89 protein-coding genes, 3 tRNA genes and 1 pseudogene (2 of these 93 running past the window's edge) are annotated in these 115,343 nt (G+C 56.4%); 42 read left to right on the top strand and 51 right to left on the bottom strand.

Annotated features, from left to right (window positions below; all coding sequences use genetic code 11):
- A protein-coding gene (yieE, locus tag JK621_RS24265; RefSeq protein ID WP_212557982.1) for a DNA-binding transcriptional regulator YeiE crosses the window boundary here: on the bottom strand, positions 1-558 show its 5' portion. It extends 315 nt beyond the left edge of the window; the window shows 558 of its 873 coding nt (coding positions 1-558); its start codon is at positions 556-558; the stop codon falls past the left edge of the window.
- Positions 559-875: 317 nt separating this feature from the next.
- On the opposite strand from yieE, the gene JK621_RS24260 reads away from it, so the two are divergent.
- Both JK621_RS24260 and nfo read left to right on the top strand, forming a co-directional pair.
- The gene (locus tag JK621_RS24260) at positions 876-1,955 is read left to right on the top strand and encodes a YeiH family protein (protein ID WP_212557981.1); all 1,080 of its coding nucleotides are present in this window, start codon (positions 876-878) and stop codon (positions 1,953-1,955) included.
- 108 nt (positions 1,956-2,063) lie between these two features.
- Positions 2,064-2,903, top strand: coding sequence for a deoxyribonuclease IV (gene nfo / locus JK621_RS24255; RefSeq protein WP_212557980.1), 840 nt, complete (start codon positions 2,064-2,066; stop codon positions 2,901-2,903).
- Positions 2,904-2,964: 61 nt separating this feature from the next.
- Here the strand turns inward: nfo and fruA are convergent, their stop codons facing one another.
- From fruA to fruB, 3 genes are read right to left on the bottom strand one after another with little or no spacing between them, the layout of a single operon-like run.
- A complete protein-coding gene (gene fruA / locus JK621_RS24250) occupies positions 2,965-4,653 on the bottom strand; it encodes a PTS fructose transporter subunit IIBC (protein ID WP_212557979.1) in 1,689 nt (562 codons plus the stop codon).
- Positions 4,654-4,664: 11 nt separating this feature from the next.
- The gene (gene fruK / locus JK621_RS24245; protein ID WP_212557978.1) at positions 4,665-5,606 is read right to left on the bottom strand and encodes a 1-phosphofructokinase; all 942 of its coding nucleotides are present in this window, start codon (positions 5,604-5,606) and stop codon (positions 4,665-4,667) included.
- Positions 5,603-6,736, bottom strand: a complete 1,134-nt coding sequence (fruB, locus tag JK621_RS24240) for a fused PTS fructose transporter subunit IIA/HPr protein (RefSeq protein ID WP_212557977.1) — start codon at positions 6,734-6,736, stop codon at positions 5,603-5,605. Before fruB ends, fruK begins: the two co-directional genes overlap by 4 nt.
- Before the next feature lie 247 nt (positions 6,737-6,983).
- Here fruB and JK621_RS24235 point away from each other — a divergent pair, with 247 nt between their 5' ends.
- The 4 genes from JK621_RS24235 (at position 6,984) to JK621_RS24220 (ending at position 12,693) form a co-directional block, all read left to right on the top strand.
- Complete coding sequence (locus JK621_RS24235; RefSeq protein WP_212557976.1) at positions 6,984-7,424, top strand: nucleotide triphosphate diphosphatase NUDT15; 441 nt, start codon at positions 6,984-6,986, stop codon at positions 7,422-7,424.
- A gap of 258 nt (positions 7,425-7,682) precedes the next feature.
- Complete coding sequence (locus tag JK621_RS24230; RefSeq protein WP_212557975.1) at positions 7,683-8,843, top strand: NapC/NirT family cytochrome c; 1,161 nt, start codon at positions 7,683-7,685, stop codon at positions 8,841-8,843.
- A gap of 12 nt (positions 8,844-8,855) precedes the next feature.
- The gene (torA, locus tag JK621_RS24225) at positions 8,856-11,336 is read left to right on the top strand and encodes a trimethylamine-N-oxide reductase TorA (protein ID WP_212557974.1); all 2,481 of its coding nucleotides are present in this window, start codon (positions 8,856-8,858) and stop codon (positions 11,334-11,336) included.
- Positions 11,337-11,499: 163 nt separating this feature from the next.
- Complete coding sequence (locus JK621_RS24220) at positions 11,500-12,693, top strand: sugar efflux transporter (protein ID WP_212557973.1); 1,194 nt, start codon at positions 11,500-11,502, stop codon at positions 12,691-12,693.
- Here JK621_RS24220 and JK621_RS24215 read toward each other — a convergent pair.
- Positions 12,665-12,919, bottom strand: a complete 255-nt coding sequence (locus JK621_RS24215; RefSeq protein WP_004947052.1) for a YkgJ family cysteine cluster protein — start codon at positions 12,917-12,919, stop codon at positions 12,665-12,667. The genes JK621_RS24220 and JK621_RS24215 overlap by 29 nt on opposite strands.
- Before the next feature lie 283 nt (positions 12,920-13,202).
- On the opposite strand from JK621_RS24215, the gene mtr reads away from it, so the two are divergent.
- The gene (mtr, locus tag JK621_RS24210; protein WP_212557972.1) at positions 13,203-14,447 is read left to right on the top strand and encodes a tryptophan permease; all 1,245 of its coding nucleotides are present in this window, start codon (positions 13,203-13,205) and stop codon (positions 14,445-14,447) included.
- Positions 14,448-14,576: 129 nt separating this feature from the next.
- The gene (gene yeiP / locus JK621_RS24205; RefSeq protein ID WP_212557971.1) at positions 14,577-15,149 is read left to right on the top strand and encodes an elongation factor P-like protein YeiP; all 573 of its coding nucleotides are present in this window, start codon (positions 14,577-14,579) and stop codon (positions 15,147-15,149) included.
- Positions 15,150-15,281: 132 nt separating this feature from the next.
- On the opposite strand, the gene uxuA is transcribed toward yeiP, so the two are convergent.
- A complete protein-coding gene (gene uxuA / locus JK621_RS24200; protein ID WP_212557970.1) occupies positions 15,282-16,475 on the bottom strand; it encodes a mannonate dehydratase in 1,194 nt (397 codons plus the stop codon).
- Positions 16,476-16,809: 334 nt separating this feature from the next.
- Here uxuA and JK621_RS24195 point away from each other — a divergent pair, with 334 nt between their 5' ends.
- The gene (locus JK621_RS24195; RefSeq protein ID WP_212557969.1) at positions 16,810-18,291 is read left to right on the top strand and encodes a mannitol dehydrogenase family protein; all 1,482 of its coding nucleotides are present in this window, start codon (positions 16,810-16,812) and stop codon (positions 18,289-18,291) included.
- A 48-nt stretch (positions 18,292-18,339) separates the two neighbouring features.
- On the opposite strand, the gene JK621_RS24190 is transcribed toward JK621_RS24195, so the two are convergent.
- Positions 18,340-18,648, bottom strand: coding sequence for a type 1 fimbrial protein (locus tag JK621_RS24190; protein WP_212557968.1), 309 nt, complete (start codon positions 18,646-18,648; stop codon positions 18,340-18,342).
- A 315-nt stretch (positions 18,649-18,963) separates the two neighbouring features.
- Between JK621_RS24190 and JK621_RS24185 the strand changes: the two genes are divergently transcribed.
- The 8 genes from JK621_RS24185 to yejF all read left to right on the top strand — a co-directional run bounded on the left by JK621_RS24185 (position 18,964) and on the right by yejF (position 29,143).
- Positions 18,964-19,938: a CobW family GTP-binding protein gene (locus JK621_RS24185; RefSeq protein ID WP_212557967.1), complete on the top strand. Its 975-nt coding sequence runs from the start codon at positions 18,964-18,966 to the stop codon at positions 19,936-19,938.
- A gap of 51 nt (positions 19,939-19,989) precedes the next feature.
- Entirely contained in the window at positions 19,990-20,700 is a 711-nt protein-coding gene (locus JK621_RS24180; RefSeq protein ID WP_212557966.1) for a phosphatase PAP2 family protein, read from the top strand.
- Between the two features lie 408 nt (positions 20,701-21,108).
- Complete coding sequence (mepS, locus tag JK621_RS24175; RefSeq protein ID WP_212557965.1) at positions 21,109-21,684, top strand: bifunctional murein DD-endopeptidase/murein LD-carboxypeptidase; 576 nt, start codon at positions 21,109-21,111, stop codon at positions 21,682-21,684.
- 253 nt (positions 21,685-21,937) lie between these two features.
- Positions 21,938-23,524: a cyclic di-GMP phosphodiesterase gene (locus JK621_RS24170; protein ID WP_212557964.1), complete on the top strand. Its 1,587-nt coding sequence runs from the start codon at positions 21,938-21,940 to the stop codon at positions 23,522-23,524.
- Positions 23,525-23,613: 89 nt separating this feature from the next.
- Entirely contained in the window at positions 23,614-25,422 is a 1,809-nt protein-coding gene (locus tag JK621_RS24165) for an extracellular solute-binding protein (RefSeq protein WP_212557963.1), read from the top strand.
- A gap of 10 nt (positions 25,423-25,432) precedes the next feature.
- Positions 25,433-26,527, top strand: a complete 1,095-nt coding sequence (locus JK621_RS24160) for a microcin C ABC transporter permease YejB (protein ID WP_212557962.1) — start codon at positions 25,433-25,435, stop codon at positions 26,525-26,527.
- Positions 26,524-27,549 carry an ABC transporter permease gene (locus tag JK621_RS24155; protein WP_212557961.1) on the top strand — a complete coding sequence of 342 codons (1,026 nt, stop codon included), beginning with the start codon at positions 26,524-26,526 and terminating at the stop codon, positions 27,547-27,549. The genes JK621_RS24160 and JK621_RS24155 overlap by 4 nt, the downstream gene beginning before the upstream one ends.
- A 1-nt stretch (position 27,550) precedes the next feature.
- Positions 27,551-29,143 carry a microcin C ABC transporter ATP-binding protein YejF gene (gene yejF, locus JK621_RS24150; RefSeq protein ID WP_212557960.1) on the top strand — a complete coding sequence of 531 codons (1,593 nt, stop codon included), beginning with the start codon at positions 27,551-27,553 and terminating at the stop codon, positions 29,141-29,143.
- 8 nt (positions 29,144-29,151) lie between these two features.
- Here the strand turns inward: yejF and JK621_RS24145 are convergent, their stop codons facing one another.
- The 3 genes from JK621_RS24145 to rsuA all read right to left on the bottom strand — a co-directional run bounded on the left by JK621_RS24145 (position 29,152) and on the right by rsuA (position 32,044).
- Complete coding sequence (locus JK621_RS24145; protein ID WP_212557959.1) at positions 29,152-29,496, bottom strand: YejG family protein; 345 nt, start codon at positions 29,494-29,496, stop codon at positions 29,152-29,154.
- Positions 29,497-30,103: 607 nt separating this feature from the next.
- The gene (locus JK621_RS24140; RefSeq protein ID WP_212557958.1) at positions 30,104-31,300 is read right to left on the bottom strand and encodes a Bcr/CflA family multidrug efflux MFS transporter; all 1,197 of its coding nucleotides are present in this window, start codon (positions 31,298-31,300) and stop codon (positions 30,104-30,106) included.
- A gap of 30 nt (positions 31,301-31,330) precedes the next feature.
- Positions 31,331-32,044, bottom strand: coding sequence for a 16S rRNA pseudouridine(516) synthase RsuA (rsuA, locus tag JK621_RS24135; RefSeq protein ID WP_212557957.1), 714 nt, complete (start codon positions 32,042-32,044; stop codon positions 31,331-31,333).
- Between the two features lie 309 nt (positions 32,045-32,353).
- On the opposite strand from rsuA, the gene JK621_RS24130 reads away from it, so the two are divergent.
- Together JK621_RS24130 and rplY are read left to right on the top strand one after the other, a co-directional pair.
- Positions 32,354-34,111 (top strand): DEAD/DEAH box helicase, encoded by a 1,758-nt coding sequence (locus JK621_RS24130; RefSeq protein ID WP_212557956.1) that lies wholly within the window; start codon positions 32,354-32,356, stop codon positions 34,109-34,111.
- A gap of 161 nt (positions 34,112-34,272) precedes the next feature.
- A complete protein-coding gene (rplY, locus tag JK621_RS24125; RefSeq protein ID WP_004947109.1) occupies positions 34,273-34,557 on the top strand; it encodes a 50S ribosomal protein L25 in 285 nt (94 codons plus the stop codon).
- An 85-nt stretch (positions 34,558-34,642) separates the two neighbouring features.
- Here rplY and yejK read toward each other — a convergent pair whose 3' ends face one another.
- Positions 34,643-35,653, bottom strand: a complete 1,011-nt coding sequence (gene yejK, locus JK621_RS24120) for a nucleoid-associated protein YejK (protein WP_004947114.1) — start codon at positions 35,651-35,653, stop codon at positions 34,643-34,645.
- Positions 35,654-35,830: 177 nt separating this feature from the next.
- On the opposite strand from yejK, the gene JK621_RS24115 reads away from it, so the two are divergent.
- From JK621_RS24115 to JK621_RS24095, 6 genes and pseudogenes are all read left to right on the top strand, one after another.
- Positions 35,831-36,058 carry a YejL family protein gene (locus tag JK621_RS24115; RefSeq protein ID WP_006317912.1) on the top strand — a complete coding sequence of 76 codons (228 nt, stop codon included), beginning with the start codon at positions 35,831-35,833 and terminating at the stop codon, positions 36,056-36,058.
- A gap of 9 nt (positions 36,059-36,067) precedes the next feature.
- A complete protein-coding gene (gene yejM, locus JK621_RS24110; RefSeq protein ID WP_212557955.1) occupies positions 36,068-37,849 on the top strand; it encodes an LPS biosynthesis-modulating metalloenzyme YejM in 1,782 nt (593 codons plus the stop codon).
- Between the two features lie 78 nt (positions 37,850-37,927).
- Positions 37,928-38,004, top strand: a tRNA-Pro gene (locus tag JK621_RS24105).
- A 170-nt stretch (positions 38,005-38,174) separates the two neighbouring features.
- Complete coding sequence (locus JK621_RS24100; RefSeq protein WP_212557954.1) at positions 38,175-38,417, top strand: DinI family protein; 243 nt, start codon at positions 38,175-38,177, stop codon at positions 38,415-38,417.
- An 838-nt stretch (positions 38,418-39,255) separates the two neighbouring features.
- Positions 39,256-39,432: pseudogene (locus JK621_RS25435) on the top strand (recombinase); the annotation flags it as partial.
- Positions 39,433-39,812: 380 nt separating this feature from the next.
- Positions 39,813-40,961 (top strand): acyltransferase family protein, encoded by a 1,149-nt coding sequence (locus JK621_RS24095; RefSeq protein ID WP_212557953.1) that lies wholly within the window; start codon positions 39,813-39,815, stop codon positions 40,959-40,961.
- Positions 40,962-41,150: 189 nt separating this feature from the next.
- Here the strand turns inward: JK621_RS24095 and JK621_RS24090 are convergent.
- The 4 genes from JK621_RS24090 to JK621_RS24075 form a co-directional block, all read right to left on the bottom strand.
- Positions 41,151-41,226, bottom strand: a tRNA-Thr gene (locus JK621_RS24090).
- Between the two features lie 6 nt (positions 41,227-41,232).
- A tRNA-Ser gene (locus JK621_RS24085) sits at positions 41,233-41,320 on the bottom strand.
- Between the two features lie 156 nt (positions 41,321-41,476).
- The gene (gene osmE, locus JK621_RS24080; protein WP_006317915.1) at positions 41,477-41,806 is read right to left on the bottom strand and encodes an osmotically-inducible lipoprotein OsmE; all 330 of its coding nucleotides are present in this window, start codon (positions 41,804-41,806) and stop codon (positions 41,477-41,479) included.
- Between the two features lie 67 nt (positions 41,807-41,873).
- Complete coding sequence (locus JK621_RS24075; protein WP_212557952.1) at positions 41,874-43,292, bottom strand: PepSY-associated TM helix domain-containing protein; 1,419 nt, start codon at positions 43,290-43,292, stop codon at positions 41,874-41,876.
- 167 nt (positions 43,293-43,459) lie between these two features.
- On the opposite strand from JK621_RS24075, the gene JK621_RS24070 reads away from it, so the two are divergent.
- Positions 43,460-43,900 (top strand): DUF2946 domain-containing protein, encoded by a 441-nt coding sequence (locus tag JK621_RS24070; RefSeq protein WP_249337117.1) that lies wholly within the window; start codon positions 43,460-43,462, stop codon positions 43,898-43,900.
- A gap of 143 nt (positions 43,901-44,043) precedes the next feature.
- Here the strand turns inward: JK621_RS24070 and JK621_RS24065 are convergent, their stop codons facing one another.
- Positions 44,044-44,511: a DUF1348 family protein gene (locus JK621_RS24065; protein WP_212557950.1), complete on the bottom strand. Its 468-nt coding sequence runs from the start codon at positions 44,509-44,511 to the stop codon at positions 44,044-44,046.
- 113 nt (positions 44,512-44,624) lie between these two features.
- Here JK621_RS24065 and JK621_RS24060 point away from each other — a divergent pair, with 113 nt between their 5' ends.
- On the top strand, positions 44,625-45,203 hold the full coding sequence (locus JK621_RS24060) for a TetR/AcrR family transcriptional regulator (RefSeq protein ID WP_212557949.1): 579 nt from the start codon (positions 44,625-44,627) through the stop codon (positions 45,201-45,203).
- Here the strand turns inward: JK621_RS24060 and JK621_RS24055 are convergent.
- Together JK621_RS24055 and ompC are read right to left on the bottom strand one after the other, a co-directional pair.
- Positions 45,197-45,613, bottom strand: coding sequence for a VOC family protein (locus JK621_RS24055; protein WP_212557948.1), 417 nt, complete (start codon positions 45,611-45,613; stop codon positions 45,197-45,199). The two genes, JK621_RS24060 and JK621_RS24055, sit on opposite strands and share 7 nt — an antisense overlap.
- 151 nt (positions 45,614-45,764) lie before the next feature.
- A complete protein-coding gene (gene ompC / locus JK621_RS24050; protein ID WP_212557947.1) occupies positions 45,765-46,883 on the bottom strand; it encodes a porin OmpC in 1,119 nt (372 codons plus the stop codon).
- A 787-nt stretch (positions 46,884-47,670) separates the two neighbouring features.
- On the opposite strand from ompC, the gene JK621_RS24045 reads away from it, so the two are divergent.
- Genes JK621_RS24045 through rcsB form a run of 3 tightly spaced genes read left to right on the top strand, consistent with a single transcriptional unit; the run spans position 47,671 to position 52,192 of the window.
- Entirely contained in the window at positions 47,671-48,825 is a 1,155-nt protein-coding gene (locus tag JK621_RS24045; protein ID WP_212557946.1) for an MFS transporter, read from the top strand.
- 21 nt (positions 48,826-48,846) lie between these two features.
- Positions 48,847-51,549: a phosphotransferase RcsD gene (gene rcsD / locus JK621_RS24040; RefSeq protein WP_212557945.1), complete on the top strand. Its 2,703-nt coding sequence runs from the start codon at positions 48,847-48,849 to the stop codon at positions 51,547-51,549.
- Positions 51,542-52,192, top strand: coding sequence for a response regulator transcription factor RcsB (gene rcsB, locus JK621_RS24035; protein WP_004947156.1), 651 nt, complete (start codon positions 51,542-51,544; stop codon positions 52,190-52,192). The genes rcsD and rcsB overlap by 8 nt, the downstream gene beginning before the upstream one ends.
- A 53-nt stretch (positions 52,193-52,245) precedes the next feature.
- Here rcsB and rcsC read toward each other — a convergent pair whose 3' ends face one another.
- Both rcsC and gyrA read right to left on the bottom strand, forming a co-directional pair.
- A complete protein-coding gene (gene rcsC / locus JK621_RS24030; RefSeq protein WP_212557944.1) occupies positions 52,246-55,116 on the bottom strand; it encodes a two-component system sensor histidine kinase RcsC in 2,871 nt (956 codons plus the stop codon).
- A 169-nt stretch (positions 55,117-55,285) separates the two neighbouring features.
- Positions 55,286-57,937 (bottom strand): DNA topoisomerase (ATP-hydrolyzing) subunit A, encoded by a 2,652-nt coding sequence (gene gyrA / locus JK621_RS24025; RefSeq protein WP_212557943.1) that lies wholly within the window; start codon positions 57,935-57,937, stop codon positions 55,286-55,288.
- A 212-nt stretch (positions 57,938-58,149) separates the two neighbouring features.
- Here gyrA and ubiG point away from each other — a divergent pair, with 212 nt between their 5' ends.
- From ubiG to yfaE, 4 genes are all read left to right on the top strand, one after another.
- On the top strand, positions 58,150-58,875 hold the full coding sequence (gene ubiG, locus JK621_RS24020; protein WP_212557942.1) for a bifunctional 2-polyprenyl-6-hydroxyphenol methylase/3-demethylubiquinol 3-O-methyltransferase UbiG: 726 nt from the start codon (positions 58,150-58,152) through the stop codon (positions 58,873-58,875).
- Positions 58,876-59,303: 428 nt separating this feature from the next.
- A complete protein-coding gene (nrdA, locus tag JK621_RS24015) occupies positions 59,304-61,592 on the top strand; it encodes a class 1a ribonucleoside-diphosphate reductase subunit alpha (protein ID WP_212557941.1) in 2,289 nt (762 codons plus the stop codon).
- A gap of 212 nt (positions 61,593-61,804) precedes the next feature.
- Positions 61,805-62,935 (top strand): class Ia ribonucleoside-diphosphate reductase subunit beta, encoded by a 1,131-nt coding sequence (nrdB, locus tag JK621_RS24010; RefSeq protein WP_006317935.1) that lies wholly within the window; start codon positions 61,805-61,807, stop codon positions 62,933-62,935.
- A gap of 3 nt (positions 62,936-62,938) precedes the next feature.
- Entirely contained in the window at positions 62,939-63,199 is a 261-nt protein-coding gene (yfaE, locus tag JK621_RS24005) for a class I ribonucleotide reductase maintenance protein YfaE (RefSeq protein ID WP_212557940.1), read from the top strand.
- A gap of 442 nt (positions 63,200-63,641) precedes the next feature.
- On the opposite strand, the gene JK621_RS24000 is transcribed toward yfaE, so the two are convergent.
- Positions 63,642-64,838: a nicotinamide mononucleotide deamidase-related protein YfaY gene (locus tag JK621_RS24000; RefSeq protein ID WP_212557939.1), complete on the bottom strand. Its 1,197-nt coding sequence runs from the start codon at positions 64,836-64,838 to the stop codon at positions 63,642-63,644.
- Positions 64,839-65,080: 242 nt separating this feature from the next.
- Between JK621_RS24000 and tyrP the strand changes: the two genes are divergently transcribed.
- Entirely contained in the window at positions 65,081-66,289 is a 1,209-nt protein-coding gene (tyrP, locus tag JK621_RS23995; RefSeq protein WP_212557938.1) for a tyrosine transporter TyrP, read from the top strand.
- 563 nt (positions 66,290-66,852) lie between these two features.
- Here the strand turns inward: tyrP and JK621_RS23990 are convergent.
- Complete coding sequence (locus JK621_RS23990; RefSeq protein WP_212560282.1) at positions 66,853-67,395, bottom strand: YfaZ family outer membrane protein; 543 nt, start codon at positions 67,393-67,395, stop codon at positions 66,853-66,855.
- Between the two features lie 334 nt (positions 67,396-67,729).
- Between JK621_RS23990 and katA the strand changes: the two genes are divergently transcribed.
- A complete protein-coding gene (gene katA, locus JK621_RS23985) occupies positions 67,730-69,166 on the top strand; it encodes a catalase KatA (protein WP_212557937.1) in 1,437 nt (478 codons plus the stop codon).
- Between the two features lie 41 nt (positions 69,167-69,207).
- Here katA and menE read toward each other — a convergent pair whose 3' ends face one another.
- From menE to menF, 6 genes are all read right to left on the bottom strand, one after another.
- On the bottom strand, positions 69,208-70,593 hold the full coding sequence (gene menE, locus JK621_RS23980; protein WP_212557936.1) for an o-succinylbenzoate--CoA ligase: 1,386 nt from the start codon (positions 70,591-70,593) through the stop codon (positions 69,208-69,210).
- Positions 70,581-71,564, bottom strand: coding sequence for an o-succinylbenzoate synthase (menC, locus tag JK621_RS23975; RefSeq protein WP_212557935.1), 984 nt, complete (start codon positions 71,562-71,564; stop codon positions 70,581-70,583). Before menC ends, menE begins: the two co-directional genes overlap by 13 nt.
- Positions 71,564-72,421, bottom strand: coding sequence for a 1,4-dihydroxy-2-naphthoyl-CoA synthase (menB, locus tag JK621_RS23970; protein ID WP_013813872.1), 858 nt, complete (start codon positions 72,419-72,421; stop codon positions 71,564-71,566). Before menB ends, menC begins: the two co-directional genes overlap by 1 nt.
- Before the next feature lie 10 nt (positions 72,422-72,431).
- Positions 72,432-73,202, bottom strand: a complete 771-nt coding sequence (gene menH / locus JK621_RS23965) for a 2-succinyl-6-hydroxy-2,4-cyclohexadiene-1-carboxylate synthase (RefSeq protein WP_212557934.1) — start codon at positions 73,200-73,202, stop codon at positions 72,432-72,434.
- Positions 73,199-74,872 (bottom strand): 2-succinyl-5-enolpyruvyl-6-hydroxy-3-cyclohexene-1-carboxylic-acid synthase, encoded by a 1,674-nt coding sequence (gene menD / locus JK621_RS23960; protein ID WP_212557933.1) that lies wholly within the window; start codon positions 74,870-74,872, stop codon positions 73,199-73,201. Before menD ends, menH begins: the two co-directional genes overlap by 4 nt.
- Before the next feature lie 252 nt (positions 74,873-75,124).
- Positions 75,125-76,417, bottom strand: a complete 1,293-nt coding sequence (menF, locus tag JK621_RS23955) for an isochorismate synthase MenF (protein ID WP_212557932.1) — start codon at positions 76,415-76,417, stop codon at positions 75,125-75,127.
- A gap of 287 nt (positions 76,418-76,704) precedes the next feature.
- Between menF and JK621_RS23950 the strand changes: the two genes are divergently transcribed.
- Entirely contained in the window at positions 76,705-85,353 is an 8,649-nt protein-coding gene (locus JK621_RS23950; protein WP_212557931.1) for a GH36-type glycosyl hydrolase domain-containing protein, read from the top strand.
- A gap of 43 nt (positions 85,354-85,396) precedes the next feature.
- On the opposite strand, the gene elaB is transcribed toward JK621_RS23950, so the two are convergent.
- From elaB to idnO, 3 genes are all read right to left on the bottom strand, one after another.
- The gene (gene elaB / locus JK621_RS23945; protein WP_004947209.1) at positions 85,397-85,708 is read right to left on the bottom strand and encodes a stress response protein ElaB; all 312 of its coding nucleotides are present in this window, start codon (positions 85,706-85,708) and stop codon (positions 85,397-85,399) included.
- A gap of 86 nt (positions 85,709-85,794) precedes the next feature.
- The gene (gene idnD, locus JK621_RS23940; protein WP_212560281.1) at positions 85,795-86,826 is read right to left on the bottom strand and encodes an L-idonate 5-dehydrogenase; all 1,032 of its coding nucleotides are present in this window, start codon (positions 86,824-86,826) and stop codon (positions 85,795-85,797) included.
- Positions 86,827-86,850: 24 nt separating this feature from the next.
- The gene (gene idnO, locus JK621_RS23935; RefSeq protein WP_212557930.1) at positions 86,851-87,615 is read right to left on the bottom strand and encodes a gluconate 5-dehydrogenase; all 765 of its coding nucleotides are present in this window, start codon (positions 87,613-87,615) and stop codon (positions 86,851-86,853) included.
- Positions 87,616-87,888: 273 nt separating this feature from the next.
- Here idnO and JK621_RS23930 point away from each other — a divergent pair, with 273 nt between their 5' ends.
- On the top strand, positions 87,889-88,872 hold the full coding sequence (locus JK621_RS23930) for a LacI family DNA-binding transcriptional regulator (RefSeq protein ID WP_212557929.1): 984 nt from the start codon (positions 87,889-87,891) through the stop codon (positions 88,870-88,872).
- On the opposite strand, the gene JK621_RS23925 is transcribed toward JK621_RS23930, so the two are convergent.
- From JK621_RS23925 to JK621_RS23900, 6 genes are all read right to left on the bottom strand, one after another.
- Positions 88,852-89,355 (bottom strand): DUF1097 domain-containing protein, encoded by a 504-nt coding sequence (locus JK621_RS23925; RefSeq protein WP_212557928.1) that lies wholly within the window; start codon positions 89,353-89,355, stop codon positions 88,852-88,854. The genes JK621_RS23930 and JK621_RS23925 overlap by 21 nt on opposite strands.
- 273 nt (positions 89,356-89,628) lie before the next feature.
- Complete coding sequence (locus JK621_RS23920) at positions 89,629-90,870, bottom strand: MFS transporter (RefSeq protein ID WP_212557927.1); 1,242 nt, start codon at positions 90,868-90,870, stop codon at positions 89,629-89,631.
- Positions 90,871-91,026: 156 nt separating this feature from the next.
- Positions 91,027-91,542 carry a DUF6789 family protein gene (locus tag JK621_RS23915; protein ID WP_212557926.1) on the bottom strand — a complete coding sequence of 172 codons (516 nt, stop codon included), beginning with the start codon at positions 91,540-91,542 and terminating at the stop codon, positions 91,027-91,029.
- Between the two features lie 22 nt (positions 91,543-91,564).
- The gene (locus tag JK621_RS23910; RefSeq protein WP_126484151.1) at positions 91,565-92,428 is read right to left on the bottom strand and encodes a DMT family transporter; all 864 of its coding nucleotides are present in this window, start codon (positions 92,426-92,428) and stop codon (positions 91,565-91,567) included.
- 186 nt (positions 92,429-92,614) lie between these two features.
- Entirely contained in the window at positions 92,615-93,040 is a 426-nt protein-coding gene (locus JK621_RS23905) for a cupin domain-containing protein (protein WP_212557925.1), read from the bottom strand.
- An 86-nt stretch (positions 93,041-93,126) separates the two neighbouring features.
- Positions 93,127-94,956 carry a thiamine pyrophosphate-binding protein gene (locus tag JK621_RS23900; RefSeq protein WP_212557924.1) on the bottom strand — a complete coding sequence of 610 codons (1,830 nt, stop codon included), beginning with the start codon at positions 94,954-94,956 and terminating at the stop codon, positions 93,127-93,129.
- Positions 94,957-95,293: 337 nt separating this feature from the next.
- Between JK621_RS23900 and JK621_RS23895 the strand changes: the two genes are divergently transcribed.
- The 3 genes from JK621_RS23895 (at position 95,294) to JK621_RS23885 (ending at position 96,969) form a co-directional block, all read left to right on the top strand.
- Positions 95,294-96,169, top strand: a complete 876-nt coding sequence (locus JK621_RS23895; RefSeq protein ID WP_212557923.1) for a LysR family transcriptional regulator — start codon at positions 95,294-95,296, stop codon at positions 96,167-96,169.
- A gap of 134 nt (positions 96,170-96,303) precedes the next feature.
- Positions 96,304-96,564 (top strand): type II toxin-antitoxin system RelE family toxin, encoded by a 261-nt coding sequence (locus JK621_RS23890; RefSeq protein WP_212560280.1) that lies wholly within the window; start codon positions 96,304-96,306, stop codon positions 96,562-96,564.
- Positions 96,565-96,603: 39 nt separating this feature from the next.
- Positions 96,604-96,969 carry a helix-turn-helix domain-containing protein gene (locus JK621_RS23885; protein ID WP_212557922.1) on the top strand — a complete coding sequence of 122 codons (366 nt, stop codon included), beginning with the start codon at positions 96,604-96,606 and terminating at the stop codon, positions 96,967-96,969.
- A 61-nt stretch (positions 96,970-97,030) separates the two neighbouring features.
- On the opposite strand, the gene nuoN is transcribed toward JK621_RS23885, so the two are convergent.
- The 14 genes from nuoN to lrhA form a co-directional block, all read right to left on the bottom strand.
- Positions 97,031-98,488 (bottom strand): NADH-quinone oxidoreductase subunit NuoN, encoded by a 1,458-nt coding sequence (gene nuoN, locus JK621_RS23880; RefSeq protein WP_212557921.1) that lies wholly within the window; start codon positions 98,486-98,488, stop codon positions 97,031-97,033.
- A 6-nt stretch (positions 98,489-98,494) separates the two neighbouring features.
- The gene (gene nuoM, locus JK621_RS23875; protein ID WP_212557920.1) at positions 98,495-100,024 is read right to left on the bottom strand and encodes an NADH-quinone oxidoreductase subunit M; all 1,530 of its coding nucleotides are present in this window, start codon (positions 100,022-100,024) and stop codon (positions 98,495-98,497) included.
- A gap of 185 nt (positions 100,025-100,209) precedes the next feature.
- A complete protein-coding gene (gene nuoL / locus JK621_RS23870; protein ID WP_212557919.1) occupies positions 100,210-102,057 on the bottom strand; it encodes an NADH-quinone oxidoreductase subunit L in 1,848 nt (615 codons plus the stop codon).
- Positions 102,054-102,356, bottom strand: a complete 303-nt coding sequence (gene nuoK, locus JK621_RS23865) for an NADH-quinone oxidoreductase subunit NuoK (protein ID WP_004936014.1) — start codon at positions 102,354-102,356, stop codon at positions 102,054-102,056. The genes nuoL and nuoK overlap by 4 nt, the downstream gene beginning before the upstream one ends.
- The gene (gene nuoJ, locus JK621_RS23860) at positions 102,353-102,913 is read right to left on the bottom strand and encodes an NADH-quinone oxidoreductase subunit J (protein WP_212557918.1); all 561 of its coding nucleotides are present in this window, start codon (positions 102,911-102,913) and stop codon (positions 102,353-102,355) included. The genes nuoK and nuoJ overlap by 4 nt, the downstream gene beginning before the upstream one ends.
- Before the next feature lie 13 nt (positions 102,914-102,926).
- On the bottom strand, positions 102,927-103,469 hold the full coding sequence (gene nuoI / locus JK621_RS23855) for an NADH-quinone oxidoreductase subunit NuoI (RefSeq protein ID WP_006317994.1): 543 nt from the start codon (positions 103,467-103,469) through the stop codon (positions 102,927-102,929).
- Between the two features lie 14 nt (positions 103,470-103,483).
- Positions 103,484-104,461: an NADH-quinone oxidoreductase subunit NuoH gene (gene nuoH / locus JK621_RS23850; RefSeq protein WP_212557917.1), complete on the bottom strand. Its 978-nt coding sequence runs from the start codon at positions 104,459-104,461 to the stop codon at positions 103,484-103,486.
- Complete coding sequence (gene nuoG, locus JK621_RS23845) at positions 104,458-107,196, bottom strand: NADH-quinone oxidoreductase subunit NuoG (RefSeq protein ID WP_212557916.1); 2,739 nt, start codon at positions 107,194-107,196, stop codon at positions 104,458-104,460. The genes nuoH and nuoG overlap by 4 nt, the downstream gene beginning before the upstream one ends.
- A gap of 77 nt (positions 107,197-107,273) precedes the next feature.
- Entirely contained in the window at positions 107,274-108,626 is a 1,353-nt protein-coding gene (gene nuoF, locus JK621_RS23840; RefSeq protein ID WP_004947269.1) for an NADH-quinone oxidoreductase subunit NuoF, read from the bottom strand.
- Positions 108,623-109,174: an NADH-quinone oxidoreductase subunit NuoE gene (nuoE, locus tag JK621_RS23835; RefSeq protein WP_126484169.1), complete on the bottom strand. Its 552-nt coding sequence runs from the start codon at positions 109,172-109,174 to the stop codon at positions 108,623-108,625. Before nuoE ends, nuoF begins: the two co-directional genes overlap by 4 nt.
- 2 nt (positions 109,175-109,176) lie before the next feature.
- Complete coding sequence (gene nuoC, locus JK621_RS23830) at positions 109,177-110,973, bottom strand: NADH-quinone oxidoreductase subunit C/D (protein ID WP_004947275.1); 1,797 nt, start codon at positions 110,971-110,973, stop codon at positions 109,177-109,179.
- 96 nt (positions 110,974-111,069) lie between these two features.
- A complete protein-coding gene (locus JK621_RS23825) occupies positions 111,070-111,744 on the bottom strand; it encodes a NuoB/complex I 20 kDa subunit family protein (protein ID WP_004947278.1) in 675 nt (224 codons plus the stop codon).
- A gap of 29 nt (positions 111,745-111,773) precedes the next feature.
- A complete protein-coding gene (locus JK621_RS23820) occupies positions 111,774-112,211 on the bottom strand; it encodes an NADH-quinone oxidoreductase subunit A (RefSeq protein WP_006318006.1) in 438 nt (145 codons plus the stop codon).
- Positions 112,212-112,923: 712 nt separating this feature from the next.
- Positions 112,924-113,859, bottom strand: a complete 936-nt coding sequence (gene lrhA, locus JK621_RS23815) for a transcriptional regulator LrhA (RefSeq protein WP_212557915.1) — start codon at positions 113,857-113,859, stop codon at positions 112,924-112,926.
- An 864-nt stretch (positions 113,860-114,723) separates the two neighbouring features.
- On the opposite strand from lrhA, the gene JK621_RS23810 reads away from it, so the two are divergent.
- A protein-coding gene (locus JK621_RS23810) for a pyridoxal phosphate-dependent aminotransferase (protein WP_212557914.1) crosses the window boundary here: on the top strand, positions 114,724-115,343 show its 5' portion. Its footprint extends 595 nt past the window's final position; 620 of the gene's 1,215 nt are visible here — the first part of the coding sequence; its start codon is at positions 114,724-114,726; its stop codon lies beyond the right edge, outside the window.

Raw genomic sequence — 115,343 nt, 5'->3', positions numbered from 1 at the left:
CGCATTGGCCAGCAGTTCCAGCGTCAGCGGCTGCCGGGCCAGCAGGTTTTCCGGCGCGGCAAACACCACCAACTCATCGTCCAGCCACGGCTGGGTGACCAGCGTCGGCATATGGCAGGGCCCCTCAATCAGCCCCAAATCGACGCGAAAATCCGCCACCGCCCCAATCACGTCCTGGCTGTTGCCGACGTTCAGCTCCAGCGGCGTGGCCGGGAAATCATGGCGGTAACGGGCGATCATTTCCGGCAGCATATAGTTGCCGATGGTGCTGCTGGCGGCGATACGCAACGCACCGCCGTCATGGCGGAACAGCTGTTCAATTTCCCCCGCCTGCTCCAGCAGCGCCAGCGCCTTCGGGTACAGCAATCGGCCATGTTCATTGATAACCAGGCGCTTGCCGACGCGATCGAACAGTTGCACGCTCAACTGCCCTTCCAGGTCAGCCAGCGCGGCACTGACCGCCGATTGTGATAACGCCAGGACTACCGAGGCCTGCGTGGTCGAACCGCTTTTCAGCACTTCGGTAAAGACTTCCAGTTGACGTAAGGTGATATGCATAACCATCTCGGTATTGAAAAGCGGCCTGACCGTAAAGCCACTGAAATTAATGCTAAATCTGCGCCGCTGTCCGGCAGCGACGCACAGGGTGTCTATCCATTAAGATTACCACGTTTGCAGAAATCGGCATGACGGCGCACCGCGCTCCCGACGTTCTCGACCCAATAACGTTCAGGTTGCGGCCAACCAGGCCACAGCCTGAACGATGATGGACATTACCACTTATTCAGATAGGTTATAAATATATAATCAATTTCTCTTTTATGCCGCCAAAACGTAGTCTTGTGCCCAAGGAATTCGATTAAAAGGGCTGACTTATGGCGACCGATACCACACCTGCTTTTCCGGCACGACACTTTCCCCTGCACGCTTTACCTCGGCTGGCGCCGGGGTTGTTGCTGGTCGGCGCGCTCACCGCGCTGGCCATCTGGGCAGGCGATATCCCGTGGGTTGCCGGCCTGGGGCTGGGCGCGCTGACGCTGGCGATCCTGTTCGGCATTCTGGTGGGCAATACGCTGTATCCGTGGCTGCAACCGAGCTGCCACAGCGGCGTTCAGCTCGCCAAACAGCGTCTGCTGCGCTTGGGCATCATTCTTTACGGCTTCCGCCTGACGTTTCAGCAAATTGCCGACGTCGGCGCTACCGGCATCGTCATCGATGCGCTGACGCTGAGCACCACCTTCCTGTTGGCCTGCTGGCTGGGTAAAAAAGTGTTCGGCATCGACAGCCAGACGGCGATGTTGATCGGCGCCGGCAGCAGCATCTGCGGCGCAGCGGCGGTGATGGCGACCGAACCGGTGCTGAAGGCCGATTCCAGCAAAGTGGCGGTAGCGGTGAGCACCGTGGTGGTGTTCGGTACGCTGGCGATCTTCGCCTACCCGTGGCTGTTTCAGTTGAATGAACATTACCGGTGGCTGCCGCTGAGCCAGGAAACTTTCGGTATCTATGCCGGCTCGACCATTCATGAAGTGGCGCAGGTCGTGGCCGCCGGGCATGCCGTCGGCCCGGATGCCGAGAACGCCGCAGTGATCGCCAAAATGATCCGCGTGATGATGCTGGCGCCGTTCTTGCTGCTGCTTTCCGGTTATATCAGCCGCAGCCGTGATGCCGAGTGCAAGGCGGACAAATCTGCCATCACCATTCCGTGGTTCGCGGTGTTGTTTATCGCCGTCGCCGGGTTGAACTCGTTCAACCTGATCCCGGCTACCTGGGTGAAACACCTGATTACCGCCGATACCTGGATGCTGGCGATGGCGATGGCGGCGCTGGGGTTGACCACCCACATCAGCGCAGTGCGCGAGGCGGGCGTCAAACCCATTCTGCTGGCTACCCTGCTGTTTATCTGGCTGATTGTCGGCGGCGGCGCGATGAACCTGCTGGTGCAACATGTCTTCTGATGAGCCTTGAGCTTTCCCTGGCCCGCGATTTATCGCGGGCTTTTTTGTCGCCATTCAATCCTGCCGCCATCAATGCCATAATGACGCCGATTACACAGGAGAATGAAAATGAAGTTTGTCGGTGCACATGTCAGCGCGTCAGGCGGCGTGGATCAGGCGGTTATCCGCGCGCACGAATTAGAGGCGACCGCATTCGCCCTGTTCACCAAAAATCAACGTCAATGGAAGGCCGCGCCGCTGCCGGCAGAGGTGATTGATAAATTCAAAAGCGCCTGTGCGCAGTACGGTTACGGTCCGGGGCAAATCCTGCCGCACGACAGCTATCTGATTAATCTCGGCCACCCGGTAGCCGAGGCGCTGGAAAAATCTCGCGAAGCGTTTCTGGACGAAATGCAGCGCTGCGAACAGCTCGGGTTGACGCTGCTGAACTTCCACCCCGGCAGCCACCTGATGCAGATTGATGAGGACAAATGTTTGGCGCTCATCGCCGAATCCATCAACATAGTGCTGGATAAAACCGTCGGCGTGACGGCAGTGATTGAAAACACCGCCGGTCAGGGCAGCAATCTGGGCTTCAGGTTCGAACATCTGGCGGCGATCATTGACGGCGTGGAAGACAAAAGCCGGGTCGGCGTATGTATCGATACCTGCCATGCCTTTGCCGCCGGTTACGATCTGCGCACCGAGGAAACCTGCGAGCAGACCTTTAAAGCGCTGGGTGACATAGTGGGCTTCAACTACCTGCGCGGCATGCACCTGAACGACGCCAAGAGCGCGTTCGGCAGCCGCGTCGATCGCCATCACAGCCTGGGCGAAGGCAATATCGGCAAAACGGTCTTCAGTTACATCATGAGCGACGCGCGCTTCGACAATATCCCGCTGATTCTGGAAACCGTGAACCCGGATATCTGGGCGGAAGAAATCGCCTGGCTAAAAGCGCAACAATAAGCCTTAAAAACGCAAAAACCGGAGCATGATGCTCCGGTTTTTTTATTGCTCGGCGATAACGTTAAGCTGCGGTAGCCGCAGGGACGTCAGCGCGTTTCAGCAGCGCATAAGACACGCCCGCCAACAGCGTACCGGCGATGATCGCCACCAGATACAGCAGCACCGGCGTGATAGCGCCCGGGATCAGCAGCACGAACAGCCCACCGTGCGGTGCCATCAGCTTGGCGCCGAAGGCCATCGACAGCGCACCGGTCAGCGCACCGCCGGCGATGCAGCATGGCAGCACACGCATCGGGTCACGGGCGGCGAACGGAATCGCGCCTTCAGAGATAAAGCACAGGCCCAACACCAGCGCCGCTTTACCGCCTTCCTGCTCGGACTTCTCGAACTTGCGGCGCGCCAGCAGCGTCGCCAGCCCCATCGCTAACGGTGGCACCATACCGGCGGCCATAATGGCGGCCATTGGGGCATATACCGAAGAACTCAGCAGCGCCACGCCAAAGGCGTAAGCCGCTTTGTTAACCGGGCCACCCATATCGGTACACATCATGGCGCCGAGGATCGCACCCAGCAGCACCGCGTTGGCGGTACCCAGCGATTGCAGCCAGTGGGTCAGGCCTTCCATGATTTTCGCCACCGGCGTACCGACGATGTAAATCATGATCAGACCGACGATCAGGCTGGCGACCAGCGGAATGATCAGAATCGGCTTCAGCGCTTCCATACTCTGCGGCAGACGCAGTTTGGTACTGATAAATTTGGCAACGTAACCCGCCAGGAAACCGGCAATGATACCGCCGAGGAAACCGGCACCGGTGCTTACCGCCAACATGCCGCCGATCAGACCCGGCGTCAGGCCCGGACGGTCAGCGATGGAGAAGGCGATGAAACCGGCCAGCACCGGCACCATCAGCGCGAAGGCTGAACCGCCGCCAATCTGCATCAGCGCCGCGGCCAACGTGCCCTTGACTTCAAACGCCTTGATACCGAACACGAACGACAGCGCGATACACAAACCGCCCGCCACCACCATCGGCAGCATGTACGACACGCCGGTCAACAGGTGACGATACGGCCCTGCGCTCTCTTTCTTCTTGCCGGACGTAGCCGGACCGCCGCTTTTCTGCGGTTGGAAAATTTCGGCTTCAGCCTGCGCCTTGTCCAGTTCCTGCGCGGTTTTCTTCAGCGCCAGACCGGTAGAGGTGCGGTACATCGGTTTGCCGGCGAACTTGTCCAGGTCCACTTCAATGTCGGCCGCCACGATCACCAGATCCGCCGCCGCCACTTCTTCAGGCGTAATGGCATTGCCGGCACCCACGGAGCCGCGGGTTTCCACTTTCACCCACCAACCGCGTTTTTTAGCTTCGCTTTCAATGGCTTCGGCTGCCATAAAGGTATGCGCCACGCCGGTTGGGCAAGCGGTGATCGCCACAATGCGTTTTTGACCCGCCGCTTTTGCCGGCACGGCAACCGCAACCGGCGCCTGCCAGGCTTTCGCCTCGGCTTTGGCCAGTGCGAGGAAGGCTTCCGGTTCGCGTACCGCCAACTCCACATCGCCCACATAAACCCGTTTGCCGTTCAGCGCGGCGTCAGCAGGCACTGTCTGCCCCGCCACCACCACCAGTTCGGCCTCGGCAGGCAACTCAACCAGCGTCAGGCCGGTTTTCGCCGCAGCGGCGCCGAGCATGCGTTTCGCCAGGTGGCCACGGGCCTGCCCCAACGAACTGTCTATCATCAGCAGCGTTTTCATTACGCCTCCTGCTATTGGTTAAAAGGTTTCAGATCGACACGCGCCATCATCGCGGCCAACTGTGGACGATCGGTCACGCCAACGTTGCTCTGGCTTACCGCCAGCGCAGCCACGGCGGTGGCCAAACGCAGAGTGTGTTCACTGGATTCGCGCATCAGCAGGCCATAAATCAGGCCGCCAACCATCGAATCGCCGGCGCCCACGGTGCTGACGACTTCGCAGGCCGGCGGCTTGGCAATCCAGGCGCCGGAGGCATTAACCCACAGCGCGCCTTCGGCGCCGAGAGAAATCACTACGTGGGCAATGCCCTGATCGCGCAACATATGCGCGGCCTCAACCACGTCCTCCAACTGCGGCAACGGGCGGCCGGCCCAGATTTCCAGTTCGCGGCGGTTCGGCTTCACCAGCCATGGCGCGGCTTTCAAGCCGGCGACCAGCGCTTCGCGGCTGCTGTCGAAAATGATGCACGGGCATTGTGCGCGCAGGCGGATCATCCAGTCGGTAAAGGCATCGGGATCAACGCCAGCCGGCAGGCTGCCGCTCACCGCAACCATGTCGAACTGGCCCAGCCAGCTCAGAGAATCGGTCACGAAGCGGTCCCAATCCTGCGATGTCACCTCAAAGCCGGAGAAGTTGAAATCGGTCACTTCACCGTCTTTTTCCGTCAGCTTGACGTTGATACGGGTGCGGCCCGGCACCACCTGGAAGCGGTTGGCGATGCCCAGATCGCTGAACAGCAGCTGGAAGCCGTCCTGGTTGTCTTTGCCCAGGAAGCCGCCCACAGTGACATCAATCCCCAGGTCTTTCAGCACCTTGGCGACGTTAATGCCTTTACCGGCGGCGTGCAGGCCAGCGGTTTTCACCAGGTTCACTTCGCCGCGCTCGATCTCCGGGCAAAAGCCCACCAAATCGTAAGCCGGGTTCAGGGTTATGGTGGCTACTCTTCTGGTCATGCTGCGCCCTCGCCCAGTCCTTCGTTAATCGCATCACCGATCGCCTTCAGCGCCGCTTCAGCATCTTCACCCTTGGCGGTAAAGCGCAGGTGATGTCCTTTTTTAACGCCCAACGCCACGACCTTCATCAGGCTGCGTCCGTTGGCCGGTTTGCCACTGCCATCCAGGTTAGTGACGGTAATTTCGCTGTTGAACTGCTTGATCACGTTAACCAGTGCGGTACCAGGACGGGCATGCAGGCCGTGTTCATTGCGGATCACGTATTCGGCGCTCAGCATGGTGCTTTCTTCTTCCACCGCGCTGGTCAACAATGCCAACACGGTGGCGGCATCGGCGTTCAGCAGGCGTTCAGCTTTGTTCGCCAGCAGCAGGTCGCCCAGGTAGTTCAGCACCGCCAGCGGTTGCTGGTCGGCGACGGACAGCGTCAGCAACAGAGCCACTTGCTCGCCGTCTTCGTCAAACGCCTGCGCCGGGCGGCTCAGGGTCGCCGCGCTGGTCAGATTGCCTTCGGTGCTGTCGCTCAGCCAGATACCCTGCCCGAGATTCAGCGGCCGACGGGTAATGACGTCGCTGACGAACTGTGCGTTGACCGCGCCGATTTTCTGCAGGCGGCCCGCGTTCAGCGCTTGCAACGTCATCAGATTATCTGCGGCTACGTCGAGTGCGATCAGGGAAGCGTCGAACTGGAATTCAGCCGTCTGCTTTTCGCCCATCAGCAGGCTGCGCAGCTCTTCGGATGACGTGGTTTTCGCCATCTGTTCGGCCACGCTGTCGTCGCTCAGGACGTGCGTCAGCTGACGCAGCAGCGCCAGGTGTTCATCGGAACGGGCAGCGATGCCGATCACCACATACGCGGTTTGGCCTTCGCCCCACTCGATGCCCTGAGGGAACTGGAAGACCTGTACGCCGGTATTCAGCACCAGATCTCGGGTATCGGTAGTGCCGTGCGGAATGGCAATGCCGTTGCCCAGGTAGGTTGAGGTTTGCAGCTCACGCTGCAGCATGCCGTCTACGTAGGCGGCGCTGACGCAGCCGGCCTCGGTTAGCGCTGCGGCTACCTGACGGATCGCGTCCTGCTTGCTGCCGGCGGCGGCGCCCAGGTGAATGTCTTGCTGTGATAACTGGAACATGATTCTCCTCTCCTGCTTAATTGAATCGTTTCAGCTTCATTGAGAAAAAGGAGCGTAACCGACACGCAGTCAATGCGCCGATAACGCTGAAACGTTTCAATCAGTGTGTGAGCAGCCCCGACTGAAAGCAAGTTTTCTCAATTTTGATGTGATAGATTTTTGACCTTACGCACACTTTGGCCTATGGGTTATCCGCAGAGGCGCAAAAATGACATACTGTGCTGAAACTTTGCTGACGGAGAGAAGCATGACTGTAGTCGCGGGCGTAGGCGTCATTATCGTTAATGCGCAGGGAGAGATCCTGCTGGGCAAACGCTGCGGCAAACACGCCCCTTTCTGGTCAATTCCCGGTGGACATCTGGATGCCGGCGAGACGTTTGAGCAGTGCGCGCAGCGTGAGATCGCCGAAGAAACCGGGTTGATCATCGCCCCGCCAAGCATGATCGGCATCAGTAACAATCTGCAGACCTGGCGCGCCGAAGGAAAGCATTCGGTCTCGGTGTGCATGTTGACGCAACATCCTGGCGGCGAGGCGGAACTGAAAGAACCGGAAAAATGTTCGGAATGGCGCTGGTGTTTACCTGAGGCGCTGCCGGAGCCGCATTTTGAAGCCAGCCGCAACGCCATCCATCTATGGTTGACCGGCCAATTCTATTTACCGACAGCCTCATTGTTGCCGACAAAATAACCATTTCCCATTCAGGGTTTTCATACCCTGTCCGTGACGGCGTTTACAAAGTCATAATCCTTCGTAAAAACGCGTTATATAATACAGAATATAACGCTGGAATATCCCCCAAATGCCCTTTTTTACACCAGAAATAACCCTATAGTATTAGATGTTTTTACCGATAAACCTTATACTTAATCTGGTTAATTGGCCTTTGGCCAACGCCTTTTAGGGAAAGGTTTTCCTTGGTATTTCATAATTATAAGTGGGTTCAACATGAACAAAAAGCTAACGGGCTGGACAACAAAGCGCCGGTGGGGATGGCTGTGGCTACTGCTGCTCGGCATTATCCTCGGTGCGGCGCTATTGGCGGGTACCGCCACCGTATTCCATAAAACCAGCGACACCACCTTCTGCGTTTCCTGCCACACCATGCAACAACCGCTGGCCGAATATCAGGGCAGCGTTCATTTTCAGAACACCAAAGGCATACGCGCCGAATGCGCCGACTGCCACGTCCCGCATGAACCGCTCGATTACCTGTGGACCAAAATCCGCGCGGTAAAAGACATTTATGGCGAAATGGTTGGCACCATCGACACGCCGGAAAAATACGAGGCGCACAAGCTGGCGATGGCCCAGTCGGTGTGGAAAACGTTGAAAGAAAACGACTCCGCCACCTGCCGTTCGTGCCACAGCTTCGATGCCATGGACATCACCGCCCAGCGGCCTGAAGCGCGCATTCAGCACCCGGTCGCCATCAAACAGGGCGAAACCTGCATCGACTGCCATAAAGGGGTGGCGCATATCCTGCCGGACATGAGCGGTGAAACTCAGGCCGGCGCCGCCGAACTGGCGAAAGCGGCGGCGGAAACCTCGCCTGCCGCCACTACCTTGTACACCATTGCCACCGAGCCGTTCTTCCTGAAGCCGGACGACAGCCACAATGCCGGCAACCTGATGCCTTCCACCGAAGTTCAGGTGGTGAAACAAGACGGCGACAAAGTGCTGGCCAACGTCTCCGGTTGGCAACAAGACGGCGTGTTCGAAGTGTTCTATGCCGCGCAGGGCAAGCGCATCCTCAGCGTGCTGTTAGGTGAAGACGCCCGTAAGCTATTGAAAACCGGAAATACAGTGACAGACGCCGAAACCGGTCTGGTATGGCATCAGGTTTCACTGCAGGTCTGGCTACCGCGCAAGCAGCTGATCGACGATCAGCAAAAAATCTGGCGCTACGCAGCGGATATGATGTCGGCAAACTGCACCGGCTGTCACGGCCTGACCGCCCTCGATCGCTTCAATGCCAACCAGTGGATCGGCGTGATTAAAGGCATGGCTCCACGCACCTCGCTGACGCAGGAACAGCTGCGCGTTCTGACACAGTACGTGCAGAAACACGCCAGCGACATGACGCCTGCCGCACCAGCCAAGCTTTAAGGGAGAAGCGCAATGAGCAAATATCAACAACACCCGTTAAAAATGAGCCGCCGCCGCTTCCTGACCGGCGCCACCGCGCTGGCCGCCGCGCCGCTGCTGGCGGGCCTGTGGCCTAAATCCGCTCTGGCGCAAGCCATCAGCCAGGCGCTGCCGCAATTTGTGGTACTGCGCCAGGCGCAAAAAGGCATCCTGACCGGCGCACACTGGGGCGCTTTCGAAGCCATAGTGCAGGACGGCAAAATGGTCGGCGTACAGCCGGTGAAAGACGATCCTTATCCGAACGAATTGATCACCATGGCGCCCTTCCAGGTTCACGCCGAAAACCGCATCAAATACCCTATGGTGCGTAAAAGCTGGCTGGAAGGTGGCCCCGGCAGCCGCACTGAACTGCGCGGGCGCGACGAATGGGTGCGCGTCAGCTGGGATAAAGCGATCGAACTGGTCTGCAACGAGATCACCCGTTTGCAAAAAGATCACGGCCCGCAGTCTATCTACGCCGGCTCCTATGGCTGGAAAAGCGTCGGCATGTTGCACAACAGCCGCACGCTGCTGCAACGCCTGATGAACCTGACCGGCGGTTTCCTCGGCTATGCCGGTGACTACTCTACCGGTGCGGCGCAGGTGATCATGTCGCACGTAGTGGGTTCGATGGAGGTTTACGAACAGCAAACCGCCTGGCCCAACGTGATTGAAAACAGCCAACTGGTGGTGATGTGGGGCTGTAACCCGATGATTACGCTGAAAAACAGCTGGAACGTGCCGGATCACTACGGCCAGACCGGGTTTGAGGCGTTGAAGAAAAAAGGCACCCGCGTCATCAGCATCGATCCGGTGCACAACGACAGCGCCAAATTTGTCGGTGCGCAATGGATTGCTCCGCGCCCCTATACGGACGGCGCCATGCTGATCGGCATCGCCCATACGTTGCTGACCGAGAAACTGCATAACCCGGACTTCCTGAAAACCTACACCGTCGGTTTTGACAAGTTCCAGGCCTATCTGCTGGGCGAACACGACGGCACGCCGAAAACCGCCGAATGGGCTGCGGACATTTGCGGCGTGGAGGCCGAAGTGTTGCGCCAACTGGCGCGCGACATGGCAAAAAACCGCACCATGATCATGGGCGGCTGGGGCATTCAGCGTCAGCATCATGGCGAACAGCAACACTGGCTGTTGGTCACGGTAGCGGCCATGCTCGGCCAGGTTGGCCTGCCGGGCGGCGGCTTCGGTTTCAGCTATCATTATTCCTCCGGCGGCAGCCCGACGGCGAAAGGCGGCATTATTGCCGGTATTTCCGCCGGCAGTTCACCGAAGAACTCCCCTTCGCCAATCCCGGTGGCGCGCATCGCAGAATGCCTGGCCAACCCCGGCAAGACCATTAACTTCAATGGCGCGCAGGTTACCTACCCTGAGGTGAAAATGGTGTACGTGGCGGGCGGCAACACCTTCCACCAGCATCAGGACACCAATAACCTGGTCAAGGCCTGGCAGCGGCCGGATACCATAGTGGTGAATGAACCCTACTGGACCGCCACCGCCAAACACGCCGATATCGTGCTGCCGGCCACCACCAGCTATGAGCGCAACGATCTGGAAATGGGCGGCGATTATTCGCAGCTGTACGTGTTCCCGATGCACCAGTGCGTGCCGCCGCAGCATGAGTCGCGCAGCGATTTCGATATCTTCGCGGCGATGGCCGCCAGGCTGGGGGTTCAGGATGCCTTTACCGAAGGCAAAGATGAAACCCAGTGGCTCAAAGGCATGTACGACGACATGAAAACCCAGGCGCGCGCCGCCCGGGTGGCCCTGCCGCCGTTCGACATGTTCTGGCAGTCCAACAACTATGTGCGTTTCCCGGTGCCCGAGGCCAATACCCAGTGGGTCCGCTTCGCCGACTACCGCGAAAATCCGCTGCTGAACCCGCTGGGCACGCCGTCCGGCAAAATCGAGATCTACTCCGACGCTATTGCCAAAATGCAGTATCAGGACTGCCCGGGCATCCCGACCTGGATGCCGCCTCACGAATGGTACCGTGGGCCGGAGGCGGTGAAGTTCCCGCTGTCGCTGAACACCGCGCACCCGATCAACCGGCTCCATTCGCAGCTCGACAACACGCCGCTGCGTAAAAAATATGCGGTAGCGGATCGGGAAGCTATCCTGATCCACCCGCAGGATGCCCAATCGCGTGGCATCGCCAATGGCGATTTGGTGCGGGCGTTTAACGATCGCGGCCAGATCCTGGTCGGTGCGGTGGTCAGCGAAGACGTGCGCCCCGGCGTGGTGCGCATCAGCGAAGGCGCCTGGTTCGATCCGGCCGATCCTTCCCAACCGGGGTCGCTGTGCAAGAACGGCAACGTCAACTGCCTGACCTTCGACGTGGGTTCCTCTAGCCTTGCGCAGGGTAATTGCGGGCAGATGGCGCAGTTGCAGATTGAGAAGTATCAGGGGCCGGTGCTGAAAAACACCGCGCACGCCGTGCCTGCCGGCGCGTAAACGCCAGACGGGGCGGCGGCAACGTCGCCCTTTTTCAGGCTTATGCGGATAATCGCTTTTAACGGTTAAGCAGAATGAAACTGCTTTTTGTTTTTTTGTTCTTTCTTGAAAAATGGGCGTATTATTCACCCGACCTCCTTATTTCGGCCCTTTGCTGACCTTTATGCCTACATCAACTGCGGTAACGCGACGCTCGCCCGATCTCACTTCGCTGGCCTTTCTCGTCGTGGCTTTTCTCACCGGAATTGCCGGTGCTTTACAGACGCCCACGCTCAGCCTGTTTCTGGCGACGGAAGTGCAGGTACGCCCGTCGATGGTGGGCCTGTTTTTCACCGGCAGCGCCGTCATCGGCATCCTGGTCAGCCAGTTTCTCGCCCGCCGCTCCGATCAAAAAGGCGATCGCAAATCGCTGATTTTTCTCTGCTGCATGCTCGGCGCTTTGGGTTGCGTGCTGTTCGCCTGGAACCGCAATTATTACCTGCTGCTGATCCTGGGCGTGATGCTGACCAGTTTCGGCTCCACCGCCAACCCGCAGATGTTTGCCCTGGCGCGTGAACACGCCGATCGCACCGGCCGCGAGGCGGTGATGTTCAGTTCAATCCTGCGTGCGCAAGTTTCCCTCGCCTGGGTAATAGGCCCGCCTATCGCCTTCGCGCTGGCATTGGGTTTTGGCTTCAAGGTGATGTATCTGGCGGCGGCGGCTGCATTTATCCTGTGCGGCGTACTGGTATGGAAAATGCTGCCGTCGATGCGCAAAACGCAGGTGACAACCGGTGCCACGCTGGAGGCGCCACGCCAGAACCGCCGCGATACGCTGCTGCTGTTTATGGCCTGCACCTTTATGTGGACCGCAAATGGCATGTATTTGATTAATATGCCGCTGTATATGGTGCACGAGCTGCAACTGTCGGAAAAGCTGGCCGGGATACTGATGGGCACGGCGGCCGGGCTGGAGATACCGACCATGCTGATTGCCGGCATGGTAGCCAAACGCTTCGGCAAACGCTTGTTGATGCGCTGCGCGGTGGCGGCGGGCCTGCTGTTTTATTTTGGGCTGTTGTTTATCACCGGCGCCTGGCAACTGATCGCCCTGCAACTGCTTAACGCGGCGTTTATCGGCGTGCTGGCGGGGATCGGCATGCTCTATTTCCAGGATTTGATGCCCGGACAGGCGGGTGCAGCCACCACCTTGTTTACCAACACCACGCGCGTGGGCTGGATTATTGCCGGTTCTGTCGCCGGCATGGTGGCGGAGATCTGGAACTATCACGCGGTGTTTTATTCCGCGCTGGCGATGGTTGTCGGCGCGGCGCTGTGCCTGTGGAAGCTTAAGGCGCAGTATCCGCTTCCAGCTTGATCAGGTAGATCAATGCCTGGTCGCGATGGTCATGACACATCTCGCGGCTGGCCTGCAGGCTGCCGCACACTTTGGGCCGCAGCGGCGAGTGAAACAGGCCGCAGCGCAGTTGCTCACTCAGATGAATGCAGCGGGTATTGGCGGGCTTGCCGTTGGGCATGCCGGGGATGGGGCTGGATATTGAAGGCGCGATACAACAGGCGCCGCAGTCGGCACGACAGTCCATCAGCGAGTCTCCCGGTGGGCTGGCGGAATTGAAGCGCGACAATATCAGCACGGCTCATCCGCCGCCAGCATAATCCGGCTTTACCCGCCAATCTTTACACCCCGCCTCCAGAGCCACAAACCGGTCCTTCGCACACAGGTTAAAAATACGCCACAAACAGGCCAATTAACGCCAATCAATGCATGAAACAAGCATAGTCACGGCTTTACATGCACCAAATGCACATGTACCATTGAGCTAGTACAAAAGAACTCACGGCCGACACGGCCACTCAGGAGCAAAAATGTCCACGGACACCATCCAGAAGCTAGCCCGCCCTTCGGTACTCGGCGGCGCGATGATCATTGCAGGCACCGCCGTCGGCGCCGGCATGTTCTCCATCCCCATCGTCACTTCTGGCGTGTGGTTCAGCGGCTCCGTGGCGCTGTTGATTTATACCTGGGCCTGCATGCTGATTTCCGGTCTGATGATCCTGGAAGCCACGCTGCATTACCCAAGCGGCGCCAGCTTCCATACCATCGTCAAAGATCTGCTGGGCAAAGGCTGGAACGCCATTAACGGCATGTCCATTGCCTTTGTGCTGTACATCCTCACCTACGCCTACATTTCCGCCGGCGGCTCGATCATCGCCCATACGCTGGAAGGCATCGTCGGCGTCGGCCAAACCACCGCAGGGCTGGCGTTTGCCGCCGTGGTGGCGTTTATCGTCTGGTTGTCGACCCGCGCCGTCGATCGCCTGAGCACCATTCTGATCGGCGGGATGGTGATCACCTTTGTGATGTCGGTGGGCGATATGTTCACCCATGTGCAACCGGCGGTACTGTTCAACCGCGGCGATGACCAGGCCAGCTATCTGCCCTATGCGCTGGCGGCGTTGCCCTACCTGCTGACGTCGTTCGGCTACCACGGCAACGTGCCGGGGCTGGTGAAGTACTACCGGAAAGACAGCCGCGCGGTGGTGCGCAGCCTGGTGTACGGCACGCTGCTGGCGCTGGCGATCTATATCCTGTGGCAGTATGTGATTCAGGGCAACATCGCCCGCGACGCCTTCAAACAGGTGATTGCCGAAGGCGGCAACATCGGCAGCCTGCTCAAGCAAATGGGCAACGTCTCCAGCAGCCAGGCCGTTGGCCAACTGCTGAACGCCTTCTCTTATATGGCGCTGGCCAGTTCATTCCTCGGGGTATCGCTGGGCCTGTTCGATTATCTGGCGGACTTCTTTAAATTCAGCGATGACGCTACCGGGCGCAGCAAAACCGCGCTGGTGACTTTCGCGCCGCCAACGCTGGCCGCCCTGCTGTTCCCGAACGGCTTCCTGTACGCCATCGGCTTCGCCGGGCTGGCGGCCACCATCTGGGCGGTGATCGTGCCGGCGATGTTGGCGCGCGCCAGCCGCCGCCGCTTCCCACAGGCACAGTATCGCGCGCCGGGTGGTCACGGCATGATCCTGTTCATCATTCTGTTCGGGGTGATCAACGCCGCCGCCCATCTGCTGGCGTTGCTCGGCCTGCTGCCGGTATTTCAGTAAATCCGCTCAGGGGATGGCACTCGCCATCCCCTTTCCGTCACTGTTTTTGCGCGATCTGCTTGCCTGAAATCAGCGGCGCGAGTAACTTGTCGCAACTTCCCAAATACTCTTCATTGCAGGTTACTTTATATGGCAAAGGCTAACGAAATTAAGCGCGGCATGGCGATCAATTACAACGGCAAACTGCTGCTGGTGAAAGACATCGATGTGCAAAGCCCAAGCGCCCGCGGCGCCAGCACCTTATACAAAATGCGTTTCTCCGACGTCCGTACCGGGCTGAAGGTAGAAGAGCGTTTCAAGGGCGACGATATTCTGGACACCATTTCCCTGTCCCGCCGCAAGGTGAACTTCTCTTATATCGATGGGGAAGAATACGTGTTCATGGATGACGAGGATTTCACCCCGTACATCTTCAAGAAAGACCAGATCGAAGACGAGTTGCTGTTTATTCCCGAAGCCGGCCTGCCGGGTATGCAGGTACTGACGCTGGAAGGCCAGGTGCTGGCGCTGGAACTGCCGCAAACCGTGGATATGGAAATTGTCGACACCGCGCCGGGCATCAAAGGCGCCTCCGCCAGCGCCCGCAACAAGCCGGCCACCATGGCGACCGGCCTGACCATTCATGTGCCGGAATACCTCAGCGCCGGCGACAAAATACGCATTCATATTGCCGAACGCCGCTATATGAGCCGCGCCGACTAGCCCTTCGTCTTTCACGCTGCAGCGTTGTTGGCTACTAGCCCTCACCCCAGTCACTTACCGATGTAAGCTCCTGGGGATTTGTGCTCTTGCCGCCTGGCTGCAGCGTGAAATCCATTGGGCTTTATTCCCGCTTTACGACGGCAATTCAGGGAAGAAACGGCGCTTAAGCGCCAGCTCGACGCCGCGCAGCTCCGCCAACCCTTTCAGCCGACCAATCGCCGAGTAGCCCGGATTGGTTTTTTTCTTCAAATCATCCAGCATCTGGTGCCCGTGATCGGGACGCATCGGGATCGGCCGGCGATCGCCCGCCTGATGACGCCGCTGCTCCTCGTTGAGGATCGCCTCAATCACCGCAACCATATCCACGTCGCCCTGCAGATGGGCACCCTCGTGAAAACTCTTCGGGTTCTCTTCGCGGCAGGTGGCGCGCAGGTGGGTGAAATGGATGCGATCGCCGAAGGTATCAATCATCCGCACCAGGTCATTATCCGCACGCACGCCGTAGGAACCGGTACACATAGTAAAACCGTTATAAAGGCTGTCGACGGTCTGCTTCAGCCACTGCATGTCCTCAATGGTGGACACGATGCGCGGCAGGCCGAGGATCGGACGCGGCGGATCGTCAGGATGCACCGCCAGGCGCACGCCAACCTCTTCTGCCACCGGCACAATGGCGCGCAGGAATACCGCCATATTTTCGCGCAGTTGCGCCTTGTCGATCGCATCATACTCCGCCAGCCGGGCACGGAACTGATCGAGCGTGTATCCCTCTTCGGCTCCCGGCAGCCCAGCGATGATATTGCCGGTCAATTTGTTCTTTTCCGCTTCGCTCATGGCAGCGAAATGGGCCGCCGCCTGCGTTTGTTCTTCGGGCGTGTAATCCTGTTGCGCACCGGCGCGTTGCAGGATGTGCAGATCAAAGGCGGCGAAGGCGATGTGATCGAAACGCAGCGCTTTCGAACCGTCAGGCAACAGGTACTCCAGATCGGTGCGTGTCCAGTCGAGGATCGGCATAAAGTTGTAGCACACGGTATCTATGCCGCAGGCTGCCAGATTACGCAGCGACTGCTGGTAATTGGCGATATGCCGCAGGTAATTGCCGCTGTGGGTTTTGATCTCTTCATGCACCGGAATGCTTTCCACCACTGACCACACCAGGCCTTTCTCCGCCAACAGCGCCTGACGCGCCTTGATCTCATCGACCGGCCAGACTTCGCCGTTGGGAATATGGTGCAGTGCGGTGACGACGCCGGTGGCGCCGGCCTGGCGCACATCGTCAAGAGAGACAGGATCGTTCGGCCCGTACCAACGCCATGTTTGTTCCATTGTTTATCCTTGTAAAAATCGCCGGAGGTTGCGGTGATCAAGATCGTTCAAATCTGACAATCTTGTTATACCAAAATAAATAGATATCACTTATCTTTTACCTTACTCCTTCATGGCCTGCTGTCAAAACAGAAATCGCAGTGGGTTGATCCACTTCACGAATCTGGCTTATTTTGGACTGACCAATTTTAATGATGCGCCGACAGCCTTACACTGGCGGCAGAGAGCCAGTACGACAAAGACCGGGAACAGCCCACTTGTCGTCTGTAAAACTGGTCTGATAGCTTTTAAAAAGTTACCGGCCAGCACCTTTTACTCAGCTTTGGAGCCTTGAATGAAGACTATCGCCAACTCGCCGCTGCCGGATGTGGTCCAGCAGCCGCGCTACGATCGCAGCGCATTGCAAAGCCGTATGGTGCATATCGGATTTGGCGCTTTCCACCGCGCCCACCAGGCGTTGCTTACCGATCGGGTGCTGAACCGCCAGGGCGGCGACTGGGGTATTTGCGAAATCAGCCTGTCTGGCGGCGCGCCATTGTTCCAGAGCCTGCGTCTGCAGGATCACCTGTACAGCGTGCTGGAGAAAGGCGCTACGGGTAATCAGGCCATCGTGATCGGCGCGGTGAATGAAAGCGTGCATCGCAAGCTGGAAGGGATCGGCGCCGTGCTGGAAAAACTGGCGGAGCCTCAGGTGGCGATAGTGTCGATGACCATTACCGAAAAAGGCTACTGTATAGAACCGGGCAGCGGAAAGTTGGATCTGCAGCATGAGGCGATCCGCGCCGATCTGGCCAATCCTGGTCAGCCGACCACCGTTCCCGGCATTCTGGTGGAGGCGCTGCGTCTGCGTCTTGAACGCGACCTGCCCGCCTTCACCCTGCTCTCTTGCGATAACATTCCGGAAAACGGCCATGTGCTGCGTAACGCAATAATCGGGTTGGCGCAGGAGCGCGACGGCATGCTGGCAGAGTGGATAGCCCGCCAGGTCAGCTTCCCCAGCACCATGGTCGACCGTATTGTTCCGGCCGCCACGCCGGAAACGCTGGCTGATATTGCCGCCGCTCTCGGCGGCGTCCATGATGAATGCGCCATCGCTTGCGAACCTTTCATTCAATGGGTGGTGGAAGACAATTTTGTCGCCGGTCGCCCGGCCTGGGAACTGGCCGGGGCGCAGTTGGTCGACGACGTGCTGCCGTTTGAACAGATGAAGCTGCGCATGCTGAACGGCAGCCACTCGTTCCTGGCCTATCTCGGTTATCTGGGCGGCTATCAGTACATTAACGACTGCATGACCGACGAGTCTTATCGCCGTGCCGCCCACCACCTGATGCTGGCCGAGCAGGCGCCGACCCTCAGCGTCAGCGGCATCGATCTGGCCGCCTACGCCGCACAGTTGATCGAACGCTACAGCAATCCCGCGCTGCAGCACCGCACCTGGCAAATCGCCATGGACGGCACGCAAAAACTGCCGCAGCGCATGCTGGATTCGGTCCGCTGGCACCTGCAACATGGCGGCAGCTATGCCGGCCTGGCATTGGGCGTCGCCGCCTGGATGCGCTATGTCAGCGGCGTGGATGACGCCGGCCAGCCTATCGACATCCGCGATCCGCTGCTGCCTGCACTGCAGCAAAGGGTAGCCGCTACGCCGGACGATGAGCAACGGGTTAAAGCGCTATTGGGGTTGAAGACCGTTTTCGGCGAACAGCTGCCGGCCGAGGGTGAATTTGTGGCGGCGGTAACCCGCGCTTACCTGTCGCTGCGCGATCGCGGGGCACGCCAAACGGTGAAAGAGTGGGTTGCGACTCAACTGGCCTAAGGAGATGAAAGCCATGCCGGGCAAGCTGTGCCGGCATGGCCGGATAACTTAACGATAAACCACGGTCATGACGGCCAGTTTTTTCTGTTGATCCACCCACTGCATTTCCGTCGTACCTAAATTCAGTGGAAGCTCTTTGCGTGAAACATCGAAATGCGCCAGGGTCTGTTGCCCTTGATAGTGTTGCCCATTGCGGTAACATTGCGTATTGGCCGTTGAACCGGCGATATCCACCGAACAGGGGCTTTCTACGATAGAACCAACAAAATGAATAACCCCGCCAGTGGTTCCGGCATGGCCTGCCGCCGTCCATGAAAACAACACTCCTGCGATCAACACTAACCGAAAGATGTTCATGGCAACCTCACTTTTGTTAACTCAATTTAAACATAGAGGATTTTCTTAGGAATAATCGTAAGGTAAGGGGATTTATTTGATGGATATTCCAACCATTAATAGCGTAAAAACAAGCTACTAACCGCTAACATCCATATCTAATACAGGGTTTTTGTTGGGAATTTTCCGAACGCCGGGCGTGGATTTAACCGGTTAAATGACGCATTTTAACGTATTGAATTTGTGACCTGGCGCAGGTTAAAACGCTCTCGCAAACAGCCAGGTAGCGTGGCTTACTTATCGACCCATCGACTTTATCAACATCAGGAATCATCAATGACCAAAACTAACCTGATCACCGGTTTTCTCGGCAGCGGTAAAACCACCACCATCCGCCATCTGCTGGCCAACAAGCCGGAACATGAGCGCTGGGCGGTGCTGGTGAATGAATTCGGTGAAATTGGCATCGACGGCGCGTTGCTGGCGGACAGCGGCGCAGTGTTGAAGGAGATCCCCGGCGGATGCATGTGCTGCGTAAACGGCCTGCCGATGCAGGTCGGATTGAATATGCTGTTGCAGCAAAGCAAGCCCGACCGGTTGCTTATCGAGCCCACCGGCCTGGGCCACCCGAAGCAAATCCTGTCGTTGCTGACGCAAGACAGCTACGCCGGCTGGATCGATCTGCAGGCCACGCTGTGCCTGCTGGATGCCCGCCAACTCAGCGAGCCGCGCTATCGCGAAAATGAAAACTTTCGCGATCAGTTGGCGGCAGCCGACATTATTTTGGCCAGCAAAAGCGACACCTATCAACCGCAGGATCTGTTGGCTTTGCAGCAGTGGACGGCGCAAGATCCCAGCCAGCGGCCGCTTTATCCCATAGAACAAGGCCGGGCGAAAGTGGATTGGCTCAACCTGCCTCGCACGAATCGCACAGAATTACCGGATGCGCAACAGCATCATAGCCATGCCAAAACCCAGGGCCTGGCCGCATTGCGGCTGCCGGAAACTTCACGTTGGCGACGGGCGCTCAATCAGGGCCAAGGATTTACCAGCTGCGGCTGGATTTTTGATGCGGACACGGTGTTCGATACCATTGGCATCATGGAGTGGGTACGGCTGGCGCCGGTCGAACGCGCCAAAGGCGTGGTCCGCATTGCGGAAGGCACATTGCTGATTAACCGCCAGGGGCAGGATCTGAATATCGAAACGCGCCCTGTCGCCCCGCTGGATAGCCGCATTGAACTGATCCACAGCGAAAATGCTGACTGGAACGCCCTGCAATCCCAATTGTTTAATATTCGTTTAAGTTAGAATCTTTACCGTTAGCGTCATTTTATTTTCAGACTTACAACAGGTTATGCCATGACTCGCCGCAATTTACCCTTCATCATTTTCTTCAATTTACTGGGCATTGCGCTGTTTCTGTCCTGGTTCCTGCCGGCTAACCACGGTTACTGGTTTACTTTGGACTCAGCGATTTTCTTTTTCTTCAACCGCCATCTGGCAACCGATCCCGGTTTTCTGCATTTGGTGGCGCTCACCAACAATCGCGCCTTTGACGTGATTTCACTGATCGCCATGGGGCTGCTGTACCTGTATTTTTATCTCAAGCAGGATGCCGTCGGCCGCCGCCGTTTGTTGATCACCGGCATTGTCATGCTGCTGACCGCCGTAGTGCTGAACCAGCTTGGGCACCTGCTGCCGGTGAAACACCCCAGCCCGTCGCTCAGCTTCGAGAATATCAACCGGGTCAGTACGCTGACCGGTATCCCCACCAAAGATGCCTCCAGCGATAGCTTCCCCGGCGACCACGGCATGATGCTGATGATTTTTAGCGGTTTTATGCTGCGTTATTTTAACCGCAGCGCCTTTGCAGTAGCGCTGCTGATCACGCTGGTTTTCTCACTGCCGCGCGTGATGATCGGCGCCCACTGGTTCACCGATATCGCCGTCGGCTCACTGTCCGTGGTATTGGTTGGCGCCAGTTGGTGTCTGATGACCCCACTCAGCGACAAGCTGATTGACAGGTTGAACCTGATGTTGCCCGGCAAGCACCGCCCCGCCCAACCATAACCAATCGCTATGACCCGCAGGAGGTTCGCCGCCTCCTGATCATTTCAGCGCCGCTTTTTGTTTATTTCCCCATCATCGCGTTAACGCTTTCGTCACCTGATTTCACCTAAAACCAACACAACGGACAATCAGCATTTTTTATATGAAGTTTTACATTATGTTACATCACAAATTCATATAAAAAAGGGCGGAAAAAGGCTCGCAATCCCTGATTCGTTGCGGTAATCTCGGATGCGTTTGTGCCTGGTTTACCTCGTTTCAGCATTAAATCCGTGAAAAATGTGCGTTCCGCCACGTTTTCAGCGGTAAGCGATTGTCGGGGCAGCAGGTGCAGATTAGGCTCATTCCGTTTGGCATTTTTCAGGTAGCGACTTACGTCGTTAAGGACTTCAAGGGAAAACAACAACAATGGTCAAATCTCAACCGTTTCTGAGATATTTTTTGCGGGTAGTACCTGCAATTGCCGCAGCGGTAATGCTCTCCGCGTGCAGCTCGACTCACACTTCGAACTTGAATAACGCACAAACTGAGATGCATGCAGTTAATGACAAAAATGGTCTTTTACTGCAAGCCTCTCAGGATGAATTCGAAGCGATGGTCCGTAACGTTGACGTTAAGTCAAAAATTATGGATCAGTATGCAGACTGGAAAGGCGTTCGCTACCGTTTAGGCGGCGAAACCAAACGCGGCATTGATTGCTCGGCGTTTGTACAGCGCACCTTCCGCGAACAGTTTGGTATGGATTTACCGCGTTCTACCTATGAACAGGAAGACCTCGGCAAGAAAATCGTACGTACCAAACTGCGTCCTGGCGATCTGGTGTTGTTCCACGCCGGCTCTACCGGGCGCCACGTCGGCATCTATTTAGGTAACGATCAGTTCGTTCACGCCTCTACCAGCAGCGGCGTGATGATTTCGAATTTAAGCGATAACTACTGGAATAAACGTTATCGTGAAGCCCGCAGAGTGCTGACCAGCAGCTGACGGCGCAATTACCTGATTGTCCTGAATACCAAACGAGCAATAAAACGCTGCCTCCGGGCAGCGTTTTTTTATCCATCACGTTACGCTGATAAAAAACTCACCTATCATCATCAAATACTATTAAGCGTGTGTTAGCGGATTAGCCTGCGTAAATAACGATGAATAATGACTGCACCACCGCCATTGGGATATATTAAGCGATCACTTGATAACAAAAACAGAATGATACGTCTTGCTCAGGGGGCAACGGTTTATGGGCTTGAAAAGGGCATTTGCACGCCATGTTTCGCACAGACGACGCAGCCTGGCTAAAAGCAGCATTGTCGCTCTGGTATTTTTTATCCTGTTTACAGGTATTACGCTCTCCCTTATTGATCACCAACGCGCGCAATATCAACGCAAGGTCGAACAACGCACAGAAAAATTCACCCTGGAAAATCTGGATAGTCTGACGGAAATCATGCAGCAACTGATGCCGTTGACGGAACGCTCCTGCACGTCCAGCCAGCCGGAAATTACCTATCAGGCAGCGTTTAATTCCGGCGTGCGTAGCCTCCTGCTGGTGAAAAACGGTTTTGCCTATTGCTCCTCGGCTACCGGCAGTATGATGCTGGCACTGAAAAATATTTATCCGGAAATAGATCCGCGCCAGATGCGGGATCTCAAATTGCAGCAGGGCACGCCGCTGGTGCCGGGCAAACCCGCAGTAGCCGTCTGGTTGCGTCACCCCGGGGAGGAAAACACCGGCGTGTTGGCGACTCTGGATATCAACCTGATGCCCTATCTGCTGTTCGCTTCGCGTGACTCCCGCGCGCCCGGCATGGCCATTATTCTGGGCGATCGCGCCCTGACCACCTTCGGCCCGAACCTGATACCGGTGAGCAAATTGCCGAACCACCAGGCCGATCGCGTGGCCATCGCCGGCACGCCGATGACGATTCTGTTTTATAACGAAACGCTGACGCCCAACGATATCCGCCTGACCCTGCTGGGCAGCCTGGTGCTGTCATTGATGATCGGCGTCTTGTGCTACTACACGCTGCTGCTGCGCCAAAGCCCGGAACGTGCGTTGATGCGCGGTATCAAGCGCAATGAATTCTTTATCGAATACCAGCCGGTGTTCCATACCCGCAAAGGGGCCGTCGCCGGGCTGGAGGCGCTGATCCGCTGGCAACATCCGATTGAAGGGCGCATCCCACCGGACCTGTTTATCCCCTACGCCGAAAGCGAAGGGCTGATTGTGCCGCTAACGCGCCACCTGTTTCGCCTGATTGCCGAAGATGTGCCACGCTTGGCGACGGTGTTGCCAATGGGCGCCAAACTGGGTCTGAACATCTCCCCTTCCCATCTGAGCGCCCCCTCCTTCCACCAGGACGTTTACGAACTGTTGGCGCAACTGCCCGGCGACTACTTTACGCTGGTATTCGAGATCACCGAACGCGGCATGGTGGAAGAAGCCAACGCGCTGGCGGAGTTTGACTGGCTGCACCAGCAAGGCATTGAAATCGCCATCGACGATTTCGGCACCGGCCACAGCGCGCTGATTTATCTGGAACGCTTTACCATGGACTATCTGAAAATAGACCGCGGCTTCGTCAATACCATCGGCCAGGATACGGTTACCGCGCCGGTGCTGGACGCGGTGATTTCACTGGCTAAAAAGCTGAAAATGCAAACCGTGGCGGAGGGCGTGGAAACCGCAGAACAATTGCACTTCCTGCAGGAACGGGACGTTAACTTTATGCAGGGGTATTATTTCAGCAAGCCGTTGAGCATCGACAACTTCGTGACATTCTGCAATGGCCAGCAGGTCTTTGATTATCAGGCGCAAAAAGCCTGATCTTTACATTACTTCACCCTGCGGCGCGGCAGTGAATGTTATGCTGGCCGCAGACTTAACCGACTTATCAGCAGGAGCTTACCGTCAAGATGTCCGTGCGCGTTTTTGCTGCCCTGGTGCTCTCAGCACTGAGTTTTGGCCTGCAGGCCGAAACCCTCAACGAAAGCTACGCTTTCGCCCTTCTCGGTGAGCCGAAATACGCCACCGACTTCAGCCATTACGACTACGTCAATCCGGCCGCACCCAAAGGCGGCGACGTGCGTATGGCGGCGATCGGCACCTACGATAACTTTAACCGTTACGCCTCGCGCGGCGTACCCGGCGAACGCACCGACGCCCTGTATGACTCGCTGTTCACCACCTCAGACGACGAAATAGGCAGTTATTACCCGCTGATCGCCGAATCCGCCCGCTTTCCGGCCGATATGCGCTGGGTGGAGCTGGACATTAACGCCCGCGCCCGCTTCCACGATGGCAGCCCCATCACCGCCGCCGATGTCGCCTTTACCTTTAACAAGTTTATGACCGAAGGCGTACCGCAGTTTCGCGTGTTGTACAAAGGCATTACGGTAAAGGCCATCTCCCGTCTGACGGTACGCATCGAGTTCCCGCAGCCGGATAAAGACAAGCTGCTGGGGCTGTTCGGGCTGCCGATACTGCCGGAGAGTTTCTGGAAAGATCATAAGCTGAACGAGCCGCTGGCCGCGCCGCCGCTTGGCAGTGGCCCGTATAAGGTCGGCAGTTACCGCCTCGGCCAATACATTACCTATCAACGGGTACGCGACTACTGGGCAGCCAACCTGCCGGTCAATCGCGGCCGCTTCAACTTCGACAGCATCCGCTACGACTACTATCTGGATGACAAAGTGGCGCTGGAGGCCTTCAAGGCCGGTGCCTACGACTTCCGCATTGAGGGTTCGCCCAAAAGCTGGGCTACCCAATATCAGGGCGGTAACTTCGCCCGTAACTACATTGTCAAACAGGATGAAACCAACCAGTCGGCGCAAAATACCCGCTGGATGGCGTTCAATATGAAACGCCCTCTGTTTGCCGATCGGCGCGTGCGCGAAGCGATCACGCTGGCCTTCGATTTCGACTGGATGAACAAGGCGCTGTATTACAACGCTTATCAACGTACCAACAGCTATTTCCAGAACACCCCTTATGCCGCTAGCGGCTATCCGGATGCCGCCGAACTGGCGCTGCTGGCACCGCTGAAAGGCAAGGTACCGCCGGAAGTGTTCACCAGCATCTACCAGCCGCCCTCCTCTGACGGCAGCGGCAACGATCGCCAGAACCTGCTGAAAGCCACCCAGTTGCTCAAGCAGGCCGGTTGGGAAGTGAAAAACCAGCAGCTGGTGAACAGCAAAACCGGCAAGCCCTTTACCTTTGAGCTGATGCTGCTGAGCGGCAGCAACTTCCAGTACGTCTTGCCGTTCCAGCACAACCTCAAACGGCTGGGCATCGAGATGCAGATCCGTGAAATTGACGTCACTCAATTCACCAAACGCATGCGTGACGGCGATTTCGACATGATGCCGACGGTCTATATGGCGATGCCGTTCCCAAGCTCTTCCCTCCAGACGCTCTGGGACTCCGAATACATCCATTCCAGCTGGAATACCCCCGGCGTCACCGACCCGGCGGTCGACAGCCTGGTACGCAACATCCTGCGGCATCAGGGCGACGAAAAAGCCTTGCTGCCGCTGGGTCGCGCGCTGGATCGGGTGCTGACCTGGAATAGGTTCATGCTGCCGATGTGGTATTCCAATCACGATCGCTATGCCTACTGGGACAAGTTCTCTACGCCGGCGATCCGTCCTGCTTACGTTATCGGCTTCGACAACTGGTGGTTTGACGTCAACAAGGCGGCGCGTTTGCCGACCCAACAACAATAAGGGGTCGGCGATGGCGGCTTATCTGATTCGCAGACTGTTACTGATTATTCCCACCCTGTGGGCGATCATCACCATTAACTTTTTCATCGTGCAGATCGCGCCCGGCGGCCCGGTCGATCAGGCAATTGCCAACATCGAGATGGGCCAGAGCAGCGGTTTTGGCGGCGGTGGCGCAGGCGAAGGCCTGGGGCACGCGCGGATCGGCGTCGGCAGCGCCACGGATAGCCAGTACCGGGGTTCGCGCGGCCTGGATCCGGAAGTGATTGCCGAAATCACCAAACGTTATGGTTTCGACAAGCCGCTGCATGAGCGCTATTTCACCATGCTGTGGAATTACATGCGTCTCGACTTTGGCGACAGCCTATTCCGCGGCGCGTCGGTAATGCAACTGGTGGGCCACAGCCTGCCGGTTTCCATCACCCTGGGCCTGTGGAGCACGCTGATTATCTATCTGGTGTCGATCCCGCTCGGTATTCGCAAGGCCGTGCATAACGGCAGCGCTTTCGATATCTGGAGCAGCACGCTGATTATCATCGGCTACGCCATCCCGGCCTTCCTGTTCGCCATTTTGATGATCGTGCTGTTCGCCGGCGGCAGCTACCTGGACTGGTTCCCGTTGCGCGGCCTGGTATCCAGCAACTTCGATAGCCTGTCGTGGTACGGCAAAATTGCCGATTATCTATGGCACATCACGCTGCCGGTGCTGGCGACGGTGATTGGCGGTTTCGCCACCCTGACCATGCTGACCAAAAACTCGTTCCTTGACGAGATCCGCAAACAGTATGTGGTCACCGCGCGCGCCAAGGGGCTGGACGAGAACAAGATCCTTTATCGTCACGTATTTCGCAATGCCATGCTGCTGGTGATCGCCGGCTTCCCGGCAACTTTCGTCAGTATGTTTTTCACCGGCTCATTGCTGATTGAAGTGATGTTTTCGCTCAACGGGCTGGGGCTGCTGGGGTATGACGCCACCCTGCAACGAGACTACCCGGTGATGTTCGGCACGCTGTATATTTTTACCCTGATTGGCTTGCTGTTGAATATCCTCAGCGATATCACCTATACCCTGGTCGATCCGCGCATTGATTTCGAGGCCCGCCAATGAGCCGCTTAAGCCCGATCAACCAGGCGCGTTGGGCGCGTTTTCGCAGTAATCGCCGCGGTTACTGGTCGCTGTGGGTTTTCCTGGTATTGTTTATCCTCAGCCTGGCCGCCAACCTGATCGCCAACGACCGGCCGCTGCTGGTGCGCTACGAAGGCCGCCTGTACCTGCCTTTCATGATCGATTACAGCGAGACCACCTTTGGCGGTGAGTTGAATACCGCCACCGATTACCAGGATCCTTTCGTAAAACAGCAGATCGATCGCCACGGCTGGGCGGTTTGGCCACCGATTCGCTTCAGTTACGACACCATCAACTTCGCCACGGAAGTGCCCTTCCCCTCTGCCCCTTCGCGCCATAACCTGCTGGGTACCGACGGCAACGGCAGCGACGTGCTGGCCCGCGTGCTGTACGGCTTTCGCATTTCGATGCTGTTCGGGTTGGCGCTGACGCTGTTTTCCAGCGTGATTGGCGTTTGCGTCGGCGCGATGCAAGGGTATTACGGCGGGCGTTTTGACCTGTGGGGCCAACGCTTTATCGAGGTGTGGTCGGGCATGCCGACGCTGTTTTTGATCATTTTGCTGTCGAGTATCGTACAGCCCAATTTCTGGTGGCTGCTCGGCATCACCATTCTGTTTGGCTGGATGAGCCTGGTCGGCGTGGTGCGCGCCGAGTTCCTGCGCACCCGCAACTATGATTACATCCGCGCCGCACGCGCTATGGGGGTGCCGGATCGGGTCATTATGTACCGACATATGCTGCCCAATGCGATGGTGGCGATGCTGACCTTTTTGCCGTTTATTCTCTGCGGCTCCATCACCACGCTGACTTCTCTCGATTTCCTGGGCTTCGGCCTGCCGATCGGCTCGCCGTCGCTCGGTGAACTGTTGCTGCAAGGCAAAAACAACCTGCAAGCGCCATGGCTCGGCATCACTGCGTTCCTGGTGCTGGCGGTGCTGCTGTCTTTACTCATTTTTATCGGCGAAGCCATACGCGACGCCTTTGACCCCAGCAAGGCGCATTGATATGGCTAGCACTCCACTGCTTTCAATTCAGGATCTCAGCGTCGCTTTCCGTCAGGGAGACCAGCTGAATCAGGTGGTCAACGGCATTTCGCTGCAGATAGAAAAGGCCGAAACGCTGGCCCTGGTGGGTGAGTCCGGCTCGGGCAAAAGCGTGACCGCGTTGTCGGTACTGCGGCTGTTGCCTTCGCCGCCGGTGGTCTATACCGGTGGGGATATCCAGTTCAATGGCAGCTCGTTGCTGCACGCGCCGGAAGCCGAATTGCGCAAAGTGCGCGGCAACCAGATTTCGATGATTTTTCAGGAACCTATGGTGTCGCTCAATCCACTGCACACCATTGAGAAACAGTTGGCGGAAGTGTTGGCCCTGCACCGTGGCATGCGGCGCGACGTAGCGCGCGGGGAGATTATTCAATGCCTGGATCGCGTCGGTATTCGCAACGCCAAAGGCCGGTTGAAAGACTATCCGCACCAGCTCTCCGGCGGTGAACGCCAGCGGGTCATGATCGCCATGGCGGTATTGACCCAGCCAAAACTGCTGATTGCCGACGAACCGACCACCGCGCTCGATGTGACCATTCAGGCACAGATCCTGCTGCTGCTGAAGGAACTCAAGCAAGAAATGGGCATGGGGTTGCTGTTTATCACCCATAACCTGAATATCGTTCGCCGCCTGGCGGACAATGTGGCGGTGATGCGCAACGGCCAGTGCGTTGAACACAACAGCCGGGCGGGCCTGTTCAGCCAGCCGCAACACCCCTATACCCGGCAACTGTTGGCAGCGGAAAATGTCGGCGATCCTCTGCCGTTGCCGGCAGACGCAGCACCGCTGCTGAAAGTGGAAAATTTGCAGGTCAGCTTCCCGATCAAGCGCGGTTTGTTGCGCCGCACGGTTGACCATCATTACGCGCTGAAGGGGCTGAGTTTTGAGCTCAAGAGCGGGGAAAGCCTTGGCTTGGTGGGAGAGTCGGGTTCGGGTAAAAGCACTACCGGGCTGGCGCTGCTGCGCCTGTTGACCGCCGGCGGCGCTATCTGGTTTAACGGCCAGCCGCTGCACCAGTTCAGCCAGAAACAGATGCTGCCGTACCGCAGCCGGATACAAATCGTGTTTCAGGATCCCTTCTCTGCGCTGAACCCACGGCTAAGCGTGCTGCAAATTATCGCCGAGGGGCTTGAGGTTCATCAAAAACTGAGCGCCGAACAGCGCGAACAAAGGGTGATTGACGCTTTACAGGAGGTAGGTTTGGATCCCGCCTTGCGCCACCGCTACCCTACCGAGTTTTCCGGTGGCCAGCGCCAGCGTATTGCCATCGCGCGGGCACTGATTCTGCAACCGCAGTTGCTGATTCTGGATGAGCCGACCTCTTCGCTGGATAAATCGGTGCAGGCCCAAATCCTGACGCTGCTGAAGTCGCTGCAACAGCGCCACCGGCTGGCTTATCTGTTTATCAGCCATGATTTGCAGGTGGTGCGCTCGCTTTGCCATCAGGTAATCGTACTGCGGCAAGGGGAAGTGGTGGAACAGGGTGACTGCCAGAGGATCTTTAACTCGCCGGCCGCCGCTTATACGCAGCAGCTGTTGCAGTTGGCAGACTAGTAGCGGGCTCAGAAAGGGTATTGTGCGCTCAGTGGCTCGGCGATGGCGGCACCCACGTTTTTTAACCGGCATAAGGTGGCGCTTTCATCGCAGCGGTGCACAAACAGGCAAGCTTCCCCTTCCCACTCCACGATGGCGCAATCGACCTGAATCTCCTGCAAAGACAGCTTGAGCTGTTGCATTACCTGCCAGGCGTCCCCTCCTTCATGGCTGAGCAGTTTCAGACCAATCAGGTTGTTATCCTCGTCTATCACGCTAAGCGGAATCGGTTCAACCTTGATACCGGTAAAACCTGATAGCCAACGATAACTTTGCGGCAAGCGATGCACTACCGAAAGTTGGATACTATCCACATGAAATCCCTAGTTTGAAAAGTGAAACATTTTTACCTGACAGGGTAACTAAGTTATAGCCGTTGAGAACCGACTCCGCCGCGCACACATGTTATTTAAATGTAAAATATGTGACAACCTATTAACCAGCCCCTGCGCTTGCTGATGTCGTGCTGTTTTGGTGCTCCGCGCAATGTCATTTCACGCTATTTTGCGACTCAGCTCGCATTTTTGCGTTATATGTAACCCTTTCCCGTTGTGATCTCAACTCTTTTTTCTTGCAATACGGTTACTTTTCACTCTTCATAATTTTACATTGAAGAAACATTCAGCTTCGGCAATCGATGCCAAAAAACCAATTAACCCATTGATTTTAAATAGTCACAAAATAAATCACCGGCCCTATTCAGGCAAAGATAATACGGTGAAGCCCGATAATTGCCTGAGCAGGCCCCGCTCTTTTTTTAACAAAAAGCACACAGATTGCACGTTGCTCATTTAATTAGCGCACTTATATTTAGCAACAAAACTCCCGTTGTCAGCGGGATGATTGAAGGTTCGGAAAATACCCTGACAAAGGCTCAGCGCCAAACTGGCCTTTGTCAGACAGGATAAAATCGTGGAAGGGTCAGGCTACGTTGTTGCGTGGACGGCTGGCATACAAATAGAACAGCACCGCTACGATGCTGCACAGCGCCATGGAGGAGACCATCGGCCAGGCGCTCTTGCCCGGGGCCATCGACAATATCGCTCCCACCAGAGCACCGATGCTGAAGCGCAGCGTACCGGCCAGCGAGGACGCCGTACCCGCCATATGCGGGAAATCATCCAGGATCACCGCCATGGCGTTGGACGAAATCATGGCGATACAACCCAGATAAACCGCCACGCCGAGCACCAGCGCCCAGAAGCCCAGGCCAATGGCGCTCACCGCCAGCAACCACAGCCCCATCGCCAGTTGAACCAACAAGCCCAGCCGGAACATGTTGATCGCCCCCCGCCGCCGAACATTACGGCTGTTGATCAGGGTTGTCAGGAACAGAAACACGATATTCAACGCAAAGTAATAACCAAAATGCTGCGGAGAAACGTTATTCAACTCGATGTACACGAACGGCCCGGCGCTGAGGAACGAGAACATGCCGGCGAACGAGAAGGCGCTGGCCAACATATAACTCAGCACGCGCTTGTGGCGGAACAGCGAAGCGAAATTGCCCAACGTGGTGCGTAGATGGAATTTCTGCCGCCGCTCTTTCGGCAGCGTCTCTTTGATAAAAAACGCCACCAGCAGCGAACCGATCAGCGCCGCAGCGCCCATGGTCCAGAAAATCGCATGCCAGCTGAACCACAGCAGCAGCGCACCGCCGATCATCGGCGCCAGCAAGGGCGCAATGGTCATCACCAGGATGACAAACGACATCATGCGCGAAAACTCGTCCTTGGTGAACATATCGCGCATCAGGGCATTGATCACCACGCTGGCCGCCGCCGCCGACAGGCCGTGCAGGAAACGCAGGTTGATCAACTGCTCGATCGACTGCGCCATGGCGCAGGCGCCGCCGGCGATGGCGAAGATCAGCGTCCCCCAGAGGATCACCGGCTTGCGCCCTATGCTGTCCGACATCGGCCCATAGAACAGTTGCCCCAGGGCAAAACCGAGCATATAGGCGCTGAGCGTCATCTGCACGCTGCCCGACTCGACGCCGAACTGACTGGCTATCACCGGCATACTGGGCAGATACATGTCGATAGCCAGCGGCATCAGCATGGAAAGCAGGCCCAGAATAAAAATCAAACCGAGGTGAGATGACCGGTTCTGTTGCACGTTCAACGACTCCTTAATCAGCCGCAGCCGTTAGTCCTGTAAATGTGGCGCGCCTACGCTGGCGATTTCTTCTTCAGTCAACGGGCGGTATTCCCCCGGAGCCAAATCTTCATCCATCACGATGGCGCCAATCCGCTCGCGGTGCAGTTCGATAACCCGATTGCCGACCGCCGCGAACATGCGTTTCACCTGGTGGTAACGCCCTTCGCTGATGGTCAGGCGCACCAGAGTGTCTTCAATTTTTTCCAGCTGCGCCGGACGAGTCAGATCTTTCTCATTATGCAACTGCACGCCTTCGGCAAACTGCTGCGCAGTATCTTCCGCCAGCGGATGCTCCAGCGTGACCAGATAGGTTTTCTCACAATGATGTTTCGGTGAGGTGATGCGGTGCGACCACTGCCCATCGTCAGTCATCAGCACCAGGCCGGTGGTGTCGATATCCAGCCGACCGGCGGCATGCAGTTTATAAGCGACCGGCTCATCGAGGAAATACAGCACCGTCGGGTGATCGGGATCGTCCGTAGAGCAAACGTACCCCTGAGGCTTGTTGAGCATGAAATAGCGCGGGCCGCTCAGCTGTTGCAGCGGGTTGCCGTCAAACGCGACCACCTGCTCCGGGGTCAGTTTGACAGCCCCGCTCTTCACCACTTCACCGTCCACGGTGACGCGCTTTGCCCGAAGTTCACGCGCTACCAGCGCGCGGCTAACACCTAACTGCTGAGATAAAAACTTGTCCAGTCGCATTGAATCTGCTTTGCCTGTCGTTGTTATGATCGCATTGATCGTATTGCTAAAATATGACGCCCGCCGTTGCACCAGGTGCAACAGGGCAGGTTCGGAGAGGGGGAAACAGCGATTACTGTCACAGGAGTATAGCGGCGGAAACGGCCCCCTGACAGAGGTAATTTCCACGCTTCTCGCACCGCATGCGCTCAGAAGGCATAATAATAGAAATTTTTTAGCCGCCTGAGGAGTAAAATGTCACTGTTTCTGTGGGTTCAGATGTTGCAAAACATGTTCCCGGCGGCCCATTTCAACCAACGGCGTTAATTCATGGCCTTTACTCTACGCCCCTACCAATTGGAAGCGGTCGAAGCCACCATCAAACATTTCCGCCGGCATTCGCAACCGGCGCTGATTGTGCTGCCGACCGGTGCAGGCAAAAGCCTGGTGATCGCCGAACTGGCGAAGCGGGCGCGCGGCCGGGTATTGGTGCTGGCCCACGTGAAGGAGCTGGTGGCGCAAAACCACGCCAAATACTGCGCCTATGGGCTGGAGGCGGATATCTTTGCCGCCGGGCTGCAGCAAAAAGACAGCGCCGGTAAAGTGGTGTTCGGCAGCGTACAGTCCGTGGCGCGTAATCTACCGCTGTTCGAGGGGGCATTTTCCCTGCTGATTATCGACGAATGCCACCGCATCAGCGACGACGATGACAGCCAGTATCAGCAAATTATTCAGCACCTGCAAAAATCCAACCCGCAGCTGCGCTTGTTGGGGCTGACCGCCACGCCTTATCGGCTGGGCAAGGGCTGGATTTACCAGTATCACTACCACGGCTTTACCCGCGGCGATGCCGGCAGCCGGTTTCGCGACTGCATTTATGAACTGCCGCTGCGCTATATGATCAAGAACGGCTATCTGGTGCCGCCGGAACGGCTCGACATGCCGATTGTGCAGTACGATTTCAGCCGCCTGGAGGCCAGAAGCAACGGCCTGTTCAGTGAGGCAGACCTCAATCGCGAGCTGAAACGGCAAAATCGCATCACGCCACATATCATCAGCCAGATCGTCGAATATGCCGAAACGCGCCAAGGGGTGATGATTTTCGCCTCCACCGTTGAGCATGCGCGTGAGATCCACGGCCTGCTGCCGGCCGGCGAGGCCGCCTTGGTCAGCGCCGAAACGCCGGCCGCCGAGCGGGATGCGTTGATTGAAGCGTTCAAGCAACAGCGGCTGCGCTATCTGGTCAATGTCGCGGTGTTGACCACCGGCTTTGACGCGCCGCATGTCGATCTGATCGCCATTCTGCGCCCCACCGAATCCGTCAGCCTTTATCAGCAAATCGTCGGCCGCGGGCTGCGGCTGGCTCCCGGCAAAGAGGATTGCCTGATCCTCGATTACGCCGGTAACCCGCATGACCTGTTTACACCGGAGGTCGGCGTCAGCAAACCGCACAGCGACAGCCAGCCGGTGCAGGTATTTTGCCCCGGCTGCGGCTTCGCCAACCTGTTCTGGGGAAAGTGCACCGAGAATGGCGACATCATCGAGCATTACGGCCGCCGCTGTCAGGGCTGGCTGGAAGACGATGACGGCCATCGCGAACAGTGCGACTACCGCTTTCGTTTCAAGAGTTGCCCGCACTGCGGCGCGGAAAACGACATTGCCGCACGCCGCTGCCACCAGTGCCAGGAAGTGCTGGTCGATCCCGATGACATGCTGAAAGAGGCGCTGAAACTGAAGGATGCATTGGTTCTGCGCTGCGGCGGTATGGCGCTGCAAAGCGGGCGCGACGAAAAAGGCGAATGGCTGAAGGCCACCTATTACGATGAAGACGGCACCAGCACCAGCGAGCGTTTCCGCCTGCAAACGCCGGCGCAGCGCAAAGCCTTCGAGATGCTGTTTCTGCGCCCGCATCAACGCGCGCCCGGGGTGCCGTTCAGTTGGCAAACCGCCGCCGACGTGCTGGCCCAGCAGGCACTGTTGCGTCATCCGGACTTTGTCGTGGCGCGCAAACGCGGGCAATTCTGGCAGGTACGGGAAAAAGTGTTCGATTATCAAGGCCGCTTCCGCCGGGCCAACGAGCTGTATTGATGCCCGCATCGCGCAGATTCGGGAGGTTTCCATTGCCCTGCCGACGGCTTTCCGTTAAAATGCCGCCCGCTTTAGCTGGGTTCGCCCGGTGCTAAAGTGGTTTATCGAACCTGTTACTGGGTCGCCTTAACAGGGTAAATTTTCTTTTAAGAGAAAAAACAATGTTCACTATCAATGTACAAGTACGTAAAGACCAGGGTAAGGGTGCGAGCCGCCGCCTGCGTGCAGCTAACAAATTCCCAGCTATCGTTTACGGTGGCGAAGAAGCTGCAGTTTCCATCGAATTAGACCATGATTCTGTAAAGAACATGGAAGCTAAACCAGAATTCTACAGCGAAGCAGTAACTCTGGTTATCGACGGTAAAGAAACCAAAGTTAAGGTTCAGGCTGTACAGCGTCACCCGTTCAAGCCAAAACTGACCCACATCGACTTCGTTCGCGCGTAATCGCAACGTATTCGAGCTTTTCGGGACGCCGAAGTAGAAAACGCCGCAATTGCGGCGTTTTTTATTGCCTGCGATTCGGCAAAAGTTACTTGTTGCCGCCGTTTAAGCGGCGTTGCAACTGATCGCGCAAATTCGGCGGCGTGCCTTTAATGGTCAACGTATCCGTTGCCGCATCCCAGAACACTCGCTCACCCAACAGCATGGCGTCAAAGTTCATGCTGATGCCGCCGCCGCTGCCGGCGAACTTGGTCAACTGACGCAAAGTGCCACGATCGGCCGGGAAGCTGTCTTCCAGTTGATAACCCTGTTCGCTGGAAAATTGCAGGAAATCTTTTTCGCCCACCGGCGCGATCTCTTTCGACAGTTCCTGCAGCTCTATTTCCTCGCCGGCCTGCAACTGTTCGTTGCAGTAGCTGTAAACCTGCTGGCGCACCGACTGGCGCTCGTTTTTATCCAGTTGAGCGTCGGCGCAGTAATCGTCAACCGCCTGCAGCAAGCCCCGGTTCTGCGCTTTGGTGTCCAGCCCTTCGGCCGCCGCCAGGAAATCCATAAAGAAATCGGACACCTTGCGCCCCACACGGCCTTTCAGGAAGGTCAGGTAACGGGTGGATTCCGGGTTGGTTTCCCACTCGGTCAGATCGATGCGCGCCACGATGTCGGCGTGGTTGATGTCCAGATAATGGGTGGTATTGATATCCAGCTCTTCATTGACGCGCGAGCTGTTGCGGCTGTTGAGCACCGCGATCAGCAAATACTCTGTCGATAGGTAACGATACTGGCCAAAAAGCACCACGCCGCCTTCGGCAAACGGGTACTTGCCCAATTCATCGCGCAGGCGGCCTGTCGCCGCACGGCTGAAGGCCAGAAAGTCCTTATCGTCCTTGCGGCAGGTGCGCAGCGCATCCGCCAGCTCACTACCTTCATTGAACAGGCCATAAGCCTTGCTCTTGGCACTGTAGACACGATGCAGTTCCTCCATCATCTCTTCCACCGCCGCATTGGTGGGAAGAAGAGAGTCGCGCAGCACCACGTCCAGCGTTTGTTCATCGCGTTTTACCAACTGGTGCAGAGCGATCTGGTCGATATCCAGACTCATGATAAATCCTCCTGTTCTTTGAGCGCGTATTCAAGCACTGAAGGCTTCGCCCTGCAACTGTAAAGCGGGATCGGCAAACGATCGTTACCTTAACGCGTACCACGCTATAAAAGAGCGGAAAATCACGGCTCTATACGGTAAGATATGGGACTTTGTCAGGCTTTGAGCGCAATTTTTATGCCACAATCATCCCGTTACAGTGACGAACACGTTGAACAACTGCTCTCTGAGCTGGTCAATGTTCTGGAAAAACACCATACTCCCACCGATCTTTCTCTGATGGTGCTGGGCAACATGGTAACTAATCTGATCAACACCAGCGTTGCTCCCGCGCAGCGGAAGACGTTGGCAAGATCGTTTGCAGAAGCTCTGCAAGCTTCTATTCGTGAAGACAAAGCGCATTAATAATTACTTATGGTGACAAACCGTCAGCGTTATCGTGAAAAAGTCTCCCAGATGATTAGCTGGGGGCACTGGTTCGCCTTATTCAATATTCTGCTCGCCCTCGGGTTGGGTAGCCGCTACCTGTTTGTCACCGACTGGCCCTCTTCCCTGTTGGGCCGGGTTTATGCCCTGGTCAGCTTACTGGGGCATTTCAGCTTTATCGTTTTCGCCGGCTACCTGCTGGTGATATTCCCGCTCACCTTTGTGGTGATGTCGCAGCGGCTGCTGCGGTTTATTTCCGCCGCGCTGGCCACTACGGGGCTAACACTGTTGCTGGTAGACAGCGAAGTGTTCACGCATTTCCACCTTCATCTTAACCCGGTGGTGTGGGAGCTGGTGGTTAATCCGGATCAAAGCGAGCTGGCGCGCGACTGGCAGCTGATGTTCATCTGCGTGCCGGTTATCTTCCTGGTGGAGATGCTGTTTGGCACCTGGAGCTGGCAAAAGCTTCGCAGCCTGAACCGCCAATATTTTGGCAAGCCGCTGGCCGTGCTGTTTATCAGCACCTTTTTTGCCTCGCACCTGATTTATATCTGGGCCGACGCCAATTTCTATCGCCCGATCACCATGCAGCGAGCCAACCTGCCGCTTTCCTACCCGATGACCGCGCGTAAATTCCTTGAGAAACACGGCCTGCTCGATCCGCAAGAGTACGAGCGCCGTCTGGTGCAACAGGGCAATCCGGAGGCCGTAGCGGTGGAATACCCGCTCAACGATCTCAGCTACAGCGACAAAGGCAGCGGTTATAACCTGCTGATGATCGTCGTGGATGGCGTTCGCGCCCAGGATATGACCAAGGATATGCCTGCCCTCGCCCGCTTCGCGCAGGAGAACGTAAGCTTCAGCGATCACTACAGTTCGGGCAATCATGCGGATACCGGCCTGTTTGGCCTGTTCTACGGTATTTCGCCGACCTATCTGGACAGCATTCTCGCCGCGCGCAAACCTTCTGCCCTGGTGAGCGCACTCAGCGCTCAAGGCTATCAATTTGGTCTGTTCTCGTCAGACGGCTTTAATGCCAGCCTGTATCGTCAGGCGCTGTTGACCGACTTCTCGCTGCCGGCACCGGCCAGACAAAACGATGCGGTAACCACGCAGCAATGGCAGCGTTGGCTGAACGATCAGAACAACAAGGCACCGTGGTTCTCCTACATCAACTTCCGTGGCGCTGAACCTGCGGCCAATGAAAAAACGCCGGCCCCGGCCGACTTTATTCAACGTTATCGCGCCGGCGCGCAGGAAGTGGATACGCAGATTGCCGAAGTGCTCGACACGCTGAAAGCGCGCGGCGTTCTGGATAACACAGTGGTGGTGATTACCGCAGAGCACGGTATTGAATTCAATGATACCGGTAAGGGCTACTGGGGCGCGGGCAGCAGTTACAATCAACAACAGTTGCAGGTGCCGCTGGTTATCCACTGGCCGGGTACACCGGCCCAGGCCATCAATAAGTTGACCGGCCATAACGATGTAATGCGCACGCTGATGCAACGTTTACTGCACGTTAAAACGGCTCCCAATGACTATTCGCAGGGTGAAGACCTGTTCACCGCACAGCGCAGGAATAACTGGGTAGCCACCGGTGATAACAACCTGTTGATCATCACTACGCCAACACAAACCATGGTGCTGGACGGCAATGGAACTTATCGGGCGTACGATAAAAACGACAAAGAAATAAAAGACGAGAAACCACAGCTTACCCTGCTGTTGCAGGTGCTGACTGACGTTAAACGCTTCATCGCCAACTAACTGCTTAAAATACAAGCAATCAGGCGCTACTACTCTTGCATTGATTTTGGTTAAGGGTAGTATGATTTGCCATAGCGTCGGCATGTAGCGCAGCTTGGTAGCGCACCGTCATGGGGTGTCGGGGGTCGGAGGTTCGAATCCTCTCATGCCGACCAAAAATCCTTAGAAAAACCAACCCATAGCGGTTGGTTTTTTTTATTCAATGTTTGCCGATGGTAAAACAATGGTATAACCCCCGACGAAACCGTCCAAAAAATCCCAACTTTTAAAAAAGCCGACACTCGAACACACTGTATTAATAACCAGTTAAATTTGAGGTTTCAAAATGTTTGTAGAACTCGTTTTTGATAAACGTAATGTTAATGGTTTGCCTGACGCGGCAGAGATTATCAAAGCTGAATTGACTAAGCGGGTGCATCGGATTTTCCCCGATGCCGATGTGAGAGTGAAGCCTATGCAGTCTAACGGCCTTAACTCCGATGCAAACAAAAGCGACAGGGAAAAGCTCAATCGTATGTTGGAAGAGATGTTCGAAGAAGGCGATCAATGGCTGGTAACTGATATCTGACTCATAAATAAATGGCACGCAGATTTTCTTCCTGACCGAAAATGACCGGTATCCATCAAAGTTCAACAGCCTCGCAATATACGCTATACGCGAAGACGAAGAACACCAGCGCTGGCTGTACGCCTTTCAGAACCAGCGCTGACCTCTCGAAATCCCCTTTAAAAACCCAATGGGAGGCAATGGAAGCAGCATTCGCCTTCAACTTCACCAATTTGTTTAGTCTGAACGCTGGGAAATTGTTAGCATTTAGATCGATTTAAACGATCGATACTAGATAATTGATCTGCAAAACCAATTTGAAGCGTTTTAACTAAGGCCTCAACATATAGGACTAATCCCCTTGACTTGGCCCACAAATGCCCATCAAAGCGCTGACACGGATAGCAGCACTGACCTCCGCTGTTTCCATTATCACTGGTTTCACTCACTGGCCTGATATTATGTTCATTTCAAGCTGCGTGATGCTTGCTATCTGGGCTCATGCTGAATGGGATTGGAGAAGGCGGAGATAACTCCGCCGAGTCTTTTTTAGTTAACAAACTGGCCACGTAGCGACATAACCGCTTTCAAATCATCACGTTTATCCACCTGTTCTTCTGCCGTAAGAACACTGTCATAGACTGCTGAACATCCTATCAATTCAGGTAGCCTCATATTTTGTTCGGCGCTTGGTGAACCGTTAAACACGTTCAGCCGAATTGATTTTTTACGTTTAGTGAGCGAGGTTGAACGACGCGATCCACCCGCTCGAGTGATCGATGCTTCCGTGTTTGAAACTGTTACAGTGAAGCACGTCCAGCCACCCACCGCTCCGCCATGCTCTACAGAGGCCACAGAAATGGATGAGCGTCCGACGTTCTACGAGATAAGGGCATTAGCCGCATACTTGTTCGATAATCAAGGGATAGACCCGCAGGGCCGTATGTCTCACAGCGATGCAAAATCCACGAAGATTTATACACAGAACCATATCGACTGGGTGGTAGTTCCCCATCGTGAAATAAAAACAGGGTGATGGTAAAAGACACCCTAACTTGTTGATGTGTACAGGCCAACTTATGCGAGAGGCACACTGTATTTATATACAGAAAAAAGTATTCAAAGCCAGTAATGGTGCAGGCTGCAGCGATTATCCAACGGTTTCATGGGGTGTGGGGGGGCGAATCCTCACATGCCGACCAAAAACCCTTAGAAAAACCAACCCATTGCGGTTGGTTTTTTCATGACTGCGATTTGTATGTAACGCGCCCCTGACAACCCCACCTACATAACGATCGCCAGTGCCAAATTCAGACATTGCCCCGGTAAACTATCTAAATATGCCATGCTATACTGACAAAAATTCACCTGAATATGGGTAGTTGTTAATGAAATATTGTTCAGAGGGGCTTGCCAATGCAACCTGCTAAGAAATGGTCGCAGGAGCTGGAAGGGTTACGTGGTCTGGCGTCTTTATGGGTCATTTTGGGCCATATTTGTATATTAACCAGTTTTCACTTCCCCATACTTTCAGATCCTGGAATCGGGGTTGATCTATTCATCTTGCTTTCTGGCTATCTGATGGCTAAAAATTATGTCGAGCGTAAAGAGAAAGAACCTTGGACTGAAAGTGCGACCTTCAAGAAATTTTGGCTACGCCGCTTCTTCCGTATAGCCCCGCTTTACTATGTATTACTCGTTTTTGCTATTGGTTTTGGCAGTTATTTTGGTGAGGCTCGGGAAACTATCAGCAGTTTTTATAGCGCAACCCAAACTAATAGTTCACGCTATAGCGATAACTCGTTATTAAACATTTTTACCCATGTAACGTTTATGTTTGGCTTTCTGCCAAGCTTTTCATTTAATACCGTGCTGCCAGACTGGAGCATAGGGCTGGAAATGCAGTTCTATTTCCTTTTTCCATTCATAATGTTAGCCGTAATGCAGCTAGGCTTCGCGCGGGCATGTTTTACCGTAATTGCACTGTGCGTGATTGCTAAACAGTTGTTGCCTAATTACTTTTCCGCGTTCCCTATGCCATCAATGATACTGATAAAGTTGCATCTTTTTATAGCTGGCATGTTTATTTCTGAAGCTATACGCGGAAAAAGCTTTAAATATGTGTTTTTTGCCTTGGCTGCAGCTTGCATCAGTATTTATATGCAAGATAGTTTTAACAAGATCCGTTTTCTGGCTGAAATTGGCATGCTTTTAATGTTGGCTACTATTCTTTGGCCAAGGGTTGAAGGTAGCCTCTGGGCGAACGTGCTGCGTTTCCCTCGCTGGATACTGACCAATAAGGTTAGCGTCTTTATGGGGGATGTTTCCTACTCCGTGTATCTGCTGCATCTGTTAATAGTTCTTCCTGTCATCGCTTTCCTGCTGTCAACCCCCCAATTTGCCGGATTGCCTTCCATAGCAAGATTTATGACTGCATCTATTATCATTTTGCCCATAACTTATGGGATTGCAGTGTTGCTCTATAAGTTTATCGAAAAACCGGGCATCAAACTGGGCAAAACAATTATCAGTCGTAAGCTGAGCAAAGCCATTGCCTTGCCGTAAAAGCAAAGGTAGATGATGCAATAACCCCCTCCTGTAATATTTACAAGGAAGGGGTTAGACAGACCCAGTAAGTTTGCTCTCGGTCGATGTCAGTTTAACGATCCTGATTAAAAAAGCGAAAGAAAAAAACCCAGTAATCTTTTAGATTACTGGGTTTTAAGACGGACTAAACGTCAGTATAACTTAATATGGTGCCGGCTACCGGAATCGAACTGGTGACCTACTGATTACAAGTCAGTTGCTCTACCAACTGAGCTAAGCCGGCTTAATTTGGCGGAAGGACAGAGATTCGAACTCTGGGAGCTGTTACACTCGACGGTTTTCAAGACCGTTGCCTTAAACCACTCGGCCATCCTTCCAATGGGCGCAGATATTAGCGATACCGTTATGAAATGTCTACTGTTTCATGCAAAAAAATGCAGTAAAAAGCGCATTTGCTTAAACTTCATGCGACTGGCGGTTAAAAAATGAAAAACCCCGCCAACGCGAGGTTTTATTGTTCAGCGCAGTAAGGCTTATTTAGGCTGAGAGTCGTAGTCTGAACAGGTCTGATAGCCCTTGTTCATCACATGACCGGTGTCGCTGTAACTGACAAAATAGGTTTGCACTTTACCGTCGCGCGGCGCCACCGCATAAGTGTCGCAAGTCCCCTGCGCATTAACCAGCGTTGCAGAGGTTGACGGTGGGCCGGCAATTGCCCGCACCTGCTGTTTAGTCATCCCTACCTTTACATCGCTTACCACAGGTTCCTTCACGTAACTGGCGGCCCTGTCATAAGCGGTACAACCGGCAAGAATGGAAAATGTCGCTGCGGTGCAAACGGCTAAAACCAGCTTATTAGTCATGGCTTGTCCTCTTAACGTACGTTTGTTGTTCTCTAAGTCTAGAAGAGGAAAGGCTTTTCTACAAACTTCACTTTGTCGATAGGTGCGGTTCACTCCGCCGCACGATCAGAAACCACAGCAGATCGCACAGCAAAAAGGCCAGCAGGCTAACGCCCATTACCGGCAGGCAGAACCCCAGTAGCAACGTGAGGCTGACAATCAGCAACAGCGGCCCTTTGGGCGTTTTGCGCAACAACATAAAGGGTGAGTGCAACGGTTTACGCACCGCCCGCGTGGGCCGGCCGCGCCACCACATCAAATACCCCATCAGCACCATCGCCGCCAGCCCAGCGGCGAAAGCCACCAACGCCAGCTCATTTGCCAGACCGAACAAGATACCCATATGCAGATCGATGCCCCAGCGCGTCAACTTTGCCGCGAGCGGGTATTGTTCGAATCTGACCCGATCAACGATTGCCATAGTCGCGGGATCGATTGCCACGGCGTCAACCTGCGTCGGCCAGCTGCGATCAATCTCCATCACCGCCCAGGCTTGGCCTGCAGAAGCCGGTTGCTTGATTTCAACCCTGGCGGCATCAATGCCTGCCCCACGCGCGACTGCCAGCGCTCTGTCATACATGGCATGGTCCTGAGGCGGTTCAGCCATTGGCATGTGCATCATGTGGCCACGGTGTTCGGCATGCTCATCAGCAGGTTGCGTACTCGGCCCGCCAAGCGCCATAGACAGCGAGGGTGTCGACCAGCCCAGTTGCTGGCGCAGCACGCCGATATTCTCACCGGCCCATTGTGACCAGGTCAGCCCGGTGGCGGAAAAGAACAACAGGCCGATGAGCAGCAACACGCCGCTTTTCTCATGCAGCCAACGTAAACCTTTGCGCCTATGACTCGTTTTCTTGTTCCTGCGCTTGCGCGCTCCCCAGAGGATCAAACCGCCCAGCGCCGCAATCCACAGCCAGGAAGCGGCCAGTTCGCTATAATTGCGGCCAAAATCCCCCAGCAACAAGCTGCGATGAAATTGATCCAACCAGGTGCGCAGCGGTAATACGCCACTGGTGCCATAAACCGTCATCGCGCCATGCGTTTGCGCCGTAACCGGATCAACAAACACCGCCAGCCGTTCCGAAGCCTTTAATCCCGCAACGTTAAACAGCACGCGAGTATTCTCGCCTTCGCCAGGTGACGGCCTTACCGCCGAAAGCGAAGCCTGCCGCGGTGCCACCGCCTGAGCGGCGGTTATCTGCCGTGCTAACGGCAGTGTCGGCCCGGTGCTATCGTTAAACAGCTGCTGAGCATACAGGCGGGATTCAATTTGCGGCGTCAGTGCGTAAAATATTCCGCTTAATGCGGCAATAAGTAAAAATGGCCCGACAAAAAGACCAATATAGAAATGAATCCGCATCATTAATGGAATAAACCAACTGCGGGTGGTTACCTGCTGATTAATATTCTGCGCAGCAGTAGGCAACGCAGAGGCGCGTTCAGACATAAGAGGCTATCCGTGCTTAAATGGAGTGATTCGAAATCTACCCGAATTATTTTCATTTAACAAACAGATTTCTTCGCTGTTTAGCTTAATTCTCATTAATGTTACAATGCAGGCACAATTACTATCATCAGTCTTCATTTACCCTCTGGCTCTGGAATACCTTACCGGTGAAATTGTCCACTCAACATATGCGCACGCTGGCCTGGCTGGGCTTATTCGCTATGTTGATGGTTTTCATCGCACCGCCCATCTCCTCGCACCTCTCAAAAAATAATATCAATAACAAAGAGATGACTATGGAGATGCCGACGGGCGAGGAGCATGCCGAGCATATGGCGATGATGAGCCATATGCCTGAAGAAAGCCCGCCAGCAGGCCACGACATGGCCGATATGGCCTCCGGCGCCTGTTTTGATCTCTGCGGCTATTGCAGTCTGTTACACCACAACCCGCCGCTGATGGCCCTGATACCTGCGGCGCCGCCCCTGTCTGTTCAGTGCGCGCCCCGTATTATTTCAACTATTTACCTCGTTATTACTCCGGCCACTTTCCCATATTATCGAACACGAGCCCCGCCGTTATTTACTCGTTCAACACAATCATTTTAATTTACATGTCTTATTTATTAAGGCAGGATTTATTACGCCTAAAACAAACCCGCCTAAAAAATAATTAATGTTTACTCTCCAGACTGAAACACCCCTTATTTCCAGGCGTCATAGGGAGCTGCGGTCGATCATCAATAACCGCATCAGAAGCCAAAATCACTCAGGGCCGGGACATCATCCGGCCGGCGGCCAAGCGGCCAATGGAATCGGCGATCTTGTTCAGGGATCGGCATATCATTGATACAGGCATGTCGGTTTATCATCTGCCCATCCGGATTAAACTCCCAGTTCTCGTTGCCAAAGCTGCGGTACCAGTTGCCGGAATCATCGCGCCATTCATAGGCAAACCGCACTGCGATACGCGCGCCGTCGAACGCCCACAGTTCCTTAATCAACCGATACTCCAGCTCTTTAGCCCACTTGCGCCGCAAGAACTCGCAGACCGCCTCCCGGCCATCAACGAACTCTGCCCGATTGCGCCAATGGGTATCTACAGAATAAACCTGCGACACGCGTTCAGGATCGCGGCTGTTCCAGGCATCCTCCGCCAAACGGACTTTCTCGATGGCTGATTCACGGGTAAATGGCGGTAACGGGGGTTTAATGCTCATTGCTCACCTCTGTGCTTAATGTTATGTAGACAGGTCTGTCTACTCAATTAAGCTAGCGCATGTAGACAGAGTTGTCTACAATCAATCCGGCAAATATTTTATGAGGTGATCTGATGTCTGTTACAGCTAACGCTCTGCCTGCACGCCAGCGCATCCTGCTGAAGGCGCACGATCTGTTTTACCGTGAAGGAGTGCGCGCGACCGGCATTGATCGCATCATCAACGAGTCTGGCGTGACAAAGGTGACGTTTTATCGGCACTTCCCCAGCAAGAACGATCTGATTGCAGCCTTTCTGGCCTACCGCCATGAGCAATGGCTAGCCTGGTTTAGCCGGTCTCTGACGCAGCATGTCGCAACCCGAGGGGATGTGCTGTCGGCTTTAGTGCCCTGCCTTGCGGAATGGTTCAACGACTCGCACTACCGCGGTTGCGCTTTTATCAATACGGCGGTGGAGCTGGCGGATATGCTGCCGGAAAGCCTGGACATTGCACGACGGCACAAGGGGCAAATGGCTGAAGAAATTGCACGTCATTTACCCGCCGGCCCGGAGCGTGAACAGCGCGCGGCAATGCTGGGGATGCTGATCGACGGGGCAATCGTCAAAGTGCAAATCGAGCAGCAGGCAGAAAACACGCTGCTGCTGCTGAGTGGAATGCTTGAAGCGTTGGCACTGGCCTGGCGCCATCAGTAATTGGCCCAGATCCCCGGCGTCACCAACTCCAGCAGGTGGCCGTCGGGATCGCGGAAATAAAGACTCTCCCCGCCATGTTCCCAGGTCATCCGCCCTTCTATCTCTATGTCGTGCGCCATCAGGTGCAGTTCCCAATGCGGCAACTGTTCTTTCGCCACTGCCAGCCCGATATGCAATGGCCCGTTGCCGTCGTGCGGGGGAATATATCCATTCGGATAATGTGCCCCTTTAAGCGAATCACCCTCGATAAACAGCAGCAATGCGCTTTTTTCGCCCACGTTGTAAGCGCGAAAGCGCTCGTTGGCCACCATAGCAGGCAGCTGTAACACCTGTTGGTAAAAGGCATCGGCGCGTTCGATATCGCGCACGTACAAGACAGTTTCAATAACCCGATCTATGCTGAGCTTCATAATAACCCCCTGATTTATTTACACAGCTAGAGCTTAGGCAAACCAGGCCGCGTCGAAATAGCAATCCGTGCCAGACAAATAGCCCTTTGTGCCTAATCGCAGGCAAAAAAAACGCGGCCCGAAGGCCGCGCTCACATTCACACTCTGTTGCTTAGAACTGGTAAACCAGGCCCAAGGCAACCACGTTGTCGGTGTTGATGCCGGCGGCGTTGGTGAAGTTGTTGTCATCCAGCAGGTTGATTTTGTAATCAACGTAGGTGGACATATTTTTGTTGAAGTAGTAGGTCGCCCCCACGTCAACATACTTCATAAGATCCTGATCGCCGTAACCGCGACCAATGTCCTTGCCTCTTGACTGCAGGTAAGCCACGGACGGACGCAGGCCGAAGTCAAACTGGTACTGCGCAACAACTTCAACGTTCTGCGCTTTGTCGGCATAGCCGTAAACGGAGCTGTCGCTGCTGCCGAAGCGAGTGGCGTTATAAGACTGGGTATACATCGCCGCCAGGTAAACGTTGTTGGCGTCATATTTCAGACCGCCGCTGTAGGCTTCGGCTTTATCGCCACGGCCGAGAATGTTGCTGTAGTTGCCGTTCACGCCATTTTGATCGTTCGTGCGATCGGAAGAGAAGTATGCGGCCGCCGCGCTGATGCCATAGCCCAGATCGTAAGACGCGGACATGCCATAACCGTCACCGTTCTGCGCCAGCACGTCACGACCATTGTTGGATTCGGTCGCGCTGTCATTTTTACCCTGGTATTGCAGGGCAAAGTTCAGGCCATCGACCAAACCGAAGAAGCCGGTATTACGGTAAGTCAGTACACCGTTGGTACGCTGGAACATGAAGTTGTCTGCACCGTAAGTGTCGCCACCGAACTCCGGCAGAACGTCGGTCCAGGCGCCGATGTCATACAGCACGCCATAATTACGGCCGTAATCCAGCGAGCCGTAGTCGCCAAATTTCAGACCGGCGAAACCGACACGGGTAAAGTTATTGTTATCTTGACTTTCCGCATGGTTAAGGTTCGCCTGATATTCCCACTCGCCATAACCGGTCAGTTGATCGCTGATTTGGGTTTCGCCACGCAGGCCGAACCGCATATAAGACTGGTCGCCATCGGAATTTTTGTCGTCGGAGAAATAGTGAAGACCATCGATTTTACCGAACAAATCCAGCTTATTGCCGTCTTTGTTGTAGATTTCCGCCGCGCCTGCTGTGCCTGCAACCAGCAACGCGGGTACTATCAGGGAGAGTACTCGAAGTTTCATCGTTATTATCCTCATTAATTATGTCGAGCTATGGCCACTGCTCTTCTGAGCATTATTAGCGCGACTGTGCATTACCATTCTGGTAACAGGGATTATATTAATCCAGAAAGAAAATGATACCAAGTATCCGATAGTGTTTCATTGTAATTAATAAATGATTCAAAGTGTAAATGTGCGCGAACTTCCACAAAACATTACAGACAAAACAAATACAGCACGCAATGATAAAAAATATATTAATACGTTAAAAATCATACCATTATACAAAAATACAAGAAAAAACAGATAGCCATACAAAACTCATCAACAATAAGCACATTGTGCCAAAAGCATCTCATCACTCTGGCGTTATAATAGCCCCGCTATCATCATTATTTTCATTATTACCTTCATTATCTTTAAGATAATTTTCGTACATTTCGACCGGCTTCTGGCCGGTTTTTTATTTCCTCACATTTTCACCACAATTTTCCCGCAATCGCATATTTCATCAAGAAATAATAACCAGACGATATCATTCCCTTAATTAACTGCAGCACAAATCGCTAACATTCCTATTTTGACTATTGATTAATCGCCTTACTTAAAAGCTTAAATAGCGCGCTATTCAGGACTGAATGCGCTCAGAAGGTATTCGGATAGCCTGTCAAAATGCCCCGCGGCGGAAGCGCCGAGCCGGCCTCTCCCCCAACAGCAGCGCGAATCCTTTCGACCCGGATCGCGTATTGTGATAAAAACAGTCCATTACTTTCAGCCAGCACGTTTTACAACAGATCCTGATGCCTACATGACCTCTACCCTGTGCAATGAGCAGCAAAAACCCGGCGTCCCGGCGCAGATCGCCACGCGTCTGGCCTTTTTTATCGCCGGTTTCGGCATGGCCGCCTGGGCGCCGCTGGTACCTTTTGCCAAAGCGCGGATCGGTATTGATGATGGGTCGCTGGGTTTGTTGTTGCTGTGCATCGGCGCCGGTTCCATGCTGGCCATGCCGCTGACCGGCTATCTGACCGGAAGGTTGGGTTGCCGACCGGTGATCCTGCTCGCCGGCCTGGCATTGTGCCTTGATCTTCCCTTGCTGGCGCTGATGGATAGCACCGCCGGCATGGCGCTGGCCCTGTTGCTGTTCGGCGCAGCGATCGGCATGATCGACGTTGCGATGAATGTACAGGCCGTGGTGGTAGAGCGCGCCAGCGGCAAGGCCATGATGTCCGGCTTCCATGGTTTCTTCAGCGTCGGCGGCATAGCCGGTGCCGGTAGCGTCAGCGTAATGCTGTGGTTGGGGTTGTCGCCCTTGTCGGCAACGCTGATTAGCGTACTGACCATTGCAGCCCTGCTGGCGCTCGCCAGCCGCAATTTACTGCGTGAGAGCGGCGGTGAAGAAGGTGGCCCCATGTTCGTGCTGCCGCGCGGCTGGGTGATGTTTATCGGCATCTTGTGCTTTATCATGTTCCTGGCGGAAGGCTCAATGCTCGACTGGAGCGCTTTGTTCCTCACCACTCTGCGCGGCGTCGCGAGCGGCCAGGCCGGATTAGGCTATGCGCTGTTCTCCATCACCATGACCATCGGCAGGTTGAATGGCGATCGGATGGTGAATTCTCTGGGCAGATATAAAGTACTGCTGCTCGGCAGTCTATGTGCAGCTATTGGGCTGAGTCTGGCCATTGTCTTCAACAACGCGATGGTTTCGCTGGTTGGCTTTATGCTGGTCGGGCTGGGAGCCTCCAACGTGGTGCCAATCCTGTTCAGCGCGGCGGGCAACCAGCGGGATATGCCGGCAAACCTGGCCATCGCCTCAGTGACGACCCTGGGCTATGCCGGCATTCTCGCCGGGCCGGCGTTGATCGGCTTCATCGCCCAGTTCTCCAGCCTGACGGTGGCTTTTGCCTGCGTCGCCGTATTACTCCTGGCGGTGACCGCCAGCGCCAGAGCCGTAACCCGTTGATTCAGGAATGTGCAGTTAACTATGCAAAACAAACAACTGACGATTAGCTCGAGCAATGTCACCCGCTTCTTCCTGTTATTTACCGTTCTGCTGACGATTGCCATCGGCCTGTATGGCTACAACTATACCAACGCCTGGCTGACGGAAAAAAAATATGCATTGAACGGCATCGCCGACGGTCTGCAAAAGCGCATAGACAACTATCGCTATATCACCTACCAGATCTACGATAAGTTCGGCAATACCTCTTCTTTAAGCAGCGATCCCAGTCTGCAGGAAACCCGCCTGCGCCCGGACGTTTATTATGTAGAGAAACCGCACAAAAAAACCGACGCGGTTATTTTTGGTAGCCATGACGACAACACGCTGGCGATGATCGCCAGGATTTCAGATTATCTGGATACCCGTTGGGGCGCCAAGTCTGAAAACTACGCCATGTATTATCTTAACGGCCAGGATAACAGCCTGAGCCTGATCACCACTCAACCGTTGAAAGAGCTGGCTTCACGTTTTAGAGAAAGCTACCTGACCACATCGGCCGAGGATCGCCGGGCAGAAATGCTGCAACAGGCCAACATGCTGGACGAACGTGAAAGTTTCTCCAGCTTGCGTAAACAGCGCTTCCAGAACGCCTATTCATTTTCAATTCGCACCACCTTTAACCAACCGGGGCATCTGGCTACGGTCATCGCTTTCGATCTGCCGATTAATGACATCATTCCGATCAATATGGCGCGCGCCAACTTTATGCTGCTGCCTGATGAAGCCGATTTGGATGACAGCACTCTGCCGGTGGAAACGACCACCAGCGCCAGCGTATCGCTGAGCGCCAGTTGGGTAGAGTTCAGCGCTCCGCTGCCGAATGCGCCGCTGAAAGTGGTTTACCGCGTCTCGGCCCTCAACCTGGCGATTGACCTGCTGCGCAACAATGTCTGGCTGATCGCCATTAATCTGCTGCTGTTGGCGCTGTCGATGATCGGCATTTATTCTATTCGCCGCCAGTACATCCGGCCGAGCGAAAGCATGGCGGTCGAACTGGAAGCCGAACGCGCGCTGAGTCAGGAAATCATTGCCAGCCTGCCTTCCGGCCTGCTGGTGTACAGCTTCGCCAGCAATTCGGTAATCGCCAGCAACAAGATTGCGCAACATCTGCTGCCCCACCTCAGCCTGCAAAAAATCGCCCATATGGCCGAACAGCACCACGGCGTCATTCAGGCAACGGTCAACAATGAGGTGTACGAAATTCGCATCTTCCGCAGCCAGTTGTCACCGGAAACCTACCTGTTCCTGCTCAACGATCAGGACAAAGAAGTGATGGTGAATAAAAGGTTGCAGCAGGCGCGGCGCGAATACGATAAAAACGTGCAGGCACGAAAACTGATGCTGCATAACCTGGGTATCGAACTGAACCAACCGGTGCGCCAGATGCACGATTTGGCCGATCGGCTGCGCACCCAGCCGGATGAGGAACAGCAACAGACGCTGCTGAACCAATTGGTCGCGGAATCGGCATCGGTACTGGGATTGATTGAAAACATTACCTTGCTTACCCGCCTGGAAACTCAAGACTGGCAGCCTTCTCGCCAGCCTTTCAGCCCTGCCGCTCTGATAGATGAGTTGCTGCTGGAGGCCCTGCCGGCCATCAATCAAAAAGGTCTGTCGTTGTTCAACCACGTCAAACTTGACGTCGAACAGCAATATATCGGCGACGCCAATGCGTTGCGCAAGGTGCTCTCGCTGTTGGTGCACTACGCCATCATCACTACCGCCTACGGCAAGATCTCGCTGGTGATCGATCATGAGCCGGAACACCAGGATCGCCTGGTATTTCATATCAATGACACCGGCTCGGGCATTTCCAACGAAGAAATCAGCAACCTGAACTATCCCTTCCTCAGCCAAACGCTGGTGGATCGCTTTAATCATGGATCGGGTCTCACTTTCTTCCTGTGCAACCAACTGTGCAAAAAACTCAACGGACAGTTGGACATTCGCAGCAAGGTGGACATTGGCACCCGCTATACCATCCGCGTGCCGATGGAAATGGAGAAAAAGGACACCGAAGCGCAGGAGAAACTGCTCGACGGCGTGACCGCGCTGCTGGACGTCACTTCTGAAGAGGTGCGCGGCATCGTCACCACGCTGCTGCATGCTTACGGCGCGAGCTGTATCATTGCCGACGATCGCCAGGTCAATCGCGACTACGACGTGCTGTTGACCGATACGCCGCAAAGGGCCGACGACTACACGCTGCTGTTGACCACTGATGAAACGGGTTGGCAACAGCTTGAAAAGCGCTATATTCGGGTAAACTATAACCTGAGTGGCGCAATGATCGACGCGGTGCTGATGCTGATCGAACAGCAAATGGCCGCGCTGGACCAGGAGGAAATCGCGCTGTCGCTGACTGCCGATGATATCCAACTCTATGAAAAACAATTGAAATCAAGTGATTACTATGGCCTATTCGTTGATACAGTACCCGATGATGTCAAAAAACTGTATACTGAGGCGGGCAGCAGTGATTTCAACGCTCTGTCACAGACAGCACACCGCCTGAAAGGCGTGTTTGCCATGTTAAATCTGCTTCCCGGCAAGCAACTGTGTGAATCGTTAGAACAGCACATCGCAGACGGTGATGCGCTCAAGATCGAGAATAACATCAGTCAGATTGATTTTTTCGTCAGTAGACTGCTGCAGCAAGGTAGCCAACAACATGAATAACCTGAACGTAATTATTGCTGATGACCATCCTATCGTACTGTTTGGCATCCGGAAGTCACTTGAGCAAATTGAATGGGTGAATGTCGTTGGGGAGTTTGAAGACTCAACAGCACTGATCAACAATCTGTCCAAACTGGATGCTAACGTCCTGATCACAGACCTTTCGATGCCGGGTGATAAATATGGCGACGGCATCACGCTGATCAAATACATCAAACGCCATTATCCGCAATTGTCGATCATCGTTTTGACCATGAACAACAATCCGGCAATCTTAAGCGCCGTATTGGATCTGGATATCGAAGGCATCGTGCTGAAACAGGGCGCGCCAACCGACCTGCCGAAAGCGCTGGCCGCGTTGCAAAAAGGCAAGAAATTCACGCCGGAAAGCGTCTCCAAATTGCTGGAGAGAATCAGCGCCAGCGGCTACGGTGATAAGCGTCTGTCGCCGAAAGAGAGCGAAGTCTTGCGCCTGTTCGCCGAAGGTTTCCTGGTGACCGAGATCGCCAAGAAGCTCAATCGCAGCATCAAAACCATCAGCAGCCAGAAGAAATCGGCGATGATGAAGCTGGGCGTCGAGAACGATATCGCGCTGCTCAACTACCTCTCCTCCGTCAGCATGGCGCCGCTGGATAAAGAGTAAAACCTTCAGGGTTACCGAAGGGCGCGGCATTTTATGCTGCGCCCTTTTGCTTTCTAGGCGTCCTTCGACTCGGCGCGCATGCGGCGCACCTGCTGGCTGTAGTACGCCAGCGTCTGTGCCAGGGTTTCCAGCGTGACCGGTTTCGACAGACAGTTATCCATGCCCGCCTCCATACAACGCTGTTTCTCCTCTGCCAGGGCATTCGCCGTCACGCCAATCACCGGCAAGGTGAAGCGCTGCTGACGCAGGGTCTGGGTCAGGCGATAACCATCCATGTTTGGCATGTTGACGTCGGTCAGCACGATATCGACGGTATTGCGGCTCAGCACGTCAAGCGCATCTATCCCATCGTTGGCGGTAACCACCTGATAACCCAGCGAGCTGAGCTGGTCGGAAAGCAATCTGCGGTTAATCGGATGGTCATCCACCACCAACAGATGAATATCGCCGTTGTCCACCGTACTGGCCTTGGTTTGCAACGGCAATTGCATCAGCGTGCTGCCGCTTTCGGTACTGGTGCCAAACAGCCGGTTGAGCAACGCGAGAGTTTCACGCGGCGTTGAGGTGCTGTGCATCCAGTAACCCGGCCGGGTTTCCTGCGAGGGGCCAATGTGCTCGATAGAAAATTGGATTTGCGCCAGCAGCGGCGAATTGACCATCAACGGATAGTCGCTGAGCATAACCTCCCCGGCCACGGTGTCTTGCCCCTGATGACGCAGCACCGTAGCGCCATAGCCGCCAAGGATCTCCATCAGATAGCATTCCAGCCGCTGGTTGCGAATGCTCAGCCACAGCGTTTTGCCTTGCCAGATATCGCTGGCCTGCGGGATCGGGAACTGAGCGTTAAACAGCGGAATACGAATGGTAAACTGGCTGCCCAACCCCGGTTCCGATTCAACGGCGATATCGCCGTCCATCATATTGATCAGTTTTTCACAAATCGCCAGCCCCAGCCCGGTCCCCTGGACGTGGCGCTGCACGCCGCTGCCCACCTGGAAGAAGGGATCAAACAAACGGGTGATCTCTTTTTCCGGAATGCCGACGCCGGTATCGCGGACGCTGAACTCCAGATAGCTGCCGCGTGTGCTGACTTGCAGAATAATGCAGCCGGTATCGGTAAACTTAATCGCGTTGTTCAGCAGGTTGGACAAAACCTGCTGCAACCGCACGGGATCGCCGGAAATGCGCTCCGGCACGTTTTGTTCGATAAAACAGTACAGCCCCAGCCGTTTCTTCACCACCAGCGGCAGATAGTTGCCTGCAATATGCGTGATCACCTCCAGGCAGGAAAACTCACGCGGCTCAATCTTCAACTGCTCGGATTCAATTTTGGAGAAATCCAGAATGTCACTGATGATCTTCAACAGCAGCCCGGACGAGTTGTTCATCGCATTCACCAGGCGGTCAACCCCCTGCGGCAGCGCCTTGGTTTGCAACAAATCGAGGTTGCCTATGATGCCGTACAACGGGGTACGCAATTCGTGGCTGACGGTCGCCAGGAACATCGACTTGGATTGACTGGCCTGTTCCGCCGCCGCCGCCATCTCCTGCAGCGACTCCTCCATTTTTACGCGGGCGCTGACGTCCACCAGCACGCAGATCGCCACATCCTCGTTGCGGTAGCGAGAGTGAACGAAACTGATTTGCAGATTGTTGTTATTGCTGGTCAGCACATCGACAAAATTCACCTGCTGTTCGCAGATAATGCGCGTAATGCGGTCGCGGTCTTCGTGGGTCAGCAAATTGATGTAGTTGTGCGCCAGCTCATTGCTCAGAATATTGGTGCCGTCGCTGATGCGCAGAATAAGGATCCCCACCGGGGCCGAGGCGACGATCTTGCGGTTGAACTGTTCATGTTCTTCCAGCCTGAAGGCGTTATCCTCCGCCGGCAGAAACATTTTGCGCTCAAACAGCCAGGCCAGCGTGAACAGCACAATGGCTGACAGCAGGTTCAGCAGCAGCGCATTGAGGATCAGCACCTTGAAGCGCTCGACCACGCTTTTTACCGGCAGGGCATAAACAATGCTGAGCGACGAAGGCGGAAGCACCTTCTTCATAATCAGATGGCGGTAATTATCATCATAACCAAAATAGGCGTGCGCATCCGGGTAGCTGCCGAGCGTCGCGGCAGAGCGTTCCCCTTCCGCCAGGCGCAGTATAGGTTCGTTATTCTCATCCAGCAGGGTCACGCCAATCGGCAGGTTACCCGCCGAGACGAAATCTTCCAGCCTTATGGTCTGCTCGATACCCAGCAGTGCCTCCAGCTTGTTGCCAATATAGATTGGCGTCAGCACATACAGATAACCGATATCCGGTCGCTGCTGGCTTGGGCTGATCCAGTACAGGTTATTGTCTTTATCCTGGTTTTTGGCGTTGCGGTATTTAAGGATGCGCTCGTGCAGCGATTTCAACACGTTCTCGCGGTTAGGCACGGCATTGCCGCCACCGAACTCAGCCATGCACAGGCTGTCGCCGCCGATGAAAAACACCCGGTTGAGATCGTAGGCCGCGACGAAATTCTCTTTCCAATACTGGATCAGCCCGCTCAGCGAATTGAGGGAACTGCGGTAAGTGGTGTTAAGCGAACAGTTGGATTCCGGATACAGCGGAAGAAACTCCGGCGTACTGTTCTTACCGGGGAATATCCCACTGAGCATATCCAGGCTGCTGACCGAGCCGTTAAGGCGATTTTCCGCCATATATTTGATATCCCGAATAATATCGGCAGAATGACGGATATAACTCTGCGCCTGCTCGAAATCCAGGCTGTATTCTTGCCGGATGTCAGTCTCTTTATCGTTCAGGATATTCAGGATATAGAAGGTCGTGAGCAGCGCGCCCAGCGACCACAGCGTAATCGCCAGCACCCGGAACAGATAGCGGGATATTTTTAACGTGGTGCGAAAAGAGGCTAGATATTTCAATCGGATACCATGAAAAATTGAGTGGCGGCCAGCGTATTCGCATCAGAACCGGGCTCGCTGACTTTGGCACGGCAATTAAACCATAGAACTGAAAAAGGGCCTAGCATCGCTGCCAGGCCCTGTTTGCAACTGTACGATCCGGGGTCAGCATCACGCCGCCCCTTACCGCTTAGGCGTTGTCATCTTCCGCATCATCTGCGGCTTCAGAATCATCGTCAACTTCGTCCAGCGGCGCAGCGTCTTCTTCTGCGTCTTCCGCACCCGGCTCGAGGCTATCCAACTCTTCATCTTCCACCGGCTCGGCAACGCGCTGCAGACCGACGACGTTCTCGTCTTCCGCAGTGCGGATCAGCGTAACACCCTGGGTGTTACGACCTACCACGCTAACTTCCGACACGCGAGTACGCACCAGCGTACCGGCATCGGTGATCATCATGATCTGATCGGTGGTTTCCACCTGCACCGCACCGACAACCTGGCCATTACGCTCACTCACCTTGATGGAGATAACCCCTTGGGTAGCGCGCGACTTGGTCGGGTACTCGGTGACCGCGGTACGTTTACCGTAGCCATTCTGGGTCACGGTCAGGATATCGCCTTCACCGCGCGGGACGATCAGGGAAATAACCCCGTCGCCTTCGCCCAGGTTGATACCGCGAACGCCGGTGGCGGTACGGCCCATTGAACGCACCTGCGTTTCCGGGAAGCGCACCACTTTACCGTTGGCGGAGAACAACATGACTTCGTTGCTGCCGTCGGTCAGGTCAACGCCAATCAGCTCATCACCCTCATTGAGGTTGACTGCGATGATGCCGGCACTGCGCGGGCGGCTAAACTCGGTCAACGCGGTTTTCTTCACGGTACCGCTGGCGGTTGCCATAAACACGTGACGCCCTTCTTCATACTCGCGCACCGGCAGAATGGCAGTGATACGCTCATTGGCTTCCAGCGGCAGCAGGTTGACGATTGGGCGACCGCGAGCGCCACGGCTGGCTTCAGGCAGCTGATACACCTTCATCCAGTACAGGCGGCCACGGCTGGAGAAGCACAGGATCGTATCGTGGGTGTTGGCCACCAGCAGGCGATCGATAAAGTCTTCTTCTTTAATACGTGCGGCCGACTTGCCTTTACCGCCACGGCGTTGCGCTTCATAGTCGCTCAGCGGCTGATACTTCACATAGCCCTGGTGCGACAGCGTAACCACCACGTCTTCCTGGTTGATCAGGTCTTCGATATTGATATCTGACGTGTTGGCGGTGATCTCGGTGCGACGGCCGTCGTTGTACAGCTCTTTGACAGCGACCAGTTCTTCGCGGATCACTTCCATCAGACGATCCGGGTTTTCCAGAATAAAGATCAGCTCGGCGATGAAAGTCAGCAGCTCTTTATATTCGTCCAGCAGCTTTTCATGCTCCAGGCCGGTCAGTTTCTGCAAACGCAGATCCAGAATCGCCTGAGCTTGCTGCTCGGTCAGGTAATATTTGCCGTCACGGATGCCAAACTCCGGCTCCAGCCACTCGGGGCGGGCCGCGTCGTCACCGGCACGTTCCAGCATCGCACCCACATTGCCCAGATCCCAGGCTTGCGCAACCAACCCGGCTTTCGCTTCCGCAGGCGTCGGCGCACGGCGGATCAGTTCGATGATCGGGTCGATGTTGGCCAGCGCGATGGCCAAGGCTTCCAGAATGTGAGCGCGGTCGCGGGCTTTACGCAGTTCGAAGATGGTACGGCGGGTCACCACTTCACGGCGGTGACGGACAAACGCCTGCAGAATGTCTTTCAGGTTCAGCAGCTTCGGCTGGCCCTGATGCAATGCCACCATGTTGATGCCGAAGGTCACCTGCAGCTGAGTCAGCGAGTACAGATTGTTCAGTACCACTTCGCCGACCGCATCGCGTTTGATTTCAACCACGATGCGCATGCCGTCTTTGTCGGACTCGTCACGCAGCGCGCTGATGCCTTCCACGCGTTTTTCTTTTACCAGCTCGGCGATCTTCTCGATCAGACGCGCCTTGTTCACCTGATACGGGATCTCGTGAACGATGATGGTTTCGCGGCCGGTTTTGGCGTCGGTTTCCACTTCGGCGCGCGCGCGCAGGTAGATTTTACCGCGCCCGGTGCGGTAGGCCTCTTCGATGCCGCGGCGACCGTTGATGATCGCCGCCGTCGGGAAGTCTGGCCCCGGGATGTGTTCCATCAGGCCTTCGATGCTGATGTTTTCATCATCGATGTAAGCCAGGCAGCCGTTGATAACCTCAGACAGGTTATGCGGCGGAATGTTGGTGGCCATGCCGACAGCGATACCCGACGAGCCGTTGACCAGCAGGTTCGGGATCTTGGTTGGCATGACGGCCGGGATCTGCTCGGTGCCATCATAGTTAGGCACGAAGTCGACGGTTTCCTTTTCCAGATCCGCCAGCAATTCGTGAGCAATTTTGGACATGCGCACTTCGGTATAACGCATCGCCGCGGCGGAGTCGCCGTCGACGGAACCGAAGTTACCCTGACCGTCCACCAGCATATAGCGCAGTGAAAACGGCTGAGCCATACGCACGATGGTGTCGTATACCGCGCTGTCACCGTGTGGGTGGTATTTACCGATCACGTCCCCGACGACACGGGCCGATTTCTTGTATGGTTTATTCCAGTCGTTACCCAATACACTCATCGCGTACAGAACGCGGCGGTGCACCGGCTTCAGTCCATCACGAACATCTGGCAGCGCACGTCCGACAATGACGGACATCGCGTAATCCAGATACGAGTTTTTCAACTCGTCTTCGATGTTTACCGGTGTGATTTCTCTGGCAAGGTCGCTCATGGAGCTGCTATCCCTCTACTAATGATTCATCTGCCCGCTGCCATAGTGGCAAAGGTGTAAAACTATATCACAAAGCACGCTTTACGGGAAAATAACCGCCGCTGTTTCGCTGAAATTGTGCATATATGTGCGGTAAAAATGTATCGGCGCAGACGGCGCTGCGCCGATACATGTATAATCCGCGCAACGAGAACAAGGAGCCAAACACGCCCATGAATGCAGAATCATCCAACCAAACGCAAAACGTTGACCACCAGGAAATCGCCAAGTTCGAGGCAGTGGCCTCGCGCTGGTGGGATTTGGAAGGTGAATTCAAACCGTTGCACCGTATCAACCCGCTGCGGTTGAACTATATCCTGCAGCGCGCCGGCGGCATTTTTGGCAAAACGGTGCTCGACGTGGGCTGCGGCGGAGGAATTTTGGCGGAAAGCATGGCGCGCGAAGGCGCGCAGGTAACAGGTCTGGACATGGGCACGGAGCCGCTGCAAGTCGCCCGACTGCACGCGCTGGAAAGTGGCGTAAATGTCAATTATGTACAAGAAACGGTGGAGAGCCACGCGCAGGCCAACCCGCAACGGTATGACGTGGTGACCTGCATGGAAATGCTGGAACACGTTCCCGATCCGGCTTCGGTGGTGCGCGCCTGCGCTCACCTGGTGAAACCGGGCGGCCATGTGTTCTTTTCCACCATTAACCGCAACACCAAGGCCTGGCTGATGGCGGTGGTCGGGGCGGAATATATTCTTAAGATGGTGCCTCAGGGTACACATGACCATAAGAAGTTCATCCGCCCTTCTGAACTGATCGGCTGGGTCGATGGTACGCCGCTGCGCGAACAACACATGATTGGCCTGCATTACAATCCCGTCACTGACCATTTCAAACTGGGCCGCAACGTGGATGTGAACTATATGGTACATACTCAACACGAAGGATAAGCATTCCAGCCCGCGCCGGGACTGGCTCCTCCGGATCCGGCGCACGTCTCCATCCGAATAAATGCCCGATTTGCGCCCTTCGATCAAAACTGCCGTTGTAAAGGGTTTTTAAGAAAATTAAATCAGATCAATATCACGTTTTTTTCTAACGTTTAATAAAGCGGCAAACGATCACGTTTTTGCGAATCCAAGTAAATTCTTATCACGCTTATTGACAAGCTTGTCGTCCCAGTCACAGCGCGCACTCACGGCCGACAGCCAAATTTCACCCCCAAGTTATCCACAAAATAGGCCGGTTTTGTTCACTTGCAAACGCCCTGTTTTCTCACTATCTTGTTACCTCACCGACATACAACCCCTATATGTAGTGTTTACATACTGAACAGAGCGACTACACTTCTGTACAGGGGAATCATACGGACAACCACATGAACCAAAGTCTGCTTGTAACTAAACGCGATGGCCGTAAAGAGCGCATCAACCTCGACAAAATTCACCGGGTCATCGACTGGGCCGCGGAAGGTTTACATAACGTCTCGGTATCTCAAGTAGAGTTGCGTTCCCATATTCAGTTTTATGACGGCATCAAAACCGCCGATATTCATGAAACCATTATCAAAGCCGCAGCCGACCTGATTTCGCGCGACGCGCCGGACTATCAGTACCTGGCTGCACGCCTGGCCATCTTCCACCTGCGCAAAAAAGCTTATGGCCAATTCGAGCCGCCAAAGCTGCTCGCTCACGTGGCGCGCATGGTAGAAATGGGCAAGTACGATAAGCATCTGCTGGAAGACTACAGCTCTGAAGAGTTCGAGCAGATGGACTCCTTTATCGATCACTGGCGTGATATGAACTTCTCCTACGCAGCCGTTAAGCAGCTGGAAGGGAAGTATCTGGTGCAGAACCGCGTCAGCGGCGAGATCTACGAGAGCGCTCAGTTCCTGTATATCCTGGTCGCCGCGTGCCTGTTCTCCAACTATCCGCGCGAAACCCGTCTGGACTACGTTAAACGTTTTTACGACGCCATTTCCACCTTCAAGATTTCGCTGCCTACGCCAATCATGTCCGGTGTGCGCACCCCAACCCGCCAGTTCAGCTCTTGCGTGCTGATCGAGTGCGGCGACAGCCTGGATTCCATCAACGCCACCTCCAGCGCCATCGTGAAATACGTTTCGCAACGTGCCGGTATCGGTATCAATGCCGGCCGCATCCGTGCGCTGGGCAGCCCGATCCGTGGGGGTGAGGCTTTCCATACCGGCTGTATCCCGTTCTACAAACACTTCCAGACCGCGGTGAAATCCTGCTCTCAGGGCGGCGTCCGTGGCGGCGCAGCCACCTTGTTCTATCCGATGTGGCATCTGGAAGTGGAAAGCCTGTTGGTGCTGAAGAACAACCGTGGCGTTGAAGGCAACCGCGTACGACACATGGACTACGGCGTACAGTTGAACCGCCTGATGTACCAGCGCCTGATCAAGGGCGAGGACATCACCCTGTTCAGCCCATCTGACGTGCCGGGCCTGTATGACGCGTTCTTCGCCAATCAGGACGAATTCGAACGTCTGTACACCCAGTACGAAAAAGACGACAGCATCCGCCAGAAACGCGTGAAAGCGGTTGAACTGTTCTCGCTGATGATGCAGGAGCGCGCTTCTACCGGCCGTATCTACATCCAGAACGTTGACCACTGCAACACCCACAGCCCGTTTGATCCGCAGATCGCGCCAGTGCGCCAGTCCAACCTGTGCCTGGAAATCGCCCTGCCGACCAAGCCGCTGGATGACGTCAACGACGAAAACGGCGAAATCGCGCTGTGTACGCTGTCCGCCTTCAACCTGGGCGCCATCGACAGCCTCGACGATCTGGAAGAGCTGGCCACCCTGGCGGTGCGCGCGCTTGACGCCCTGCTGGACTACCAGGACTATCCGATAAAAGCCGCTTACCGTGGCGCCATGGGCCGCCGTACTCTGGGTATCGGCGTGATCAACTACGCCTACTATCTGGCGAAGAACGGCGTGCGCTACTCCGACGGCAGCGCCAACAGCCTGACTCATAAAACCTTCGAAGCCATCCAGTATTACCTGCTGAAGGCGTCGAACCGTCTTGCTCAGGAACAAGGTGCCTGCCCGTGGTTCAATGAAACCACCTATTCGCAGGGCATCTTGCCGATCGACACCTACAAGAAAGATCTGGATGTGATCTGCGACGAACCTCTGCATTACGACTGGGAAACCCTGCGTAAAGAGATCAAGGAAACCGGCCTGCGCAACTCCACCCTGTCTGCGCTGATGCCTTCGGAAACCTCGTCGCAGATTTCCAACGCCACCAACGGCATCGAGCCGCCGCGCGGCCACATCAGCATCAAAGCGTCGAAAGACGGCATTTTGCGCCAGGTGGTTCCGGAGTATGAGCGTCTGAAAAACGAGTACGAGCTGCTGTGGGAAATGCCGAACAACGACGGTTACCTGCAACTGGTCGGTCTGATGCAGAAGTTTATCGATCAATCGATCTCTGCCAACACCAACTACGACCCAAGCCGTTTCCCGGCCGGCAAGGTGCCGATGAAGCAGCTGTTGAAAGACCTGCTCACCACCTACAAGTTTGGCGTCAAGACGCTGTACTATCAGAACACCCGTGACGGTGCGGACGATGTGCAGGAAGATTTGTTGCCGGCCAAGGGCGGCGATGACGACTGCGAAAGCGGCGCCTGCAAGATCTAATGTTTGACACAGCGGGCCGGAATCAACGCCAATATCAATAAGCGCTTCCGACCCCTTATTAATCCCCTAAATAATTCGAGCGGCAAGAAGGCGGCAACAGAGCGACTCCCGATGAGCTTACTCAGGTAAGTGATTCGGGGGAGCGAAGACAGCCAACGGACTTGCAGCTCGAAATATAAAGGGGATAGCCACGTTACGATGGACTCAGGTTTATGGCTTACACCACATTTTCTCAGAAAAAAAACAACCAGTTGCTGGAGCCGATGTTCTTCGGCCAGTCGGTCAACGTCGCGCGTTTCGATCAGCAAAAACATGAAATCTTCGAAAAGCTGATTGAGAAGCAGCTGTCCTTTTTCTGGCGTCCGGAAGAAGTTGACGTGTCCCGCGACCGTATCGACTATCAGGCGCTGCCGGAACATGAAAAACACATTTTCATCAGCAACCTGAAGTATCAAACGCTGCTGGATTCCATTCAGGGCCGTAGCCCGAACGTGGCCCTGCTGCCGCTGATTTCAATCCCGGAACTGGAAACCTGGGTGGAAACCTGGTCATTCTCCGAAACCATCCACTCCCGTTCTTATACCCACATCATCCGTAACATCGTCAACGATCCGGCGCTGGTGTTTGATGACATCGTCACCAACGAAGAGATCCTCAAACGCGCGAAAGACATTTCCGGCTATTACGACGATCTGATCGAGATGACTGGCTACTACCACCTGTTGGGTGAAGGCACCCATCAGGTCAACGGCAAAACCGTCACCGTTAACCTGCGGGCGCTGAAAAAGCAGCTGTACATCTGCCTGATGAGCGTGAACGCGCTGGAAGCCATCCGCTTCTACGTCAGCTTCGCCTGTTCGTTCGCCTTTGCGGAACGCGAGCTGATGGAAGGCAACGCCAAAATCATCAAGCTTATCGCCCGTGACGAAGCGCTGCACCTGACCGGCACCCAGCACATACTGAACCTGATGCGTTCCGGCGCCGATGACCCTGAGATGGCGGAAATCGCCGTTGAATGTCAGCAGCAGTGCTACGATCTGTTCGTGCTGGCGGCCCAACAGGAAAAAGAGTGGGCGGAATACCTGTTCCGCGACGGCTCGATGATCGGCCTGAACAAAGACATTCTGTGCCAGTATGTGGAATACATCACCAACATCCGCATGCAGGCGGTTGGCCTTGGCCTGCCGTTCGAAACCCGCTCTAACCCGATCCCGTGGATCAACGCCTGGCTGGTGTCCGATAACGTTCAGGTTGCGCCGCAGGAAGTGGAAGTCAGCTCTTATCTGGTTGGTCAGATCGACTCGGAAGTGCATGCCGACGACCTGAGCGACTTCGAACTGTAAGCGATGGCATCGCCTCTCATCACACTGCGTGCCACAGGCACGCAGTTATCCTGCCCGAAAAGTGAAAGCTGCCTGCTCGACGTACTGGAACTGCACGACGTGCAGGTGGAATACCAATGCCGCTCCGGCTATTGCGGCGCCTGCCGCCTGAAATTGGTAAAAGGCGAAGTGACCTATCACCAACAACCGCTGGCGTTTATCAATGACGGCGAGATCCTGCCCTGCTGCTGCATACCGCTGACGGACATCGAGCTGGAAATCTGATTTTCAAACATAATCGTCAATCATCTGGATTTACCCTATGACTTTCGAGTTGCAGCTAGGCGGCCAGGGTGTAAATCCCCAGGAGCTTACTTAGGTAAGTGACTGGGGTGCGCACCTGCAGCCAACAACGCTGCGGCTTGAAAGGCGACGGGTATGAATACCAAAATCGTAATACATACAATGGCTAACGAGTGAAAAACATGCTTTAACTGCATGCTTGCCTCCTTGCTGTGAAGGGGCTACCATACCGGTGTCTAGGCGGTATGTGCAGCCCCATTCTGATTGATAGTCAGTTTGGGGCTTTCATCTATCCGCCTTGCCACACAATGCCCAAGACGAATAGTCTCAAGCACCCGCAGCGATTGTAACAGCCTGAACCCAACACGATAACCCCTTATAATATTATGATTAATAAGGGATATATCACCGTCATCAAGCATTCTTACTCAATAATCTCGACGATCTCCAGCCAACCGTTCTTACCGCATACCGGCCCACCGTTCAGCCAGCGCCGCAGCATGTCGAGCGCCAACATCGCCACCGATTCCTGTCGCAGACGCAAGCCATGGCGCGCCGCCCGGTAGCGTACCGTTTGGCCGATGCCGCCTTTCGGCGTGTGCAAGGCAACGCTCACCCGATCGTCACTCATCGCACTGATCGCCAGCGCCAATTGCGCCCCCGCCAGCTCTGCCAGCGAACGGGCGCGGGCCAGCGTGGTTTCCAGCGTTTCCACACAGTGCGACGGCAACAGCTCGCCGCCGGCCAGGGGTGCGCCTTCGCTCTGCAATTGCAGATTGATCAACCCGGCGCTGAACTGTTCGCTCAACGCCAGCTTCAACCCTTGTTGGGTTAACCGCTGCGCCAGCGTCGCCGGCAAGCCTATCGTGCCTTCAAAAATGGTGTTTTCACCCGCCACCTGGCGCACCCGCTCCCACGCCTGTTCCATCGCCGCACGCTGGCTCTCCGGGCCGGTCAGTTTCAGTTCAATGATTGGGCTGGAAGAGCGGTAACCGAGCACCACTTCCGGCGGCAGCGGCATGCCGTCCAGCTCGGCGGCCAGATCGCTTTCCGAGGTGCCAAAGGTGGTTAAACGCAGGCACAGCGGCGGCGCCGGCAGGGAAAAACGTTGGCGCAGGCGCGGAACGATTTGCTGCTCGACCATCACTTTGAATTCAGAAGGTACGCCGGGAGTGAAAAACATCGTGCACTTGTTCAGTTGGAGCGCAAAACCGCAGGCGGTGCCAACCGGGTTATCGAGCATTTCGGCGTTGGCCGGTATCTGCGCCTGTTTGCGGTTTGAAGCCGCCATCGGCCGGCCGCGCTCGGCAAAATAAGCCTCGATGCGCGCCATCCATTCAGCATGCTCAACCAGCTCGACACCGCAGGCGGTCGCTGCCGCCAGCGCGCTGAGATCGTCGCTGGTCGGCCCCAGCCCGCCGTTAACGATCAGAACGTCAGCGATATGACTGCGTTCCTGCAGCGTTTCGATCAGAGAGGAGAGACTGTCCCCCACCGTTTCACGGCCGCTCATCGGCATGCCCTGCCGGAACAGATAATCTGCCAGCCAGGCGGCGTTGGTATCTATAATTTGCCCATGCAGCACCTCATCGCCGGTGCTGAGCATCTCCACCCTTAACATTGATCTCTCCCTTATTTTCCAGTCATTCCACTATAGAAGCCCGTAAATAAGTTTTCACTATGCATCACAGGTTAATTTCTGCTGAAAGTATTTTTGCGGTGCCGCGCGGCCTGCATGCATGTAAACATAACTTAACACCATCCGTAACGCTTGTTTGACACGAAATAATCAATCAACTATCCTGCCGCCCTCGGAATGAGTTACCTATAATTTCCCCAAATCTTTGACGGGTAGAGAAAAAAGTGAAGAATCGCACTCTGGGCAGTGTTTTTATCGTGGCAGGCACCACCATTGGTGCCGGAATGCTGGCGATGCCACTGGCGGCGGCCGGCGTAGGCTTCGGCGTCACGCTGGCCTTGCTGGTCGGGCTGTGGCTCTTGATGTGTTACACCGCGCTGTTGCTGGTGGAGGTGTATCAGCATGAGCAGGCGGATACCGGTCTGGGCACCCTGGCGAAACGCTATCTCGGAGGTGGCGGCCAATGGCTGACCAGCTTCAGCATGATGTTCCTGATGTACGCCCTGACCGCCGCCTATATCAGCGGCGCGGGTGAACTGCTGGCAGCCAGCATCAGCCAATGGACCTCGCAGGATTTCCCCACCACGCTCGGCGTGTTGCTGTTTACCCTGGTGGCAGGCGGCGTAGTCTGCATTGGCACCCATTCTGTCGATCTGTTTAACCGCATATTGTTCAGCGCCAAAGTGGTGTTTCTGATCGTCATGCTGGGCCTGATGCTGCCGAATATTCACCGCACCAATCTGATGACGCTGCCGCTGGAACAAGGGTTGGCGCTGTCGGCCATCCCGGTCATCTTTACCTCTTTTGGCTTCCACGGTAGCGTGCCCAGCATCGTTAACTATATGGGCGGCAACATCCGCAAGCTGCGTTGGGTGTTCATCATCGGCAGCGCCATTCCGCTGGTGGCCTATATCTTCTGGCAATTGGCCACGCTCGGCGCCATCAGTTCTACCACCTTCGTCGGCATTCTGGCGCAACAAGCGGGGCTGAATGGCCTGTTGCAGGCGGTACGCGACGTGGTGGCGTCACCGCACGTAGAGTTGGCGGTACATCTGTTTGCCGATCTGGCGCTGGCCACTTCGTTCCTCGGCGTAGCACTCGGGCTGTTCGATTTCCTGGCCGATTTATTCAAACGTCAGAATAACGTGCGCGGCCGTCTGCAAACCGGGGCCATCACTTTCCTGCCGCCGCTGGCGTTTGCTCTGTTCTATCCACGCGGCTTTGTATTGGCGCTGGGATTCGCCGCCATTGCGTTGGCGGTGCTGGCACTGTTGCTGCCGTCATTGCTGGTATGGAAGACGCGCCAACGGCATCAGGCGCAATACCGCGTCTGGGGCGGCACGCCGGCGTTGGCGCTGGTGTTTGTCTGCGGGATTACGGTGATTGCCATTCAACTGGGCATCGCCAGCGGTATCTTGCCGGCGGTGGGATAATCGAGCGCTCGGTAAAGTAAAGGGGCCGATTGGCCTAATGCTGGTCAGTTAGCGTTTTTCTGCAGGTGTGGGTGACGTTTTCGGTCGATAAAGGTGAGATGCAACATGAGGCCCACGCGCCTCGACCGAGCAAGGGACCCAGGGCGGGGTCCCTTGCAACCCACGCCTTTGCCCTATCAGACGGTTGGCTGCGCCAACGTCCCTCCCTCCGTCACGTCGCATCACGGCCGGCTACGACAGGCGTCCCTGCCTGTCTCGCCTGAAACCGCCGTCCATGGCGGTTTCGCCTATGCGCCGCGCCTGCGTTCGGCGTCTTCAAGGGCGGCCAACACCCTGCTCATCTCACTATTTTCACTGCCTTTCATCACGCAATATCACACGGAAGGGATAAGTTGCTCGGTGGCTGCTGGCCCACCCGACAACGCAGGTGCAGCGAGGACAAAGGGCCGAGGCCCAAGATGGACCGAGTGATTACCGCACAGCGTACAGAAATTGGATAAAAAAAATGCCAATCGGGCTTAACCGATCGGCATTCGGCCTGCTGGGCCCCCTTATTGTTTGGATCAGAAGCTCAGACCTACACCTACATACGGGCCATCGGCCAAGGTGTTGTCACGACGCCCATCCTTTCCTTCCATTTTCATGTAGCGGTAACCTACATCCACACTCAGCGGACGGAAAATATTCCAACGCAGGCCGCCGCTGGCCTCGTTATACGCCTTCACACCGCTGGTCAGCGAATCCGGTGCAAAATAGCCCTCGCCATGCAGGCTGAAGTAACGGCTGATAGCCCAGTCCAGGCCACCGCCCAATGCCAATGCGCCGCCGTTATCGCCGTCTTTCGGGCTCAGATACAGTGCCTTGCCGCCCACAGTAGCGGTCAACGGCCCAAGCGGCAGGCCGAAATTCAGCCCCAGGCTGCCGACGTTGCCGTCATGATCGCTGCGCGCCCAGTTGCCCGACAACCCCAGTCCGGTGCTGCCGGTGTCTTGGCCGAAGCCGAGGTTGGTGTAATGCTGCCCGGCCTCGCCCGACAGACTGATAGCGCTCGCCGTACCGGCCACAAACAGCATACTCGCTGCACACGCGACCAAAGTTTTTTTCATCATGTTTCCCTCTCGTTTTTCATCCGTTCAGAATGATCTGAACCAACCGGTAATAATACGCCCCCGAGTTTATACCAAAGTACAACGAGTCTTTTAGGGATAACGGCTGAAAAATTCTTCTGATATCAGATAATTGTAAAGTTTTGCAAGTAAAAGGCCAATTCACGCTGACGACGTCAACGATAACTCAGACCTATTTGCCGTCGCCGCCGAATAGATCTACAAATAGCAGTGGCATTAATCAAAATCCGGAGAGAACCCCAGCAAAACTATCATGATGAACGCTTAAGCCACCCGAGTCTTAACTCAATGGCAATACGATAAGGAGCAAGTGATGAGCAAGAAAGGATTGACCACCGCAGCCGGTGCCCCGGTTGTCGATAACAATAATGTGATCACCGCAGGAAAACGCGGGCCGATGCTGCTGCAAGACGTCTGGTTTCTGGAAAAACTGGCCCACTTCGACCGCGAAGTGATCCCCGAACGCCGCATGCACGCCAAAGGCTCCGGCGCCTACGGCACTTTCACCGTCACCCATGATATTACCCAATACACCCGCGCAAAAATCTTCGCTGAAATCGGCAAGCAAACCGACATGTTCATCCGCTTTTCCACCGTAGCCGGTGAACGCGGCGCGGCAGACGCCGAACGCGACATTCGCGGTTTTGCCATGAAGTTTTACACCGAGGAAGGCAACTGGGATCTGGTAGGCAACGACACGCCGGTGTTCTATCTGCGCGATCCGCTGAAGTTCCCCGATCTTAACCACGTGGTAAAACGCGATCCGCACACCAACCTGCGCAACCCGGTGTACAAATGGGATTTCTTCTCCCATCTGCCTGAGTCCTTGCACCAATTGACCATCGATTTCAGCGATCGCGGCATCCCGAAGTCCTATCGCCACATGCACGGCTTCGGCAGCCACACCTTCAGCTTTATCAATGCCGATAACGAGCGTTTCTGGGTGAAATTCCACTTCCGCTGCGAACAGGGCATTGAAAACCTGATGGATGACGAAGCGGAAGCGATTATCGCCAAGGATCGCGAAAGCTCGCAGCGCGACCTGTTCGACGCGATCAAGCGCGGTGATTTCCCCCGCTGGAAGCTGCAAATCCAAATCATGCCTGAACACGAAGCCTCGCAGACGCCCTACAACCCGTTCGACCTGACCAAGGTATGGCCGCATGGCGACTACCCGCTGATCGACGTCGGCTTCTTCGAACTGAACCGCAACCCAGACAACTATTTCTCAGAAGTCGAACAGGTGGCGATGAACCCGGCCAACGTGGTGCCGGGCGTCAGCTTCTCGCCGGACAAAATGCTGCAGGGGCGCCTGTTCTCTTACGGGGATGCGCACCGTTACCGCCTGGGCGTTAACCATCACCAAATCCCGGTTAACGGCGCCAAATGCCCGTTCCACAACTATCACCGCGACGGCGCGATGCGCGTGGACGGTAACAGCGGCAACGGAGCGACCTATGAACCGAACAGCTTCGGCCTGTTCCAGGAACAGCCGGACTTCAGCGAACCGCCGTTAAGCCTCGAAGGCGCGGCCGATCACTGGAATCACCGAGAGGATAAGGATTATTTCAGCCAGCCGCGCGCGCTGTTCAACCTGCTGAGCGCCGAAGAACACCAGCGCATGTTCACCCGTATCGCCGGCGAGCTGTCGCAGGTGCCGGAACAGATCCAGCGCCGTCAGGTCGATCTGTTTACCCAGGTGCACCCGGATTACGGCGCCGGTGTCGCCAAAGCGCTGGGGCTGAAGTAAGCGGCCCTGTTTATCGCCACGGCCGCCTTCGGGCGGCTTTTTTATGCCGTTGAAAGCTGCTCGGCTACCCATTGCCGCAGCAGACGGCGCGAAATCTTGATGCCGCCGGCTTTCAGCTCGTCGGGTAAAGTAAACAGCGACGTCGGGCGCTGGAAGTTGGCCAGCTTGCCCTGTGACCACGTCAACAACTCATCCAGCGAGAGGACACCTTTACTGTCGATCACCGCCACCGGCCGCTGTCCAAATTCCGCATCTTCCACCGGCACCACAAACGCCTGCGTGATCTGCGGATGCGTCGTCAGCACGCGTTCAATATCTTCCGGTTGCACGCCTTCCCCTCCGCTGAAAAACAGGTTATCCATTCGTCCGATAATCCGCAGTTCCCCTTCGGCCATCACGCCGCGATCGCGAGTATGAAACCAGCCTTGCTCATCGGCCAGCGGCTGCAAAGCGCCGCGATGCCAGTAACCCAACGCCAGGCTCTGCGCGCGGATCCACACTTCCTCATCCACCAGCCGAATTTCACGGCCGGCCAACGGCAACCCGACGCCCGGCCGTGTATCGGCGCGCTTGGCGCACACCGTAGAGGCCAGCTCTGTCAGACCATAGCCGCACCAGCAACGAATACCCGCCGCCTCAGCCTGTTCGGTCAGCGAAACCGGGATCATCGCGCCGCCCAGCAACACCTCTTTCAGCGTCAGATCGCCCAGCGGTTGCGCCAACAGCCGCCACAGCTGCGTCGGCACCAGCGAGGCATGAGTACAGCCCGCCAACGCATCGGCCAAGGGGGACATCTCACGCACCGCCAGCGTGGCACCCGCAGCCAGCCAGCGCCAGACAATGCCCTGGCCGGAGACGTGAAACAGCGGCAGGGAAAGCAACCAACGATCCTGCGGCTGAAAATCCATCAGCCTCAGCACCCCTTCCGCGCTGGCTAAATGCCCGGCGCAGTTATGCCCGGCGGCCTTTGGCATACCGCTGGAGCCGGAGGTCAGCGTCAGCGTCGCCAGCCGCTGCGGATCCCAGGCCGGCAAAGTCAGCCTGCGCGGTTCGATAGAGGGCTGGGTCAACGGAATAAGGGCGACCGGCAACGCGGGCAAAGGGTCCGGGCTGAAGACAAACGCCATATCCAGTTCAGGCAACAACCTTTCCAACAAAGAAACAGGCAATGCCGGATTCAACGGCAACAGCCGCGCACCGCACTGCAGCAACGCCAGATAGGCCAGCAGCAGCGGATAGCTGTTCTTGCCGTGCAACACGACACCGCTGCCGGGTTCAACACCCTGATACTGAAAATCGGCCGCCAGATCATCCACCTGGCGTTGCAGCTCCTGCCAGTCAATCGGTTTTCGCCCGACAATCACCGCCGTCGCCTGCGGTTGCCGCTGCGCCCAATGTCGCCACGGCCAGTCGTTCAACTGCGCCATAGGCATTCCATCGCTTGCAGATCCCGCAACGGCAGGCAACTGCCCGGCCAATGCCGCAGCAGCTGCGCCTGCATCAAATCGAGCGTATCCAGCCCGGGGACGGTAGCCGGCGTCAGCCAGTGCGCGATGCGCGCCAGTTGGGTCAGCCCCAGACTGGATTCGAGGCTGGAACTGATCACCGCCGTCAGCCCTGCCGCATGGGCCTGCTCCACCAGGGCCCGGCAGCGGCTCAGGCTGCCGACCAGCGTGGGTTTGATCACTATCGCCGCCACGCCCGGTTCAGCCTGCACCACAAAATCCGCCTCGCGCACGCTCTCGTCCCAGGCGATGGCAATGCCGGTCGCCAAAGCGAAATCCCGCGATTCGTCACGGGTTTTGCAGGGTTCTTCGAGAAAAGCGATGCGATCGCGCAGCGCCGGGTTGACGTATTTGGCGAAACCTTCGGCTTTGGCACGGGTCCAGCTGCGGTTGGCGTCCAGCCGCAGGCGCAAATCCGGCAGCGCTTCCAGCAGCACGTTAACGATCATGCCGTCACGCACCGCCTCATACAGCCCGACCTTCACCTTGGCGACCTTCTCGCCCGGCAGCGCACTCAATACCGCGAACAGCTCATCGGGATCGCCGGTGCACAGCGGGGCTTTGCGGTAATCGGCCTGCTGCGGCAGGCGCCGTTCCAGCTCGGCCAGCGCACAGCTGGCGCCGAACGCTACCGAAGGCAGCGGGCTGTCGGCCGGCATCTGCCCCGCCTGCCAGCCCTGTAGCCAGGCCAGCGTTGCCTGTTCGGCTTCGGCCAGCGTTTCCTGGCTGAACTCCGGCAGCGGCGCAATCTCGCCCCAGCCTTCCTGCTCGCCCTGCTGCAGATGAATCAGCAGGCCATCACGGGTTTTCAACCGCTGGTTACGCAGCACCACTCCCGCCTCCATCGGCAGACAGTAACGGTAAACCGCGGCGTTGCGGATCGGCGCGTTCATTACGGGTTACGCTTGAATTTGCTGAAGTCCGGCTGGCGCTTTTCGTTAAACGCGTTGCGCCCTTCCTGGCCTTCGTCGGTCATGTAGAACAGCATGGTGGCGTTACCCGCCAACTCTTGCAGGCCTGCCTGACCGTCGCAGTCGGCATTCAATGCCGCTTTCAGGCAGCGCAGCGCCATCGGGCTGTTCTGCAGCATCTCGCGGCACCAGCGCACGGTTTCTTTTTCCAGGTCCGCCAGCGGCACTACGGTGTTGACCAGGCCCATATCCAGCGCGGCGGCGGCGTCATACTGGCGGCACAGGAACCAAATCTCGCGCGCTTTCTTCTGGCCGACGATGCGCGCCATGTAAGAGGCACCCCAGCCGCCGTCGAACGAACCGACTTTCGGGCCGGTCTGGCCAAAGATGGCGTTGTCCGCCGCAATGGTCAGATCGCACATCATGTGCAGCACGTGGCCACCGCCGATCGAATAACCGGCCACCATCGCCACCACCGGCTTCGGGCAGGTGCGGATCTGGCGCTGGAAGTCGAGTACGTTCAGGTGATGCACGCCGCTGTCGTCCTGATAGCCGCCGTAGTCGCCGCGCACTTTCTGATCGCCGCCGGAACAGAAAGCCTTGTCGCCGGCGCCGGTGAGGATAATGGTGCCGATGCCGTCGTCATAGCGGGCATTGGCCAGCGCTTCCATCATCTCTTTCACCGTATGCGGCCGGAACGCGTTGCGTACCTGCGGGCGGTTGATGGTGATTTTGGCGATGCCGTCGGCGGATTTGTGATACAGAATATCCTCGAAATCACCAGAGCAATCCTGCCAGTCGATGGCGGCATACAGTAGTTCTTCATTCGGATAAAGCATGTTCGGTTCCTTAACCAGGGTTAACGAGAAAGGCTTGAAGTTCGGCGACGAAATCCTGCGGGTTAGCCAGGTGCGCATTGTGCCCGGCCTGCGGCACGGTGCGTAACGGCAGCCCGGCGTCGCGCGCCAAACGTTGAAATTTGGGGTCATTTTCACCGCACAGCACCATCAGCGGCACGGTCAATTGCCGCAACTGCGGCGCCAGATAAGGCTGTTGGCCGAGCGAAGTGGCTTGCAGCATGTCGGCCACCGCCGGGCCGCTGTTGTCGGATCGCGCGGCAATCAGCGCATCGCGATGTACACTGCTGAGTTCGGTAAATACCGGCTGCTGATACCAGTCCGCCAACACCTCGGCAATCGGCTGGTGGCGGAATCGTTCTGCCCAGGCGGCATCCTGCGCACGGCGATGGCTGCGCTGTTCTTCGCTGTCCAGCCCCGGATTGCCCCCCTCGACAATCACGCCCAACAGGCCGTCGGTTTGACCATGGCAAGCGTGATACATGGCGATGCGCCCGCCCAGCGAATAGCCCACCAGCCAATAACGTTCGATGTTATGCATCTGCAGAGTGGCGCTGATTTGCGCGCTGATATCGTCAAAACCGCGGCACGCCACGGCAACCGAGTCGCCGTGGCCGGGCAGATCGATGGCCAGCGACGGCCACTCCGGGCAGCGCGCGGCGATGACCCGCCACTCATTGTTGTTGCCCAGCAGGCCGTGCAGCCAAATCAGCCAAGGGCGGTCCGGTTCGCCCCGTTGTAAAATACGTGTCGCCAGCATCATTCCACCGCCATTTGTTGCACCAGGTGCCGCAATGTCTCGGCGCCGTCGCTCGGCGGCACCTGCAGCTCAATCAATGTAGCGCCGCCGTGGCGCCAACCTTGTTCAACCGCCTGCCGCAGTTGCCCCCAGTTTTCCGGCCGCGCATAGTTCAGTTGGAACATCGCTGCGGCATGGCTGAAATCCACGTCCTGCGGCATGCAGTAGAAACGCTGGCGATCTTCTTCCGGCGTCGGCAACAGTGAAAAAATCTGGCCGCCGTTGTTATTCACCACAATCAGCACCGTGGGCGCAGAACACTGCCGCAGCAGCGCCAGCGCATTCAGATCGTAAAGTGCGGAGAGATCCCCCACCACCGCCAGCGTCGGTTTGGCCGTTGCCCGTTGTACGCCTGCTGCGGTAGAGATCAGGCCGTCGATGCCGCTGGCGCCGCGATTGCTGAACACGGGATAACCGGCCGGCAATCGGGTCAAGGCGTCAATCAACCGCACAATCAGGCTGTTGCCGAGGAACAGTTGGCCATTTTCCGTCAGTAACTCCGGCAGGCGGTGCGCCAACTGCGCCTCGCCAAAACGGTTCACCAGATAGCCGGAGACGGCGTCCAGAGCGCGATCGGCCAGCGGCGCCAGTTCTTCAGCCCAGGGGGAACGCGGCTGTGCCGGATGCAGCTCGAGCCATTGCGCCACGCCGGAGCGGATGCGGCGGCCACGGTGATGCGCCGGGTCGAGCCGGCCCGGCAACTCATCGATCAGCCAATACTCCTGCGGCCGGCACTGCTCCTGCCATTGCAACAGGCGTTTGCCGGTCAGGCTGCTGCCAAATTGCACCACCAGCTGCGCGTCTTGCAGGATGCGCTGCGCCTGAGGCTGAGCCAGCCATAAATCGGCGCAGGGCAGCGGCTGCCCGGTCTGGGACAGCACGTCGCCAATCAGCGGCCAGCCAAGCGTTGCGGCCCATTGCGCCAACTGTTCGCCCTCTTGCGCGCCCATGCGCCCGGCCACCACCACGCCGCGTTTTTGCCTCCAGGAGAACCAATCGGGCTGTTTCAGCACCCCATGGGGATCCATTTCCCGCAGCCAGGGCTGGCTGCTTTGCCACCAGTCGCCGAGCGCCGCCGACCAGTCGGCGTAATGTTGTTCATCGCCGCCGTACAGCGGTTCGGCAAACGGGCAGTTGATATGCAAAGCGCCGTGCTGCAAGCGCGCCATGGCGCTGTCGACGGTGGATGCCAGCCAACTGGCGGGAATATCCGGCGTCGGGCGCGGCAGTTCGATGCTCAGCGCCGGATGGCTGGAATAAAGGCCGGTTTGGCGGATCGCCTGATTGGCGCCGCAGTTGATCAGTTCCGGCGGCCGATCGGCGGTGAGAAACACCAGCCGTTCGCCGGTCAGCCCGGCTTCAATCAGCGAAGGATAGAGATTGGCAGCGGCGGTGCCGGAAGTGACGATCACCGCCACCGGCTCCCGCGACGCCTTCGCCAGGCCAAGCGCCAGATGGCCCAGCCCGCGTTCATCAAAATGGGTATGACAGACAAAAGACCTGTTAGCCGCCGCAGCCAGTGTCAACGGCGTCGAGCGCGATCCCGGCGCGATGCAAACATGACGCACGCCATGCCGCGCCAGCGCTTCCAGCAACAACGCCGCCCAACGGCGATTAAAAACACTTGTCGACATAATTCGCTCACAAGTCGGTTAACAGAATCAGCCTTCGGCACCCGCTATTCAGCGGCATGCCAAAAATTATGTTCTGTATTATATGAATAGTTATTCCTACGACTTTTGCGCCAGCGCAAAAACGCCGTATATCCCTGTGACTTTTTGGCAGTCAATTTCTTGATTTAATACAAAAAACAAACACACACATCACAAACGCCTTACATTTCACGCGATTGCCGCTCGATAAATCCAGGAAATAAGTAGGGATAATCAACCCGCGTAGCCGGGCTGCAACAACGTCCTCAGCCCGGCGGCCTTGTTTTCGACTTCCTGCCACTCTTCAGCGGCATCGGAACCGGCCACGATACCGGCGCCGGCGTAGAGCCTTAACTCCTTCCCCTCTAACTGCGCGCAGCGCAGCGCAACACAAAACTCACTGAGGGAAGAGGAAAGATAGCCTGCCGATCCGGCATACCAGCCGCGGGAGAAAGGTTCATGTTGCAGGATAAACTCGCGGGCCGCCTGACGCGGCAACCCGGCTACCGCCGCCGTCGGTTGCAGCCGCTGCAGGCAATCGGCGTCGTCGGCATGATTGAGCTGCCCTTCGATACGGCGCCGCAAATGCTGCACCTTACGCAAGCGCACCACCTCCGGCGGCAGCACGTCCAGCGAACCGGCCCCCCCTTGCAGACGCTGGCAGATATCGTCTACCACCAGCAGGTTCTCATGCCGGTTTTTAGCGTCGCCCTGCAACCACTGCGCCAGCGCCTGCGCACGCTGTTGATCGGGATGATTGGCTACGGTGCCCGCCAGCGCTTCGGTCAGCAGTTGCAGGCCATTTCGCCGGTACAGCCTTTCCGGGCTGGAACCGAGAAATGCGCAATGCGCATCAAATCTCAGCATAAAGTGGTAGCACCGGTGATTCACCCTACGGCTGGCGTCCATCATCGCCGGCGCGGACAGCGGGCCATCCAGCGTCAGCAAGGTGCTGCGCGCCAACACCACCTTCTCCATCTGTTGCCGCTCGATCGCTTGCAGCGCTTCGTGCAACATAATTTCCCACCCGGCACGTTCCGGTTGATGCCGTACCTTGCCCACCTCAGCCTTTAATGGCGCGATTGGGCGCGCAGCCACCACCTTTTCCAACCAGCGACCGGCTGCATCCGCATCGTCACGCAGCGAACTGTCAGAAAACAGATTAAGCGTTAGCTGGGCTTCGCCTTCGCGGTTCAGAATTTCCAGGCGCGGCAAAAATAAATGCGCCGTGCCGTCAAAGGCATTCAGCCCCCATATGCGCGCGCCCTGATGCGCCCTGATAAATGCCTGCGCCTGTTCCGGCTGCGTAAACAGACGTAGCGCGCCACAGCTCGCCGCCTCTTCGTGGCCGTCGCGATGAAGCCAGTAAAACTGCGGGAATGCCGGCTGCGCTGCCAACCATTCCAGTAAGGTGGCGGCCAGCGATGCGGGCACGGGAAGTGAAATCTGGCGGAAACCGCCCCCAACGGAAATAGGGGTTTCAAGCTGCCGGCGCAATCGCCTCAGCACCCCCGAAAGTTGTTCCACGGCCACCTCAATAACCAAACTTAATGTAGGGAATTATACGGTAAATCAAGGCTGAACGGCGGAAAAATAGCGGTGTTAAGTCAAAGTTCACGCGCAAAAATTGTTTATTAAATCTAAACAATCAGCTCAAAAAACGGCCGACCGGGCATTCTGCGACTATACTGAGAAAGCATGTTCCTGCCTGCTACGAACCCACGCCAGATCTGCCCGGCGTTAAAAACAGGATGTTCACGATCTCCCGGCGGTTTTACCGGCTGTCCTTTGGGTCAGATGTAAGGAGCTTTTGTGTGAAAGAAATACTAATCAATTGGTTAAAAAAACAACGGAAAAATGCAAAAATAAATCCGTTGCCGCTGCGGCGTAATAAAAACGCCCCCGAGACCAACGGAGGCACCATCAAGGCAGAATTGTTTTCTGTCGATCAAATGGAACGCTATGGCCAGCGCCTGGCGCGCTCGCACAAGCTGGCAACGCGCAAGACACCGTATTTTCTGCTGAAGCGGTTGGACGAAAACGAACGCATACTGGCGGAAAGCTGCCACCAGTTAAGCAGCGGCAAGAAATCCAGCATGACCCCCGCCGGCGAATGGCTGCTCGATAACTACTATCTGATCGAAGAACAAATTCGCGTCGTGCGTCACCATTTGCCGAAAACCTTTGGCCGCGGTCTGCCGCAGTTGGCAGCCCCCTATAACTGCCCGCGAATCTATGACGTGGCGGCCGAAGCCATTGCGCACGGCGATGGCCGCTGGGACGCCGAAAGCCTCACGCGGTATATCGCCGCCTATCAAAAAGAAGTCAATCTGACGATGGGCGAGCTCTGGGCGCTGCCCGGCATGTTGCGCCTGGCGCTGATCGAGAATCTGCGGCGCGTTAGCGTTGAAGTGGCGCAAGCGCAAAGCGAGCGCAATCTGGCCGACAGCTGGGTGACCAAAATGCTGGAATCGGCGGAAAACGATCCGGCCAACCTGATCGTGGTGATTGCCGACATGGCGCGCTCCAATCCCCCGCGCTCCAGCGCCTTTGTCGCCGAGCTGGTCCGTCGTTTACAGGGCCACGGCACCATGCTGGCGTTGCCGCTCACCTGGGTTGAACAGCGTTTGGCAGAGGTCAGCCTGAGCTCGGCTGAATTGATCCACCGCTTTAACCAGCAGTTGGCCGTCAGCCAACTGTCGGTCAGCAACAGCATTTCCGGCCTGCGCCAGCTCAGCGAAATGGACTGGGCAGAATTTGTCGAAACCATGAGCCAGGTCGATCAGACCCTGCGCGACGATCCGGCGGGGGTTTACCCCTTGATGCACTTCGACACCCGCGACCACTACCGCCACGTGATCGAAATGCTGGCGCGTCACTGCTCGCGCAATGAAGTGCAGGTCGCCCAGCACGTACTGAATATGGCGCGGGTGGCGGCCGAAGATCCGTCCAGCGATCCACGCCGCAACCACGTTGGCTACTACCTGGTTGACGATGGTCGACCGGAGCTGGAACAACAGCTTGAGGTTCGGCTCGGGCGCATTACCCGCTTGCGCCATGCGTTAAATCAGGCGCCGCTGCTTTCCTGGCTAGGCAGCCTGAGTCTGATCACCACCGCCTGCTGCGCGGAGTTGCTGCGCCATGCCTACAGCACCGGCATCAGTTGGGGGCTGGCGCTGCTGTTCTTCCCGATGGCGGCGGTGGTCAGCCAGTTCGTGCTCAACCTGCTTAGCGAGATAACCACCCGCAGCCGCATGCCGCAACCTCTGCCGAGGCTCGATTTCTCCTGCGGCATTCCCGCCGAATTCCGCACTCTGGTGGTGATACCGACGCTGCTCGACAGCAAAAGCGGCGTCGATAAGCTGATCAACGCGCTTGAGGTCTATTATCTGGGCAACGCAATGAAACATCTGCACTTTGCCCTGCTCACCGACTTCAACGATGCGCCGCAAAAGCAGCACGCGGACGATGCCCGTCTGCTGGCCTATGCCTGCCAGCAAATGGAAGCCCTTAACGGCCGCTATCCCTGTGAAGGCCCCAGCCACTTTTTCCTGTTTCACCGCGATCGCGAGTGGAATGAAAAACAGGGCGTATGGATGGGGCTGGAGCGCAAACGCGGCAAGCTGAATGCGCTGAACGACTGGCTGCGTAACCGTGGCAACGCCTTCTGCACCCAGATTGGCGCCGGCCTGGAAGTGCTGAAAAACGTGAAATACGTCATCACCCTCGACAGCGATACCGTATTGCCGCGCGAAAGCGCCCACCAGTTGATCGCCGCCATGGCGCACCCGCTTAATCGGCCGCAGTACGACGCGCGTCAACAGCGGGTGGTAGAGGGCTACGCCATCTTGCAACCGCGCATGGCGGAGGAAATACCGGCTTACGGCCAGGGCCGCTACGCCGCTCTGTGCAGCAGCACGCCGGGCAACGATCCCTATACGTTGATGGCCTCGGACATTTACCAGGATCTGTTTGGCGAAGGATCCTTTATCGGCAAGGGCATCTACGATGTCGATGTGTTCTCGCACAGCCTCAAAGGCACCTGCCCACCGAATCTGGTGTTGAGCCACGATCTGCTGGAAGGCTGCTACGCCCGCTCCGGCCTGCTGAGCGACGTATTGTTGTACGAACAGTATCCCAGCAACTATCTGGTGGACGTCGAGCGCCGCACGCGCTGGATCCGCGGCGATTGGCAACTGCTCAACTGGCTGCTGCCACGGGTAAAAACCGAAGACGGCACCCGCACCGCCAACCCATTGAGCACCCTGTCACGCTGGAAGCTGTTCGATAACCTGCGCCGCAGCCTGACGTCGCCCAGCCTGTTGCTGCTGCTGTTTTGCGGTCTTGTCTGGCTGCCGAACACCCGTTACTGGCTGGCGTTCTTTGCCATCATCCTGCTGTTGCCTACCCTGGTGGCACTGGCGCAGGATGTTGTCCGCAAACCGCCCCGCAGGCCCTTCCTGCAACACCTGCAGTTGGCGATGAACGGTGCGCTGCATCGGCTGGCGCAGGTCGGGCTGCGGCTGGCGACGCTGCCGCATGAAGCGCTGTACAGCCTGAAAGCCATCGCCATTACCCTTTGGCGGCTGCTGATCAGCAAACGCAACCTGCAAGAGTGGACCAGCTACGCTCAATCCAACGCCCGTCAGCAGGTGACTCCGCAAAACTTTTATCGGACGATGTGGATCAACCCGGCAGCCGGCGTGGCGCTGTTGCTGTTGCTGTTTAGCTTCCTGTATAACCCGATGGCGCTGTTTATCACGCTGCCCTTCGCCACCCTGTGGTGCCTGGCCCCGTTCCTGCTGTGTTATCTCAGCCACCAGCCGCAGCGCAGTAAAACCGCGCTCGACGATGAACAGCGCCGCTTCCTGCGTCACACCAGCCGCCAAACCTGGGACTTTTTCAATACCTTCGTCAATCAGCAGGAAAACTGGCTGCCGCCGGATAACTATCAGGAGATACCGGAACCCGTGGTGGCGCATCGCACTTCGCCGACCAATATCGGGTTGTCGTTGCTGGCTAACCTCACCGCTTACGATTTCGGCTACCTGACGCTCAGCGAAGCGCTGCGGCGCATTGAGCTGACGCTTAACACGCTGGACCGCATGGAACACTATCGCGGCCACCTGTACAACTGGTACGACACCCGTACTTTAGAGCCGCTGAACCCGCGCTATATCTCCAGCGTGGACAGCGGCAATCTCGCCGGCCACCTGCTGACGCTCAGCGCCGGCCTGCCCGCGCTGGCCCACCGGCCGGTCATCAGCCCGCAATTGGTGCTGGCCGGGCTTGGCGACTGCCTACAACTGCTGGAACAGCACTGGGGGGACGCCGCCCACAAAAACCTGCCGAAGCTGCGCAACCATTTTGAACTGGCGTTAAATAGCCATCCCACTGCGCTGCAGGCCGAGCTGAACGCCATGCGCAACTACAGCAACGGGTTGCAGGAACCGGCGCTGAATCACGACGAAGAAACCAAACGCTGGGCCGGCGCGCTGCATCAGCAACTCAACGAACTCTGCGCGGAATGGGCGCTGTGGTTCGGCTGGCTGAGCGACAGCGTATCCGAGTTGGAGCCGGCGCCAAGCCTGCACTGGCTGGCCAATCCGCCGGCACAGCTGATGCTGACGGCAGAGCAGCAAAGCCAGCTTGAGGCCGCCGGCGCATTGGCTCAGGAACGGCTGACGCAATTGTATCGCCTCCAGCATCGGCTGGAAAAAATGGCGCAGATGGACTTCAACTTCCTGTATGACGAATCGACCCATTTCCTGTCCGTCGGCTTTAACTGCGATCAAAACCGGATGGACAGCAGTAAATACGATCTGCTGGCATCGGAAATCCGCCTGACCAACTACGTCGCCATCGCCACTAACCAGGTGCCTCAGCGCAGTTGGTTTGCGCTCGGCAGACTGTTTACCCTGATCGAAAATGAGCCGGCGCTGATGTCGTGGAGCGGCTCGATGTTTGAATACCTGATGCCGCAGTTGGTGATGCCGGCCTACCCCGACACTCTGCTGGTGCAAATGTGCCGCGCCGCAGTGGAACGGCAAATCGCCTGGGGCAAGGAGCGCGGCGTGCCCTGGGGCATCTCCGAATCCGGCTATTTCGGCTTCGATGCCGATCAAAATTACCAGTATCACGCCTTTGGCGTGCCGGGGCTGGGCCTGCGTCGCGGGCTGGGTGACGATATGGTGGTCGCGCCATACGCGACGGTGATGGCGCTGATTGTCGATCCGCATGCCGCTTGCAGCAACCTCGTCGCCCTGGAAAAAAATGGCGCCAAAGGCCGCTACGGTTTTTACGAGGCTCTGGATTACACCACCGCGCGCCTCAGCCGCGGTCAGCTGTACGTGATCATCCGCTCCTATATGGCGCACCATCAGGGCATGAGCTTCCTCGCCCTGTCCCATCTGCTGCTGGATGCCCCTATGGTGTCGCGCTTCGCCGATTATCCCGCCTTCCAGTCGACGCGCTTGCTGCTGCAAGAACGGGTGCCGGATGCGGTTGAGCTATACAGCACACGTCGTCACTTCGAAACGCATGAGGGCACCATTACTCCGGCCAGGTTCATTGCGCGTGAGTTCAACCGGGTGGATTCGCCGATCCCGGAAGTGCAGTTATTGTCGAACGCCAATTACCACCTGATGCTGACCCAGGCCGGCGGCAGCTACAGCCGCTGGCAAAATCTGGCCCTGACCCGCTGGCGTGAAGATGCCACCTGCGACAACTGGGGCGCCTTCTGTTACCTGCGCGATCCGCAAACCGGTGAGGTATGGAGCAACACCTGGCAACCGATCGGCGGCCCAGCCAAGGGTTACAGCGCGGTGTTCAACGATGCCGGCGCCGAATATCAGCGCAGCCAGGGCTTGCTGTCGGTCAAAACGCAGGTTGTGGTGTCGCCGGAAGACGATATCGAGCTGCGGCGCATCACTCTGGTAAACCGCGGTAAACAGCCGCGCACCCTCGAAATCACCAGCTATGCGGAAGTGGTGCTGGCGCCGGCCGGCAACGATCTGGCTCACCCGGCGTTCAGCAATTTGTTCGTTCAGACCGAACTGCTGCCGGATCAAGACGCCATTTTGTGTCACCGCCGCCCGCGCGAACCAAAAGAGAAATGTCCGTGGTTGCTGCATATGATGACGGTACAGGGCCGATCCAGCCAGACCTCGTTCGAAACCGATCGCGCCAAATTTATCGGCCGTGGCCGCACCCCGGCCAACCCGCAGGCGCTGTATCAAAATACGCCGTTGACCAACAGCGCCGGGCCTGTCATCGATCCGATCATCGCCATCCGCCAGCGCGTGGTGCTGGAGCCCAACGTGCCGCTGACGCTGGATATTTTCTACGGTGTTTGCGAAGACCGCGTCAGCAGCCTGGCCATGCTGGAAAAATACCGCGATCGCCACCTGGCGGACCGCGTGTTTGAACTGGCCTGGTCGCACAGCCAGGTGGTGCTGCGTCAGCTGAACGCCAATGAGGAAGATGCCAACCTGTTCAATCGCCTGGCGAGCGCCGTGGTGTTCCCGGCGCAGGAAATGCGCGCCGCCAGCAGCGAAATCATCCAAAATCGCCGCGGCCAGTCGGGACTGTGGGGGCATTCTATCTCAGGCGATCTGCCGATCGTTTTGTTGACGGTGACCGATGGCGAGAACATCGGGCTGGTGCAACAGCTGATTCAGGCGCACAACTACTGGCGGCTGAAAGGGCTGCCGGTGGATCTGGTGATCCTCAACGAGGACGCCGGCGGCTACCGTCAGGAGCTGCAAAACCAGATAATGGGCCTGATCGCCGCAGGTATGGAATCAACCCAGACCGATAAACCGGGCGGCATTTTCGTACGTACCAGCGAGCATATGTCACCGGAGGATCACCGCCTGCTGCTCAGCGTGGCGCGTATTTACCTCGACGATCGGCGTGGCGGATTAAATGAACAGCTAAACCAACGGCTGCAACTGCCGCAGATCCAGCAGCAGCCGCTGTCGCCGGTAACCGCCTCGTCGAAACTGGCGACGGTGAACAATCTGCCGCGCAACCTGCATTCGCCGCAGTTGCCCGCCATCGACGCGCTGCAGTTCTATAACGGCCTCGGCGGCTTCTCGGAGGATGGCCGTGAATATGTGATCGCCATGAACGAGAGCAAGATCACCCCTGCGCCCTGGTCAAACGTCATGGCCAACCCGATGTTCGGCTCGGTTGTCTCGGAAAGCGGCCAGGCCTACACCTGGTACGAAAACGCCCACGAATACCGCCTTACGCCCTGGGAGAACGATCCCATTTGCGACCGCAGCGGCGAAGCTTTCTATCTGCGCGACGAAGAGAACGGCCACTTCTGGTCACCCACGCCGCTGCCCGCCCGGGGGCGCGGCCACTATCTGGCACGCCACGGCTTCGGTTACAGCGTGTTCGACCATCGCGAAAGCGGCATTGACAGCCAGTTCACCGTATTGGTCGCCAAAGAGGCGCCGGTGAAACTGTTCCTGCTGACGCTGACCAACACCTCCGGGCGCACGCGCAACCTATCGGCTACCGGTTACGTGGAGTTTATCCTCGGCGATCTGCGGCAAAAAACGGCCATGCACATCGTCACGCAGGCGGCGACGCCCGAAAGCGGATGCGGTGTTCTGGCCACCAACCACTACGGCGGCAGCGGCTCGGAACGAACCGCTTTCTTCGGCGTCTCCGGCGCGCATTGTTCAATCAGCGGCGATCGGCGCGAATTCATTGGCCGCAACGGCTCGCTGACCCGCCCGGCGGTGCTGAAGCTGCGGCGCTTATCCGGCAAAGTGGGCGCCGGCATGGATCCCTGCGGTGCCGTGCAGTCGGCGATCAGCCTGATCGATGGCGATCAGCGCAGCTTCGTGTTCGCCCTCGGCCTGGGGCAAAATGCCGATGAGGCCGAAGCGCTGCTGCAAAAATACCTGCAAGAAGAGCCACTGCAAAATGAGTTGCTGCAGGTGACGGCGCATTGGGGCGACATTCTCAACAAAGTGCAGATCGGCACGCCGCAGCCGGCGGTCGATCTGCTGGCCAACGGCTGGCTGCTGTACCAGACCCTCTCCTGCCGCATTCAGGCGCGCAGCGGCTACTACCAATCCGGCGGCGCCTTTGGCTTCCGCGATCAACTGCAGGATACGCTGGCGCTGACCCACGCCGCCCCCGAGCGCCTGCGCCAACAGATCCTGCTGTGCGCATCGCGCCAGTTTGTCGAAGGCGATGTGCAGCACTGGTGGCATCCTCCACAGGGAAATGGCGTTCGCACGCTCTGTTCGGATGATTATCTGTGGTTACCCTTGGCGATTTGCCACTACCTGGACGCCACCGACGATAAAACCATTCTGGAAGAACAGGTCGGCTATCTGGAGGCGCGCAAGCTGGCGCCAGGCGAGGAATCGTCCTACGAACAGCCGGCGCTGAGCGCGACGCAGGAAACCCTGTATCAGCACGGCGTGCGCGCATTGAAACACGGGCTGAACTTCGGCGAGCATGGCCTGCCGCTGATGGGTGCCGGGGACTGGAACGACGGCATGAATATGGTAGGCCTGGAGGGGCGCGGCGAAAGCGTGTGGCTGGGCTTCTTCCTGTTCCATATTCTGCAACGCTATGGCGAACTGGCGACCGCCCGCAACGACAAGGCGCTGGCGACGCTGTGCCGCCAACAGGCCGCCACCCTGCGCGACAATCTGCGTGACCACGCCTGGGACGGCGAATGGTATCGCCGGGGTTACTTTGACAGCGGGGAGCCGCTGGGCTCCCATGAGTCGGCAGAGTGTCGCATCGATGCCATCGCCCAAAGTTGGTCGGTGCTGTCCGGCGCCGGGGATAAACCGCGCAGCCTACAGGCGATGCAGTCGCTGGATAAACACCTGGTCGACAATCAGGCCGGCCTGATCAAACTGCTGACGCCGCCGTTCGACGGCAACGGCCCGAACCCGGGTTACATTCGCGGCTATCTGCCCGGCGTACGCGAGAACGGCGGCCAATATACCCACGGTGCGGTCTGGGCGGTGATGGCCTTCGCCGAAATGGGCAATATCGAACGCGCCTGGGAACTGATGGCGCTGATTAACCCGATCAACCACAGCCTGGATAGTACCGCCGCCGAACGTTACAAGGTCGAGCCTTACGTGGTCACCGCCGATATCTACGCGGTGGCGCCGCATGTCGGCCGCGGCGGCTGGAGTTGGTATACCGGCTCCGCCGGCTGGATGTACAGGTTAATCGTCGAATCCCTGCTGGGGGTGAAACGCCGCGGCGATCGGCTGACCGTCAATACCCGGCTGCCCGCAGACTGGCCGCAGGTAACGCTTAACTACCGCGAAGGCGGCAGCGAGTATCGGTTGAGGATCCGTCAGGGTCAGGGCGAGGCGCTGGTCACTGTGGACGGTGAAAAACAGCCTGAGGCGGCGATAACGCTGGTTGACGATGGGAAGATCCATCAGGTGGAGGTCACGTTGGGGCAGTAAACTTCGGGGCGCGGCGATTGCCGCGCCTAACTTCAACAGGCCGTTATTTGCGCGCCAGCAACAGGCCCAGCACCAAACCGACCGTGGCGCCAATGCCAACGCTGTGCCAGGGTTTTTCGCGCACGTAGCCGTCGGTGCGGCAAACGGCATCCTTGGCCCGCGCATAGTAGGATTCGGTGGTGTCAGTCAGCCGCGACTTTACCTCGCTCAGCGCCTGTTCCGCGTGGGCCTTGATATCGATATAGGCCTGATCGGCGCGATCGCCGGAGTATTTCAACACTTCTTCCAGCGTGTCACTCAGCATTCTCAGATCGTCATCCAGCGTGGTTTGATCCGCATCCGTATTTCTCGCCATGTTAAATTCTCCGTGGTTAAAAAATTAAACGGTTCTTAACTATAGACAAGGATCGCCGGTCCACGCCATCAGACTATTGGCTAAAATCAGAACACCAATTGCACCTTGGCAGCCAGGCTCTTGTCACCGGCAAACTCCAGCGCCTGCGCCAGTTGCCGGTTATCGAACTCGGCAGAAAGCAGCGGCAGCGGATCGACTGTCCCTTCGGCCAGCCAGGCCACCGCCAACGAGAATTCCTCAACAAAACGAAACGATCCCAGCAGGTTCAGCTCTTTGGCAATCAGCAGCATCAGCGGGAAATCCGGGAAACTGCCGCCCATGCCCACCTGCACCACCGTCCCTTTGGCGCGGGTGATTTCCAGACAGCGCTGTAAAGACGACGGATGGCCGGAAACCTCAAAAGCGATATCAAAATAACCTTTGTCCTGCAGATAACCGCTGAAATCGTCGTCGGCGGCGTGCAAACGGACGTCGGCCCCCATTTCCCCGGCAATATCCAGGCAACGCGGGCTAAGATCGGCGCAGACAATTTCGCCGGCACCCAGCGCCTTCAGCGCCGCTACCAGTAAGCAACCTATCGGGCCGACACCGGACACGAACACCTTTTTCCCTTTGACTTCACCGGGCTGCCTGGCGGCGTGGATCGCCACCGCCAAGGGTTCGGCAAACACCATCACCTTTTCGTCGCGATCGGCGCCGAACGCAATGCACTGCGCGCTATCGACCACCTTGTACTGGGTGAAAGCGCCGTCAACATGCGGGAAATACATAGCGCTGCCGAAAAAACGCATTTGGGTACATTGGTTTTGCTGATTCGCCAGACAATATTTGCACTGCCCGCATGGCTTGCTGGGGTTCAGCGCCACTTTCTGGCCCGGTGTCAGCAGCGCCGAATCGCTGGCCACCACTTCGCCGATCACCTCATGGCCAAGCACCATCGGCTGACGCACCTGAAAACTGCCGACCTTACCTTCCTGATAATAATGCAGATCTGAACCGCAGATTCCGCCACGGGTGATTTTCACCAGCGTGCCGGTGCCCTGATATTCCACCTCCTGCTCCACCACCGCCACGTCATATTTGCCGTTGACCACACAGGACCGGGTTTGAATTTTCATCATGATTTTCCGTTGAACAGACCGTTATACCGCAGCGGACATGCCGCCATCGACAAACAGCAAATGGCCATTAACAAAGTCCGACGCTTTGGACGACAAAAACACCGCCGCGCCAATCAGCTCCTGCGGATCGCCCCAGCGTGCGGCCGGGGTGCGTTTGGTCAGCCAGGCGGTAAACTCCGGATTATCCACCAGCGCCTGAGTCATTTCGGTTTTGAAATAGCCCGGCGCGATGCCGTTGACCTGAATGTTGTAACGCGCCAGCTCCACGCACATGCCACGCGTCAGCATTTTCACCGCCCCCTTGGAGGCGGCATAGGGCGTAATGGTGTCGCGCCCCAGCTCACTCTGCATCGAGCCGATGTTGATAATTTTGCCGCTTTGGCGCTGCACCATATGGCGCGCCACGGTTTGCGACACCATAAATACCGCTTTCTGATTGACGGCGATAATATCGTCCCAGTCTTTTTCCGGGAATTCGGTAAAGGGATGGCGCCGCTGGATACCGGCGTTATTAATCAACACATCGATCCCGCCCATTTCCGCCTCTATTTGCTCAATGGCGGCATGAATGGCCTGCGAGTCGGTCACGTCAAAAGGGGCTGCATCGGCACTGAAGCCTTCACGCCGCAGAACATCCACCGCGCGCTGCGCGTTTTCCCGGCTGGTGGCGTTGACCAAAATGTGCGCACCGTACTGCGCCAGCCCGCGCGCCAGCAGAAAACCAATGCCCCGTGACGCGCCGGTAATCAGTATTTTTTTATTATCCAGCGAAAATAAGTTATTCATATGGTTCCCCGATCCCTATCATTCAGTTAGAACACAGGTGCCTATCTCACCGGATTGCCGCCGGCAAAAATGTGAGCTGCATCACTTAAAATCATGTTACTAAAAGCTGTTACCTTTAACGTGACCCCACGCATTCGCACAGGCCAAACCATCGACATATTTCATTGATAAATAGGATTTTTATACTTTATAACGTCGATTGTTATCGCCAAATCGATTTGCTAACATGGGCTTATCCGCGATTTTTCCGCCCCACCCTGTTAAGGCCCCAGAATGAAGAACCAACGCGTTACGCTGCAAGATATCGCGCTGCTCGCCGGTGTGACCAAAATGACCGTCAGCCGCTATCTGCGTACGCCGGAAAAGGTGGCGGCCGATACCGCCGCGCGCATCGCCGAAGTGATGAAAGAGGTGAACTTCACCGACACGGATGAAGCGCGTTCGAACCAAAAACCGCGCATCGGCGTGTTAGTCCCCTCGTTCAACAACCAGATCTTTGCCGATCTGCTGGCCGGCATCGAATCCGTCGCTCTGGATCAGGGTTATCAAACGCTGGTGGTGAACTATGACTACAGCCGCGAGCGGGAGGAAGAGCACATCGTCCAGTTGCTGGCCTACCCGATCGCCGGGCTGATCCTTACCGATTCGCAACACACTCTGCGGGCGGAAAAGTACCTGACGGCGGCAAAAATCCCGGTGGCGCAGGTGATGGATCTGGAAGGGCCGGCAGGGCGAATTGCCGTGGGGTTCGATAACTATCAGGCGGGTTATGACATGACCGAAGCGCTGCTTGCCAGCGGCAAACGCCAGGTGGTCTATTTCGGCGCCATGTCCGATGCGCGCGACTTGAAACGTTTTCAGGGCTATTGCCGGGCGATGGAAAATCAGGGGCTGACCCCGCGGCAAATCACGCCGCATCGGGTTTCATCGGTCTCGGTCGGCTCCGATATGCTGGCGATGGCGCGTCGGCTTTATCCTGATCTGGACGGCATACTGTGCACTAACGACGATCTGGCGGTGGGCGTGTTGCAGGAGTGCCTGCGGCTCGGGTTGAATGTCCCGCAGGACATCGCACTGTCAGGCTTTCACGGTCTGGATATCGGTAAAGCCACCACGCCGGGCATCGCCAGCGTGATTACCCCCCGATTTGATATCGGCAAGGTAGCCACCGAGATCCTGCTAAAGCGCATAAAAGGGGTGCCGTGCATTGAGCGCGTTGACCTGCACTACCGCATTTCACTCGGCGGCACTATTTGAATGCCCGGCAGCCACGTCAGGTATTTTCGCCTTATCGCTGCGCGCCGCCAGCCACAGTCCGCTGTTTTTCATCGCGTAACCAAACACCAGCCCTACCAATAAAGATGCCGTCACCAGCGGCCAGTCGCCCCCGCCGGCAAAGGTAGCGCAAGCGCCGATAAAGGTGCCGGGCACGAACCCCAGCCACTGCTGTTTTGCCTGAATACACATCAGGAAGGCCACTATACCGGTCAGCAGGTAGCCCAGCATGCTCCAGCCTGGCGCCAGCTCGCTGCCGTGAATGATCGCCATCGCCCAAAACACCCCGCTACAGCTGGTCAGGACGCTAATCAACAACCCTTTCAAACCACCCTGTGGGCAGGCGAAATAAGCGGTGCAACCGAGAAAGCCGGCCCAGCCGATCAACCCCAGGCTGACGGCAACCCATCCCCAGACCCCGGACAGAATTCCGGTAGTGACGGCAATGGCGAAAATAACGTTCATAAATCGACCCGGCAGAAAAGAAAGCGCGCAGTGTACTCGAAAACCGGTAAATTTATGTGATTAGTGTCACATAAAATATGTAATATGAGAAATGGAAATTACAGATTTGCAGGGTTTGTCACAAAAAAAACCAGCGCGGCAAGCGCGCTGGAAATGACACACAACAACACCAGGGAAATCGTTCGCCACATTGCGTGGCTAAAGTATTCTTTCTTACCCCCTATGAATATCAAGTTGCAACCAATCATGTTGCGGCTTGATAAGCGGCGGGTATCAGCGCGGGAAGCCCGCGCGGGTCACCATGAAGCTCAGAATCAAGCACACCAGGGCACTGACCACAAATAACAGGTTGACCGCCAAATGCAGGCTGGCATGGTCGATCACGACCCCCAGCAGGATGGGTACCCAGTTGGCGATATAAGCAATAACGTAAAACAGCGAAATCAGTCTTGCATGGCTGGCCTTCGGTGAAATCAGGTTCACCAGCGTGGCGCTGCCGACAAAAATCGCACCGTAAGCATAACCGGCAATCACCATCCCTGCGGCCGCCAGGCCCAGCGAGTGGATCTGGATCGCCTCGGCGAACACCACCACCGACAGCGCCTGCGCCAGGCAACCAAACATCAGCGAGTGCCGCGCATTAATGCGGCGACTGAGGATTTGGCTGATGCCGGCAATCACCAGGTAAACGGCGATCACGTAACCGTAAACGCCACGGCTGTGCATGCCCAGCAGCTTTTCCGAGACGCTCGGGCCAATCGCCAGAATACTGGCGGCGACTGCCCAGCAGATGAACAACGCACCGGCGCACAGGAAGAACTTGCCGCCCGTGGCGCGCAGGCCATCACCTAACGAACTCTTTTCCGGTGCGGCAGCCACCGGCGCTCCGCTTACCGGCGCCACCACCACTTCACCCGGCCATTTCAGCATCACGCCCAGAGCCGCTACCGCCGCCACCGCCATGATGATAATGAAGGGCAATGAGGTGGTATGGAATCCGGTTTGCAGCGCCACGCCGCTGAAAATCGGCCCCAATGCCAAGCCTAGGGTAAACGACAGCGTAGCGATCAGCGCCGCATTTTTACCGCCGTCTTTCGGCCCAAAACGCACCAGCGCAATGTTGGCCGCCCCGGTCAGCGCACCTGTCCCAATCCCGGCCAGCAACCGCGCCATAAACATCATCAAAAACGAATTGGCCATCGAAAACAGCAGCGCGCCGGCCAAAACCACCAGCAGCGCCGGCACAATCATGCTGCGCAAGTCTTTCACCTTGCCGGCCATGTTGCCGACGCCAAACAGTGAAATCAGCACGCCTGCAGCATAAGCGCCATAAATAATCGTCAGGCTGACCGAACTTAAACCCAATTCATGTTGATAAAGCGGATAAAGCGGCGTTGGCGCGCTGCTATTGAGCAACGCAGACATTAATGCCAAGGCTAAAAATAGCAGAATGGCAAAATGCGACGTGCCCGAATTCGTTTTAGCTGCTTGATTGGCAGCGACACCTTCAGACATTTTTCTCTCCCGAAACAAGCTGGATAAACATACTGTCCTGAAAACCAAACTCAATCAGGAAACGCGTTCATCATACCGTTTGGGTATAACGGCAAGAATAGCCAAGAATGCATCACAGTGATTCATTAATGCATGAGCGGAGAAAATATGGCCGTTTTAACGTAGCACGCAAACCGCCTGCCGGCGTGGCCAAATACCGCAAATGCCTAATACCAAACCATAGACGGCATGGTTGACCAGGCTGGCCACCAGCAGACCGGGGCCGCTCGCGGCGCTGCCGAAAAAACCTAATCCAACCGAGGGATAAATCAAGCATAACGATATAAGCGAACAAACCAGGCCATAAATAACGGCCCGGCACAAGGCACCGCGGCGCGGGTGATAAACGGAAAAGATAAAATAATAAAAAAGCAGCGCCAGAACGATGCCTGCAAAATAATGCGCACCGTAGCCCAATAATAATGCGTACGGCACCTGAGGAATATCGCCGGGCCGCAGGAAAAGAAATTGCCCCTGCCCCCACTGATTAACCAAATTGCCGATAAAAACCAGATTCAGCTTACCGATAATCCCGGCGGACGAGGCAATAAAATTTACCAGGTCCATGCCGAGTGTCGCCACAATGCCAAACAGTCCATAACGCGCCAGTTCCCTGGCAGGGCACAAGTCCATTAGCCCTCTCCTTTGTTTATTGTTATACCGCCGCAGCCTTCGAGGCCTTCGTCGGATTGCGTTTCAAAATGGCCAATGCGCCGGAAAGAATAATCAGCGCCATGCCGGCCGCAGCAATATAAGACAGTTTTTCGCCAAACAGCAGATAACCAAGCAGCGTGGAAAAAATGATGGTGCTGTAGGACAGGATACTGACAATCACCGCGTTGCCGCTGCCATAAGCACGGGTCATGGTGATTTGCCCCAGGCTGCCGAATACGCCGATGGCGCCTACGCACAGCATCATGGCGCTGTCCAGGGCCGTAAAGCCCATCGCCGCCGTCATCACACAGCCAATCACCGTGCCCACCAGCGAGAAATAAAACACCACCCGCAACTCCGGCTCGCCGCTGCGCACCAGTTTACCGACATTGAAATAAGCCAGCGCGGTCAACAACCCGGATAACAGACCAATCAGGGTGGCGACATACTCGCCATTCGGCGTGTCCGGGCGCAGCAACACCAGTATGCCGATAAACCCCAACAGCACGGAAAACAACAGTTTGCCGGTCAACTGGCCTTTGGAGGTCACGAAGGCGATCGCCGACTGAAAGATCGGGTTGGTGTAACCCAACGTGGTGGCAGTGGCGATCGGCAGATGGATCAGCGAATAAAAACCGCAGTACATCGCCGCATTGCCGATGGCGGCGCGCTTCATATGCAAACCGAGGTGCTGCGTGCGGAAGCCGAGATTTTTAACCTTAATCAACGCGGCGACGATCAGTACGTTAATAAAGGAGCGGTAAAAAATGATATCGAAAAAGCCAACTTTGGCCGAGGCCAGTTTGACACTTGCCCCCATCAGCGCAAAGAACCCGCTGGCGACGACCATCCACAAAGCAACCATGATTTCCTCGGAATACACCCCAAAACGGGCTGTAAAAAATAATTCATACCCTGTTGGGGCAAGTTGCAGCCAGGCTGCCCCGGATTGGGCCAGTGTCTCCGTATGCTGCCCCCGTGGCAAACGGGGCGAATATATTCGCCCCCTACGGGCAGCGCAGTCAACAACGCCGCAGCTTGAAAGACACTATTATTCGGCGGTTTTCACCGTCAGTGGTTGGTTGTCGGCACAAGCGAAGAACACCAGCATCTCCGCCCCTTTATCGCCAGATACGCCCTGATGCACGATATCTACCGTGTCGGTAAAGGAATCCCCTTGCTTAAAGGTGTGCTTCACGCCGGTTTTTTTTACCGTGAGAGAAACGCTGCCGCCGGTCATATACACCGCGCTGATGCACGGGTGGGTATGCCAGGCAAGCACCTTATTCGGCTCCACCGTCACTTTCAACATGGTGATCTGGGGGGCGCCGGCCGGATACTTCCCGTACGGCGTGCCCTCCCACGAGGTTTCGGTTTTCAGCAGGGTTTCCTTACTGATCCCTTCGCCGTGATCTTCAGCGGCCTGCGCGTTACCCTGAAATGCCATCGTTAATGCCAGAAGTATCAATTTATACATTGTTATCGCTCCATGACTCTATGAATAAGAACAGAAATGGCGTGATACAAAGGATAATTAACGACAGCCCCCAGAGACCGCGCCCCTTACAACCCTTTGATACGCTGTTCGTATTCTACGATGCTCTCGGCATAGTATCGATTGGGCGCCACATGATTTCCGACTATCACTTCGATCAGGAACGGGCCATCGTACTCGGCCGCGGCGGCCAGCGCCTCATCCAGTTCGTCCAGCGTCGCCGCCTTCGCAGAGGCGACGCCCAGGCTGTTGGCGAAAGCCTTCCAGTCGTGATTCGGCAGGGCCGTGTAATCGGCCGATACGCCACGGTTCTGCAACGTGTCGATATGCATGGCGCCGTGGGCGCTGTTGTTCATCACGACAAAGGTCATTTTAACCTGGTAGCGAGCGGCGGTCTGGATCTCGATACCGTGCATCAGCATGCAGCCGTCGCCAGTGACCACGACGCAGTCACGATGCGGTGCAGCCAGCTTGATGCCAATGCCGGCGCATATCGCCCACCCCATCGGCGCCAGGGAGCTTGAGGTGTGATAGTCGCCCCGCCCGCTGGCCAGCCAGTGGTGGGCCATAAAGATACGGTGCGCGCCGGAGTCGACCACCACGTTGGTGTCTTCGTCCATACGGCTGCGGATGCGTTTGATGACATCGCCGGGATACATGTTGGATTCGCCCGCCGCCTGCCGCGCCTGCAAATCAGGCTGCTGTTGTTCAAGCGGCAGTTGTCGCACCTGTTCAAGCCAGCCATCCCGCAGCGTCTTGATATCGACCAGGTGGGTGTCGCCGTCGCCAACCGCATCCAGCAGGTATTGCAATCCGCCGGTCAGACTGGAGAAAATCTGCATGTCCGGCTGATAGTGCGAGCTGACCTTGTCAAAATCTTCGTCAATCACCACCAGCGTTTTGCTGCCATGCAGCCGCGGGTTCCAGTTCAGGCTGTCGCGCTGGCTAAGGTCACACCCCAGCACCAGCAACACGTCCACGTCATCGCCGTTGATGGTTTCTACCGCACGGGTGTGGCCGGCGAACCCATACAGGCCAAGCGCCAACTCGTGACCTTCGGGGAACGCCCCCTTGCCGGACAGCGTGGTGGCGACCGGCAGACGATACTTCTCCGCCAGGCGCAGCAGCAGTTCGGCGTCCTGCGGGTTATTCATGCGGTTGCCCACCAGACAGGCAACGCGCAAACCGCGCAGCAGGTAATCATTCAGCACCAGCTCCAGCCCCTGCTGATCGATCGCCGCCTCGCGGCACTGCGGCATGCGCTGCGGATCTTCAGCATGATTGCCGGCCACCGCTTTCTTTTGCATGTCGACCGGCACGCTCAAATACGCACGGCCTTTGCGCTGGGTGTTCAGGCAAGACAAACTGCGCCGCAGCTCGTGCTGCAACGTCAGATTGTTTTTCACTTCGATGGCGGCGGAAAGTAGAGGTTTGACGATGGTCAGTTCATCGATGCCGCTGTTGCTGCCGTCCTGAAAAGCGCCCTGCGCTTCATGATAGGTGGCGATGCCGCCGGCCAGATACAGCACCGGGATTTTATCGGCCTGCGCCGCAGCCATCGCCGGCAGGAAATTCATGGTGCCCGGGCCGGAGATGCCGAGGCAAACGCCGAACTTGCGGCTGGCGCGGGCGTAGCCATCGGCCATAAAGCCGCAGGCGGTCTCATGAGCACCAACGATGCCGGTAATGCCAGAATGTTCAATAGATTTAATCAGTGGGTACACCAGCTTGCCGGGTACCAGGAATATGTATTGAATGCCGCGTGCTTCAAGACCCTGGATAATCACATCAGAGTTACTTTTATCTGCCGCTTTCGCGCCAGGCGTTGCAATAACCCTGATGCCGTCCGCAGTTGCCAGCGCTACGGGGGTGTATAACTTCTCTGCGTGAGACTCCATTTTTCATGTCCAGTCGTGGTGAGCCAACCTGATTCAGAGTCAATCCCACCAGGCGGTTAGCCCACAGAGACAGGCTCTCATGCGCATCTGCTTACGCCTTTGGGTAACATCGATACAAAAATGTGCGCCAGATCACAGCATAAACGTTGATAAGCATAAAGATTGTTTAGTAAAAATAAAGATGCAAAACTGCTTCATGTTGATGCATTTATTCATATCCTGAAACATAATAAATAATTATGATACGTGGGCTTCATTTGCAGCCAAAGCCAGAGCCAAAGCGGCTGCGCAAGAATGAGCACGGATAAGACCGATAAGCCTGTACAAAGGAAATGGCATGATGAATTGGGATGATGCACGTTTCTTCCTGGCAGTAGCACGCTGCGGCACTTTACGAAAAGCCGCCAATGAACTACACGTCGACCAGGCCACCGTGGGCCGGCGCATTACGGCTTTTGAAGAGAGCCTGGGGTCAAAGCTGTTTATCCGCACGCCGAAATCATTTTCCCTCAGCCCGCTGGGTGAGGAAATGCTGGCGGATGTCATGAATATGGAAAACTCGGTGCAGGCGATTGGCCGCAAAGCCACCAGCGGCGACGACAGCCTGTGCGGCAACGTGCGCATCGCCACCACCGACACCATGGCCGAGGCTTTTGTCATTCCGGCGCTAAAGGATCTACGGGAGCAGCACCCATTAATCACCGTCACGCTGCTGACGGCGATTAATATCTCCGATATTTCTTATCGCGGCGCCGATCTGGCGATCCGTGGCGCGCGGCCCGATTCCGATGAGCTGATTATCAAACGCATGGCAACCATCGAAATGGGGTTGTACGCTACGCAAGACTATCTTGATAAACAGGGTCTGCCGACCAAAGGCGAGCATCTGCGCGGCCACGATTTGCTGATGTTTCCGCGCGAACTGGTGCCCCGCCACTGGAATGATTTCTGTGGCGAGGCGCTGATCGATCCCAACGTCGTTCTGCAATGCAACTCGCAGTTGCTGCTGCGCTCGGCGACGCGGAGCGGTTTGGGTATTGGCCTGCTCTCCTCCTTCCTGGCGGATAAGGATCCGGATCTGGTGCGCATCTTCCCGGAAAACAAGGACTGGGTGGATATCTGGCTGGTGCTGCACCCCGATCTGCAGCGTGCAGCGCGGGTGCGCGCCGTCGTACAAGCGCTGGAAGCCTCTTTTAAAAACAACCCAGGTTGATCTCACCCATTCAGGGGTCAGGGTGACTTGCCCGCCCCCTTCCTTATGATTTCATTTCTACACATTGCCATGATTAGATAAAAATCTTATTATCTAATTAACGCACAGGACGTGCTCCCATAGCCGAGGGAATGATGGCAAAGGTTAATTGGTCGCGCAGAGCACTTAAGCAATTGATGACGCTACCTCCACAGGATCGCTTAGCCATCAAAGACAAGGTTGGGCTATTAGGCGCTTTTCCTGCCGTCAGACTGGATATCAAAAAATTGCAGGGTGCTGATAGCCAATTCCGCCTGCGGGTCGGCAACTATCGCATTATTTTTGAGATGACTGATGATGAACCCGTTGTCTGTCTGATCCAACAAGTGAAACGCAGAACGTCGACAACTTACTGAGCCGCATTGAGCCGAAATTTATAACCTGAGGTATGCCAAATGGCGAAGTTACAATATATCCATGATGAATCAGGTAGACCCCTGTATGTGGTATTGCCTCTCGATGAATATAAAAAGCTGGTAGGCCGGCAAGATGGCTATAAGTCTGTTCCCTATCATATAGATGCGCACGATGATGAAACAGTTCCTCACGAAGTGGTCTCTATCATGTTGGATCAGGGCATCAGCCTGATAGCCGCATGGCGAGTTTTCCGCGGCCTCTCGCAATACGATGTGGCGACAAGATTAGGTACCACTCAATCCGCCGTATCTCAATGGGAAGCTATCGACTCTAAACCGCAAAAAAAAACCCGGGAAAAGCTGGCAGAGCTATACCAATGTCGCTCAGCGCAGATGGTGCTCTAATCGGTTCCCCCACCCCATAAAAAAGGTCGCCGAAGCGACCTTTTTTATTGCTTGATGTCCATCAGAACATCGGTTGTGCCATCTGCACCAGCGTAATCAGCGGCTGCGGGTAGACGCCCAACAGCAGCACCAGCGCGGCAGAAATCAGTACTACCACACCGCCGGCGGTCAGCGCCCAGTTGTTCGGGGTATCGCGTTGCAGAGCTTCCGGCGCGTTGAGGAACAGGCTGACGGTCACACGCAGGTAGTAGTACAAACCGATGGCGCTGCCGAGTACCACAGCACCGGTCAGCCACCACAGGTGAGCGCTGACGCCCATCGCGATAACGAAGAACTTACCGATAAAGCCCAGGGTCATCGGGATACCGGCCAGCGACAGCATCATCACCGTCATGACCGCAGACAGAATCGGCTTATGCCAGAACAGACCACGGTAGGAGAACAGTGAATCGGCATCCGGGCCGCGGTACGGGCTGGACATCAGGCTGACCACGCCGAACGCGCCCAGGCTGCTGAACAGGTAACCGGCCAGGTAAACGCCAGCGGTTTCCAGCGACAGTTGATGGGTTTGCACCGCAATCAACGCCACCAGCAGATAACCCAGGTGGGCGATCGACGAGTAGCCCAGCAGACGCTTGATGTTGGTCTGGCTGATCGCCATCAGGTTGCCGAACAGGATTGAACAGACGGCAATGATCGACAGCACCATACGCAGCGCTTCGCTGTCGGCGGCCGGCGCATACAGGAACAGACGCATCACGACGGCGAAGATCGCAATCTTGCTGGCGGTGGCCAGGAAGGTAGAGACCGGCGCAGGCGCCCCCTGATACACATCCGGCGTCCACAGCTGGAACGGCACCAGAGACAGTTTGAAGCCCAGACCCACAATCATCATGCCCATACCTGCCAGGACCAGCGGCTGGTGCATCATGTTTTCGTGCAGGCTCTTGCCCAGACCGGCCAGCGACAGATCGCCGGACTCGGCATACAGCAGCGCCATACCGAACAGCAGGAATGACGAAGCCGCAGCGGACAGCAGCATGTACTTGATAGCGGCTTCCAGCGGACGCTTCTGGCGGTAGGCATAGCCCACCAGGCCGAACAGCGGCAGCGAGATCAGTTCAATACCGATGAACAGCGACGCCAGGTGATTGGCGCTCGCCAACACAATGCCACCCAGCGCGGCAATCAGCACCAGCAGGTAGAACTCTTCGCGGTTGTCCGGGTAACCCACCAGCCATGGATAAGCGAAGGTACAGGTCGCCAGACTCGCCAGTATCACCAGCCCGGTATAGAACATCGAATAACCGTCAACCCGCAACAGCGGGGTGACGTCCATTGGGCCTGCCTGGCCGACAAAATACAGCGAAAGCAGCGCCAGGTTTAGACCGATCACGGTCAGTGTGGCGTTGATAAAGTGGTCGCGTCGCCACGCAATGCCTAGCATCACAACCACCACCGTCAATCCGACGATCAACAGCGGTAGCAGTGCGATCAGTTGTTGAGGAGTTATTGTCATGGCGAATTACGGCCTTGTTGTTGAAATTGCTGAAACTGACGAACCAAACCAGTGTTGCACGTTGCTCATCGCCGCATGAGAAGTGTCCAGAATCGGCTGCGGGTAAACCCCCAGCAGAACCAGCAACACCACCAACAGCAGAATGATGAACAGTTCGCGCGCGGTCATGCCCGGCAACGGTTGCTCGGATTTGGCTTTGCCGTAGTAGGCGCGCTGCATCATGATCAACGAGTAAACCGATGCAAACACCAGACCGAAGGTAGAAATCACGGTGATCACCGGCACTACCTGGAAGCTGCCGAACAGGATCATGAATTCGCCGACGAAGTTACCGGTACCCGGCATCCCCAAGGTGGCTACCGCGAAGAACAGCGACAGCGCAGGGATGTACTTGATACGCCCCCACAGGCCGCCCATCTCGCGCATGTCACGGGTATGCAGACGCTCGTACAACTGGCCGCAGATGATGAACATGCCGGCCGCAGACAGGCCGTGCGCGATCATCTGAATCACCGCGCCCTGGTAAGCCAGTTGGCTGCCGGTGTAGATGGCGATCAGCACGAAGCCCATGTGCGATACCGAGGTGTAAGCGATCAGACGCTTGATGTCAGTCTGCGCGAACGCCATCCAGGCACCGTAGAAGATACCGACCACACCCAACCACATGGCGATTGGCGCAAACTCGTGTGACGCTTCAGGGAACAGCGGCAGACTGAAACGCAGCATGCCGTAGGCCGCGGTCTTCAGCAAGATCCCCGCCAGGTCAACGGAACCTGCGGTCGGCGCCTGGCTATGCGCATCAGGCAGCCAGCCGTGCAGCGGCACCACCGGCATTTTCACCGCGAAGGCGATGAAGAAGCCCAGCATCAGCAGATATTGCACGTTGTGCGACATTGGCGTTTGCAGCAGATCTTCATAATCGAAGGTCCACACGCCGGTCGCATTGTAGTGCACGAACACCAGGCCCATAATCGCAATCAGCATCACCAGACCGCTGGCCTGGGTATAGATGAAGAATTTGGTGGCCGCGGTGATACGGGTTTTACCGTCCGACGCCTTGTGACCCCACAACGCAATCAGGAAGTACATCGGCACCAACATCATTTCCCAGAAGAAGAAGAACAGGAACATGTCGATGGCGAGGAACACGCCGATTACCCCACCCAGGATCCACAGCAGGTTCAGGTGGAAGAAGCCCTGGTATTTCTGGATCTCGCGCCAGGAACAGAGGATCGCCAGCACGCCCAGCAGGCCGGTCAGCACCACCATCAGCAGTGAAAGGCCGTCCAGCGCCAGGTGGATGGAAATGCCAAAGCGCGGGATCCACGGCAGCAGGAATTCAGACTGCCATTGCGGAATACCTTTCGGCGTCGTCAATGTATAGCCACCCTGCAACCACAGTTGCAGAGAAAGCGCCAATGTCAGCCCCATTGCGATCAATGCAATCCAGCGCGGCACCTTAGTACCGAAGCGCTCAAACTGCCAGCACAGCAGACCGCCAATAAAGGGGATAAGAATTAGCCAAGGTAATAGCATGGCGTTTTGTGTCCCTTATTCTACCGTTGTCTTTCACGCTGTAGCGTTGTTGGCTACGTTTGCTCACCCCAGTCACTTACCTGAGTAAGTTCCTGGGGATTCGCGCACTTGCCGCCTAGCTACAACGCGAAATTCATACGGTATAAAACATTGTACATAGCACAGCGCTATGCCCGATAAATGCTTTAAATTATTATCAACAGCGCCAATACGACCACTGCACCCACACCCATAGACGCGATATACCAACGCACCTGACCGTTCTCGCTCACCGTCAGACCACGGTTCCCCCAGCGGGAGAAGATGGCCGGCAGGTTCATCATCGAGTCCAGCGGATCGCGCTGCAGCAGCTTCGCAATGCCCAGGTACGGCTTGACGAACACTTTGTCATACAGCCAATCGAAGCCCCAGGCATGGAACCACCAGGTCGAGAAGAAACGCCCCGGCGCGCTTTTGGCGATGCGGGTGACCAGGCTGCGTTTGCCCAGCCACAGCGCTGCCGCCAGCAGGATGCCGGCGATAGCCACCACGCCGGAGGTAATTTCCAGCTGCAGCACGCTGCCGTGCGCCAGCTCAGTGGTATCCGGCAGTACGCCCTGCAATGGCGGAACGATCATCGCGCCAACGAAGGTGGACAGCACCAGCAGAACCAACAGCGGCAGGTGGTGAGTGATGCCTTTACCGGCATGCGCTTTGATTTTCTCTTCGCCATGGAACACGATGAAAATCATACGGAAGGTATACAGCGAGGTCATGAACGCACCGACCAGACCGGCAATCATCAGGTTGATGTTGCCATTCGCCATCGCGCCCGCCAGGATCTCATCCTTACTGAAGAAGCCTGCGGTGATCAGCGGCAATGCCGACAGCGCCGCGCCACCCACCAGGAAGCAGACGTAAACCAGCGGAATGCTCTTGCGCAGGCCACCCATCTTGAAGATGTTCTGCTCGTGATGGCAGGCCAGGATCACCGAACCGGAAGACAGGAACAGCAGCGCCTTGAAGAACGCATGGGTCATCAGGTGGAAGATCGCCGCATCCCATGCCTGCACGCCCAACGCCAGGAACATGTAGCCAATCTGGCTCATGGTGGAGTAGGCAAGCACGCGTTTGATGTCGGTCTGCACCAGCGCGGCGAAGCCGGCCAGCACCAGGGTCACAGCCCCGACGATACCCACCAGATGCAGCACTTCCGGCGCCATCAGGAACAGACCGTGAGTACGGGCAATCAGGTAGACGCCGGCGGTCACCATGGTCGCAGCATGGATCAGCGCTGAAACCGGGGTTGGGCCCGCCATTGCGTCAGCCAGCCAAGTCTGCAACGGCAGCTGCGCCGATTTACCGACCGCGCCGCCCAGCAACATCAGGGTAGCCCAGGTGATAGCGGTATCGCCGACGGCCAGCTTCTGCGGCGCCAGGATCATCAGTTCACGGATATTCAGCGTGCCCAGCTCGTTGTAGAGAATGAACAGCGCGAACGCCAGGAACACGTCGCCGACGCGGGTCACGATAAAGGCTTTCATCGCCGCCGCGCCGTTGGCCGGATCCTTGTAGTAGAAACCGATCAACAGGTAGCTGCACAGGCCCACGCCTTCCCAGCCCAGGTACATCAGCAACAGGTTGTCTGCCAGTACCAATATCACCATGCTGGCGATAAACAGGTTGGTGTAAGCGAAGAAGCGCGAGTAACCCTCTTCACCGCGCATGTACCAGGAAGCGAACATGTGGATGAAGAAACCGACGCCGGTGACCACCGACAGCATGGTCAGCGACAGGCCGTCCAGCGTCAGCGTCACGCCGATATTGAAGTTGCCGACGGTCATCCAGTTCCACAGGCTTTGCTCAAACAGCTGCACGCCGGTGGCTTTCTGGGCGAAGAAATCCATCGCCACATGCACCGTCACCAGCGCAGCCAGGCCGATAGAGCCTACCCCGACGGTCGCCGAGACGTTTTCAGACCAGCGGCCACGGGAAAATGCCAACAGCAGGAACCCGATCAGCGGTAGCAGAATAGTTAAATATAATAGGTTCATCCGCGCATCTCACTGACAGTATCAATATTCAGGGTATGACGACGACGGTAGAGCTGCAGCAGCAATGCCAGGCCGATACTGGCCTCGGCTGCCGCCAGGCTGATCGCCAGGATATACATCACCTGCCCGTCCGCCTGGCCCCAGTAGCTTCCCGCCACGATAAACGCCAACGCCGCAGCGTTGATCATCACTTCCAGACTGATCAGCATAAACAGCAGGTTGCGACGCACCAGTAACCCGGTCAGCCCGAGCACGAACAGGATTGCCGCCAGGATCAGGCCGTGTTGAAGAGGGATCATGCTTGCTCCTCCGATTTTCTTCTCGCCATTTCGCCACTCGCCGGCGCGTTGCTCAACACTTCGCCCGGTTTGTGTTCGCGGCCGATGTGGAAGGCAACGACCAGGCCTGCCAACAGCAGCATTGAAGCCAGCTCAACCGCCAGAACGTAAGGACCGAACAGGCTGATCCCTACCGCTTTCGCGTCAACCATCTCACCGCTGATGCCCTGATCGGACACGCTGCGGATAGCGAAGATCAGCACCGCCAGCAACGCCAGCGACATCAGGCCAGGCCCGATCCACACCGACGGCTTCATCCACTCGCGTTCCTGCTGCTGCACCGCATTGCCGAGGTTCAGCATCATCACCACGAACACGAACAGCACCATGATGGCGCCGGCGTACACGATGATTTCCAGCGCGGCGGCGAAGTACGCGCCGAGTGAGAAAAAGACTGCTGAGATCGCCAATAACGAGACAATCAGATACAGCAATGCATGCACAGGATTGGTATGCGATATCACGCGAATCGTCGCGACAATCGCAATCAAACCTGCCAGATAAAAGGCAATTTCCATGCTTGGCTTGCTCCTACGGCAACAGACCTTTGACGTCGATCGGTTTGGCTTCGTTTTCGGCTTCGCCCTTGGCTTTGCCGTCAATCGCCATACCGGCCATCCGGTAGAAGTTATATTCCGGATATTTACCCGGCCCCGAGATCAACAGATCTTCTTTTTCGTACACCAGATCCTGACGCTTGAACTCACCCATTTCGAAATCCGGCGTCAACTGAATTGCGGTGGTCGGGCAAGCTTCTTCGCACAGGCCGCAGAAAATGCAGCGCGAAAAGTTGATGCGGAAGAACTCCGGATACCAACGGCCGTCCTTCTGTTCTGCTTTTTGCAGCGAGATACAGCCAACCGGGCAGGCAACCGCACACAGGTTACAGGCCACGCAGCGCTCTTCGCCGTCCGGATCGCGCGTCAGCACGATGCGACCACGGTAGCGCGGCGGCAGGTAAACAGGTTCTTCCGGATACATCTGGGTTTCGCGCTTGGCGAAGGCGTGCATGCCTATCATCCAAATGCTGCGCACCTGGGTGCCGAAACCAACCAATAACTCTTTCAATGTCATGGTTTATTCACCCCTTATTGAGCGTTGTACAAAATGACGGCGGCGGTCGCCAGCAGGTTCAGCAGCGTCAGCGGCAGGCACACTTTCCAGCCGAAAGACATCACCTGGTCATAGCGCGGACGCGGCAGAGCGGCACGAATCAGAATGAACATCATCATGAAGAAAGCCGTTTTCAGCGCGAACCAGATGAATGGCGGCAGGAATGGACCCTGCCAGCCGCCGAAGAACAACGTCACAATCAGGGCGGAAACGGTGACGATACCGATGTATTCACCCACGAAGAACAGACCGAATTTCATACCGGAATATTCGATGTGGTAGCCGTCGGCCAGTTCCTGCTCGGCTTCCGGTTGGTCAAACGGGTGGCGGTGACACACCGCAACCCCGGCAATCGCAAAGGTAACAAAACCAAAGAATTGCGGAATGACGTTCCAGACGTGAGCCTGAGATTCAACGATGGCCTGCATGTTGAACGAATCGGCCTGCATCACAACGCCCATCAGCGACAGGCCGAGAAACACTTCGTAGCTCAGAGTCTGCGCGGAAGCACGCATCGCCCCCAACAGCGAGTATTTGTTGTTGCTCGACCAGCCGGCGAACAGCACGGCGTAAACCGCCAGGCCGGCCATCATCAGGAAGAACAGAATACCGATGTTGAGATCGGACACCGCCCAGGTCGGGCTGACCGGGACGATGGCAAATGCCAGCAACAGGGAAGTAAAGGCGATCATCGGCGCCAGAGTGAAGATCACCCGGTCGGAGAATTTCGGTACCCAGTCTTCCTTGAAGAACATTTTGATCATGTCGGCAACCAGCTGCAGCGAGCCGCCCCAGCCGACACGGTTTGGTCCATAACGGTTCTGGAACAGGCCGAGCAGACGGCGTTCGCCGAAGCTCATGAATGCCCCACAGCTCACCACGACCAGCAGGATCACTACCGCTTTAAGGATGGCGATCAGAATGTCGATCACCTCAGGGGTAAACCAGCTCATCGTGTCGCCTCCCGCAGATTTTCAACCGTTGCGCCCACCAGTACCGGTGGGATCCCTGGCAAGCCAAGCGGCAAACCGACCTGGCCCTGGGTCAGAGTTTCGCTCAGACGCACCGGCAGACGAAGCTGCTGGCCCGCACAGCTGAACTCCACCAGCGCACCGGCATTGACGCCAAGCGCAGCGGCATCGGCCGGGTTCACCATCACGTAGGCTTCAGGCATACGCTGCTGGATCACGCCGGAACGCTGTGACATTTCATCACTGCCGAACAGGTGGTAATACGGCGCGACACGCCAGCCTTCCGCATGATTAAAGGCGGCGGGCACGCGGTCGAAGTAACCCAGGTTACCCTCCCCTGCTTCGATCAGGCGGATGCCCGGATCGCCATGGCGTAGCTTGCCGCCCACTTCGGCCTGGAATTTGTTCCATGCCTGCGGTGAGTTCCAGCCTGGCGCCCAGGCGAACGGGATCTGCTGACGATCGGCCAGCGGGCTGTTGTTCCCTTCCATCGAGAAGGAGAACATGGTGTCTTTATCCTGCGGCTGACGCGGTTCATGCACGCTGATGTTGGCGCGCATGGCGGTGCGGCCGCTGGAGCGAATTGGAGAACGCGCCAGTTTCTGGCCACGAATGCGGAAACTTGCATCCGGCGCAGCATCCACAATGCCCTGCAACTGCGGCAGCGCAGTGACGCAAGCTTCGATCACGTCGTCGAGCTGCGTCCAATCCACGTGGCGGCTGGTGTAGGTGGAATGCAGCGAGTGCATCCAACGCCAGCTTTCCAGCATCACGGTGTAAACGTCTTTTTTCGCATCATCGTAATAAGCCGGATCGTAAACCTGGAAGAAGCGCTGTGCGCGGCCTTCCTGGTTGACCAGCGTACCGTCGCTTTCAGCGAAGCTGGCCGCAGACAGGATAAGGTTGGCCTTATCCATGATCGCGGTGCGCTGATGATCGGCCACGATCAGGTTGCTGATCTTCGCCAGTGCAGCGTCCACTTTCGCCGCCGGTGCGTGGCGGTAAAGATCGTTTTCCATCACGATGGCGGTGTCGGCTGCGCCGCTTTCCAGCTGTGCCAACGCTTCGTCGAGCGAACCGCCGCCGATCATCGACAGACCGACGCTGTTTGCAGCGCTGGCGACGAAGGTAATACCAACGTCAGAACCGCGCCCCTTCAGCGCCTTGGCGATGTTGGCCGCCGCTTCGATGATGGCTTCGCTGCCGGCGTTGCTGCCGGTAACGATCAGCGGTTTGCGCGCATCGGTCAGTGCCTGCACGATGATGTCGATTTTCTTGCCCAGGTCGGCTGCCAAATCGTTGACCGCCGGTGCCGCGTTATCGAGCGCATGGGCAATGGCAAAGCCAAGGCGCGCCTGATCGTCCACCGGTGCGCGGTAGTTCCACGCCGCGATGTCGTCCAGACGGGTGTCATCCACGTTGGTGACGAACAGCGGGTATTTGGCGCGTTGGCCGATGTTCTGTATCGCCGCAATCTGCCAGTCGGCGACGCGCTGGGCCGCAGCCATCGCGCGCGCCTTGCCCTTCACGGCCTGGCGAACCGACAACGCGATGCGTGCGCCGGTCTGGGTCAAGTCTTCACCCAGAACCAGGACGGCATCGTAGTCTTCGATTTCGCGCAGCGCCGGGGTGTAAACGCCGCTGTTTTGCAGCACGTTCAGCATCAGGTTCAGGCGTGCCTGCTCAGACTGGGCAATACCGGTGTAGAAGTTCTCGGCGCCAACCAATTCACGCAGCGCAAAGTTGCTTTCCAGGCTGGCGCGCGGCGAGCCGATACCGATGGTTTTCTTCGCCTGACGCAGAATGTCCGCCGCGCCCTGCATCGCCTGTTCGGCGTTCAGGGTGATCCAGTCATTGCCGCGCAGTTGCTGCGGCTGACGCGGACGATCTTTCTGGTTCACGTAGCCATAACCAAAGCGGCCGCGGTCACACAGGAAATAGTGGTTCACGCTGCCGTTGTAGCGGTTTTCGATACGACGCAGTTCGCCATAGCGCTCGCCCGGGCTGGTGTTACAGCCGATGCTGCACTGCTGGCAGATGCTTGGCGCAAACTGCATATCCCACTTACGGTTATAACGCTCGGAGTGAGTTTTATCGGTGAACACGCCGGTCGGACACACTTCCACCAGGTTACCGGAGAACTCGCTTTCCAGCGTGCCGCTTTCCGTACGCCCGAAGTAGACGTTGTCGTGCGCGCCGTACACGCCGAAATCGGTGCCATCCGCGTAATCTTTGTAGTAGCGCACGCAACGGTAACAGGCGATACAGCGGTTCATCTCATGCGAGATAAACGGCCCCAGCTCCTGATTGTTGTGGGTACGCTTACTGAAACGGTATTTACGGAAGCTGTGGCCGGTCATTACCGTCATATCCTGCAGGTGACAGTTACCGCCTTCTTCACATACCGGACAGTCGTGCGGGTGGTTGGTCATCAACCACTCGACCACGCTTTCACGGAACTGTTTGGCTTCGGAATCGTCGATGGAAATAAAGGTTCCATCCGATGCCGGTGTCATACAAGACATCACCAAACGGCCACGCGTATCTTCCGCGTTTTGGTATTGCTTTACCGCACATTGGCGGCAAGCGCCGACGCTTCCCAGCGCCGGATGCCAGCAAAAGTAAGGAATATCGAGCCCGAGGGAGAGACAAGCCTGCAGCAGGTTGTCAGCGCCATCTACGTCGTATTCTTTGCCGTCTACATGAATCGTAGCCATAGTCAGCATGCTTCCAAGTGGCCTGCCTTACGGCAGGCGTTAATCAAAAATTCTGGCCGTGTTGCGGGCTAGCCGGCTTACCAGCGTTGCTTCAGCAGATTGTTCGGCTGAATGCCGCCAATCGCATGCGCGTTGCTGAAATGCTTAACCGCTATGCCCGCTTCAAACTCTTCACGGAAATATTTAATCGCGCTTTGCAGTGGCTCTACGGCACCTGGCGCATGAGCGCAGAAGGTTTTACCTGGGCCAAGGGAACGGCACAGCTGCTCGAGGGTTTCGATATCCCCCGGCTGCCCTTCGCCATTCTCCAGCGCACGCAGGATCTTCACGCTCCACGGCAGGCCGTCGCGGCACGGCGTACACCAGCCGCAAGACTCGCGTGCGAAGAACTCTTCCAGGTTACGCACCAGCGGGACCATGCCGATTTCGTGATCCACCGCCATCGCCAGCGCGGTGCCGAGACGGCTGCCGGCTTTGCCGATGCTCTCGAAATCCATCGGCAGATCGAGGTGATCGGCGGTCAAAAAGTCGGTGCCCGCGCCGCCTGGTTGCCAGGCTTTGAAGCGCAGACCGTCACGCATGCCGCCGGCGTAATCTTCCAGAATTTCACGCGCGGTGATGCCAAATGGCAGTTCCCAAACGCCCGGGTTCTTCACCCGGCCTGAGAAGCCCATCAGCTTGGTGCCGGCATCCTTGCTTTTACCGCCGTTGATCCCCTGATACCACTCAATGCCGTTCGCCAGGATTGCCGGAACGTTGCACAGGGTTTCTACGTTGTTTACGCAGGTTGGCTTGCCCCAAACGCCGGAAGAAGCCGGGAAAGGCGGTTTGGAACGCGGGTTGGCGCGACGGCCTTCCAGCGAGTTGATCAGCGCGGTTTCTTCGCCGCAGATATAACGGCCGGCGCCGGTATGGACGATCAGCTCGAAATCGAAGCCGCTGCCCATGATGTTTTTGCCAAGCAGGCCCGCTTCGGTCGCTTCAGCGATGGCGCGGCGCAGATGCACCGCCGCCTCGATGTACTCGCCACGCAGGAAGATGTAGCCGCGATAGGCTTTCAGCGCGAACGCGGAGATCAACATGCCTTCCACCAACAGGTGCGGCAGTTGCTCCATCAGCAGGCGGTCTTTGTAGGTGCCCGGTTCCATTTCATCGGCGTTACACAGCAGGTAACGGATGTTCATGGACTCGTCTTTCGGCATCAGGCTCCACTTCAAACCGGTGGAGAAACCTGCGCCGCCGCGGCCTTTCAGCCCGGCGTCTTTCACCAGGTTGACGATCTCGTCCGGGGCCAGGCCCTTGATGGCTTTCTCGGCGCCGGCATAACCGTTTTTGCTGCGGTATTCATCCAGCCAGACCGGCTGTTTGTCATCGCGCAGCCGCCAGGTCAGCGGGTGCATCTCGGGAGTGCGTACAATGTCTTTAATCATTGATACTGCTCCAGTAGCGTCTCGATATCTTCAGGCTTCAGCTGACTGTGAGTGTCCTCATCAATCATCATGGTTGGCCCTTTATCGCAGTTGCCCAGACAGCAGGTCGGCAGCAGAGTGAAGCGGCCATCAAAGGTGGTTTGACCCGGTTTGATGCTCAACTTCTTCTCGAGAGCGGCCTGAATGCCCTGGTAACCGGTGATGTGACAGACGACGCTGTCACAATAACGGATCACGTGACGCCCTACTGGCTGACGGAAAATCTGGCTGTAGAACGTGGCCACGCCTTCTACGTCGCTGGCAGGAATGCCCAGCACTTCCGCGATGGCGTAAATCGCACCGTCCGGAACCCAGCCACGCTGCTTCTGCACAATTTTCAGTGCTTCGATGGACGCGGCGCGCGGATCCTCGTAATGGTGCTTTTCGTGCTCGATCGCATCACGTTCTTCCGCGCTCAGTACAAATGCATCAGCGCCGCTCTGGGGAGCGGCTGCATTGATTGGCTCAAGCGCATCGTTGACTGCGTGATTGTCTTTTTGAGAGTGCATAGTTAGCGGTCCACATCTGACATTACAAAATCGATACTACCCAGATAGACGATCAGGTCAGAGACCAGGCTGCCACGAATTACCGCAGGGATTTGCTGCAGGTGAGCAAAACTTGGCGTACGTACCCGGGTGCGGTAGCTCATGGTGCTGCCATCGCTGGTCAGGTAGTAGCTGTTGATCCCTTTAGTGGCTTCAATCATCTGGAATGATTCGTTGGCTGGCATCACCGGCCCCCAGGAAACCTGCAGGAAGTGGGTGATCAGCGTTTCAATATGCTGCAACGTGCGCTCTTTCGGCGGCGGCGTGGTCAGCGGGTGATCGGCCTTGAACGGGCCTTCCGGCATGTTGTTCAGGCACTGCTCGAGGATGCGCAGGCTCTGACGCAGCTCTTCCACCTTCAACATGACGCGGGTGTAGCAGTCGCTGTTGCCGTCGCCGACCGGGATTTCGAAGTCGAAATTCTCATAGCCGGAATACGGGCGCCATTTGCGCACGTCGAACTCGATGCCGGTGGCACGCAGGCCGGCGCCGGTCACGCCCCACTCCAGCGCTTCTTTGGCATTGTAAGATGCCACGCCGACAGAACGGCCTTTCAGGATGCTGTTCTTCAGTGCGGCCTTGACGTAGGAATCCAGACGTTTCGGCATCCACTCGAGGAACTCGCGCAGCAGGCGATCCCAGCCGCGCGGCAGATCGTGCGCGACGCCGCCGATGCGGAACCAGGCCGGGTGCATACGGAAGCCGGTGATCGCTTCAACCAGATCGTAGATTTTCTGACGATCGGTAAAGGCGAAGAACACCGGGGTCATTGCGCCGACGTCCTGAATGAAGGTACTGATGTACAGCAAATGGCTGTTGATGCGGAACAGTTCAGACAGCATCACGCGGATGGTGTCAACGCGATCCGGCACCTTGATCCCGGCCAGTTTTTCAACCGCCAGCACGTAAGGCATTTCGTTCACGCAGCCGCCGAGGTATTCGATACGGTCGGTATACGGAATGTAGCTGTGCCAGGACTGGCGTTCGCCCATCTTCTCGGCGCCGCGGTGGTGATAACCGATATCCGGCACGCAGTCGACGATCTCTTCGCCATCCAGCTGCAGAATAATACGGAACGCACCGTGCGCAGACGGGTGGTTCGGACCGAGGTTGAGGAACATGAAGTCCTCGTTTTCGGTGCCGCGCTTCATGCCCCACTCTTCCGGTTTGAAAGTCAGCGACTCCATTTCCAGATCTTCTTTCTGTTTGGTCAACACAAAGGGATCGAACTCGGTGGCGCGTGCCGGGTAATCTTTACGCAGTGGGTGGCCTTCCCAGGTCTGCGGCATCATGATGCGCGTCAGGTGCGGGTGACCGTCGAAGGTAATACCGAACATTTCCCAGGTTTCGCGCTCATACCAGTTGGCATTCGGGAATACCTTGGTCGCCGTGGGCACGTGCAGGTCTTTTTCAGACAGCGCCACTTTCAGCATGATGTCGCGGTTGCGTTCGATGGAAATCAGATGGTAGAAAACAGAAAAATCCGCGGCGGGCAAACCGTCGCGGTGAGTACGAAGACGCTCGTCCACGCCATGCAGATCGAACAGCATGACATAAGGCTTCGGCTGTTTTCTCAGGAACGTCATTACTTCCAATAACTGGTCAGGTTTGACCCATACCACGGGCATTCCGGTACGGGTAGGCTGAACAGTAAAGGCTTCCGGCCCAAAGCGGTTGCGCAGTTCGCCAATCACCGGATCGTCTTGGTGATCCCTGGTTTGCCATGATGGCAGGGCGTCGTGCGTCGTTGAATCTGTCATAATTTTTTTTCACCACACTAAAGGGTTATTTCGCCGCAAGTTCACTTTTCGCTGTGTTAACCAATAGCGCACTAAGATGGACGTTAAATGAACGTCTTAAATCTCGTCAGGCGTCCGAAGGTTGGTCACCGCGATACGCTCGCCGTGTTTACGCTCTCTTTCAGACTGCATGTTGGCGCGGTACACGCCCTGATCGCCGACAACCCACGACAGCGGGCGGCGCTCCTTACCGATAGATTCCTGCAACAGCATCAGCGCTTGCATGTAGGCTTCCGGGCGCGGTGGGCAGCCAGGAATGTACACGTCGACCGGCAGGAATTTATCCACGCCCTGAACCACGGAATAGATATCGTACATGCCGCCGGAGTTGGCGCAGGCCCCCATCGAAATAACCCATTTTGGTTCCAGCATCTGTTCATACAGGCGCTGAATAACCGGGGCCATCTTGGTGAAGCAAGTACCGGCTACGACCATCAGGTCAGCCTGACGTGGCGATGCACGCAACACTTCGGCGCCGAAACGCGCCACGTCGTGAACGGCGGTAAACGACGTCACCATCTCCACGTAACAGCACGAAAGGCCGAAGTTGTATGGCCAAATAGAGTTCTTACGCCCCCAGTTCACCATGTCATGCAATGCATGCTCGAGTTTACCCATGTAAACCGTGCGGTGAACCTGTTGGTCCAGGGGATCGGCGACGATCTCCTGTTTTTGCAGGGGGTAACGGTCATTCTCACCGTTCGGGTCTATGCGGGTGAGCGTATAGTCCATCTTAATGCCTCGTTTTTAACCACAAATGACTACTGCGGATGACGGTTGGTGTTAGTGATTGTGCCTGGTTTACTGAGACGTTTTGAACGCGACGGCGTCCAGTCCAATGCGCCGATACGCACCAGATAAACCAAACCGGCCAATAGCACCAAAATGAAAATGGCGGCTTCGATAAAGCCTACCCAACCACTCTCGCGAACGGAGACCGACCAGGCATACAGGTACAAGGCTTCAACATCGAAAATAACGAAGAACATGGCGACCAGGTAGAACTTGGCGGACAGACGCATGCGCGCCGAACCGACCGAGTCGATCCCGGATTCAAACGGGGTGTGTTTGGCGCGCGCGCGGGCTCTCCCGCCCAAGAAGAACGCGCCCAGCAGCATAAGACCGCAAAGCCCGATAGCCACGACAAGAAATACGGCGAACGCCCAGTGATGAGCGATAACTTCAGTGGTTGTTGACATACTCTATGCTTACTCATCAAAAGTGGCGTCGATCGCACTGCTCTTGTAACTGGCAGTTAGTGCACCACATCGATTTAAGGGAAGGATAAATTAACCACACAAACAAACTGCTTTTACAGAGAGTTAGGCAGCGTTTTACTGTGGGCTTTTTACTCCTTTCTATAACCTTTTGTCAACTTTGACAAAAGTATCTACACATTAGTTTACATACCCATCATTTTATTAACATTTGATGCGACTGGCTTAGGCTAAATCGTGTCAGTCAATTGCCGTGTAGAAACAGATAGATATAAACCAACATGCTTATTTCAGTTTTACTATACCATTGTCTCAGGAATCTCCTGTTCTTCCACTCACTACCTAGGGGTATTTTTTTGATCCAGGACACGTTTTCAGCATAATTCCTCAAAAAAAGTGTGGGCCTTTAACAAATTTTGTCAAATTCAGACGTAAAAACACCCGCAATAAATTACCAAAATAACCATATTAATTCCAGGCCTTTACGCCTGTCCCTGCAAGTTCAAAAAACAAGCAAAACCATTTCTTTATCATCTGATAACGGTTCTCATTAACGAGAATGATTAGATAAATAGCCACTTCGCAATAAAAATAATCACTAAGCTCCATAAACAGACTTTTAGCCAAATTACGGCCAAAAAAAACCTCCGCCGAAGCAGAGGTTTTAGCATGCAATTTTTAACGTGCCGGGAGATTACTCCTCTCCGTCGGCCAGGCAAGTGTCACCCTGCTGGGATGAGCTCGCACCACTGAAGCTGTAACTGTCGTTGCCATTTTGCACCGCGCTGAAAATCGCCATCGCCAGTTCGTTGCCGCACTGCGTGTCCTTGCACAGGGCATATTGGGTGTCCGGCAATGCCGGCAAACCTTCCACCGCGCCCAGCACCCGCAAATCAGGACTCATCATCTCGATCGGCCGGACCGTGATCCCCAAACCGGCCTTGCAGGCAGCGCGAACGGCCGAAAGCGTCGAGGCTACATAAGCGATACGCCATGGGATCCCGGCGTCATCCAGATGTTTGATCGCCATCGCGCGGAACGGGCTGGGTTCGTCCATCACCACCAATGGGATCGGCTCACCGGCCTGATACCGGTAATCCGCGGAGCAATACCACAGAGTCGGCGAGGTACGCAGCACAATGTGCGGATGTCCCTCGGTTTCCACCGTCGTAATCGCCAGATCGACTTCGCCATTTTCCAGCATGTCGAGCATGAACGGACTGCGTTTCACCCGCACGTCAATCGCCAACTTAGGGTAAACCGACGTAACGCGATTAAGCAGGAAAGGCAGTATGGTATCGGCGGTATCATCGGAAGCACCGATAGTCAGAACACCGTTTATATTGTTGTACATCAGAGAGGTACAGGCTTCGTCGTTGAAACGCAGGATTTTCCTGGCGTAGCCGAGAAGCTGAATACCGTGTTCGGTCAATAATTTGTTGCGCCCGTGACGAGCAAACAACTCTTTGTCGACCAGTTGCTCTAACCGCTGCATTTGTTGACTGACGGCTGATTGGGTACGACAAACGGCAACTGCCGCAGCCGCAAAGGTGTTCAAATCAGCAACAGCAACAAAAGTTCTTAGCAGATCGAGGTCGAGATTAAGTATCGGACGATTTGCAGTTGTCATAGTGTTTTCTTCACTTTTTGAATTCTAATTTACAAACTACCCTGGTGTGTTTCTAAGGCATCGTTTTAAAGGGACGATACCTGACATGACAGTACCCCACTCATAAGTGGAGGGCAAAAAAATTACTTATATTTCGTTACCTCTATCGCCTTTTAAAATGCGATCTATCGCAGGTGCTTATAGAACGCTGTGCTTTATTACTGGTGAAAGTGTTTAATTTTTACCGAACCAAAGATTTTACTCATTCACAATGCTGGATTGCCACACCAATCGTGCTGCGTCATTTCCGCGTCCTGACCGGCTTCGGCTCCCCTGTTCGCGAGAAAAAGTAAGTTATTTGCTGCGTGATACAAGGGGTCATCTCTTAATGACTTTAATGAATTCAATTAGTAACATTTACCCCGTGAATAATATGGGAATAACTACTTAAATGTTGCTTAAGAAAGAGACTGCAATATTACTAATGTAATATGCCCATGGTACTCAGTTTGGGTTGTCGATTGGCGACCCGCTATCAGACTACTCCGGTATTATCATTTCTTTACAGTTTATCCGGTGCAATCCTCCCCTCCGGCTTATCAGTGCGCGACGGGCCGCAGCAGCCACCTTCCTTTTACGGATCAATCATGTTAACACAACGCCATAAAATCAGCATAAAAAACCATAAAATTAAAACAATAAAACATAATAGCCCAATAACACGCTAAAACCCCGGCCATCATCACTAACATTAGCCTTTGGATCCTTCGTTTGCACCAAAGGCGTGCATAACCCTTCAAAAGCGCCAGCGCCAGGAGTACATTGGGCGGGTTGCGGTGTTCCACGGTAGGAACGCCCCTATTCCAGCAAAAGGCCCAACTTTCTATGTCCCCCATTGAGAAATCCCACAAACTGGACAACGTCTGTTATGACATTCGCGGCCCGGTGCTCAAAGAAGCTAAACGTCTTGAAGAAGAAGGCAACAAAGTCCTCAAACTGAACATCGGCAACCCCGCCCCGTTTGGTTTCGACGCCCCTGATGAAATCCTGGTCGACGTGATCCGCAATCTGCCCACGGCGCAAGGCTATTCCGACTCCAAAGGGCTCTTCTCGGCGCGTAAGGCGATCATGCAGCACTACCAGGCGCGTAACATCCGTGACGTGACCGTTGAGGATATCTACATCGGCAATGGGGTTTCCGAGCTGATCGTGCAATCCATGCAGGCGCTGCTGAACAGCGGTGACGAAATGTTGGTGCCGGCGCCGGATTACCCGCTGTGGACCGCAGCTGTGTCGCTGTCCGGCGGCAAGGCCGTGCATTACCTGTGCGACGAACAGGCAGGCTGGTTCCCGGATCTGGACGACATTATCAGCAAAATCACACCGCGTACCCGCGGCATTGTGATCATCAACCCGAACAATCCGACCGGCGCGGTGTACAGCAAAGAACTGCTGGAGCAGATCGTCGAGATCGCCCGCCAGCACAACCTGATCATCTTCTCGGA

Origin of the sequence: Serratia plymuthica (genome assembly GCF_018336935.1) — a bacterium.
GTDB classification, from domain to species: Bacteria; Pseudomonadota; Gammaproteobacteria; order Enterobacterales; family Enterobacteriaceae; genus Serratia; species Serratia plymuthica_B.
The sequence above is the reverse complement of the archived record's forward strand: the minus strand, read 5'-3'. Positions and strand labels throughout refer to the sequence as shown.

Coding starts and splice junctions, on each gene's coding strand:
- JK621_RS24000 (WP_212557939.1), bottom strand. CDS start 64,838: ATGTTAAGGGTGGAGATGCTCAGCACCGGCGATGAGGTGCTGCATGGG.
- JK621_RS23930 (WP_212557929.1), top strand. CDS start 87,889: ATGAAGAACCAACGCGTTACGCTGCAAGATATCGCGCTGCTCGCCGGT.
- JK621_RS24185 (WP_212557967.1), top strand. CDS start 18,964: ATGACCAAAACTAACCTGATCACCGGTTTTCTCGGCAGCGGTAAAACC.
- JK621_RS24215 (WP_004947052.1), bottom strand. CDS start 12,919: ATGGACTGTCGTGCCGACTGCGGCGCCTGTTGTATCGCGCCTTCAATA.
- JK621_RS23905 (WP_212557925.1), bottom strand. CDS start 93,040: ATGTATAAATTGATACTTCTGGCATTAACGATGGCATTTCAGGGTAAC.
- JK621_RS24100 (WP_212557954.1), top strand. CDS start 38,175: ATGTTTGTAGAACTCGTTTTTGATAAACGTAATGTTAATGGTTTGCCT.
- JK621_RS24220 (WP_212557973.1), top strand. CDS start 11,500: ATGCCTACATCAACTGCGGTAACGCGACGCTCGCCCGATCTCACTTCG.
- JK621_RS23915 (WP_212557926.1), bottom strand. CDS start 91,542: ATGGACTTGTGCCCTGCCAGGGAACTGGCGCGTTATGGACTGTTTGGC.
- menB (WP_013813872.1), bottom strand. CDS start 72,421: ATGCTTTATCCGAATGAAGAACTACTGTATGCCGCCATCGACTGGCAG.
- JK621_RS24170 (WP_212557964.1), top strand. CDS start 21,938: ATGGGCTTGAAAAGGGCATTTGCACGCCATGTTTCGCACAGACGACGC.
- JK621_RS24095 (WP_212557953.1), top strand. CDS start 39,813: ATGCAACCTGCTAAGAAATGGTCGCAGGAGCTGGAAGGGTTACGTGGT.
- fruB (WP_212557977.1), bottom strand. CDS start 6,736: ATGTTCCAGTTATCACAGCAAGACATTCACCTGGGCGCCGCCGCCGGC.
- nuoF (WP_004947269.1), bottom strand. CDS start 108,626: ATGATTAAAGACATTGTACGCACTCCCGAGATGCACCCGCTGACCTGG.
- yejK (WP_004947114.1), bottom strand. CDS start 35,653: ATGAGTCTGGATATCGACCAGATCGCTCTGCACCAGTTGGTAAAACGC.
- fruA (WP_212557979.1), bottom strand. CDS start 4,653: ATGAAAACGCTGCTGATGATAGACAGTTCGTTGGGGCAGGCCCGTGGC.
- yeiP (WP_212557971.1), top strand. CDS start 14,577: ATGGCAAAGGCTAACGAAATTAAGCGCGGCATGGCGATCAATTACAAC.
- JK621_RS24180 (WP_212557966.1), top strand. CDS start 19,990: ATGACTCGCCGCAATTTACCCTTCATCATTTTCTTCAATTTACTGGGC.
- nuoM (WP_212557920.1), bottom strand. CDS start 100,024: ATGCTATTACCTTGGCTAATTCTTATCCCCTTTATTGGCGGTCTGCTG.
- JK621_RS24230 (WP_212557975.1), top strand. CDS start 7,683: ATGAACAAAAAGCTAACGGGCTGGACAACAAAGCGCCGGTGGGGATGG.
- JK621_RS24160 (WP_212557962.1), top strand. CDS start 25,433: ATGGCGGCTTATCTGATTCGCAGACTGTTACTGATTATTCCCACCCTG.
- JK621_RS23820 (WP_006318006.1), bottom strand. CDS start 112,211: ATGTCAACAACCACTGAAGTTATCGCTCATCACTGGGCGTTCGCCGTA.
- JK621_RS24065 (WP_212557950.1), bottom strand. CDS start 44,511: ATGAGCATTAAACCCCCGTTACCGCCATTTACCCGTGAATCAGCCATC.
- osmE (WP_006317915.1), bottom strand. CDS start 41,806: ATGACTAATAAGCTGGTTTTAGCCGTTTGCACCGCAGCGACATTTTCC.
- JK621_RS24055 (WP_212557948.1), bottom strand. CDS start 45,613: ATGAAGCTCAGCATAGATCGGGTTATTGAAACTGTCTTGTACGTGCGC.
- nuoC (WP_004947275.1), bottom strand. CDS start 110,973: ATGACAGATTCAACGACGCACGACGCCCTGCCATCATGGCAAACCAGG.
- JK621_RS24235 (WP_212557976.1), top strand. CDS start 6,984: ATGACTGTAGTCGCGGGCGTAGGCGTCATTATCGTTAATGCGCAGGGA.
- yejF (WP_212557960.1), top strand. CDS start 27,551: ATGGCTAGCACTCCACTGCTTTCAATTCAGGATCTCAGCGTCGCTTTC.
- fruK (WP_212557978.1), bottom strand. CDS start 5,606: ATGACCAGAAGAGTAGCCACCATAACCCTGAACCCGGCTTACGATTTG.
- nuoE (WP_126484169.1), bottom strand. CDS start 109,174: ATGCACTCTCAAAAAGACAATCACGCAGTCAACGATGCGCTTGAGCCA.
- idnD (WP_212560281.1), bottom strand. CDS start 86,826: ATGAAAATTCAAACCCGGTCCTGTGTGGTCAACGGCAAATATGACGTG.
- JK621_RS23920 (WP_212557927.1), bottom strand. CDS start 90,870: ATGTCTGAAGGTGTCGCTGCCAATCAAGCAGCTAAAACGAATTCGGGC.
- JK621_RS24130 (WP_212557956.1), top strand. CDS start 32,354: ATGGCCTTTACTCTACGCCCCTACCAATTGGAAGCGGTCGAAGCCACC.
- JK621_RS23885 (WP_212557922.1), top strand. CDS start 96,604: ATGGCGAAGTTACAATATATCCATGATGAATCAGGTAGACCCCTGTAT.
- menH (WP_212557934.1), bottom strand. CDS start 73,202: ATGATGCTGGCGACACGTATTTTACAACGGGGCGAACCGGACCGCCCT.
- JK621_RS24155 (WP_212557961.1), top strand. CDS start 26,524: ATGAGCCGCTTAAGCCCGATCAACCAGGCGCGTTGGGCGCGTTTTCGC.
- lrhA (WP_212557915.1), bottom strand. CDS start 113,859: ATGACAACTGCAAATCGTCCGATACTTAATCTCGACCTCGATCTGCTA.
- JK621_RS23990 (WP_212560282.1), bottom strand. CDS start 67,395: ATGAAAAAAACTTTGGTCGCGTGTGCAGCGAGTATGCTGTTTGTGGCC.
- uxuA (WP_212557970.1), bottom strand. CDS start 16,475: ATGGAACAAACATGGCGTTGGTACGGGCCGAACGATCCTGTCTCTCTT.
- JK621_RS24260 (WP_212557981.1), top strand. CDS start 876: ATGGCGACCGATACCACACCTGCTTTTCCGGCACGACACTTTCCCCTG.
- mtr (WP_212557972.1), top strand. CDS start 13,203: ATGTCCACGGACACCATCCAGAAGCTAGCCCGCCCTTCGGTACTCGGC.
- JK621_RS23890 (WP_212560280.1), top strand. CDS start 96,304: ATGGCAAAGGTTAATTGGTCGCGCAGAGCACTTAAGCAATTGATGACG.
- JK621_RS23900 (WP_212557924.1), bottom strand. CDS start 94,956: ATGGAGTCTCACGCAGAGAAGTTATACACCCCCGTAGCGCTGGCAACT.
- menC (WP_212557935.1), bottom strand. CDS start 71,564: ATGAACGCGCCGATCCGCAACGCCGCGGTTTACCGTTACTGTCTGCCG.
- nrdB (WP_006317935.1), top strand. CDS start 61,805: ATGGCTTACACCACATTTTCTCAGAAAAAAAACAACCAGTTGCTGGAG.
- rplY (WP_004947109.1), top strand. CDS start 34,273: ATGTTCACTATCAATGTACAAGTACGTAAAGACCAGGGTAAGGGTGCG.
- JK621_RS24060 (WP_212557949.1), top strand. CDS start 44,625: ATGTCTGTTACAGCTAACGCTCTGCCTGCACGCCAGCGCATCCTGCTG.
- rsuA (WP_212557957.1), bottom strand. CDS start 32,044: ATGCGACTGGACAAGTTTTTATCTCAGCAGTTAGGTGTTAGCCGCGCG.
- JK621_RS24195 (WP_212557969.1), top strand. CDS start 16,810: ATGAAGACTATCGCCAACTCGCCGCTGCCGGATGTGGTCCAGCAGCCG.
- ubiG (WP_212557942.1), top strand. CDS start 58,150: ATGAATGCAGAATCATCCAACCAAACGCAAAACGTTGACCACCAGGAA.
- JK621_RS24115 (WP_006317912.1), top strand. CDS start 35,831: ATGCCACAATCATCCCGTTACAGTGACGAACACGTTGAACAACTGCTC.
- JK621_RS24075 (WP_212557952.1), bottom strand. CDS start 43,292: ATGTCTGAACGCGCCTCTGCGTTGCCTACTGCTGCGCAGAATATTAAT.
- rcsD (WP_212557945.1), top strand. CDS start 48,847: ATGCAAAACAAACAACTGACGATTAGCTCGAGCAATGTCACCCGCTTC.
- yejM (WP_212557955.1), top strand. CDS start 36,068: ATGGTGACAAACCGTCAGCGTTATCGTGAAAAAGTCTCCCAGATGATT.
- menD (WP_212557933.1), bottom strand. CDS start 74,872: ATGTCGACAAGTGTTTTTAATCGCCGTTGGGCGGCGTTGTTGCTGGAA.
- JK621_RS24190 (WP_212557968.1), bottom strand. CDS start 18,648: ATGAACATCTTTCGGTTAGTGTTGATCGCAGGAGTGTTGTTTTCATGG.
- JK621_RS24165 (WP_212557963.1), top strand. CDS start 23,614: ATGTCCGTGCGCGTTTTTGCTGCCCTGGTGCTCTCAGCACTGAGTTTT.
- JK621_RS23895 (WP_212557923.1), top strand. CDS start 95,294: ATGATGAATTGGGATGATGCACGTTTCTTCCTGGCAGTAGCACGCTGC.
- gyrA (WP_212557943.1), bottom strand. CDS start 57,937: ATGAGCGACCTTGCCAGAGAAATCACACCGGTAAACATCGAAGACGAG.
- JK621_RS23825 (WP_004947278.1), bottom strand. CDS start 111,744: ATGGACTATACGCTCACCCGCATAGACCCGAACGGTGAGAATGACCGT.
- nuoN (WP_212557921.1), bottom strand. CDS start 98,488: ATGACAATAACTCCTCAACAACTGATCGCACTGCTACCGCTGTTGATC.
- menE (WP_212557936.1), bottom strand. CDS start 70,593: ATGGCGCAGTTGAACGACTGGCCGTGGCGACATTGGGCGCAGCGGCAA.
- elaB (WP_004947209.1), bottom strand. CDS start 85,708: ATGGCGAGAAATACGGATGCGGATCAAACCACGCTGGATGACGATCTG.
- mepS (WP_212557965.1), top strand. CDS start 21,109: ATGGTCAAATCTCAACCGTTTCTGAGATATTTTTTGCGGGTAGTACCT.
- rcsB (WP_004947156.1), top strand. CDS start 51,542: ATGAATAACCTGAACGTAATTATTGCTGATGACCATCCTATCGTACTG.
- torA (WP_212557974.1), top strand. CDS start 8,856: ATGAGCAAATATCAACAACACCCGTTAAAAATGAGCCGCCGCCGCTTC.
- JK621_RS23925 (WP_212557928.1), bottom strand. CDS start 89,355: ATGAACGTTATTTTCGCCATTGCCGTCACTACCGGAATTCTGTCCGGG.
- nuoG (WP_212557916.1), bottom strand. CDS start 107,196: ATGGCTACGATTCATGTAGACGGCAAAGAATACGACGTAGATGGCGCT.
- JK621_RS24045 (WP_212557946.1), top strand. CDS start 47,671: ATGACCTCTACCCTGTGCAATGAGCAGCAAAAACCCGGCGTCCCGGCG.
- idnO (WP_212557930.1), bottom strand. CDS start 87,615: ATGAATAACTTATTTTCGCTGGATAATAAAAAAATACTGATTACCGGC.
- nuoL (WP_212557919.1), bottom strand. CDS start 102,057: ATGAACCTATTATATTTAACTATTCTGCTACCGCTGATCGGGTTCCTG.
- katA (WP_212557937.1), top strand. CDS start 67,730: ATGAGCAAGAAAGGATTGACCACCGCAGCCGGTGCCCCGGTTGTCGAT.
- nuoJ (WP_212557918.1), bottom strand. CDS start 102,913: ATGGAAATTGCCTTTTATCTGGCAGGTTTGATTGCGATTGTCGCGACG.
- JK621_RS23910 (WP_126484151.1), bottom strand. CDS start 92,428: ATGGTTGCTTTGTGGATGGTCGTCGCCAGCGGGTTCTTTGCGCTGATG.
- ompC (WP_212557947.1), bottom strand. CDS start 46,883: ATGAAACTTCGAGTACTCTCCCTGATAGTACCCGCGTTGCTGGTTGCA.
- nrdA (WP_212557941.1), top strand. CDS start 59,304: ATGAACCAAAGTCTGCTTGTAACTAAACGCGATGGCCGTAAAGAGCGC.
- nuoK (WP_004936014.1), bottom strand. CDS start 102,356: ATGATCCCTCTTCAACACGGCCTGATCCTGGCGGCAATCCTGTTCGTG.
- nuoI (WP_006317994.1), bottom strand. CDS start 103,469: ATGACATTGAAAGAGTTATTGGTTGGTTTCGGCACCCAGGTGCGCAGC.
- yfaE (WP_212557940.1), top strand. CDS start 62,939: ATGGCATCGCCTCTCATCACACTGCGTGCCACAGGCACGCAGTTATCC.
- nfo (WP_212557980.1), top strand. CDS start 2,064: ATGAAGTTTGTCGGTGCACATGTCAGCGCGTCAGGCGGCGTGGATCAG.
- nuoH (WP_212557917.1), bottom strand. CDS start 104,461: ATGAGCTGGTTTACCCCTGAGGTGATCGACATTCTGATCGCCATCCTT.